This window comes from Streptomyces paradoxus (genome assembly GCF_014202475.1).
Lineage (GTDB): Bacteria > Actinomycetota > Actinomycetes > Streptomycetales > Streptomycetaceae > Streptomyces > Streptomyces paradoxus.
Map to the genome: position 1 here is coordinate 825162 of NZ_JACHGV010000001.1, position 115343 is coordinate 940504.

Here is a 115343-nt window from a genome sequence, read left to right on the forward strand (position 1 = left end):
CCGAAGGCGGCGAGGTAGCGCAGGACGGCCGCCTCGGGCGTGACGGCCGGTTCCGCGGGCCGGCCGAGCCAGTGCTCGGCGGTCGTGAGTCTGACCTGCCCGCTCTGCCCCCACAGTCCGCGCGGCGTCACCTGCACGAGCGGGAGACGGCAGCGGGCCGCGACGGCCAGGGCCTGCGGATCGGCGTCGGGCCACTCCTGGAGCAGGGCCTCGCGCAGCTGCCCCATGGTGCGGGGCTCGGCCTCGACGAGGTCGCGGGCGAGGCCGGCGAGCCGGTCTAGGTCGACTCCGGCGAGCCCCTTGCGGAAGGTGACGAGCTCCCGGTCCCGGGCGGGCTGCACCAGCGGCCGCAGGGTGAGGCAGTCGTCCGCGGTGTGGGTGTGGATGGTGGAGCGCATCGTGACGATCCGAACGACCTCGCGGTCCGCCATGAGCCGGGACAGCGCCTCCGGGGCGAACCCGTCGAGGCGGGCGGCGAGCGCGTAGTACGGCGGCTTGACGTTCTGCGCCTGGAGCCCGAGCAGATGCTCCACGGCCGCCGCGACGGACAGCCGGGCGGGGCGCAGGAGCAACTGGCGGCCCAGCGTCGCGCGGTTGAGGGCACGCGTGCCGAGCAGGGGTGCCGTGCCGGTGACGCTCCGCTTGGTGTTCGTCATGAGGGCACGGTAGCGGGGCTTGCGGACAGGTTCTGGCCGCGACTGCGGGCGCGGCCGGCGGCTCCGGGAGGGTGTTTAGGCCCGGGCCGCCCCCGGGTACTCAGCAGCACATTCCCGGAACCCGCACCACACGCTCCACTCGGGAGAACCGATGCTCCGACGTCCGTCCCGACCAGTCCCCGCCGCACCCCATGAGTGACAGCACCGGACGGGCGGTGGAGGGCAGGGTCCGGGGCGCGGACCCGGCGCGGTCGGCTCTGATCGTGATCGACATGATCAACACCTACGACCACGAGGACGCCGAGCTCCTCGTGCCCTCCGTCGAGGGGATCGTGCCCGTCCTGACCGAGCTGCTCGGCCGGGCCCGTGAGGCGGACGTTCCCGTGATCTACGTGAACGACAACTTCGGGCTGTGGCGCTCGCACCACGGGGAGCTGCTGAACGCGGCCCTGTCCCAGCCGAACGCCCACCTGATCGAACCCATCCGGCCCGACGACCGGTCGCTGTTCGTCATGAAGGCACGCCACTCGGTCTTCTTCGAGACGCCCCTGTCCTACCTCCTCTGGAGCCTGGACGTCGGACACGTGGTGCTGACCGGCCAGGTCACCGAGCAGTGCGTCCTGTACTCCGCGCTGGACGCGCACATCCGCCACCTCGAGGTGACGGTGCCGAAGGACGCCGTCGCCTCCATTCATCCGCACCTGGCTTCGGCGGCCCTGGAGATGATGGAGCGCAACATGGGCGCCCGGATCACCTCGGCGAAGGAGACCGAGTTCGAGCGCCACGATCCCTGAGACGCCTCTTCACTCCGTCACCGTTACCTGACTAAGGTCAGAGAATGACATCGGAGCAGGTGGAACAGGTACGGCGCTTCAACCGGACGGTCGCCGAGCGGGTGGGGGTGCTGCACGACCGCTATCTGGGCGGTGCGCGTCCCTACGGCCAGGCCCGGCTGCTCTGGCAGATCGGCGACGGCGGCACGCACGACGTGCGCGGCGTCCGGGAGCGGCTCGGTCTCGACTCCGGCTACGTGAGCCGCCTGCTGCGGGCGCTCGAACGCGACGGTCTCGTCGCCGTCGAGCCGCACCCCGGCGACCGGCGGGTACGCACCGTGCGGCTGACCGAGGCCGGGCGGCGCGAGCGGGTCTTCCTCGACGACCGCAGCGACGCACTGGCCGCCTCGCTCCTCGACCCGCTCGACGCCCGGCAGCGGGAGCGGCTGACCTCCGCCATGGCCGAGGTCGAGCGACTGCTGACCGCCTCGACGGTCTCCCTGGAGGAGCTCGATCCCGATCACCCGGACGCCGCGCACTGCCTGCGCTCCTACGCCGCCGAGCTGCACGAGCTCTTCGACGGCGGTTTCGACCCCGCCGGCAGCCTGCTGCCCGACCCGGGCGAACTGCGTTCCCCGCGCGGCCTGTTCCTCGTCGCCCGGTTGCACGGCGAGCCGGTGGGCTGCGGCGGCCTCAAGCTGCCGGCCGGGGCCCCGGCGGAGATCAAGCGGTTGTGGGTCTCACCGCGGTCCCGGGGCCTCGGCCTGGCCCGGCGCCTGCTGTCCGAACTCGAGGCCCGCGCCGCCCGGCACGGCAGCGACCGGGTGCGGCTCGACACCAACAAGGCGCTGACGGCGGCCATGCGTCTCTACCGCGACAGCGGGTACACCGAGGTCCCCGCGTTCAACGACGAGCCCTATGCCCACCACTGGTTCGAGAAGCGGCTGTGACACGGCCCGCCCTGCCTCGCCGTCAGCGGTGCTCGGGGTTGTCCGCGCCCGGGCGGCAGCCGGCGTCCCACCGCGAGCGCTGGTTGCCGTGGGCGGGGACCCCTCCGGCGCGCTTCAGCAGGGCCGCGACGTGCATCAGGTTCCAGGTCATGAAGCTGGTGTTGCGGTTGGTGAAGTCGTTCTCCGGTCCGCCCGAATCCGGGTCCAGGTACGACGGCCCGGGCCCGGCCGCGCCGATCCAGCCGGCGTCCGCCTGGGGCGGGACCGTGTAGCCGAGGTGCTGGAGGCTGTAGAGGACGTTCATCGCGCAGTGCTTGATGCCGTCCTCGTTGCCGGTGATGAGACAGCCGCCGACCCGGCCGTAGTAGGCGTACTGCCCCTGGGAGTTGAGCAGCGAAGAACAGGCGTAGAGGCGCTCGATGACCTGCTTGGTGACGGAGCTGTTGTCGCCCAGCCAGATGGGTCCGGCCAGGACCAGGATGTCCGCCGCCATGACCCGCTCGTACAGCGCCGGCCAGACGTCCGTGGCGAAGCCGTGCTCGGTCATGTCCGGGTAGACGCCGGGCGCGATGTCATGGTCGACGGCACGGATCAGCTCCGTGGTCACGCCGGCGTTGTCCATGATCGACCGGCTCTTGTCGATCAGGCCCTGGGTGTGGCTGCGCTGCGGGGACGGTTTGAGGGTGCAGTTGATGTACAGGGCGGTCAGGTCGTCGAAGCGGTGGGCCGCGTCGGGTGCGGAGGGGGCTGTCATGGGGGCAGGGTCTCGCGTCGGGTCCGGTTTGTTGTGTTTCGGCACACTCGTGCCCGTCTTACGGAGTCATGACGTACGGCCGCGCTCCCGTGGGCCGGCGCCCATCGGCGCCCTAGCGTGCCCGTATGCGCGTACTGGTCACCGGCGGTGCCGGGTTCATCGGGTCCCATGTGGTCACCACCCTGCGGGAGCGGGGGCACGAGGCGATCGTGTTCGACGTACGGGAGGATCCCGCGGCGGACGTGCGGGACCCCGCAGCCGTGCGCCGGGCCCTGACCGGTGTGGAGGCCGTGTGCCACCAGGCCGCGATGGTCGGGCTCGGCGACGGGGTCACCGACGCGGCGGACTACGTCGCGCACAACGACCTGGGGACGGCCGTGCTGCTCGCGGCCATGGCGGAGACGGGCGTGGCGACCCTCGTGCTCGCCGGATCCATGGTCGTCTACGGCGAGGGACGGTACGCGTGTGCGCGGCACGGGGTGGTGAGGCCCGGGCCACGGGCCGTGGCCGCGCTCGACGCGGGCCGGTTCGAGCCGCCGTGCCCGGTGTGCGGGGCGGACCTCTCCCCCGGGCTGGTCGGCGAGGACGCCCCGGCCGATCCGCGGAACGTGTACGCGTCGACCAAGCTCGCCCAGGAGCATCTTGCCGCCGCCTGGGCCCGCTGCACCGGCGTGTCGGCGGTGTCGCTGCGCTACCACAACGTGTACGGGCCGGGCATGCCCCGGGACACCCCCTACGCCGGGGTCGCCTCCTTCTTCCGCTCGGCGCTCGCACGGGGCGAGGCCCCGCGGGTGTTCGAGGACGGGCGGCAGCGCAGGGACTTCGTACACGTCCGGGACGTGGCAGCGGCGAACGCCGTGGCGCTGGAGGCGGAGGCCGCCCCGGGCGCGCTCACCGTGTACAACACCGGCAGCGGCACCCCGAACACCGTCGGCGCGATGGCCCGGGCACTGGCCACCGCGCACGGCGGTCCCGAGCCGGTCGTCACGGGTGAGTACCGGCTCGGGGACGTACGGCACATCACCGCGGACTCCACGCGGCTGCGGGCGGAGCTGGGCTGGAAGCCGGCGGTCGGCTTCGAGGAGGGCATGACGGAGTTCGCCCGGGCGGGGATGCGGGAGGCGTAGGCCGGCCCGGTGAGACCGGTGGCGTCCGTGGCCACCGTCATCGCCGGTCGCGGCGACCAGCAAGCACCCCGGCAGTGGCCGTCACGGACTCCCGACCGGCCGTCGCACCCGCGGGAGCGACCCGCCCGCCGACCAGGCCACGGGGACGGACATGACCGGCTCGTTCCCCGAGATTCGGGCGGCGGCCCTCGCGCAGCTGCCGGCGGACACCGGGACCGCTCGGGGACGCGGTCGTGGACGGTCGAAGTACGCGTCAGCCGGCCCCGAGACCGACCGCCAGCGTCAGTTCGAGCACCCGGTGTGGCGATGCGAGATCCGGAAACAGCTCCCGCAGCTGCGACATCCGGTACCGGACGGTCTGGGGGTGGACGAACAACGCCGCCGCCACCTCCTCCCGCCTGCCCTGGTGCAGCAGCCACGCCCGCAACGTCTCCTCCAGCCGCCGTGCGGTCGCGACGGGCAAGGTCCGCAACGGTGCGAGGGCTCGGGCACGCAGGTCTGCGAACGCCTCCACGTCGGCGCTCAGCACCAGCTCGGGCAGGTGGTCCTCGGTGTCGCGGATGTCGGAGGAGAGGGAGCGCGCGCGTGCGGCTCGTGCGTACGAGGCGGACGCACGAGTCCATGGCCGGGCCGGGCCGACCACGGCGGTGCGGTCGGTCAGCTGCCGCAGGAGATGTGATCGGTCGGCGTCGGGGACGAGCAGCACACCGGTGGCGTCCGGCAGATCGTCGAGGACGAGGGTGCCCGGGTCGAGCGCGCGGTAGGCAGGCCGGGCCTGGGCGGCGGGCAAAAGGACCGCGGTGAGTGAGACCGGAGGCTGCCACCCGGCCCGTTGAACAGAGGCCGACAGTACGTCCGGGCTCGCGCCGGCGAGGAGGTCGCGGGCCAGGTGTTCCAGGTGGCGCTCGTGGGCCCTGCCCTGGGCGGCCAGTTCGTCGGCGTGGCCCGCGGCGCTCGCGGCGGAGAGCTCGTCGATGTAGGCGAAGGTCAGCTCGGCGAACTTGGCGACCTCGGCGGCGGGCAGACCTGCGGGTACGGCACCCGCTGCCAGGCATCGCCAGGCCACGCGGGCGCCGACGCGGTAGGCGCTGAGCAGGGCGTCCATCGAACGGCCGTCGCGGACCTCGCCACGGCCCAGCTCGTAGGCTGCGTCACCGCCGTCGCCGCCGGTGGCGTTCCCGCTCGCGAGGTCCAGGTAGTTCCCCAGGGCGGTGCGGACGGCTCGGCGGATGGTGGCGCCCATGTGGCCCGAGAGGGCGTTGGCGTAGGGAGGGACCTCGTCGATGATCGCCTGGACGACCTCGTCGGCGGTGGTCTTCAGCGCGGCCCGCAGTGCGGTGACCGTCGTCTCGTCCAGGGCCAGCTCACTGGCTCTGCGGATTGCATGGCTCATGGTTTTGTTCCCTGCGAACAATTCAGCCGACCAGATTTACGTCCTGCGGTCAGGACTTTACGCCCTGCGGCGCAGCAAGCTGGAGTCATGACGAGTGCAGCCCTTCGCAGCAGGGCTTGGAAACTGCTGGAGACGGTCACGACGCCGCTGCTGCCGTCGGACTACCTCGACCTGGTCAGCCCGCTGCGTGCCGGCGCTGACCTGCGAGGGCGCATCGAGGCCGTGCACCCCGAGACGGGTGACGCCGCGACCATCGTGATCAGGCCGGGTCGTGGCTGGCGCGGCCACACGGCCGGCCAGTACGTGCGGATCGGGGTCGACGTCGACGGGGTGCGCCTGTGGCGTGCCTACTCCATCACCTCGCCGACACACCGCCAGGACGGCCGCGTCACGATCACCGTGAAGGCGATCCCGGACGGCAAGGTCAGCAACCACCTGGTCCGCAGGGCGAAACCGGGCACGCTGGTCCAGCTCGACCAGGCGACCGGCGACTTCGTACTGCCGCAGGCCAAGCCCGCCAAGGTGCTCTACCTCACGGCCGGCAGCGGCATCACGCCCGTGATGGGCATGCTGCGTGACACCGAGTTCGACGACGTCGTCATGGTCCACAGCGCGCCACAGCCGCACGACGTGATCTTCCGCAACGAACTGCACGAGCTGGTAGCGGACAAGAAGCTGCGGCTCACCGAGGTGCACACCGACACGGACGGCTTGCTCGACATCGCCCGTCTCGACGAACTCGTCCCCGACTGGGCCGAGCGCGAGACCTGGGCTTGCGGGCCCGCCGGCCTGCTCGACGCCGCCGAAGAGCACTGGACCGAGCACGGCGTTCAAGAGCGCCTGCACACCGAACGCTTCCGCCCCGGCATCGTCGTCGCCGGCGACGGTGGCGAGGTCACGTTCAGCGCCACCGGCAAGACCGTCGACGCGGACGGCGCCACGCCGTTGCTGGACATCGGCGAGGAGGCCGGCGTGCTCATGCCCTCCGGGTGCCGCATGGGCATCTGCTTCGGCTGCATCACGCCGCTCAAGGCGGGCGCCGTCCGCGACCTGCGCACCGGCGAGATCACCGAGGCCGAGCCCGGCGTCCTCATCCAGACCTGCGTGTCCGCCGCGGCGGGCCCCTGCGACATCGAACGGTAGGAGCACCTTGACCGCCATCGACCCCACCGCCCACCTGACCGCGGAGCAGATCGAGGAGCTCGGCCGCGAGCTGGACGCGATCCGCGACGAGGTGATCGCCGGCCGCGGCGAGAAGGACGCCGCCTACATCCGCAAGGTCATCTCGGCGCAGCGCAAGCTCGAGTTGGTGAGCCGGGGCGTGCTGCTGTTCTCGATCTTCCCGCCCGCGTGGCTGATCGGCACCGCCGGTCTGTCCGTGGCGAAGATCATGGACAACATGGAGATCGGCCACAACGTCCTGCACGGCCAGTGGGACTGGATGCGGGACCCGAAGATCCACTCCACCACCTGGGAGTGGGACCACGTCTCGCCGGCCGACCAGTGGAAGCACTCGCACAACGAGCTGCACCACACGTACACCAACGTGATCGGCAAGGACAACGACCTCGGCTACGGCATCATGCGCGTCGACGAGGACCAGAAGTGGCACCCCTTCCACCTCGGCCAGCCGCTGTGGAACTTCATCAATGCCTGCTTCTTCGAGTACGGCATCGCGGCGTACGACCTGGAACTCGGCAAGAACCTGAACAAGCGCCGCCGCAACAACCCGGAGTTCCGCGCGCGGGCCAAGGCCGTGGGCCGCAAGATCCGCAAGCAGGTGCTCAAGGACTACGTGATCCACCCGCTGCTGTCGGGCCCGTCGTTCCTCCCCACGCTCGCCGCCACGTTCACCGCGAACCTGGTCCGCAACCTCTGGTCCCACTCGGTGATCATGTGCGGGCACTTCCCCGAGGGCGTGCAGGTCTTCGAGCGCCGGTCGATCAAGGGCGAGACGCGCGGTCAGTGGTATCTGCGCCAGATGATGGGCTCGGCGAACATCAGCGGCAGCAGGGCCATGCACTTCATGACCGGCAACCTGTCGCACCAGATCGAGCACCACCTGTTCCCGGACCTGCCGAGCAACCGGTACGCCGAGGTCGCGGTGAAGGTGCGCGCGCTGTTCGAGAAGTACGAGCTGGAGTACGTCACCGGGCCGCTGCCCAAGCAGGTGTTCTCCGCGTGGCGCAAGGTCTTCCGGCTCTCGCTGCCGAACAAGAAGACCAAGGCCACGACGCCGGACCGCGAGCCGGAGCTCGTCGCGGCCTGATTCCCGGTATGGAGCATGGGCCGGGCGTTCGAACGCGGAGCCTGCCCCGGGTCAGGAAGCCGCCGCCGGCAGTGTCACCTCGAAGCGGCAGCCCCCGGGGATGTTGCGTACGCCGGCCCGGCCCTGGTGGGCCTCCACGATGCCGCGCACGATGGCGAGGCCGAGGCCCGCACCCGCCGGGGGCGTCCGGGCGTGGGTGCCGCGCCAGCCGGTGTCGAAGACGCGCGGCAGGTCCTCCTCGGGGATGCCGCCGCAGCCGTCCGTCACCGACAGGACGACACCCTCGGGGGAACGCTCGGCGGCGATCGCGACGGTGCCGTCGGCCGGGGTGCGGCGGATCGCGTTGACCAGCAGGTTGCCCAGTACCCGGCTCATCTCCTTGCCGTCCACCTCCACCGGCACCGGCTCGACACGGCCGCCCACCAGCCGCACCCCGTGCGCGCGGGCGAGCGGGCCGACGCCGGCGAGGGCGTCGCCGACCAGGTCGTACAGGGAGATCCGGGTGGGGGTCAGGGCCAGGGTCCCGGCGTGGATACGGGAGAGCTCGAAGAGGTCGCCGACCATGTCGTTGAGGCGTTCGACCTCGGTCCGTATCTGCCGGAGATAGCGGTCGGGGTCGGCGGCGACGCCGTCCTCCAAGGCCTCCGACATGGCGCGCAGCCCGGCCAGCGGGGTGCGCAGGTCGTGCGAGATCCAGGCGACGAGTTCACGGCGCGAGGCCTCCAGGGCACGTTCCCGTTCCCGGGACTCGGCGAGTCTGGCGCTGGTGGCCGCCAGCTCGCGGCTCACCGCGGCGAGTTCGGCGGTGGCGGGGCCGTCGGGTGCGGCGAAGTCCCCACCGTCGCCGAAGGCGCGTGCGGCCACGGCGAGTTCACGGCTGCGGGCGACGACCCAGCGGCCCAGCAGCAGGGCGGTGGCCAGGGAGACGACGGCCGCCATGGCGACGACGGTCGTGACGACGGTCAGGTCGTGCGCCGACAGGAACATCGCCCAGGCGACGGCGAGCGTGCCCGCGAGCATCGCGACGACGCCGACCGCCGCCACCACCGCGAGCGAGACGGTCAGCGAACGGCGGCGGATCAGGCGCAGGACTCCCGCCCCGACCAGTCCCGTCGCGGCGGCACCGGCGAAGGCGTACAGGGCGATGAGGAGGTTGGCGCGCACGGTCAGTCGTCCCCTTCACCGGGTTCGAAGCGGTAACCCACGCCCCAGACGGTCTGGATCAGGCGGGGCCGGGCCGGGTCGTCCTCGACCTTGCCGCGCAGGCGGCGGACGTGGACCGTGACCGTCGACAGGTCGCCGAAGTCCCACCCCCAGACCTCTCGCATCAGGTCTTCGCGGCCGAAGGCCCGCCCCGGGTGCCGCAGGAAGAAGGAGAGCAGGTCGAACTCGCGGAGGGTGAGGGCGAGTTCGGTGCCGTTCTTGGTGGCGCGGCGGGCCGCCGGCTCGACGGTCAGACCGGCCGCCCCCAGCCGGCCCCCCGTGGCCGCGGGGCGGCTGCGCCGCAGCACCGACTCGACGCGCAGGACGAGTTCACGCGGGCTGAAGGGCTTGGTGACGTAGTCGTCGGCGCCGACCTCCAGGCCCAGGATGCGGTCGTCCTCGTCGCCGCGGGCGGTGAGCATGATGACGGGCACGGGGCCGTGGCCGCGGATCCGTCGGCACACCTCCAGGCCGTCCATGCCGGGCAGCATCAGGTCGAGCACGACCAGGTCCGGACGGCGCGCGGCGGCGCTGGTGAGGGCGCTCGGGCCGTCGTCGGCGCGGTCGACGGCGTAGCCGGCGCGGTCCAAGTATCCGGCGACGACCTCGGCGACGGTCGGATCGTCGTCGACGACCAGGATCCTGGGGGCCCCGCCCGCGGTTCCGGGGGGCTCGTAGGGCTGCTGCATGCCTCCAGCCTGGCACCAGGCCGCCGTCGGCGGGGCCCGGGTACCGCTCCGGCCTCCCGACGTCCGCGTTTCGTAAGAAGCGATGGCCCGGTATGCCCGATTCGCGTTCGTAGGGTGAAACCGTGACGATGACACCTCCGGACGTCGACGTGGTGCTGCCCTGCCTGAACGAGGCCGAGGCCCTTCCCTGGGTGCTCGAACGGATTCCGCCGGGCTGGCGCGCACTCGTCGTCGACAACGGTTCCACGGACGACTCGGCCCGCATCGCCCGCGCGTGGGGCGCGACCGTGGTGCACGAGCCCCGGCGGGGCTTCGGCGCTGCCTGCCACGCCGGCCTGACGGCCGCCACCGCCGACCTGGTGTGCTTCTGCGACTGCGACGCCTCCCTCGACCCGGGACTCCTGGTGCCCTTCGTGCGCGAAGTGCGCGACGGCGAGGCCGACCTGGTGCTCGGGCGGCGGCGTCCGCAGGGGCGGGGCGCGTGGCCGCCGCACGCCCGGGCCGGGAATCTCGCGCTCGCCCGGATGCTGCGCCGCCGCACCGGGCTGCGCCTGCACGACCTCGGTCCGCTGCGCGCCGCCCGCCGGGAGGGGCTGCTCGCCCTCGGCCTCAGCGACCGGCGCAGCGGCTATCCGCTCCAGATGGTCGTCCGCGCGGCCGACGCGGGGTGGCGGATCGCCGAGCACGACGTGCCGTACCTGCCGCGTGCGGGGGCCTCGAAGGTGACGGGCACGTGGCGCGGTACGTGGCAGGCCGTACGGGACATGAGCCGCGTGCTGGCCGAAATGCCCGCGCGCAAGGGGGAAACGGTCGCGCACGAAGGGGGAACCGTCCGTTGACCACGCTCCTCGTCATCGCCAAGGAGCCGCGACCGGGCCGGGTGAAGACGCGGCTCACGCCGCCCTTCACGCCCGGGGAGGCGGCCGGACTGGCCGAAGCGGCCCTCGCGGACACGCTGCACGCCGTGGCCGCCACGCCCGCCACCCGGCGCGTCCTGGTGCTCGACGGTGCCCCCGGCCCCTGGCTGCCGCCCGGTTTCGACGTCGTGGCGCAATGCGCGGGCGGTCTCGACGAACGGCTGGCGGAGGCCTTCGCGGGCTGTGCCGGCCCCGCCCTGCTCATCGGCATGGACACCCCGCAGGTGACCCCGGAGCTGCTCAGCGTGGACTTCGCCGGCTGCGACGCCTGGTTCGGCCCGGCGGAGGACGGCGGCTTCTGGGCCCTCGGCCTGGCGTGTCCGGACCCCGCTCTGCTGCGGGGCGTGCCCATGTCCACACCGGCGACGGGTGCCGTGCAGCGGGAGCGGCTGGCCGACGCGGGACTGCGGGTGCGCGACCTGCCGCCCCTGCGCGACGTCGACACGGCCGCCGACGCCCGCGCCGTCGCCGCACTCGCCCCGCGGGGGCGCTTCGCGGCGCGGCTGGCCCGCTGTGCGGCGGCCGGGGGGCCGGCCACCGGGCCGGGCACGCCCCCGGCCGGTCCCCGATGAGCAGCGTCCCGTCCGCGACCGCCCTGGCATGGGCCGCCGCCGACCCCTACGAGGCCGCCCTGCGCGCCGGGCGCGGCCCCCTGTTCCTGCGGCGCACGGACGGCTGGCTGCTGCCGCTGGAGGTGGAGCGCTGGTGCGCCGGGGCCGATCCGGTCGACCGGGACGTGCTGGACCGGTGCGAGGGGGCCGTGCTGGACGTGGGGTGCGGGCCGGGACGGCTCGTGGCCGAACTGGCCGCCCGGGGGCGGGCCGCCCTCGGGATCGACGTCAGCGAGGCAGCGGTGGAGCATACCGCCCGCCTCGGGGGCCAGGCGCTGCGGCGGTCGGTCTTCGAGCAGCTGCCCGGCGAGGGCCGCTGGGACACCGTGCTGCTCATGGACGGCAACATCGGCATCGGCGGCGACCCGCGTGCCCTGCTGGAGCGGGTCACCGGACTCCTGCGCCCCGGCGGTCTGCTGATCGCCGAGACCGCCCCCGCGGACGTCGACGAACGCGTGCGCGTGCACATCACCGACGCCCGTGCCACCACCGGCGACCCCTTCCCCTGGGCACGGCTCGGCACCCGCGCGCTGCTCAGGTACGCGCGGGGCCGCTGGGAGCGGGCCGGTCAGTGGACGGCCGGCGGACGGCACTTCGCCGCCCTGCGCAGCCGCAGCAGCCGCACCACCAGCAGCAGCGCCGAGCCACCGAAGAGGACGGCGGTGATCAGCAGCCAGCGCGGCAGGAACACCTCCGGCGGCAGGCCGGTGGCGGACCGGTAGCGTTCGTCCACCATGCCGCTGATCAGCGGGAACCAGACGAGGAGCAGCAGCCCGGAGAGGGCGGCAGGTACGCGCACGTACATCGTCCACTCCCGGCGGCGGACCCGGCCGAGTCCCCGTACCACCGCCCGGTCCGCCGCCGCGTACAGCGGCAGCAGCACGAGGTCGTGCAGCAGTGCCGCGCCCACGATCCACAGCGCCACGCCGAACCAGTCACCGGCGAGCAGGCGCACCCCCGCGTAGGCCGCGAGGGCGAACGAGCAGGACAGCAGCAGGAGGTGCAGGGGGCTGCCGACGGCGAAGCGTCCCCGCATCAGAGGTCGCCGCATCACAGGTCTCCGAACGTCATGCGGGCCACCCACTTGGTGTTCAGCACACCGGGTGCCGCGGGCACGATGATCCGCGCCGGGTAGCCGTGGTCGGGGGACAGCCGCTCGCCGTTGACGTACAGGGCGAGCAGGGAACGCGGGTCGGCCACCTGGTTGGCGCGCAGGGCGGCCTCGCGGAAGGCGCCGTGCCGCTGGAGGGACTCGACGAACACGTCCGGCGGGTCGTCCTCGTACCCGACGAGGGCCGCGAGGTCGCGCAGCCGCACCCCGCGCCACCACTGGTCCTCCGTCGACCAGCCCTCCACGCAGGCGATGGGCAACGCCGAGCTGTGCAGGGGGAGTCCGGCGAGCCGGGCGCGGCTGAGGCGGACGGTGCCCGTGCGCCCCGTCACGACGAGCCGCCAGACGTCCCCGGCCGTTTCCGCTGTATCGATCCCGGCGTAGGCGGCGGTCTTGTTGATCTGGAAGCCGTTGGGGCCGCTGCCGGGTTCGGCGCCGCCGTGCGGGGCGAGGAGGGCGGTGCGCCTGAGCGGACCGCCGAAGTTCTGCCCCACGGTCGTGGCGAACAGCAGCAGTGAGCCGCCCCCGACGAACCACAGGGCGCCCCGCCGGGAGACGGTCGGCTCGGCGGGGCGCGGGGACACCAGGTCGTTCCTCTCCTCCCGCAGCTGCCGCAGATTGCGCAGTGCCGTGGGCGCCTTCAGCAGGACGTGGGCCACGAAGGCGGCGAGGAACACCCAGGCGCCGTAGAAGTGCAGGGGATAGAACGAGCCCGGGAAGACGTAGTCGAGCTGGACGTTGAGGACACCCGTCACGAACTCGAACAGCCCGCCGCCGACCAGCAGCAACAGCGAGATCCGCTCCAGGGCGTGCGCGAGCGAGCGGGCCGGGGGCAGGGCGAACAGCCTCGGCACGACGGACCACAGCTTGGCGAGCAGGACGGGGATCAGCGTGATGCCGAGGGTGACGTGGACGCCCTGGTTCAGCCGGTACAGCCAGTGCGGGTCCGTCGGCCAGGCGAAGAGGTAGAAGCCGAGGATCCCCTTGTCCGGGGTCTTGTCGTTGACCGTGGACAGGTCCGGGTTGTAGGCGGCGTACGAGAGAAGTCCCGTCACGAACAGCACCGTGATGCCGGCGAGCAGGACCAGGCCCAGGACCGAGGTGAACCAGGGGCCGCGCAGGGGGCTGCGCCAGAAGCCGGGGGACGTGGGGAGCCGTGGATCGCGTGGATCGCGTGGATCGTCTCGCATGAGCCGACGGTAGGCCGCGGGCACCCCGCGGGAGGGTGCGCGACCCATGACGAAACGCTGACGTCGGGCCCGGTCGGCGGCCCGCGACCGGCCGCGCGGCCTAGCGTGCCGGTGTGATCCGCACCCCGCCCTCCGCTCCGCCGTCCCGCGGCCTGCGCCACGACCTGTACGCCGCCGGGGCCGCCGTGCTGCTCGTGACGGTGTCCATGGCGGTCGGCCGCCACATCGAGGACACCCGCCGGACGCTGTTCGTCGACTGGCCCCCGCTGCTGGCCTCGTGGGCGCCGCATCTGGGCCCCGGCACCCCGGCCGCCGTGCTGGTGGCGATCGCCACCGTCACCCAGGGCCCCGCGCTGGCGGCCCGCCTGTCCTGGCGTGCCCTGCTCCCGGCCGTCTGGGGCACGGCCATGGCGTGGATCTTCTCCCTCGCCCTGGTCGACGGCTGGGACCGGGGCATCGCGCGCCGGCTCACCACCCGCCACGAATACCTCCAGGTCATCGACCGATTCCAGGACATCCCGGCGGCGTTGCGGGGCTTCACCGGGCACATCCTGCTGGACTCCCCCGACAACTGGCCCGCCCACGTCGCCGGGCATCCGCCCGCCGCCACCGTCACGTTCGTGCTGCTCGACCGGATCGGGCTGCGGGGCGGGGGGTGGGCCGGGGTGTGGTGCATCGCCGTCGGGGCGACCGCCTGTGTCGCCGTGCTGGTCACGATCCGTGCCCTGGCCGGCGAGACGCTCGCCCGCCGGGCGGCCCCCTTCCTGGTCCTGGCCCCGGCGGCCGTGTGGATGGGCACCTCGGCCGACGCGTACTTCGCGGCGGTGGCGGCGTGGGCGGCGGCCCTCCTGGCTCTCGCGGTCACCCGGGGGTCCCTGGGGTGGGCGGGCGCGTCCGGGCTGCTGTTCGGCCTGGTCTGCTACCTGTCGTACGGCCTCACGCTCGTCGCGCTGATCGCCGCGGCGGTCCTGGTGCTCGGGCGCCACGGAATCCGGGAGCGCCCGGCCCTGGCGGCACCGTGGCTCGCCGGACTGGCCGTGGTCCCCGCGGTGTTCACGCTCGCGGGTTTCGACTGGTGGGAGGCCTACCGGCTGCTGGTCACACGCTACGGCCAGGGCGCGGGCGGCATCCGCCCCTACGGCTACTGGGTGTGGGCAAACCTGGCCTGCACGGTGCTCGTCACGGGGCTGGCGACGGCGGCGGGACTGCGGCGGACAGGGGCCGTACTGGTCCGGCGTCGCACCGAGCCCCGAGCCGGCGTCCGCCTCGCGGTCCTGGTCTGTGCCGCGCTCCTCGCCCTGCTGGTCGCCGACCTGTCCGGCATGAGCAAGGCGGAGACGGAACGCATCTGGCTCCCCTTCGCCCTGTGGCTGCTCCCGGCCTGCGCGTTCCTCACCCGCCCCCGCGCCTGGCTCACCGCCCAGGCGCTGCTCGCGCTGCTCCTGAACCATCTGCTGCTCACCGGGTGGTGACGGCCGCCCGGAGGAGGTCTCGTCGGAGGCGTCAGACGGCGGGGTCGTCGTCGATCACCGCCAGGCATCGAGGTCGGCGGCGGGGGCGGCGTCCGGCGCCGTGCGCAGGTAGGCGGTGATCTGCTTGCCGGTGCCGAGGGACGCGACGGTGACCTCCGTGCTGACCGTGTGCACCACGTGCATGCCGTGACCGCCGAAGCGCTGCCCGTCGCGCTCCCTGACCACCGGCCGCTCCGGGGAGGTGTCCCACACGGTGATGGCCAGTCCGTCGCCGGAGAGCAGCAGGATCATCCCGCAGGGGCCGGGAGCGTGCCGGATGGCGTTGGTGACCAGTTCGCTGACGACCAGTTCGGCGTCGATCGCCAGCGCGGCCGGCACGGGCGTGCGGCCGGTACACGGGACGTGCGCCAGGAACGCCTGCAGCGCCCGGCGCGCCTCGACGGCGCAAGCCGCGCCGTCGGCCCATACCGTGCCACAGCGCAGGGTGGCCTGCTCGTCCGTGCCCGGCTCATCTGCCGCCTGCTTCATAAGCGGGATGACCATATTGGGCTCTCTCGTTGTGGTTCATGTTGCTCAGTGCTGCTTCGGTCGTTCGTCTACCCCGGCGCCGACCGCGCATACTGCCGACGGCCTGCCGGTGTGGTGTGCTCTGCGCCGCACTCGCCCGGCCGCGTTCCCCGGTCCTTCCCGGTGGCGACGGCCGAGGCCGACAGGAGCGTCGCGGCGCCGAGGCCGCCCCAGAGGGCGGCCGGGCCGTGGGGGGCGAGCGCGGTGATGACGGTCGGGGAGACGGCGAGGCCGAGGCCCGAGGAGAGCTCGAAGCGGGCGAGGGTGCGGCCCAGGGCGTGGGCCGGGGCGAGGTGGGTGACCAGAGCGGTGGCGCTGCCGGCGTAGACGATCTCGCCGAGGGTGCAGACCACGGACACCGCGGCGACGGCCGGGGCGCCCCAGCCGGGTCCCAGGGACGCGGCCGCGAGGAAGCCGAGGTAGGACGCGGTGAGGACCACACCGGCGAGCACCAGGGCGGTCCGCCGGGGGAAGCGGGACATCAGGACGGTGACCGGCACCTGCAGGGCGACCACCAGCACCGTGTTGATCACGAAGACGGCCGCCGACCAGACGGGGGACGCGTGCAGCTGGGTCACCAGGATCAGCGGGAGCGCGATCTCGGGGACGTTGAGGCAGAAGACGTAGACGACGTTGGCGGCCAGCAGGGCGCGCATCCGGGGCGCGGGGCCGTGGTCCGTGACGTCGTCCGGCGCGGCGGCCGGGCGGGCGCGCAGCCGGACCGACCAGGCCAGGGCGGCCGCGGCGAGACAGGCGAGTCCGGTCACGGCGGCCAGCGCCCGCAGCGCGGTGGCGCCACCCGCCAGGCCGGCGGTCGCGATGAGCGCGCCCACGCCCAGCCCTGCGTTTGCGCAGCGCGCGGCCGGCCGCCAGGGCGGCGTCGCGTTCCCGGCCGTGGGAGACGGTGGCCACGACGGCCGCGTGGGCGGCCGGCCAGGCCTGGTTGCCGACGCCGAGGAAGAGCGCCGCCGCCGCGAACGGCCAGACGTGCCCCGCCGGGGTGGCCAGCAGCAGCGCGACGCCCAGGACGCGCACCAGCATCGACGCCGCCACGACCGTGCTGCGGGCACCCCGGTCCAGCCAGCGGCCGACCGCGGGCATGCACGCCAGGCCCGCGACGATGCCGACCGTCATGGCGATACCGGTGACCTGCGCGGACAGCCTCAGCACCAGCACCCCGTACAGCAGCAGGAAGGGCCGCAGCAGGCCGGTACCGAGCGCGTCCACGGCGAGGGCGACGGCATAGCGGGGGCCTCCGCAGGCTCGGACGAGGGCTCGGGGCCGGATCTTGGTGATTGCCATGGCGTCACGGTGCGTGCGGCCGCCGGGCCGGGCACGTCGCTTGACGGACATCGTCAAGCGGCGCGGGCGCCGGGCGGCCGGCCCTTGATGATGGGGGGATGACGCTGAGGATCGACATCGGCGGCCTGCCGTCCGGCGGGTAGCGGTTCGCCGCTTCCCCGCTGGCCGAGCTGACCGCGATGCTGCACGTGCTGGCCGAACCCGGGCATCATCCGCGGCTCTCCGGCTGGGCCGCGGACGTCTGGGCCGGGCTGCGGCCGGAACTGGCCGAGCGGCTCAGGGAGGCCGAGTTCCTCTGGCGCTCCTCGCAGGCCGACTTCCTGCTGCCCGCCCGGCCCCGGCCGACCCTCGCCGGCGAGTTGGACGACGTGGACCGGATCGACGACGACACGTACGTGACCGCCGCGCTCGTCATGACGTGCGGCAGCACCCGGGCCCCTCTCGACGCACCGTCACCGCTCGCCGACACTGCCGCGCGCGAGCGGGCCCTGGACCTGGCACAGGCTCGCGGTGCACGGCAGGAGGCCTTCGCGGAACGGCTGCTCGCCGACCCGGCGGCCGTGCGGGCCCGGGTGCGCGACACCCTGGAACAGTGCGCGGAGGCCTTCTTCGACGCGGCCTGGGCGGGCGTCGCGGAGCGGCTCGCCACCGACCTGCGCGTGAAGAACGACCTCCTGAAGCGCCAGGGTGTCGAGGCGGCACTGGCATCGGTCTCCACGGCGGTCGCCCTGGCACCGGACGGCGACTGCATCATCGTGGACAAGCTGCAGGACAAGGCGACCAATGCCGAGGGCACCGGGGTGACGTTCATCCCCAGCGTCCACGGCCGTCCGCACCTGGTGGCGGTGCACGCGCCCGGCTGGCAGCCGGTGGTGCAGTACCCGGTGGCCGATCCGGATCCGGCGGCGCCGGTGCCGCTGGACACGGTCACCCTGCGGCTGGAGGCAGTCGCGCATCCGGTACGGCTGCGGCTGCTGCGCACCCTGGCCCGCGGTCCGCACACCACCGGCGAGCTGGCCCACGTCTGGGGGCTCACGCCGCCGGAGGTCTCCCGCCACCTCGCCCTGCTGCGCCGCGCGGGCCTGCTCACCACCCGGCGGCACGGCCGCTACGTCCGCAACACCCTCGACGTGCCCGCGCTGACGTCCCTGGGCGGCGACCTGCTGACGGCCCTGCTGCGCTGAACCGCTCACTCCTGCGGCGCGAGGAGGTCCTCGCACCAGGTGAAGCCCGCCGTCCCCGCTTCGTGCGCGACGACGAACCCCGTGGCGCAGGCGGCGATCGAGGAGACGGCGGTGGGCAGGTGGCAGGGCGTGGCCGGTTCCTGCCGGGTCACGAGGTCCCAGATCACGACACGCCCTTCCTCGCCGCCGCCCGCGGCGACGACGCGGCCTCCCGGCAGCCGCGCCGTGGCCAGTGCGGTCACCCGGCCCCGCAGACCGGTGAGCGGTTCGGCCGGACCCGGGCGGCCGAGGTCCCACAGGCGGACCTCGCCGCCGGCCCCGCCGGACAGGACCACCGTCCGCTGGCCGGGCAGCTCCGCGGTGGCCACCGCGTCGATCCGTCCGCCGGAGCGGGTCAGCGCCGCCACCTCACGCCCGGTCGCCACGTCCCACACCAGCAGGGCGCCCCGGCGGTCGCCGCTGATCGCGAGGCCGGGGGTGCGACCGCCGTCGGTCAGGGCCGTCGCCAGCACCCAGCCGCGGTGCCCGGTGAAGGTGCTCAACGGATCTCCCGTCGCCAGGTCCCACACCGTCGCGAGGGCCGTGTCCCCGCCGGCGACCAGGACCTGCCGGCCGTCCGCGGCACGGCCCACCGCCACCGCCCTGACCCGTTCCGTGCAGCTGGGGAACGCGCGGACCAGACTGCCGCGCGTCAGCTCCCACATCCGCAGTGCACCGTCCCGGCCGCCCGCCACGACGACCGGCCCCACGTCCGGCAGTTCGGCCGTCGCCAGCGCCCGCACCAGCAGCCGTCGCCCCGAGTCGTCCAGCGCGCGCCGGTGTTCGCCCGTCGCCAAGTCCCGTACCTCCGCGCCCCGCTCGCCGCCCCCGGCGACACACAGCGCCGGCCCCTCCCCCGGCACGGCGACGGCCACCGCCTCCATCGCCTCCTCGTGGCCGGTCTCCGGGGCGTCGGGGCGGGCGTCCGTGACGTCCCAGACGACGGCGTGCCCGTCGGCGCCGCCGCTCACCGCCACGAGACGGTCGTCGATCAGCGCGACGTCGACGCCGTGCACGCCACCGGGGTGCGCGGCGAAGACGTAGGCGGGCCGGCCGGTGCCGATGTCCCACACGGCGACTCGTCCGTCGGCGCAGCCCGTGACGATCCGCCCGCGCTCGCCGTCGCCGCCCAGCGCCAGGCAGGTGATCACGCCGTGGCCCGCGGAGGCCGGCTCGTGCAGCAGTCGGCCCTCGGCGAGGTCCCACACCAGGACGCGTCCCGCACGGTCGCCGCTCACGGCGACGTGCCGGCCGCCGGCCGTACCCGTGGCGACCCGGGTCACCCGGCCCTCGTGTCCCGTCAGTGTGTGCAGCGCGCGCCCGTCGGCCGCGTTCCACACCTGCACCAGGCCGTCGTAGCAGCCGGTGACCGCCACGACCGTGCCGTCGTCCAGCGTCGCCGTGGCCACCACCCGGACGAAGTCGGCGTGCGGGCCGAGGGAGCGGAGCCACTGGCCCGTCCGCACGTCGAAGACCCGGGCGTCCCGGTCCTCCCCGACGGCGATCGCGACCGGCGTGCCGTCCGGCAGCCGCGCCGCGGCGAGCCCGGAGAGCAGCACCATCGAGCTGTCCAGTCGCGTCAGCGTTCCCTCGTCCGGGTCCCATATGGCCGCCCGGTGGCCGTGCCCGGCGGCCACCGCGCGGATGCTCCCGTCGGGGAGGGAGACCGTGGCGAGCGACCGGATCGGCCCGGCACCGGCCCCCTGACGGCGGGTCAGGTCACCGGTGTTCAGGTCGTGGGCGTACAACCGGCCGTCCTCACCTCCCGTGAGGAGGACCGGGCGTCCGTCGGCGAGCCGGGCCGGCACGACCGCCCGGGCCGGGCCCGACAGACCGTCGAGGGTACGCAGGATGTTGCCGCCGAGCGGGTCCGACAGCCGTGTGCGGTGGGTGTCCCCGGTGCTGACGACCACGTAATCACCGCGGCCGCGCGTCTCCCCGTCCGTGTCGCGGCCCGGCGCCCGGGCGAGCATCACCTGGGAGACCGGCCCGGCATGCCGACCGAGGGTCTGCAGCCGTGCCGGGGTCGCGGTCCGGCTCACGGCCCAGACCGGCCGGGCCGGCAGCGGGGGCGGACCCGGCTGGGAGGCCAGCGCGTCGGAAAGCCCGGTGTCCCGCCACACGGCCGCGTCGAGACTGAGCAGATCCCGCCGTGCGGCGGTGAGGTGACGGAGCGGATGGTGCGCCGTGGTCTGCCGGTAGATGTCGGCGCGCATCCGGGCCAGGTGGCCGCGGGCCCGGTGCAGGTGCCGTACGAGCCGGTCCGGGTCCGCGTGCAGCAGGTACGACACGTCCTCCAGCAGCGCGTCCAGCTGGTCCGGGCCGGCGTCGGCGGCGTGGTCGGCAGCGTGCCGCCGCAGGTAACGGTCCGCCCGGGACCAGTCACGGGTCCCTCCCTCGGCCGGCACGGTCGACAGCAGGGCGTTCAGCACGGCGCGGCCATCCGTGCGCCCCGCCAGGTGCTCGGCCGGCGCCCGGTGGAAGAAGCTGTAGAGCCTGCCGTCGTCCGCGGCCGGACCGGCGCCGGGGTCGTAGGTGGTACGGAGGTAGAACCGGGCCCCGGCGAGGACCTCCGCCGTGTCCCGCTGCCGCGGCGGCAGCGCCCGGTCACGCGCCTCGGGCCGCAGCGCGAGGGCCACCCGGTGCAGGAGGCCGGACGGCATGCCCTGCCCGGCCGCCCGGGCGAGCGCCGTCAGCACCGCGTCGGTCCAGGGCAGTTCGGCCGTGAGGGTGCGCAGGTCCAGGTCGAGCATCCCCGGCAGGTCGCAGGGCAGTTCCCGGGCGATCTCGGCCCCGGAGAGGATGGTGCCCGCCCGGGAGAGCCGGCGCAGGTGCGCGCCGTACACGGCCGCGGTCAGGAAAGCCCCGTGCTCGGCGGAGCCCGACAGGCGACACGCGATCATGTCGGTCACGTCGGTGGAGTAGTCGGTGTCCAGCAGCCGGCCCAGATACGTGCCGAGGTGCTCGGCGAGCGACGCGGGCTGCTCGGCGTCGAGGTCGAGGAGCCGTTCGGGGTGGCCGGCGAGGGCCGCGTGCAGGCCGGGCAGGCTGTCCGGCCACAGCCGGGTGCCGATCAGGACCCGGCAGCCGGGCACCGGATCACCGCCGTCGCCCGTCAGCGGCAGCAGCACCTCCCGCAGCAGCCCGTCGGGGTCGTCGGCCTCGTCGAGCGCGTCGATCACGACGGTGACGTCGCCCACCGCACGCAGCGCGGCGGCCAGTTCCTCGAAGGTCGCGCCCGGCGCACCGGCGCGCGGCTGTGCGGGTCCGCGCTGCTGCCGGGGCAGGCGCAGTACCTGTGCCTGCCGGTGCAGCGAGTCCACGACGTCCTGGGTGGACAGGTGGTGGGCGTGCACGGCCAGCAGCCGCGGGTCGGGCGGCGGCCGGAAGTCGCGCAGGCCGAGGCGCTCGCGCAGGGGGCGCAGCCGGGGATGGACGGTGCACACCGTCACCCCGAGGAGCGCCGACTTCCCCGCCCCGGGCCTGCCGGTGACGGCCAGCAGGCGGTGCCGCCCGGTCCGGGGGGCGCCGAGCCACTCCTCGATGCGCCGGAGCTCGCTCCGGCGCCCGCTGAAGAAGAACGCCTCCGCGTCCGGGGTGCCGGCGGCCCGGGCGGCGAAGTGGTGCAGGTCCAGTCGGGGGTCCAGCCGGTCGGCGTAGCGCCGCAGGGAGGCGACCGCTTCGGCCCGGTACTGCTCCTCGGCGTCGGCGGAGTGGCTGGGGTTGCGCAAGAAGGGCGCCGGTGGCAGGGACGCCTCGTCGTGCTTGGTGCACACCACGTCCTGCTTCGGCGTGTTCGCGGCGGCGTCGAGGCGTCGCAGTTCCGCGTCGATCTCCTCCGCCAGCAGGGTCACGGGTACGTGTTCCAGCTCAGGGGGGATGTCCAGGGTGCGGCGGGCGATGCGGTCGATCACCGTCGCGGCCGCCTTGCTGAAGCGCGCTCCGTAGGTGATCTTCCCGGCCGCGCAGGCCGCGATCACCCAGGCGTTGCGGCTCTCCACGCCGAGCAGGCGCTGGGTGAGCTGTGCGGTGAGGGCCGTGCCGCCGCCGCACACGTCGAGCAGGAACAGGACCGGCCCGCCGTCCTCGTGTTCGACATCCCGGAGCAGCTCGTCGGCGTCCACGCTGGTCCTGCGGATGCCGTTGGGGAGCGTTGTGGTGTTCCTCATCGCCAGGTACAGCACGGGCCCGAAGGTCTGCGCGTGGCCGCTGAAGTGGACCAGGAGGGGGTCCTGGCCGGCCCGCTCACGCGCTGTCTCCCACGCGACGCGGAACTCGGCGGGCGTCGGGTCGAGCACGGGCTCGGTCACGTCGAGCCCGGCCCGCAGGAGCGCGTGGGCGACGTCGCGCACGGCTTCGGCCACGCTGGGCAGGGGTTCGAGCGGAAGCACCCCCGCGGCCTCTTCCTCCTCGGTCGGGACACGCGCGGGGAAGTCTCCCGCGCCCACCACGAGTGCGTGCACTGTCACGGCCGTGCTTCCCCCTCCGTACGGCATGGTCCTCGGGCGGGCGCCCGCTGTACGGGATCAGTCCGTGAAGTGGGGCGCGAGCGCGGCCGCCGTCAGCCCGGCCGCGAGGTAGCCGCCGAGGGTGTGCGGATCGAAGAGGCCGATGTCGGTGGTGGCGTGCACGTCGACCGGGAAGGCACCGCCCAGCTCGCGCGGCACCGCCAGCAGGTCCCCCACGTCGGCGATGTTCACCCAGTGCCGCACCCCGGGGGGCCGCGCCCCGCGGCCGGCGGTGGGTTCGGGGTCCAGCTTGCGCATGATCGCCGGGAGTCCGAGCGGCGAGCCGAGGGTGAGCAACAGGTCGAGTTCCAGGTCCGGATGGGCGTGCAGGGTCTCGTACGCGACCACGCTGCCCAGGGAGTGGGCCACGACGACCCGTGCGCCGTGGTCGCGCACGGCCTGGGCCACGGTCGCCCGAACGGCCTTGCGGCGGCCGGGACGTGAGGTGTACGCATCGGTGTCCTGGAGTGTGGCCACCACCAGGCGGGACAGCAGTTCCGCCAGCCGCTGCCGGGCTGCGGGCCGCGCGTCGCCCGCGCGCTGTTCCACGAGCCCGTGCACGGCCCACCGCAGCGGCGAGAGCATGCCGGCCTGGCCTTCCGCGGGCCGTGCCACTCCTGCCGTCTCCAGCCACTCCCACGCCTCGCCCTCCTGGGCGGACGTCAGGTCCTCCAGGGTGCCCGCATCCGCGGACTGCTGTTCGGGACGGTGGTCGTCGGCGAGTTGGTGCGCGTAGTACGCCATGACCAGTTCGGGCAGCGGCACATGGGACAGTCCCGCCGCGCTCAGCCCCTTGCGCAGCCGGTCCGCCGCGGCGGCGGCCTTGAGTTCCGCGGCCTGCTCCGGCGACGCGCCCCGCACGAGGTTCCCGATACCGTGCACGAGCACCACGGTTCCCATCCCCACCACCCCCATGGCCCGGCCGACGACCTGATGTGGGGGGACTTGTACCCCGTGCGCCGCGCCCCGCAACACCGGGAGGGCCGGGGAGCCGGCGCCTCAGCCGCCCGTCCGCCCGGCCCGGTTGCGCTCCGTCCAGCGCGCGCGATGGTCCTCCGCCTGCTGCCGCGCCTCGCGCACGGCGGACGCGGGCAGCGGTACGGTGCGCAGTTCGGCCAGGGCCTTGCCCATGGCGGCGACGAACCGGCGGCCGGTGCCGGTCAGCGCGCTCCGGTCGGCCAGCATCGCCTCCTTGGTCTCCGACGCCGCCTCACGCCACCGGGCACACCGCACATGAGCCCGGTGCCGTTCCGCCGGGTCGGACAGGAAGGCGGCCTCCCGGGACCAGAAGCGGGCCACGGACAGAAAGGCGTACGTGCCGTGCAGCAGGCCGTACAGCGGCCTCGGGTCGTCCCGCCACGGCGCGTAGTACCGCCTGCCCGGCTCCGCCGTACCCGGTTCGGCGAGCAGGTCGACGAGGTGCATCACGGCCGCCAGCTTGCTGTGCTGCATCTCGTGGACCAGCGTCTCGGCCAGGTCGCGCGCGTGCGGGGGCCGCGACAGCGTCACGCCACCGAACATCTCGGCCGCGCTTCCGCTGCGCCCCGCGGACGATCCCTCGGCGAGGGGCACCGGAGTCAGCGTGCGCAGGCCGGCGTCCAGCTCCGCGGCGTAGTCGGCGTGCCGGGCCCGCAGCAGCCTCATCGCGCTCGCGGCCGTGGCACGCCAGAGGCGCAGTTCGTCCTCGGGCAGCCGGTACGGCCGTTCCGCGGCCGTCGCCACGACCTGGTCGACGTCGTCGAGCAGGCACGACGCCTCCGGCCCGGGCATCGCGCCCCGCAGCGGCCACCAGCCCTGCCGCTCGGCACCCAGCGCTGTCGCGTGCGGCAGGTCCACCCGCAGGCCCGTCCCGGTATCGAGGACGGTGCCCGTGCGGTCGCCGCGCAGCAGCAGGGCCGCACCGGCGGCCGTGTCCGGGAGGCGGACCGCCCCCAGCCCGGGCAGGACGACTCCCGGCGGGGCGGCGGACAGACCGATCGAGACGTCCAGGCCGGTGGCGGTGGCGGCCGCGGCCGCCACCGAGGCGAGCGGCAGGGAGCCGACGGCGGCGGGCGCGCACCCGTCGAGGATCCGCCAGGTCGTCACCAGCCGCGGCCCCACCGAGGGGTGGCCGAGGATGCGCCGGGTCACGTCCGGCGCCGTGTGCCAGGCGTCGGTGAGCACGCCGAACAGCCGGTCCACTGCGCGCCCCGTGTCCCCGCCGTGTTCCCCGGCCCGGTCCAGCGTGGCCCTGAGCAGCAGCAGCCGCCGGCTGTACTCGCTCTCCCGGAGCAGCCGCACGGTCTCGGCGCCCCCACCGCCCCGGGCGAGCGCGGCGAGCAGCCGGCCGTCCAGGCGGTACGCGGGCGGGGTCACCGTCGCGTGGTCCGGACTCAGGTCCGCTCCCGGAGGGGCGCGGAATCCTTCGCACGTCCCGGGAACAGGGTCACGACACCTTTCGTGGCAGGGTCGTGCGCCACTTCCGGCTCACCCGTTTCGGTACCCATGGAGCTCCTGTGTGCGAACGAATTCACGCTCCGAACCAAGAAGGTTTCCTGCGGCGTACGAGACGATCCGAGGACCGGACGAAGCGCCGCACTTGTCGGTAGACTCATTCGAGTCTGACAGCAAGTCATCAGTTTGGCAGCCGAGTTGAGAGGCCGAACCACAACTGTCCGGCAGTCCTCCACTCGTGGCGGATTCTCGACTCAATCGGGACGGCGGGGCTCCGTATGGATGATCAGACCGAAACGCGGGAGGTGCTGGATTCTCCCTTGGTTGATCTTTCGAATTTACCCTTCGACGCAATCCGGTCACTGCCCGAATCCGTGATAGTGAGTGCCTTGCGGCGTGTGCGGCGGGAAGCGTCACGTCCCGAGGCCATGTTCACCACGAATCACGAGAAGGACCCCGGCGGCGGTGAAGCGCAGAAGGAGTGACCGCCCGAGCCCGCCCACCGCCCGTTCCCCGCGTCCGACCACCACCGACGAAGCGAAGCGGAGCCGAGATGTCTGAGGCGGACGGCCGGATCTCCCGCCCCCGTGTGGCCGCGTTCTGCTCCACGGCGGAGGACATCGGCCAGACGACGACCCTGCTCAACACGGCCGTGCTGCTGGCCCGTTCGGGCCGCAGGGTGCTCGTGCTCGACGGCCGCAACGCCGATGTGCGCACCCGGCACTACGTCCGCTCGGTCGCCCCGGCCACCGCGCTGCTGCCGGGCGAGGAGGGCGGACCTTCCGTGGAGGAGTGGTCTCCCACCGGCGCGGCCCGTCCCATCGGCCTGGCGACCCTGAAGGGCCCGGATCCGCTGGCCGCGGTGTCCGGGGCGGGCCCGGACCACCCGGCCTTCCAGGGCTACGACGACGTCCTGATCGACGCGCCGCTGCCGCGTACCGAGGAACAGACCGCGCAGCTGGCACGGCTGCCGGATCTCCTCGTGGTCTGCTTCACCGCCGACTCCTCCTTCATCGAGGACGCCGCCGCGCTGGCCTGGGGCATCCTCCGGCACACCGAACGCCCCCTGGACGTCATCGCGCTGGCCCTGCAGACCGACTGGACGCACGAGGACCAGCTGCGCATCGCCCGCGACCGGGTCGGGCCGAGCTTCGCCCGGCTCTACGGCCGCCCGGTGCGCTACCTGGAGATCCCGTACCACGCGATGTCGGCCCGCAGCGCCCGGCTCGGCACGGAACTGGACAGCGGCAACGGCTTCGACGAACGGGTCCTGCCGGCTCTCGAACGCCTCGTCGCCGCCCTGGACCGCCCGCGCCCGGTCGCGCCGGCGCACGTGACCCTCGTCCACACCTCGCGCCACGCGGTCTGGGCCGACTGGATCGAGGCCCAGCTGCGGGCCCTCGGCGTCGGCGTCGCACGTCGGCCCTACAGCGGCCGGCCCCCCGAGCGCCCGGCCGAGGACGCCGCCGTCCTGCTGCTGCAGCCGACCACGGTGCGCCCGGACGAACAGCGGGCGCTGCGCACCCTGTCCGATCCGGCGATCCGGATGGTGCTGATCGACGGCGAGACGCTGCCGCCCGGCTTCGCCCACCACCAGCAGATCGACCTGCGCCGCCACGACGCGCAGCGCGCCGCCGAACTCCTGCTGCGCGGGCTGTCGCTCCCGGTGCCGCGCCGGCTGCCGGGCTCCCCGCACCGCTTCCCCAGCGTCCCCAACCGCACCAACATCGCCGCCCGCAGCGTCACCTTCGTGGGCCGCGAGGACCTCCTCGACGACATCCGGGAGGCGCTGCGCGGCCTCGCCGGCCAGGGCCGCCCCTGCCTGCTCCGCGGCGCGCCCGGCGTCGGCAAGTCCGAGGCGCTGCTGGAGTTCTGCCACCGCTTCGGCGGTTCCTATGACGTCGTCTGGTGGTTGCGGGCCGATGCCTCCGAGAACGTCCGGGCATCGCTCGCCGCGCTCGGTGACGCGCTCGGCGAACCCACCGCTCAGGAACTCAGCGGCCACATCCGGGCGCTGCGGGCGAGGGCCGACGAGACCGGCGAGCGGTGGCTGCTGGTCTGCGACGAACTCGACGACGTGGCGCTGCTGGGCGAGGTGACGGACCTGCTGCCGGCGCCCTCCGCCGACTGCCACGTCCTGTTCGCCGCGCGGGGCGGGCAGGACCCCGCACCGGCCGGGGCCGTACAGGTCACGCCGTTCTCCCTGGGCGAGAGCGAGGCGCTGCTGCTGACGCTGCTGCCCGGCCTCAAGCCGTCCCACGCGCGGGACATCGTGCACCGGGTCGGTCCGCTGCCGCTCGCCCTGCGCCTGGCCGCGTGCTGGATCAGGGCCGAGGCCACCCGGGTCGGGGAGCGGGACAACCTGAGCGAGGCCCAGGCCCGGCACACCGCCGTCGAGGCGTTCCTCGACGCCTTCACCGACCAGCAGCAGACCTACGGCCCGGGCGCGCTGGCGGGGACACAGATCCTGCTGCGCATGGCCCGCTCCTCGGTCCGCTCCAGCGCGGCGGCCGAGGCCTGGGCCCACGAACCGGCGGGGGTCGCGGCGCTGAACTGGCTGATCGACGCCTGTGCGCTGATCACCGGTGCGGGGGTCGACCTGCGGATGCTGCGCTCCCGGCCGATGAGAACCGCGCTGGCCCAGGCGGGACCGGATCACACCGCGGACGGGAAGCCGGTCCGCCCGGCGGACGTCCTCCTCGTCGACGCCGCGTTGTGGGTGCTGCACCAGCACGGACTGGTCGAGTTCGACTTCGCCCGCCCCGGCCAGCCCGTCCGCCAGCACCGGGTGCTGCGCGACCTCATCGTGGCCCAGCTGGGCGACGAGGCACGCATCAGGACCCAGCTGCGCGCGGCGCTCGGCGCCGACCTGCTCGGCATGGCCGACGGCCCCGCCCCTCCCGACTCCGGGACCATCACCCGGCGCGGCAGACAGATCGAGGCGCTGCGGCTCTGGGAGGACACCCGCCCCTCGGTGCAGCAGTCGCTGCTGGCCCACCTGGCCGACCTCGTCCGCACCCAGGAGGAGGAGGCGCTCAAGGAGTGTCTGCGCGTGGGCCGGCTCGCCCTCCGCAGCTGGACGGAGCACGACTGCCTCGAACACCGGCGGCTGCGCGCCCTGCTGTCCGACGCGCAGCACCTGCGCGGCGAGTACGAGGAATCCGGCGCTCTCGCCCTCGGCGTGCTGCGGGAATACCGGGGCAACCTCGGCCTCGCCCACCCCCGCTCCCTGACGATGGCCGACAGCTACGCGGCGAACCTGGGCTCGGCGGGCCATGTCGCCGACGCCCTCGACGAGGCCCTGCACGTCGCCCGCGGCATGACGAGGCTGCTGGGCTCGCGGCACGGCAGCACCGAGCGGGTCCGCCGCAACCTGGCCTGGTGCTACGCCGCCGCCGGCGACTACACCGAGGGCATGCGGCTGTACCGCCAGGTCTACGAACAGCGCCGGGCCATCGGCGGCGACGACGACCCCGCCGTGCGGGACATGGTCCCCTGGCTGGCGGAGATGCACCGGCTGCTCGGCCAGGACGCGGAGTCGTACCAGTTGCTCAAGCACGGCTGGACACCGCGCAGCACGGCGCGGCCCGCGGTCAACCGGGTACCGATCACGGTCGTGGCGGAGAACGGGCTCGCCGTGAGCGAGCGCAGGCTCGGCGATCCCGACCGGGCCTGGGAACGCGACACGCGGGCCCTGGACATGGCCGTCAGCGTGCTGGGAGAGCAGCACATGATCACCCAGCGGTGCCGGTTCAGTCTCGCCATCGACCACCATCTGCTGGGCGAGCACGAACCGGCGGTCGAGTACACCGAGCGCTGCCTCACCGCGCTGACGGGCCGGTTCGGCCCCGACCATCCGTCGACCCACCTGTGCCGTATGCGCCTCGGCGTTCATCTGCGGGGCGCGGGCCGGGCTGAGGAGGCCCGCGGGGCCGGCCTGGCCGCGAGACGCGGTCTCAAGGAGGTTCTCGGCGGCCGTCACCCCTGGACACTGGCGTCCGCCGTCGCCCTGGCGGGAACCCTGGTGGCGTGCGGAGCCGAGGAGGAGGCGGCGGAACTGGAGGAGAGCGCCCAGCGCGGCTACGACCACCTGGGCCTGAACCGGCACCCGGCCAGGGCGATCGCCGCCGGCAACCTCGCCATGACCCGTGCCGGGCAGCGGGGCGCGTCGGGCAGCGGCGAACTGCCCCGGGTGCGCCGGGACATCGACGTGGAACTGTTCGTGTGAACCGAAGGCGGTTGTCCCGCGTACGTCGTCTGCGCAAAGGAGTTGCACCTAGATGAACCCGGACGCCTCCGCGGCGGTGAGCGAGCCCCGGCTCCTGAGCGTGCCGCAAGTCAGCCAGAGCTACGGGCACCTGAGCAAGGAGTGCCGTGCAGCGGTCGCGGCCTGCCCGGAGATCCGGTCCATGACCCACGTCGTCCGCAACACCGTCGTCTTCGCCGTCCGCGAGGCGGAGGCCGAGCCGTTCCCCGGAGGGCTGTCCTGGGAGGACGAGGCCGACTCCGAGGGCCGGCCGGGGCGCCGGCTGGTCCGCTGGGTCCTGGAGACGGAGGAGGCGATGCGCCGGCTCGACGTCGGCGATCTGATGCGGACCCTCGTCGTCACCCCGGAGGGCGGTATGCAGTGCTCGCGGCTGCACGCCGCCCAGTACCTGGTGGGCATCAGTGCGTCCGAGACCGGCTGTGACGCCATGGACACGAAGATGAACCGGCTGGTCAGAAAGATCAGGGCCGAGCGTCAGATGGCCGACGAACTGCCCGGCGGTCGCGAGGGCGAGGTGCTGGAGCCGTTCGTCCAGGGGGGTTCGCTGTTCATGCACGTCCTCACCCGCGACATGCAGGAGGAGCAGCGGCTGCGAAGCATCTGGCACCGCCATCTCAACCCGGGCGACCTGCACTACGCGGCCTACTACCGGAACTGGTCGCTGGTCTGTTCCGGCGACGCCTTCGAGCACCAGGAGCTGGAGGACTCCTTCGCGGTCGTCTCGGTCGCGGCCCGCCGGGCGATATACCGCGACCTCGTCAGCCGCCTGCGTGAGGAGCTGACGGATCTGGCGGGCATCATCGCCCCCGTCACCCGTGCCCCGATCCGGCGCCTCGTCCTCGATGTCGTGGACGGGGCTTTCTACATGCACTGGCTGGGCGACGCGGAGGGCGACTTCGTCGTCGGAGTCACGTTCCGCCAGCCCCAGGTGGGCGTGGCGGAGGAGCGCCTGCGGCATCTCACAGCAGCGGTGCGTGCCCGCCGCTGAACGCCTCACCGAGCTCGCGCAGCACCCGGTCGGCGAGTTGGGCGAGCCTGTCCTGCGCCCGTTCGCCGAGGTCTGCCGCCGGGGCGGGCGGGCCGCTCAGCGGGTCGGCGCCGCCCCGGTCCAGCCGGGGCAGCGACTCCAGCGAGATCTCGAACCCCCGGCAGATGGCGAACAGTTCCCCCTGGTCGCGTCCGGCGGGCCGGGCGTCACCGCCGGCCCCGTCGGCCTCCCACCAGCCGACGATCGCCTCGCGGAACGCCTCCAGCAGCCTGCGGGCCAGTACGACCGCTCCCATGTTCCGCAGAACGGTGTCGTCGACGAGCAGCCGGCGCGGACGCGGTGGCCGACCGGCGCTGGTCCGGGCGACCGGCACGAGGCTGAGGCGTGGCCCGTCGCCCTCCTCCAGCAGCCGGTCCAGTGCTTCCTGGGTGTCCCGGAAATGCGCCCGCACCGGCTCCGGCAGCCGCGCCCCCAGGGAATCGGCCGCCGGAGCCGGGGAGAGGGAACGCGGGTTGTCGAGACTGTGGTCGATGCTGTCGACGCGTTCCAGGAGGGTCTGCTGCTGTCCCTGGAGGACGTCGAGCCGGCTGGACAGCTTCTCCAGCACGGTGTTGTCCTGGCTCGCCCGCAGCCGCTCGGCGAGGCTCATGACACCGCTGCGCAGCGCGGTGTCGAAGCGGGGGTCGTCGAGCACCAGGGGCATCGTCCCGGTGGCGTCGGCGACCTGCCGGCGCATCAGCCTGCAGGCGTGGCCGTTGACCACGACGAGCATTTCGATGCCGATCGCCCCAGCGACGTGGCGCGCCTGGCCGAGGAAGCCCTCGATGTCGGCGACACCGGAACGGGTCAGCAGCGAACGCACCGGCAGCAGCACGATCCACGCCGTACGGGTGACCTCGATCCAGCGGGGCTCGCCCGAGCCCGCCGGCACCGGCAGATCCCCCAGGTCACGCGGCGGCACGTTGTGCCACCACTGGTCGCCGGCGAGGACGCGTTCCAGCCGGCGCGCCGCCTCGCTCATCGGCCGTTTCTCGTGGGTGGTCCGGATCGCCTCGTGGACGGCCTCGATGTCGATCTTCGGACTGCGGCCGAGCGCGGCGTGGTCCCAGGCCCCTTCGCAGATCCGCAGGATCTGCCGGGGCACCCCGTCGGAGAGAGTCACGATCTGCCCCACGGCGGGGCCGGAGAACGGCGCGCAGCTCCCGCCCGGCGGCACGCGGCCCGAGCCGTGCAGGTGCTGCTTGATCAGCTCCTCGGTCGCGGGGCGCTCCCAGTTGTCCAGCCACAGCGGCAGCACCCGCTCGTGCAGGGAGGCGGGCAGCGAGCTCCAGAGGTCGGGCCGGACGCAGAAGACCAGCAGTCCGCCCTGGTTGACGTACCGGTTGACCAGCATCTCGAAGGCGTTGAGGAACAGCGCCCGGTCCTGCGTCGTCCACTCGTCGATCTTGTCCACCTCGTCCAGCACCAGCGCGTACGGCCGGTCGCTCTGGCCGTAGACGAGGCTGAACACCGCGAAGGCTTCGAAGACACCCTGGATGCCCTGGATCGGCTGGGTGACGCCCCGCTGTTGCAGGGGGGCCGTCGGGGCCTCGCCGGACAGCCAGCGGAAGATGTCCGTCTGGTACGCCTGGTTGGGGAGCAGGGCGAGGGCGGTGGCGAAGGCCCGGTGGTCGGTGACCCCCCGCAGGTGCCGGCGGAGATGGCTGTGGATGAGCTCCTCGTCGAGGTCGAAGGCCCGCGCGATCTTCTGCGGGTCGAGCCTGCGGTCCCTGAGGCCGCGCAGGAACTCGTCACGAGCGCCTCCCAGCCGGCCGGTGTCGTCCTGTTCCAGCAGTTCCGCCGTGACGTCCGCGTAGTAGTCGGTGATGGCCTGCAGGAAGTCGGCCATGGCTTCGAGATCGTCGCGGGGGCTCATGACGCGGTGCTGGAAGACGGACCGCATGTCCACCGAGGGCTGGCCGATCACCCACAGCGCGGGCGTGGGGGTGCTCTGCCGGAGGACGTCCGTGACCTGGGCGGCGAGATGGCTCTTGCCGAGGCCGAACTCGCCGACGAGGGCGAGGACACGGCCCCTGGTCGAGGAGTCCCCGGTGTGCTGGAGGTAGCGCTGCACCTGTTCCATGAGCTGTTCGTTGATCCGCCTGCGCACATGGATGGGCGGACGCGGGGGGCCGGTTCCGACCTGGGTGGTGTCGCCGAATCCCTCCAACTGGACGCTCGTACTGCCGCGGAAGGGGTTCTCCCCCGCGACCGGGGAGGCGTCAGGGCTCATCTCGTCGGTCCTCTTCGTCGTCGGGAAGCTCATTCGGTTCACGACCGGCCGTCCCGGCTGGTTCCTCTGCGGGATCGTCCGTTTCGGACGGGTCTCCTCTGAGGAAGTCGTCCGGCCTCGGTTCCTCCTCGGCGAACCGGAGAACCACGCGACTTCGCCGCAAGTAGGCCTCGTCGGCCTGCAGTGCTTCGTCCGCCGCCTCACGCAGAAAGGTCTGGAGCTTCGCGATGCTGACGAAGACCCAGGGCGCCGGTTCGCAGTCGAGCAGATCGTCGTGGATGCCGACCTTCGGGTTCGGAATATCCGGCAGCTCCATCCACAGCCGTAGATATCTGCCCCAGTCCTCCCGGTCGAGCCTTCCGGTCTTGAGGTGCGTGACACCCCGCAACTGGGCTTCGTCGAAAATCAGGTCGATCTCTTTCTCGAGACCGGTGTATTCCGTCTCGACGAAGAAGACCACCCCGCGGTCGGCCTTCTGGTGGCAGAACCGGAGGAAGGCCCATCGGGAGTCCTGGTCCTCCCACTTGATGTGCGGAATGATCACCGCGAGTCTTCGGCCCAATTGCGCCAGCGCGTCGGTGAGAGCGCGCCAGGAGTCGAAATGGTCGGGTGAGTCGATTTCCGGACCGCAGACTTCCGCGAAACCGGGTGTCATCTTCAGCGCCTTGACGACGGTGCGGAAGATGCGGTCGATCACCGTGCCCAGCTCCGGCGCTTCGGTGTGCCCGCTGGGCGACGACTCCAGATCGCGCCCGGTGTTGCGCACACCGGTGACCGGCACGACGGACACCGCACCGGACGGCTCGCGCCGGCACCACGGGTTCGGGCTCTCGCCCGGTGACTCGGCATCGGGCCGGTCGCTGCTCTTGGGGTCTTCCAGTTCCGTGACGAACTCGTGGACGCACCGGTGGAGGAGACTGCTCTTACCCGTACCGGGCAGGCCGCTCACCACGACCAGGTGCCCGCGTCCGTCCCGGTCCGGGGTGATGTTGCGCGCGACCTGCACGAGCCTGTTGCGGAAGGTGTGCACCGCCACGGGCACGTGGTCGAGCTCCACCCACAGGTTCTCGTGACCTTCGATGCACCACGGAACCAGTGGCTCGTGCGGGAGCCACGGCGGTTCGCCTCCCACGGGAGGCGTTCCGAACATGTTGCAGTGGATGTACGGCATGGTGTGTTCCCCCGAGATCGTGCTCCGGGCGTCCCGTCCCCTTGGATCGCCCGGTGTCGTACGTCGTGTGCGGTGCGGCCGGGATACCGGCGAGGCGTGTGACCGGCCCATGCCTCCCCCTGGCTCATCCGGGTTCCGGTTTCAGTTCCTGGCTCGTCGGTGCGGAAGCGTGCTGCGGCTCCGGTGCGGTGGCGGAGCCCCGCCACCTGTCGACGCGGGCCCATTGGAAGGTGTGGTGCAGGAGGCCGACCGTCACGATCGCGGGCCCGACGACCCCCACTGTGCCGGGGAACCTCGGTTCCAGAGCGAGGGCGAGGAGGATCGCGGTGATGCCGTTCTGCTGACCGAATCCGAGATGTGCGAGATCGGGCCAGGTCAGCCGGGGGCGCACCAGCAGCCGGCTGATGAGCAGCGTGACGAGCAGTTGGGCGGCGAACGCGCTCACGCCGAGTACGAGTCCTTCCCGGAGGAAGACCTCACCGGAGGCGAGGACCACTCCGAGGACGGCCGAGGCGATGAGGAAGGCCAGGGCGACCGCCGGTTCCAGGCCCGCGCGGAAGCGGCCCAGCCGCACGACCAGTCCGGTCAGGGCCACGGCGAGGACCATCATGTCCTGCGCGGCGAACAGGACCAGCGTGACGACCAGCACCAGTGCCGCGAGGTCGGCGGGAGGCCGGACGCCGGGCCGCCGGGCCGGGCCGCGGTGGCCGGACCAGGCGGTGGCCGCCCACCAGAGGGCCGCCACCAGGGCGAACAGGCCCAGGTTGAGGAGCAGATCACCGAACACCGCGGCGGTGTCCGCGACGACCGAGCCGTCACCGGCCGCACCGGCGCCGTGCCGGACGGCGAGGGCGGAGAAGTAGACCGTGAGCAGGACCGTCATGGGGTCGTCGAACGCGGCCCAGACCGAGAGGATGGCCTTGGCCCGCGGCGACACCCGGTCGTTCCTCTGTGTGGCGGCGACCGACAGGGGGTCGATCTGCGCCACCGCGATGCCCAGGACGAGGTATTCCGGCCGGTCGAAGGCCAGCACCATGACGGTGGCGATGAGCGAGGCCTTGATGACGACGCCGACGGTGACGGCGACCAGGACGACCTTGAGGGAGCGTCTGACTTCGGCGAAGTCGACGTCGTGCGTGCTGCCGTAGAGTCCGATCGCGAGAAGCAGTCCCGCCGCGTACTGGTATCCGGGCGCGTGGGCCAGGTCCTGAGGGTGTGTCAGCAGACCGAGGGCCGCTCCGGCGGCCAGGGCGACGCAGGCGGCGACGACGATGCGGGGCAGGCCGGCGCTGGTCCTGCCGCGTAACAGACTCAGTCCCAATGCCCTTGCTCCGTCCGCCCTGATAACGGGTTCCGTCGCGCGGCGTGGGTCCGCGAACCATGAGGTTCGTCATTGCCGCGGCAGCGCGGGTGATTCATCATGCACCACACGCGTACCACAGCAGTCAATGTCCGGCTGACAAGCAACGCCTTCTCACCCCCCGTAGCTGCCCGCTCGACAAGGCGCACCCAATTCAGCGTATCGGGATACTCGCCTGTCGGGCAGGGGATCGACGTCTCTCTTGTCACCCATGCGCAGCATGGGGCCCAGGGATGCCGATCAGGCACGCACAGTACGCGGTCGGGGGATGCCAAGGGGTTGACATCGAGCACCCGTTCACTTTCCGTCTGATCGGCAATCGGAAAGGGCATGGGAATGCACTGGTTCTTTCGAAAGCCGCCTCGGGACTGCGGGCAACCGGCCACCGACCCCGCTCCTCTAGTACCTGACCAGCCCTGATTCAAGAGCGGCAGGCGGAGATCAGGGCCACATTCTCGGCGAGGGAAACGTCACAGCCGTGCCCACTGCTGCTCCTTCGTGTCCGTGACCTAGCATCCGAGCATGACGGTCCTGCCTGACGACGGGCTTGAGCTGGCCGGCGAATTCCCTGACGTGCCCCACGAGCAGTGGCAGCGCCTTGTGGCGGGTGTCCTGCGCAAGTCGGGCAAGGACGTGGAGGGCGCCGAGGCCGAGGAAGCCCTGTCCACCGCCCTGGAGGACGGGTTGCGCACCCGTCCTCTCTACACCGCCCGTGACTCCGCGCCGGAGCCGGGCCTGCCCGGGTTCGCGCCCTTTGTGCGCGGCGGCCGGGCCGAGGGGAACACCCTCGGCGGCTGGGACGTACGGCAGCGGCACACGGTGGCCGACAGCGGCCCGGTGCTGACGGATCTGGAGAACGGCGTCACCTCCCTCTGGCTGGGCGTGGGCGGCTCCGGCATCCCGGTGCCGGAGCTCGGCCGGGTGCTCGACGGCGTCCATCTCGACCTCGCCCCCGTCGTCCTCGACGCCGGATCCGACGTCGAGCCCGCCGCGCGGGAGCTGCTGCGGCTGTACGAGGAGCGCGGTGCCGCCCCGGCCCAGGTGCGCGGCAATCTGGGCGCGGACCCGCTGGGCCAGGAGGCCCGCAGCGGGCGGCGGGGCGACTTCGCGCCTGCGGCCGGACTCGCGCGGCTGTGCGCCGAGGGGTACCCGGCGCTGCGGGCGCTGACCGTGGACGCGCTGCCGTATCACGAGGCCGGGGGCTCGGCCGCCCAGGAGCTGGGCGTCTCGCTGGCCACCGGGGTGGCGTACCTGCGGGAGCTGGCCGGGGCCGGGCTGAGCGTCGAACAGGCCTGTGCGCAGCTGGAGTTCCGGTACGCGGCGACCGCCGACCAGTTCCTGACGATCGCCAAGCTGCGGGCCGCGCGCCGGCTGTGGGCCCGGGTGGCCGAGGTCTGCGGGGCGCCGCGCGCGGGGGCGCAGCTCCAGCACGTGGTGACGTCGCCGGTGATGATGACGCGCCGCGACCCGTGGGTGAACATGCTGCGCTCGACGATCGCCACGCTGGCCGCCGGCGCGGGCGGGGCCGACGCGGTCACCGTGCTGCCCTTCGACCACGCCCTCGGACTGCCGGACGCGTTCGCGCGCCGGATCGCCCGCAACACCTCCACGATCCTCATCGAGGAGTCGCACCTGGCCCGGGTGATCGACCCGGCGGGCGGCTCCTGGTACGTGGAGCGGCTCACCGACGAACTCGCCCACGCGGGCTGGGAGTTCTTCCAGCGCATCGAGCGGCTCGGCGGCCAGGCGGCGGCCCTGCGCTCCGGGGACCTCGCACGGGACCTGGCCGAGACCTGGCAGGCCCGCACCGGCAGGCTGGCCAAGCGGCGCGAACCCATCACCGGCGTCAGCGAGTTCCCGTTCCTGGCGGAGAAGCCGGTCGTGCGCGAGAGCGCCCCCGAGCAGCCGTCCGGCGGGCTGCCGCGGGTGCGCCGGGACGAGGCGTACGAGGCGCTGCGCGCCCGCTCCGACGCCCATCTCGCCGCGACCGGCTCCCGGCCCAGGATCTTCCTGGCCGCGCTCGGCCCGGCCGCCGCCCACACCGCGCGGCTCACCTTCGCCTCGAACCTGTTCCAGGCGGGCGGCATCGAGCCGGTCACGCAGGGCAGCTTCGAGGAGAGCGGTGCGAGCGAGGCCGTGCTGTGCTCCAGCGACGCGCTGTACGCGGAGCAGGCGCAGGCGGTGGCCGGGCAGCTGAAGGCCGCCGGTGCCACGCACGTGTTCCTCGCCGGGCGGCCCGGGGAGCATCCCGGTGTCGACGGTTACGTCTTCGCGGGCTGCGACGCCGTGGCCGTGCTGTCCGCCACCCTCGACCGCATGGGAGTGTCCTGATGGGAATCCCCGACTTCTCCGGGATCGAACTGGGGATGCCGGCCCCCGACGGCGGCGCCGACGAGTGGCGTACGGCGGTCAAGAACGCCTCCGGCGGGGACGACCTGCTCTGGGAGACCCCGGAGGGCATCGCGGTCAAGCCGCTGTACACGGGCCGTGACCTGGAGGGCCTGGACTTCCTGGAGACGTACCCGGGCGCCGCGCCGTATCTGCGCGGCCCGTACCCGACGATGTACGTCAACCAGCCCTGGACGATCCGCCAGTACGCCGGCTTCTCGACGGCCGAGGAGTCCAACGCCTTCTACCGGCGCAACCTCGCGGCCGGGCAGAAGGGCCTGTCGGTCGCCTTCGACCTGCCCACGCACCGGGGTTACGACAGTGACCACCCGCGGGTGACCGGCGACGTCGGCATGGCGGGCGTGGCGATCGACTCGATCTACGACATGCGGCAGCTGTTCGACGGCATCCCGCTGGACAAGATGACCGTGTCGATGACGATGAACGGTGCCGTGCTGCCGGTGCTGGCGCTGTACATCGTGGCGGCGGAGGAGCAGGGCGTACCGCCCGAGAAGCTGGCCGGGACCATCCAGAACGACATCCTCAAGGAGTTCATGGTCCGCAACACCTACATCTATCCGCCGAAGCCGTCGATGCGGATCATCTCCGACATCTTCGCGTACACCTCGCAGCGGATGCCGCGCTACAACTCCATCTCCATCTCCGGGTACCACATCCAGGAGGCCGGAGCGACGGCCGACCTGGAGCTGGCGTACACCCTCGCGGACGGCGTGGAGTACATCCGGGCGGGCCGTGAAGCGGGCCTGGACGTGGACGCGTTCGCGCCGCGCCTGTCGTTCTTCTGGGCGATCGGCATGAACTTCTTCATGGAGGTCGCCAAGCTGCGGGCGGCGCGCCTGCTGTGGGCGAAGCTGGTGAAGCAGTTCGACCCGCAGAACGCCAAGTCCCTCTCCCTGCGCACCCATTCGCAGACCTCGGGCTGGTCGCTGACCGCGCAGGACGTGTTCAACAACGTGACCCGCACCTGCGTCGAGGCGATGGCCGCGACCCAGGGGCACACGCAGTCGCTGCACACCAACGCCCTCGACGAGGCGCTCGCGCTGCCCACCGACTTCTCGGCGCGCATCGCCCGCAACACCCAGTTGCTCCTCCAGCAGGAGTCCGGCACGACCCGCGTGATCGACCCGTGGGGCGGCAGCGCGTACGTGGAGAAGCTGACGTACGACCTGGCCCGGCGGGCCTGGCAGCACATCGAGGAGGTCGAGGCCGCGGGCGGCATGGCCAAGGCCATCGACGCGGGCATCCCGAAGCTGCGCATCGAGGAGGCCGCGGCCCGCACCCAGGCCCGGATCGACTCGGGCCGTCAGCCGGTCATCGGCGTCAACAAGTACCGGGTGGACTCCGACGAGCAGATCGAGGTCCTGAAGGTCGACAACTCCTCCGTGCGGGCGCAGCAGATCGAGAAGCTGCGGCGGCTGCGCGCCGAGCGGGACGAGCGGGCCTGCCAGGACGCGCTGGACGCGCTGACCCGGGCCGCCGGCGGCGAGGGCAATCTGCTGGAGCTGGCCGTGCACGCGGCCCGCGCGAAGGCCACCGTCGGGGAGATCTCCGACGCCCTGGAGAAGGTGTACGGCCGGCACGCGAGCCAGATCCGTACGATCTCCGGCGTGTACCGCAACGAAACCGGAGAGTCCCCGAGCGTGGACCGCACCCGCACCCTGGTGTCCGCCTTCGAGGAGGCCGAGGGCCGCCGCCCGCGCATCCTGGTCGCGAAGATGGGCCAGGACGGTCACGACCGCGGCCAGAAGGTGATCGCCACCGCCTTCGCCGACCTCGGCTTCGACGTGGACGTCGGCCCGCTGTTCCAGACGCCGGCCGAGGTGGCACGGCAGGCCGTCGAGGCGGACGTGCACATCGTCGGCGTCTCGTCGCTCGCGGCCGGTCACCTCACCCTCGTCCCGGCGCTGCGCGAGGCGCTGGCCGAGGAGGGGCGCGAGGACATCATGGTCGTGGTCGGCGGTGTGATCCCGCCGCAGGACGTGCCGACGCTGCTGGAGATGGGCGCGGCGGCCGTCTTCCCGCCCGGGACGGTGATCCCGGACGCGGCGTTCGACCTGGTGCAGCGGCTGTCGGACGGCCTCGGGCACGACCTGTGATCGATGTCGACGCGTATGTGAAGGGCGTGCTCGACGGGAAGCGGGCGATCATCGCCCGTGCCATCACGCTCGTCGAGTCGACGCGGCCCCAGCACCGGGCGCTGGCCCAGGAGCTGCTGACCGCGCTGCTGCCGCACAGCGGCCGGGCCCGGCGGATCGGCGTCAGCGGGGTGCCCGGCGTGGGCAAGTCGACGTTCATCGACGCGTTCGGCACGCTGCTGACCTCGCTCGGGCACCGGGTCGCGGTCCTGGCCGTCGATCCGTCCTCCAGCCGTACGGGCGGCTCCATCCTGGGCGACAAGACCCGGATGGAACGCCTGGCCGTGGACCCGGCGGCGTTCGTGCGCCCCTCCCCCACAGCGGGCACGCTGGGCGGGGTCGCGAAGGCCACCCGCGAGTCGATCGTGGTGATGGAGGCGGCCGGCTACGACGTGATCCTGGTGGAGACGGTCGGCGTCGGCCAGTCCGAGACCGCCGTCGCGAACATGGTCGACACCTTCCTGCTGCTCACCCTCGCCCGCACGGGCGACCAGCTCCAGGGCATCAAGAAGGGCGTGCTGGAGCTGGCCGACGTGATCGCCGTCAACAAGGCGGACGGCCCGCACGAGCGCGACGCCCGGGCCGCTGCGCGCGAACTGGCGGGCGCGCTGCGGCTGATGCACGGCAAGGACGCCTTCTGGACCCCGCCGGTGCTGCACTGCAGCGCCCGCGAGTCGACCGGCCTGGACACGGTGTGGGAGCGCCTGGAACAGCACCGCACCCTGCTGGACTCCACGGGCCGCCTCACCGCCAAGCGCCGCGACCAGCAGGTCGACTGGACCTGGAGCATGGTCCGCGACGAACTCCTCGGCCGTCTGCAGGCCGACCCCGCGGTACGGGCTCTGGCGCCCGTGCTGGAGCAGCGGGTCCGGGAGGGCGGGCTCACCCCGACGCTGGCCGCAGAGCGGATCCTCGGCGCGCTCGGCGGCGGCTCGGAGACTGCGGGTTCCTGAACCGGGGCAACCGGAACGGCGAATTCGCATACCCGGCTTGCATGACTATGCAAAGTGATACATACTCTTTCTATGTCCAAGGTCCTCACCTCCCTGCCCGCCGGCGAACGCGTCGGCATCGCCTTCTCGGGCGGTCTCGACACCTCCGTCGCGGTCGCGTGGATGCGCGACAAGGGCGCCGTCCCGTGCACCTACACCGCCGACATCGGCCAGTACGACGAGCCCGACATCGCCTCGGTGCCCGGCCGTGCCAAGACCTACGGGGCCGAGATCGCGCGTCTGGTCGACTGCCGTGCCGCGCTGGTCGAGGAGGGCCTGGCCGCGCTGACCTGCGGCGCGTTCCACATCCGCTCGGGCGGGCGGGCGTACTTCAACACCACCCCGCTCGGCCGCGCCGTCACCGGCACGCTCCTGGTCCGGGCGATGCTCGAGGACGACGTCCAGATCTGGGGCGACGGCTCGACCTTCAAGGGCAACGACATCGAGCGGTTCTACCGCTACGGCCTGCTTGCCAACCCCCACCTGCGCATCTACAAGCCCTGGCTGGACGCGGCCTTCGTGACGGAGCTCGGCGGCCGCAAGGAGATGTCCGAGTGGCTGCTCGCGCACGGGCTGCCCTACCGGGACAGCACGGAGAAGGCGTACTCCACGGACGCCAACATCTGGGGCGCCACCCACGAGGCCAAGACGCTGGAGCACCTGGACACCGGCGTCGAGACGGTCGAGCCGATCATGGGCGTCCGGTTCTGGGACCCGTCGGTCGAGATCGCCGCCGAGGACGTGACGATCGGCTTCGCCGAGGGCCGCCCGGTGTCGATCAACGGCAAGGAGTTCGCCTCCCCCGTCGACCTGGTCATGGAGGCCAACGCCGTCGGCGGCCGGCACGGCCTCGGCATGTCGGACCAGATCGAGAACCGGATCATCGAGGCCAAGAGCCGCGGCATCTACGAGGCCCCGGGCATGGCCCTGCTGCACGCCGCCTACGAGCGCCTCGTCAACGCGATCCACAACGAGGACACCCTCGCCCAGTACCACGCCGAGGGCCGGCGCCTCGGGCGGCTGATGTACGAGGGCCGCTGGCTGGACCCGCAGGCGCTGATGATCCGCGAGTCGCTCCAGCGCTGGGTCGGCGCCGCCGTCACCGGCGAGGTGACACTGCGGCTGCGGCGCGGCGAGGACTACTCGATCCTCGACACCACGGGCCCGGCGTTCAGCTACCACCCGGACAAGCTGTCGATGGAGCGCACCGAGGACTCCGCGTTCGGCCCGGTCGACCGCATCGGCCAGCTGACGATGCGCAACCTCGACATCGCGGACTCGCGCGCCAAGCTGGAGCAGTACGCCGGCATCGGCCTGATCGGCACCGGCAGCCCCACCATCGGCGCCTCCCAGGCCGCCGCGACCGGGCTGATCGGCACCATGCCGGAGCTGCCCGAGGGCGGCGCCCAGGCCATCGCCTCCCGGGGCGAGGTCTCGGACGAGGACGCCTGGCTGGACCGGGCCGCGATGGAGTCGGGCACGGACTGACCCCACGGCACAGCGGGAGGCCGACCCGACGGGATGTCGGGCCGGCCTCCCGGCGTGTTACCGGCCGAGGGCCGCCGCGCCTTCGGCGGACGCCTCGTCCGGCAGGCATCCCTCGACTCCCAGCTCCTGCCCCAGGGTGAAGGCCTCGACCCGCTCGGAGGCGCTTCCGTGGTCCCCTTCCTTCGTCCAGGGGGTCTTGTCGGCGTCCCGGACGAGGGCCGTGTGCACCTCGTCGACGTCCCCTGACTCGAAGACGACCGTTCCGTCCTGTGCGGCACCCTCCAGTTCCGCACCGGCCAGGCAGTCCGCCTGCAATTCACCGTCGATCGTCTGAAGTTCGGCGTGCAGGCGGTTCTGTATCGCGTGACCCCACTCGTGCGCGACGACCAGGTACACGAACGCGTCTCCGTACGCGTAGCCGAAGCGCATGAGGTCGGTGTCCCAGGCGACGTAGTCCTCGGCCGTGCTGCAGTAGACGGCGTTGTCATCGTCCAGCGGTTCCCCGTCGCAGGTAGGGACGTTGGGGGAAGCACCGTCGTACTCTCCCAGGACGGTGGGCGGGACGTACGTCTCCGTGAAGAAGTCGGACCAGTGGGCTTCCCAGTACGCGTCGACGCCCAGCACAGCCGTTTCGATGTCCCGGGTCATCTCGTCGTTCGGCGCGGCGAAGGCGTGACCACCCGAAACAGCCAGTAAGGCAGCGGTCAGTCCCGCGCACACGCGCATCCGATGCCGATGGGCCATGGCCGACTCCGCAACATGACGATGGCGCAACGCGGCGGCGCCAGTTGGCGCGTGCCGGGCGTTGCCCTGGTGCCTCCCCATCAGTCAACGCCGATACGTCGTCGGCCGCATCCCCACACCTCGTGCCCCGCCGGCCCGTACCGGCGGGGCACCGCGCTCAGCGCGAGGTTCCGGCCATCTCCCGGACCGGTGCGTCCAGGGCGTCGAGGCCGCGCAGGATGTCCTCGACGCGCTGCTTGGCGTCGCCGAAGAGCATCTGGGTGTTCTCGCGGAAGAACAGCGGGTTCTGCACGCCCGCGTAGCCGGCGGCCATGGAGCGCTTGAAGACGATCACGTTGGCCGCCTCCCACACGTGCAGGACCGGCATGCCGGCGATGGGGCTCGACGGGTTGTCGGTGGCGGCCGGGTTGACCGTGTCGTTGGCGCCGATGACCAGGACGACCGAGGTGGCGGCGAAGTCGTCGTTGATCTCGTCCATCTCCAGGACGATGTCGTACGGCACGTTCGCCTCGGCGAGCAGCACGTTCATGTGCCCGGGCAGCCGGCCGGCCACCGGGTGGATACCGAACCGCACCTCGACGCCCCGCTCGCGCAGCTTGCGCGCCAGTTCGGCGACCGGGTACTGCGCCTGGGCGACGGCCATGCCGTAGCCCGGCGTGATGATCACCGAGGTGGCGTTGCCGAGGAGTTCCGCGGTCTCCTCGGCGTTGATCTCCCGGTGCTCGCCCTGCTCGTCCTCGTCGGCGGCCGCCGCCGGGGTGCCGAAACCACCGGCGATCACCGAGATGAAGGAGCGGTTCATCGCCTTGCACATGATGTACGACAGGTAGGCACCGGAGGAGCCGACCAGCGCGCCGGTGACGATGAGCAGGTTGTTGGCGAGCAGGAAGCCCGAGGCCGCGGCGGCCCAGCCGGAGTAGCTGTTGAGCATGGAGACGACCACCGGCATGTCACCGCCGCCGATGGAGGCGACCAGGTGCGCGCCGAGGGCGAGCGCGATCACGGTGACCGCGATGAGCAGGCCCATGCCGGGGCGTACGACGAACGCCGCCGTGAGCCCCACGAAGGCCACGAGTGCGCCGATGTTGAGGACGTGCTTGCCGGGTAGCGTGAGCGGACGGGAGTTGATGCGTGCCGAGAGCTTCAGGTACGCGACGACGGACCCCGTGAAGGTGACGGCGCCGATGAACACGCCGATGAACACCTCGGCGTGATGGATCGCCAGCAGCGAACCGGACAGTTCGGCGTCGACGTCCAGGTAGCCGTTCCAGCCGACGAACGCGGCGGCCAGGCCGACGAGGCTGTGCATGATGGCGATCAGCTCCGGCATGCCGGTCATCTCGACCACCCGGGCCCGCCACAGGCCGATGCCCGCGCCGGCGGCCGTGGCGACGGCGATCAGCACGAGCCCGGTCGCGGTGATGCTGCGGGAGGCGAGCCCGACCGTGGCGGCCAGGGCCACGACCATGCCCGCGATGCCCCAGACGACTCCCGAACGGGACGTCTTGTGCTGGGAGAGGCCGGCGAGGCTGAGGATGAACAGCAGCGCGGCGACGACGTAGGCGGCCTGAGCGGCCGTGTCTGTGGTCATCCCTGATCAGCCCTTCGAGAACATGCCGAGCATGCGGCGGGTGACGGCGAATCCGCCGAAGATGTTGATGCTCGCCAGCAGGATCGCGGCGAACGACAGCACGGTGACGGCGGTGTCGCCCTGCCCTATCTGCAGCAGCGCGCCGACCACGACGATGCCGGAGATGGCGTTGGTCACCGACATCAGCGGGGTGTGCAGCGCGTGGTGCACGTTGCCGATGACGTAGAAGCCGATGACGATCGCCAGGACGAACACCGTGAAGTGGCCGAGGAGTTCACTCGGCGAGAAGGCCGTCACCAGGAACAGCGCGAGCGCTCCGGCGGCGACCAGGGCGTAGGAGGACCAGGCCGGGCGGGCGGTCTTCGCCGGTGTCTCGGCGGGGACCGGGTCCGGCTCCTTCGCCCCGCCCGGGGCGGGTGCGGCGGACACCTGGACCGGGGGCGGCGGCCAGGTCTTCTCGCCCTCGCGGACCACGGTCATCGACCGCTGCACCACGTCGTCGAAGTCGAGGACGAGCCGGCCGTCCTTGCCCGGGGTGAGCAGCTTCATCAGGTTGACGATGTTCGTGCCGTACAGCTGCGAGGCCTGGGCGGGGAGCCGGCCCGGCAGGTCGGTGTAGCCGATGATCGTCACGTCGTTGTCGGTGACGACGGCCTTCCCGGCGACCGTGCCCTCGACGTTGCCGCCCTGGGCGGCCGCCATGTCGACGATCACGCTGCCGGCCTTCATGCGCGCGACGTCCTCGGCGGTGATCAGCCGCGGGGCGGGACGGCCCGGGATGAGCGCGGTGGTGATGATGATGTCGACATCGGCGGCCTGCTCGGCGTAGAGCTGCGCGGCGAGCCGGTTGTAGTCCTCGGAGGTGGCCTTGGCGTAGCCGTCGGTGCTGACCTCCTGCTCGGCGGTCACCGTCAGGAACTCCCCGCCCAGCGAGCGCACCTGCTCGGCGACCTCGGGACGCGGGTCGGTGGCGCGGACCACGGCACCGAGGCTGCGGGCCGCGCCGATCGCCGCGAGCCCGGCCACGCCGGCCCCGGCCACCAGCACCTTGGCGGGCGGCACCTTGCCGGCGGCGGTGACCTGGCCGGTGAAGAAGCGGCCGAAGGCATGGGCGGCCTCGACCACGGCGCGGTAGCCGGCGATGTTCGCCATCGAGCTGAGCACGTCCAGAGACTGGGCGCGCGAGATGCGCGGCACCGCGTCCATGGCGAGCACGGTGATCGGCCGCCGCGCCAGCTCCTCGACCAGCTCCGGGTTGAGGGCGGGGCTGATGAGCGCGATCAGCGTCGCGCCCTCACGCAGCCGGCCGGCCTCCTCGCTGGAGGGGCCGTTCACCTTGAGCACGATCTCCGCCTGCCACGGGTCGCCGAGTTCGGCGCCCGCCTCCTGGTAGGCCGCGTCGGAGAAGCGGGACGAGGCTCCCGCTCCCGGTTCGACCACCACGTCGTACCCGAGCGCGACAAGTCTCCCCACGGTGGCCGGCGTCGCCGCCACCCTGGTCTCGCCCGCAGTGGATTCGGCCGGAATGCCGATCCTCTGGGGTTGCGGTTCCGCTGGGACCATCGTCTGCCTCTCCCGTCGTTGGACTGCCTGTCCTCCTTGGTGCCCGCATCCTGCACCTTCGACGCGGCATCCGTGGCGGGCCGTGGTCACATGGCCGACGAGGCCGTCCTCACACCGCCGAGGGGTTGCCGGGAGAGCGTTTCGGGGGTATCAGTGTGACTCCCGGGACGGAAAGAGTCCTGTGATGCGGCACGACACGGCCGGGCGCAGACTGATGTCGTGAGCAGCACGCGCCCGGGGCGCGGCGAGGCCGCGTCTCCCTCCCGATCCGCACCGCAGCAGAGTGTCGCGCTGGCGGCGATGATGTTCGCCGTCGCCATGACGTTCATCGACCAGACCATCGTGTCGATCGCGGCCCCGGACATCGTCCGCGAACTGGGGCTGTCGTCCTCCGGGATGCAGTGGGTGGTCAACGCCTATCTGCTGGCCCTCGCGGCGTTCTTCGCCCTCGGCGGGCGCCTCGCCGACCTCTACGGGCCGCGCCGGGTCGTGATCATCGGCACGCTGGTGTTCGTCGTCTCCTCGGTGCTGTGCGGCTGTGTGCCCGAGGGCGGCGCCGCGCAGGCCTGGCTGATCGTCTTCCGCGCGACGCAGGGGCTGGGGGCGGCCCTGCTGTTCCCCGCGGCCCTGGCCGTGGTGGTCGCGGTGTTCCCGGTCGAGCGGCGCGGGCGTGCCCTCGCGCTGTTCTTCGGGGTCACCGGCGCGCTGACCGCCATCGGCCCGCTGCTGGGCGGCTGGCTCACCAACTGGACCTGGCGGGCCGTGTTCTGGGTCAACGTGCCCGTGGCGATCGTGGCGCTGGCCCTCACGGCCCTGGCGCACATCTCCGACCGGCGGCGCTCCGGCACCCTGGACGTCCCGGGCGCCGCCCTGATCGCGGCCGGCATGGGGCTGAGCGTGCTCGGGTTCCAGCAGGCCTGGTCCTGGGGCTGGGACAGCTGGGCGACCTGGGTGTGCATCGCGGGCGGCCTCGCGATCCTCGCCGGATTCGTCCGCTTCGAGCGGAAGGTGGAGAATCCGCTGATCGACCTGCGGGTCTTCCGGGACCGGGCGTTCACCATGGACGCGGCGGTGCTGTTCTTCTCGATGCTCGCCTTCGTCCCGTTGTTCTTCTTCACCTCCGTCTACGCCCAGGTGTCCCTGAGCGCCTCGCCGAACCAGGCGGCCCTGTTCCTGCTGTACTTCTTCGTCGGTTTCGCCATCGCCTCGCAGTGGGGCGGCCGGATCCTCGACAAGAAGGGCGCCCGCCCGGCCCTGAAACTGGGCACGGCCGTGGGCTGCATGGGTTTCGCCCTGTGGGCCGGCAAGCTCACCGACCTGTCCATGCACGACCAGTGGCCCTACGCGGCCCTGGCCGGGGCCGGCATCGGCTTCGTCCTGGCGCCGGCCTCCACGGACGCCGTCAACCGGGCCATCGGCGCCTCGTACGGCGAGGTCACCGGCATCACCCAGACCGTGCGCAACTACGCGGCGAGCGTGGGCCTGGCCGTCTACGGCACGATCCTCACCCACGTCACGACCGACAAGGTGGTGGGCACCCTGACGTCCGGGGGCATATCCGCCGGGGACGCGAACACCGTGGCCCGCGACGTCACCGAGTCGATCACCGGCAGCGGCGACTCCCGGCCGCCCACCGGCACCGGTCCCGCCGCCGAGGCGGCCCGGGAGTCGATGTCCGCGATCCGGATGGACTTCGCCGAGGCCAACCAGTGGGTGTTCTACGGCATGGCCATCGCCCTGGGCATCGGCTACCTGTGCGCGCTGCGCCACCCGGGCGGCAAGGTGGACGCGAACGCGAAGGTGGAGGAACCGGCCGGGCAGGCCCGCTGACGCCGCGCCTCAGGCGAGCAACTCGTCCGTGCGCTGCTGGATCTGCTCGGGCGTCAGGTCCTCGATCGTCTGGGAGATCATCCAGAGATGGCCGAACGGGTCGGCGAGACGGCCGCCGCGCTGCCCGTAGTGCTGGTCGGCGACGGGGTACACCACGCTCGCCCCGCCCCGCAGCATGGCCTCGGCCACGGCGTCGGCGTCGGACACGTCGAGGGCCATGATCACCGGGCTGCCGCCGAGGGACGCCGGCGCCGGGTCGGCCTCGTCGGCGTCCTTGACCGCGACGACCGCGCCGCCGAGCCGCAGCAGGGCGTGCACGATCCTCCCGTCGGGGCCGGTGTACCGCTCGATCTCCTCGGCGCCGAGCGCGGCCCGGTAGAAGTCGATCGCGCGGGGGCCGTCGGGAACGACGAGCCGGGCGTAGAGCCGGGTGACGGTCTGCTGTGCGGGTGTGTTCGTCATGCCTCCACGATCGCCGGGTCCGGGGATCGTGGATTGTAGAAATCGGCCGGTCCGGGACTGTTCACCTGTCCAGCGGGACGTGGTTGCGTTCGAGCGGCGAGCGCGGTGCGTACGCGGTCGGGGTGATCCCGGCCAGCGCGCGGAACTCGTGGATCAGGTGCGCCTGGTCGTGGTAGCCGCAGTCGGCGGCGAGCGCCGCCCAGTCCGGCGCCCCTGGCCCGGCGTTGACGCGGCGCAGGAGCCGCTGGAAGCGCCGCAGGCGGGCGTACCGTTTGGGCGCGAGTCCCAGCTGGTCGGTGCAGCGCCGGGCCAGCCGCCGGGCGGTCCAGCCCAGCCGGTCGGCGACCTCGGCGACGGGCGTGCCGCGGTCGAGCAGCGCGGCGGCGAGACGGACCGCCGGGTCGGGCTCCAGGGGGCGTCGCGCCCGGGCCAGCAGAGCCGCCTCCAGCTCCCGCAGCCCGGCCTGCGGGCCCCCCGCGGCCACGGCCTCCAGCAGCCGCTCGCGCAGCAGCGCGCCGTCCGTGCCCCACAGCTCGTCGAGCCCGACCAGGTCGTCGCGGACCGCGGAGACCGGGGCGGTCAGGAAGGGGTGGGCGCCCGCGGGCCGGAACGCCACCCACAGGACGGCCCGCTGCTGTGCCGGGTCGATCAGGGCCGGCTCCGTGTACGGCCCCTGCACGGCAGCGCCCCCGGTACGCCGGTCCGGGCCCCGCAGCGGGGAGGAGGACAGGGCGTCCCCGTCGAGGTTGACCAGCAGTTGTGCCCCGCCCGTCGGCAGGGCCAGCTCGGCGGTGTGCACGAACCGCGCCTCGGCATAGCCCATCGCGCCGATCAGCGGCACCAGGGCTCCCACCGACGGGCGGACGGTGAGCGAGACCGGCGTCCGCTCCGCCGCGGGAGCCGGACGGGCCGGACGGGTCATGGGTCCAGCGTACGGCCGGGCGACGCCCGTGCGGGAGCTGCACCGCCAGCCACACCGCATGGTCCGGCTCCAGCTGCCCGCCCTCGCGGGTGTCCAGCCGGCGGCGCGGGCACGCCGGGTGCCCAGGGCGAGATCGAACGGACCCTCGGGTTCTAGCGCATCGTCGACGTACACGCCGGGGCGTCCGTCGACGTGCCGGCTGACGTAGACGACCGGCATGGCGAGGTCGTCCAGCCGGGCCGTCTCCTCGTCGGTGAGGCCGAAGGAGAACACCAGCAGCGCGTCCGCGTTGCGCCGGGCCGGGAGAGGCTCGAAGAACACGGTGCGCTCGGCCATGCCGGGGCCGCAGGATCGACTCGAACTCCTCCCGTACCTCGGAGTGCCGCACCCGGGCGCGGACCGGGAGCGGCACCTCGTGCAGCCGACCCACGTCATCCCCCGGACCACGACCGCCCCGCCTCCCGGCCCGAGCCCCAACTGCCGTCGGACTGACGGAAATCAGGGCGGCCCGCCGCGGGCCCTGCCTAGACTCGGCCCCGAGACGAGGGGGCTGCCGTATGACCACCGGGGCGAACACCGTCGGAGACGTCTTCAGCGCGGGAGCGGAGGAGTTCCACCTCTGGTCCGGGGCGCTGTGGGACCCGGTCGGGGCGGCGACGGCCGCCGTGGCCGCCCCGACCGCCGGCGAGTCGGTGCTGGACGCCTGCTGCGGGGCAGGGGCGTCGGCGCTGCCGGCCGCGCGGGCGGTGGGTCCGGCGGGGCGGGTGGACGCCGTGGACCTCGCGGCCGGGCTGCTGTCGATCGGCGAGCGCCGGGCGCGGGAGGAAGGCCTGGACCACCTCCGCTTCCACCGCCACGACGTCACCTCGTGGCCCGTGACCGGCGACGGCTACGACCTCGTACAGTGCGCGCTCGGTGTGTTCTTCTTCCCGGACATGGACCGGGACACCGCGGCACTGACCCGAAAGGTGCGCCCCGGTGGCCGGTTCGTCGTGACGGTCTGGGAGAAGGGCGCGCTCGACGGCTGGCAGTCGGCCCTCCGGGAGGCCGTCCTGATGGAACGCGACCTCCCCCACCGGCCGCAGCGGGACCAACTCGCCCGGATCGACACCGCGGACACCCTGGCGGCCTGGCTCCAGGACCTCGGCGGCAGCGTGCCCCGGGTCGTCCGGCGGCAGTTCGACACTCCGCTGTCCCCGGCCACGGCCTGGACCCTCGCCACCGGCAGCGGCACGCGCGGGATGCTCACCGGGCTCTCACCGGCCGCCGTGGAGCGGGTGCGCGCCGAGTTCACCGCCCGGATCGCCGCGGCCGGGGTCACCGACCTCGACGTGCGCATCCTCACGGGAACGGCCAGCTTCACCGGCTGACCCCGCCGCCCCAGGGACCGAGCGTTCGCCGTGCTCGGGCGTCACGCCTGCGCGAACCGTTGACGACGGTGAGAGCCGCCCTTATCTTCTGACCACTTCTTGGCCGAATTCACGAACCACGTTCGAAATGACGGACAAGGGCGGCTCGTTCCCATCCCGATCACCCGCTGGAGAACCCCCTTGAGACGCATAGCCGTACGGCTGCTCCTGGCCGCCCTGATGGCCTTCGCGACCTGCCTGGCGTCAGCGCCCGCCCGGGCCGCCGTGCCCGACTCCCCCGCCGTCACCTACACGAACCCGATCGCGGAGAAGCGGGCCGACCCCCACATCTTCAAACACACCGACGGCTACTACTACTTCACCGCGACCGTCCCCGAGTACGACCGCATCGTGCTGCGCCGGGCGACCACCATCCAGGGCCTGAAGACCGCACCCGAGACGACCATCTGGACGAAGCACGCCAGCGGTGTGATGGGCGCCCACATCTGGGCGCCGGAGATCCACTTCATCGACGGCAAGTGGTACGTGTACTTCGCGGCGGGCGCCACCAACGACGTGTGGGCGATCCGGATGTACGTCCTGGAGGGCACCGGCGCCAACCCGCTCACCGCCACCTGGACCGAGAAGGGTCAGATCAGGACCCAGTGGGAGAGCTTCTCCCTGGACGCCACCACCTTCGTCGTGAACGGCGTGCGCTACCTGGCCTGGGCGCAGCGCGACCCGTCGGTGAACAACAACACCGATCTCTACCTCGCGAAGATGGCCAACCCCTGGACGATCACCGGCACTCCGGTGATGCTGTCGCGGCCCACCTACTCCTGGGAGACCGTCGGCTACAAGGTCAACGAGGGCCCGGCCGTGATCCAGCGGGGCGGCAAGGTGTTCATGACGTACTCCGCGAGCGCCACCGACGCCAACTACTGCCTGGGCATGCTCACCGCCTCGGCCGGCGCGAATCTGCTCAGCCAGGCGTCCTGGGACAAGAGCCCCACCCCGGTGTTCGCCAGCAGCGCCGCGACCGGCCAGTACGGCCCGGGCCACAACTCCTTCACGGTCTCCGAGGACGGAAAGAGCGACATCCTCGTCTACCACGACCGCGGCTACAAGGACATCAGCGGCGACCCCCTCAACGACCCCAACCGCCGCACCCGCGTGCAGAAGGTCTACTGGAACGCCGACGGCACCCCGAACTTCGGCATTCCGGTGGCCGACGGCGTCACCCCGCAGCGCTTCTCCTCGTACAACTTCCCGGACCGGTTCGTCCGGCACTACGACTACCGGGCCCGGATCGAGGCGAACGTCACCAAGCTCGCCGACTCGCAGTTCCGCGTCGTGCCGGGCCTCGCCGGCAGCGGCACGGTCTCGCTGGAGTCGGCGAACTTCCCCGGCCACTACCTGCGGCACGAAAACTTCGAGGTGTGGCTGCGCAAGAACGACGGCAGCGCGCAGTTCGCGTCCGACGCGAGCTTCCGGCAGCGCGCCGGACTCGCGGACCCCGCGGGCGTGTCGTACGAGTCGCACAACTACCCGGGGCGATATGTCCGCCACTGGGAGTACCTGCTGAACGTGCAGGCGGTGAGCACGGCGACCGACCGGGCGGACGCCACCTTCTACGGCCAGTGACGACAGACCGTATGCGAGTAATGCCCTGATTGTCTTGCTGATGGGCGGGCACTCAGGGCCTGTGCAGACACAACAGGGCAAACGACCGCGCAGGGTGCTGCTCACCGGCTGGTTCAGCTTCCGGGACCGGGAGGCGACCGCCGGGGACGTGCTGGCCCTGCGCCGGGTGGAGGACGTGATGCGGGGGACGGGCATCCCCTACGACGTCGCCTGGAGTCCCCGTTTCCGCCCGGAGGCACTGCATCTGGACCGGCTGTGGCCCGAGGACTACACCCACCTCGTGTTCGTGTGCGGCCCGCTGCACGGACCGCAGGTGGAGGAGCTGCACCGGCGGTTCGCGCACTGCGTGCGGATCGCCGTGGGCACCTCGGTGATCGACCCCGGCAGCCCGGCCGTGACCGGCTTTCACCGGGTGCTGCCCCGGGACGGGCCCGACAGCGAGCCGGTGGAGGACCTCGCGGCCCGCGCCCCGGACGTGCCGGCGCGGCCCGTCGTCGGGGTGATCCTCGCGCACGGGCAGCACGAGTACGGGCAGCTGCGGCGGCACGGGCAGGTCGCCGAGGAGGTGACGCGCTGGCTGGCCTCCAAGGACTGCGGACGGCTGGAGCTGGAGACCCGGCTGGACACGCACGACTGGCATCTGAGCGCCACGCCCGCACAGCTGCAGTCCGTGCTGGCCCGGCTGGACCTCGTCGTCACCGACCGGCTGCACGGGCTGGTCATCGCGCTGCGGGTGGGCACACCGGTGCTGGCCGTCGACCCGGTCGCGGGCGGGGCCAAGCTGACCGCGCAGGCCCGGGCCTGTGGCTGGCCCGCGCTGGTGCCCGCCGAGCGGCTGGACGTGCGGCAGTTGGACCGCTGGTGGGACTGGTGCCTGACCGGCGGCCGGGTGACCGCGCGGCAGATCCGCGACGGGTTCCGCGAGGGCTCCGTGCCGGACAGCGCGGACCGGCTCGTCGAGGCGCTGGCGCGGCCGGTCCCCGGTTAGCCGGAGGCCACCACGGGGCACCCGCTTGTACGTCCCCCGCTGTACTTCCCCCGCCGCACGTCCCCCCGGGAGGAGAGACGGTCCGGCCGCCCGGAAGGAGAGAGCGTGTCCATCGGCCGACTTCCCGAGAACGAGCAGCGCATCCTCGACGAGATGGAACGCGCTCTGCGCCGCGACCGTCGCCTCGACCGCAAGCTGCGCACCCACCGAGTGAGCCGCCGCCCCGATCCCGCCCGCGTCCTGGCCCGACTGGCCTCCTACCGCCCCCGCGTCTGGACCGTCGTGCTCCTGCTCGCGGTGTCGGCCGGGCTGATGGTCGCCGGGATCGTCACGTCCGAGCCGGGTGTGATCTGGGCGTTCGCCGCGCTGTGGCCCCTGACGATGTTCGCCGCGTTCCGGCTGATGTGCCGGTGCTGCGACGGCTGAGCGCGGCCCTGTCCGGCCAGGGGGTGTCCGCAAAGTCGCGTCGTTCGCGCGGGACAGGCGGGACTTTGCGGACACCCCCTAAGGCCGCGGGGCGCCGGACAGTTCATCGACGGCCCCGAGGACGTCCTCGACGGTGATGCGCAGGAGCGCCGGGTCGGTCCTGCGGCCGTGCGGGTCGCCCTCCGGGCCGTGCCACAGGGCGCGGTGACGCGGGTCGGGCGGCGGGCCCCACCGGCTCGGCGCGACCGGGCCGAACAGCGTGACGGAGCGCGTGCCGTGGGCGACCGCGAGATGCGCGATACCGGTGTCGCCGCTGATCACCGCGTAGGCGTCGGCCACGAGAGCGGACAGCCGTGCGAAGGGCAGGCCGCCGGCGAACACGTCCGTGTCCGGCAGACCGGCCTGTTTGGCGAGCCGGGCCACCAGGTCGCCCTCGGCCGGGCCGCCGGTGACCACGGTCCGAAGACCCCGGTCGCGCAGTCCGGCCGCGACGGCCGCGTACCGCTCGACGGGCCAGCAGCGCGCGGGTGACCCGGCACCGGGGTGCAGGACGACGGCGCCGGGCGCCGGGGACGCGGTCCGCGGGCGGGGCAGCAGCAGATCGCCCGGGTCGGCGTCGATGCCGTACGCCCGCAGCAGCCGGCACCAGCGGTCCCGTTCGTGCTCCTCCGGGTACCAGGGGGGACCGTCGAGCCCGGGCAGGTCCGGGTGGGCGAAGGCGAGCAGCTTCAGCGGGCGCAGGGCCAGCAGCAGCCGGTGGCTGGGCGGGCCGTTGCCGTGCAGGTCGACGGCGATGTCCGGGGGCGGGCCGGTCCAGTCGAGGGTGCGCGGAACGGCCCGGCCGGGGGCGGAGGCGGGCAGCAGCCGGTCCACGGCCCCCGTCGCCTCCGCGACCGGCGCGAGTTCGGCCGGCGCGGCCAGCACGAGTTCGTACTCGGGGTGGGCCCGCCGCAGGGCGCGCAGCGCGGGGACACCGGCGAGGAGGTCACCGAGCCCGAGGGCGCGCAGGACGAGGAGGCGGGGTCGTACGGGCTGCGCCGTCCGGTCCGGAGTCATGCCAGCAGCCTGCCGTGCGCACACGGCATCCGCCGCCGCAGGCCCGCTCATCGGGTGCCGTACGGCCCGGCTGCGGCCGGGCCGGGCCGACGACGGCCCCGTGCGATACCGACCACCGCGGTTACCTGACGAGCACGGCCCTGAGGCCGGCCGCGTACGCGCAGCGGCTGGTCGGCAGGAGCCGCGCAACACCGCCCCACACGGGCACCCACCCGATCCGCCCCCAGGCGCAGCCGTCACGGATGGCCGTCCGGGCCCGGGCCGGAGGTGAACGCCTGCTGGATGGGGCGTTCGTCGGCGAGGACGCGGCCCCTGGGCGGCTCGTCGAGCACCGCGCGGACGGCGGTGTGCAGATCGGGGGCGATGTGGTCCGCCCGCGCGGGCTCCTCGGGGCGGGTGCGTCCGTTGGGGACGAGGATGCCGTGGGCGCCCGCGCGGCGCGCCGCCTCCGCGTCGGCCGCGGTGGAACCGATCACGACGAGTTCGGCGGGCCCGGTGCAGATCCGCCCGCCGGCCCACAGCAGCATGCCGGGCTGCGGCCTGCGGCAGTGGCAGCCCTCGTCGGGACCGTGCGGGCAGACGGCGAACACGTCGAAGGGGCCGAGGAGTTCGTCGACGCGGTGGTTGACGCGGCGGACGTCGGCGGCGGTGAGCAGCCCCTGGGCGACGCCCGGCTGGTCGGTGACGACGCCGGTGCGGATGCCGTGCTCGCGCAGCAGGGCGAGTGCCTCGCGGGCGCCCTCGACCGGGCGGACGCGGTCGGGGCCGGTGGGGTCCGGGACGTCCTCGACGAGCGTGCCGTCGCGGTCGAACAGCACGGCCTTCACCGGGCTCACGGGGTGGCCTCCTCCTGCCAGGCGGGGGTATGACGGTGGCGCCAGGCACCCGCCAGCCGGTGCCAGGTCGCGGTGGGCGGGATGAGCACGCTGGTCGCCAGCATCGTCGTCACCTCGTGGCGGGTGCGCGGGCCGGGGACGATACGGGCGCGGGCGAACTCCGCCGTGCCGGCCGCCCAGCCGAGCGCACAGGCCGACGCGGCCCGGCCGTGCCCGGTTGCGGCGAGGGCGCAGGCCGCGACCCCGGCGGTCGTGATGGCCGCGTGGGTGCGGATCCGGCCGCGCGGCGCGACGGCCTTGTCCCACCAGTCGGGACCGTGCAGATGCCGCATCAGGGCGTCGTCGGCGTTGCCGCGCTGCTGGCGTACGGACACCCAGCGGGAGGCGGAGCGCACGGGGTGGCGGGTGGTGCGGTGGCCCTGCCGGATGCGCCAGCCCGAGTCGAGGACGCGCAGCGCGAGGTCGGCGTCCTCGCGGAAGGCGCGCCGGAAGCGTTCGTCGAAGCCGCCGACCTGCCGGAGGACCTCCGTGCGGTAGGCCATGTCGGCGGTGACCCAGTGCGCCCTGACGAGCCCCGCGGTGCCGCGTTCCCAGTCGGTGGGGCGGCGTTCGCCGGGCAGCGGCACGGCGAGGACGCCCTGGACGCCCGCGGTGTCGTGCGACGCCTCGGCGAGGTCCTCGGCCAGCTGGTCGCACCAGCGGGCCCCCACCTGGACGTCGTCGTCGAGGAACACGGTCCACGGCGTGTGCACGGCGCGCAGCCCGGTGTTGCGGGCGGCGGCGGGCCCACGACCGCCGCCGCCCAGCACGGTGGTCCGCTCCCGCAGGTCGCCGAGGACGCTCAACGGGTGCTGCAGCGGCCCCGGTTCGGGGTCGGTCCGGTCGTCCACGAGGACGATCTCCTCGGGGCGCGGTCCGGTCGCCGCGGCGAGCGCGGCGAGACAGTCGGCGAGGGTGTCCGGTACGAGGGTGGGGATCACGACGGCGTACGGGGTCATGCGTGCGGCCCTCCCTCCTGCGGCGTGCGCGGACTACCGTGCTGGCGAGTGCCGCGGAACGGCTCCGTCAAACACCAGGTCAGGCCGGTCAGGGAACGCCTCGGAGACTATAAACCGCGCGTATACACGCGATGTATAGTCCCGGCATGCCTTCTCTGACCAAGAAGATGACGAAAACGGGGACCGCGTTCCGAACGGCCGGAACGCTCGCGGTGACCGCCGCCCTCACCCTCGCCCTGAGCGGCTGCACGGGCACCGACACCACGGCTCCCAGCACCGTCAGGGCCCGCCCGGCCACGGACATGGAGCCGGCCCGCTTCGGCGCCGTCGACTGCCGCGAGGTCAAGTGCATCGCACTCACCTTCGACGCCGGGCCCAGCGAGCACTCCGCGCGGCTGCTGGACATCCTGAAGGAGAAACAGGTCCCGGCGACCTTCTTCCTCCTCGGGAAGCGGCACATCGAGAAGTACCCGGAGCTGGTGCGGCGCATGGCCGACGAGGGGCACGAGGTGGCCAGCCACACCTGGGACCACAAGATCCTGACCGAGCTGAGACCCGAGGAGATACGCGAGGAACTGGAGCGCCCCAACAAGGAGATAGAACGCCTCACCGGCCGGCGCCCGACCCTGATGCGCCCGCCGCAGGGCCGCACCGACGACACCGTGCACGCCATCTGCCGCGAACTGGGCCTCGCCGAGGTGCTGTGGAGCGTGACGGCCAAGGACTACCAGACGACCGACTCCGACCTGATCACCCGCCGCGTTCTCGCCCAGTCCTCCCGGGACGGGATCATCCTCCTCCACGACCTCTACGACGGCACGGTGCCTGCGGTCCCGGGGATCATCGACGCGCTCAAGGAACGCGGCTACGTCTTCGTGACGGTGCCTCAGCTCCTGGCACCGGGGAAGGCGGAGCCGGGCGAGGTGTACCGGTGACGCCCCGCCGGTTCCCTACGATCGAGGGGTGGCGAACTTCCTGCTCGAACGCACCGTTCCGCTCCCCCTCGACGAGGCGTGGCGGCGGATCACCCGGTGGCAGCGGCACGGTGACGCGGTGCCGCTGACGGTGGTCAGGGTCGTGCCGCCCGGGCCGACACGCGAGGGCACGCTCGTCGTGGCCCGCTCGGGCGCCGGGCCACTGGTCTTCGACGACCCGATGGAGGTCACGGTGTGGCGGCCGCCGCGCGACGGGGCCACCGGGTTGTGCCGGCTGGAGAAGCGGGGACGGGTCGTCCTCGGATGGGCGGAGCTGGAGGTGCGGCCGGGGCCGGGAGGGCGTTCCCGCGTGGTGTGGCGGGAGGAGATCCGCATCCGGTTCCTGCCGTCACTCTTCGACGGGGTGGTGCGGCGCTCCTCGCGCCACGTGTTCGGGCGGGCCCTGAACCGTCTGCTCAGGCAGCCCTGACCCATAGGCCCCGGCACGGCGTTCCCGGCCGGGGCTCAGGCCACCGATCCGATCCGGCCCATGGCCGCCGACTCCGGCTCGTGGTGGATCGGCGTGTGCGCCCCGGTCAGCGAGACCCCGCTGCCGCCACGCCGCGCGGCGACGATCTCCGCCGCGATCGACAGGGCCGTCTCCTCGGGCGTACGGGCTCCGAGGTCCAGTCCGATCGGCGAGCGCAGGCGGCTCAACTCCAGGTCGGTGACGCCGACTTCCCGCAGGCGGGCGTTGCGGTCCAGATGGGTGCGCCGGGAGCCCATGGCACCGACGTACGCGACCGGAAGGCGCAGCGCCAGCTTCAGCAGGGGGACGTCGAACTTGGCGTCGTGGGTCAGCACGCACAGGACCGTACGGGCGTCGACGTCGGTGCGCTCCAGGTAGCGGTGGGGCCACTCGACGACGATCTCGTCGGCCTCCGGGAAGCGCGTCCGGGTGGCGAAGACGGGGCGCGCGTCGCACACCGTGACGTGGTGGCCGAGGAACTTGCCGACGCGGACCAGGGCGGCGGCGAAGTCGATCGCGCCGAACACGATCATGCGGGGTGGGGGGACCGAGGACTCGACCAGGACGGTGAGGGGTGCTCCGCAGCGCGAGCCCCGCTCGCCGATCTCCAGGGTGCCGGTGCGGCCGGCGTCCAGGAAGGCGCCGGCCTCGGCGGCCACCGTGCGGTCCAGTTCCGGATGGGCGCCGAAGCCGCCGTCGTACGAACCGTCGGGGCGCACCAGGAGGGCCCGGCCCATCAGTTCGGGCGGGCCCGACGCGATCCGCGCCACCGCCGCCGCCTCCCCTTCGGCGGCGGCGGCGAGCGCGGACGCGACCACCGGGCGGACCGGATCGGCGGCCCGTACCGGGGTGACCAGGATGTCGATGACGCCGCCGCAGGTCAGGCCCACGGCGAAGGCGTCGTCGTCGCTGTATCCGAAGCGCTCCAGGACGGTTTCGCCGTCCCGCAGCGCCTGTTCGCACAGTTCGTAGACCGCGCCCTCCACGCAGCCTCCGGAGACCGAGCCGATCGCCGTGCCGTCGGCGTCCACCGCGAGCGCGGCACCGGGCTGCCGGGGCGCGCTGCCGCCGACGGCCACCACGGTGGCCACGGCGAAGTCACGGCCCTGCCCGGCCCACCGGTTCAGCTCCTCGGCGATGTCCAGCATCTGTCTCGGTCTCCTTGTGGTTGCGGGAGGGCCGGCGTCAGTGGACGCCCAGCCAGCTCTCGATCGGGTTGAGGGCGAAGTAGACGAGGAACACCGCCGTGAGGATCCACATGAAGGCGCCGATCTCACGCCACTTGCCCTGGGCGGTCTTGATGGCGGCGTAGGAGATGACGCCCGCGGCGACACCGGTGGTGATGGTGTACGTGAACGGCATCAGCACGACCGTGAGGAACACCGGGACGGCGGTGGCCCGGTCGGCCCAGTCCACGTGCCGGGCGTTCATCAGCATCATGGCGCCGATGACGACGAGGGCGGCGGACGCGACCTCCTGCGGCACGATCGCGGTGAGCGGGGTGAAGAACAGGCAGGCCGCGAAGAACAGGCCGGTGACCACGGAGGCCAGGCCGGTGCGGGCGCCCTCGCCGACGCCCGTGGCCGACTCGATGAACACCGTCTGGCCGGAGCCGCCGGACACGCCTCCGATCGCGCCGCCGGCCCCGTCGATGAACAGCGCCTTGGACAGGCCCGGCATGCGGCCCTTGTCGTCGGCGAGCCTGGCCTCGGTGCCGACGCCGATGATGGTGGCCATCGCGTCGAAGAACCCGGCGAGCACCAGGGTGAAGACGATCATGCCGACCGTCATCGCGCCGACCTCGCCCCAGCCGCCGAACCGCACGTCCCCGAAGAGCGAGAAGTCGGGCATGGAGACGGCGCTGCCGTGCAGTTCGGGTGCGCCGCCCGCCCACTGCTTGGGGTCGACGACGCCGGCGGCGTTCAGGACCGCCGCGACGACCGTGCCGCTGACGATGCCGATGAGGATGGCGCCCGGGACGTTCCGGGCCTGGAGCATGAAGATCAGCAGCAGGGTGCCGGCGAAGAGCAGGACGGGCCAGCCGGCCAGTTCGCCCGCCGGGCCGAGCGCGAGCGGGGTGGCCTCGCCCTGGTGCACGAAGCCGGACTTGTAGAACCCGATGAGGGCGATGAACAGGCCGATGCCCATGGTGATGCCGTGCTTGAGCGCGAGCGGGATCGCGTTCATGATCATCTCGCGCAGGCCGGTGACGACCAGCAGCATGATGACCACGCCGTACATCACGCACATGCCCATCGCCTGCGGCCAGGTCATCTCGGGTGCGACCTGGGAGGCGAGGACCCCGGAGACGGACAGTCCCGCGGCGAGGGCCAGGGGCACCTTGCCGACGAAGCCCATCAGCAGGGTGGTGAAGGCCGCCGCGAACGCGGTCGCGGTGATCAGGGCCGGCTGGGCGAGCGTGTCCCCCGCGGCGTCCTTGCCGGACAGGATCAGGGGGTTGAGCAGCAGGATGTAGGCCATCGCCATGAAGGTCGTGATGCCGCCGCGCACTTCACGGGCGACCGTCGACCCTCTGTGGGATATGTGGAAGTACCGGTCGAGCCAGGACCGTCCGGCCGGGACGCGGGTGCCTTCGCCCGCGTCCTCGGCTGTGGCCCTCGGCTCCAGTGATTGCTGGGTCATGGGTGCCGTCTCCCAAGTTTCAAAGGGGGTTGGGATGTTCACGACCCGGGGGACGGCCCGAGACGAACAAGAAACCTGGGGGACGAAGCCCCCCAGGGGGATCGTGACTGCTCAGCCCTCGGAGAGCTGCGTACCCGTCAGGTGCTCGGGCCTCACCGGAGTCCGGTTCAGTTCGAGCCCGGTCGCGTTCCGGATCGCCGCGAGGACGGCCGGGGTCGACGACAGGGTGGGTGCCTCACCGATGCCGCGCAGCCCGTACGGGGCGTGGTCGTCGGCGAGTTCGAGGACGTCGACCGGGATGGTCGGCGTGTCGAGGATGGTCGGGATCAGGTAGTCGGTGAAGGAGGGGTTCTTGACCTTCGCCGTCTTCGGGTCGACGACGATCTCCTCCATGACCGCCACGCCCAGGCCCTGCGTGGTGCCGCCCTGGATCTGGCCGAGCACCGACAGCGGGTTGAGCGCCTTGCCGACGTCCTGGGCGCAGGCCAGTTCGATGACCTTCACCAGGCCGAGCTCGGTGTCGACCTCGACGACGGCCCGGTGTGCGGCGAAGGAGTACTGCACGTGCCCGTTGCCCTGGCCGGTGCGCAGGTCGAAGGGCTCGGTCGGCCGGTGCCGCCACTCCGCCTCGACCTCGACGGTCTCGTCCTCCAGGACGTCGACCAGGTCGGAGAGGACCTCGCCGCCGTCGGTGACGACCTTGCCGCCCTCCAGGAGCAGTTCGGCCGTCGCCCAGGCCGGGTGGTAGGAGCCGAACTTGCGGCGCCCGATCTCCAGGACCTTCTCGCGGACCAGCTCGCAGGAGTTCTTCACCGCGCCGCCGGTGACGTACGTCTGCCGCGAGGCCGACGTCGAACCGGCGCTGCCCACCTGGGTGTCGGCCGGGTGGATGGTCACCTGCGTGACGCCCAGCTCGGTGCGGGCGATCTGCGCGTGGACGGTGACGCCGCCCTGGCCGACCTCCGCCATGGCGGTGTGCACGGTGGCGACGGGCTCGCCGGCGACGACCTCCATGCGCACCTTGGCGGTGGAGTAGTCGTCGAAGCCCTCGGAGAAGCCGACGTTCTTGATGCCGACCGCGTAGCCGACCCCGCGGACGACGCCTTCGCCGTGCGTGGTGTTGGACAGGCCGCCCGGCAGCTGCCGTACGTCGGCGCCCTCGCTGGACTCCCACTGGCGCTCCGGCGGCATCGGCATCGCCTTGACACGCCGCAGCAGTTCGGCGACGGGGGCCGGGGAGTCGACCGGCTGCCCGGTCGGCAGGAGCGTGCCCTGCTCCATGGCGTTGAGGCGGCGGAACTCCACCGGGTCCATGCCGAGCTTCGCGGCGAGCTTGTCCATCTGCGCCTCGTAGGCGAAGCACGCCTGGACCGCGCCGAAGCCGCGCATGGCGCCGCAGGGCGGGTTGTTGGTGTAGAGGGCGATGGCCTCGATGTCCACGTCCTCGACCACGTACGGGCCGACGGACAGGGAGGAGGCGTTGCCGACGACGGCCGGGGAGGCGGAGGCGTAGGCGCCGCCGTCCAGGACGATCCGGCACTTCATGTGGGTGAGCTTGCCGTCCTTGGTGGCCCCGTGCTCGTAGTACAGCTTGGCGGGGTGGCGGTGGACGTGCCCGAAGAAGGACTCGAACCGGTTGTAGACGATCTTGACGGGCTTGCCGGTGCGCAGCGCCAGCAGGCAGGCGTGGATCTGCATCGACAGGTCCTCGCGGCCGCCGAACGCGCCGCCGACGCCCGACAGCGTCATGCGCACCTTGTCCTCGGGCAGGCCGAGCACGGGCGCCATCTGGCGCAGGTCGCTGTGCAGCCACTGGGTGGCGATGTAGAGGTGGACGCCGCCGTCCTCCTCCGGCACGGCGAGCCCGGACTCGGGACCGAGGAAGGCCTGGTCCTGCATGCCGAAGGTGTACTCGCCCGTGACGATCACGTCGGCCCGCTCGCGCGCCGCCGCCACGTCACCGCGGATGATCGGCTGGCGGTGCACGATGTTGGGGTGCGGGACGTGGCCGGCGTGGTGGTCGTCGCGGTTCTCGTGGATCAGGATCGCGTCCGGGGCGGTGGCGGAGGCCTCGTCGGTGATGACGGGCAGCTCGCGGTAGTCCACCTTGATCTTCGCGGCGGCGCGGCGCGCGGTCTCCGGGTGGTCGGCGGCGACGAGGGCGACCGGCTCACCGTGGTGGCGGACCTTGCCGTGGGCGAGGACCGGGGTGTCCTGGATCTCCAGGCCGTAGTTCTTCACGGCCGTGGGCAGGTCGTCGTACGTCAGGACGGCGTAGACGCCCGGCATCGCCAGCGCCTCGCCGGTGTCGATGGAGACGATCTCGGCGTGGGCGACGGTCGAGCGGAGGATCTGCCCCCACAGCATGTCCTCGTGCCACATGTCGGACGAGTACGCGAACTCGCCGGTGACCTTGAGGGTGCCGTCGGGGCGGAGCGTGGACTCGCCGATCCCGCCCTTGGTCTGGGAGCCCTGGGTGATCTTCGTGGGGGTTCCACTGGGGGAAGCCATGATCAGACCGCCTCTGACTGCCGGGCGGCCGCGAGGCGGACCGCGTCCATGATCTTCTCGTAGCCGGTGCAGCGGCACAGGTTGCCCGACAGCGCCTCGCGGATGTCCGCGTCGGTCGGGGTCGGGTTGCGCTCCAGCATCTCGTCGGCCGCGACCAGCAGGCCGGGGGTGCAGAAGCCGCACTGGACGGCGCCGGCGTCGATGAACGCCTGCTGGATCGCGGACAGTTCGGTGCCCTCGCCGGTCTGCGAGTCGGTGCCCCCGGCCTGCCACTGCTGGGCGTTCTGCAGCGTGGTGCCGCAGGCCCCGGACGCGCAGCCGCCGCCCTCGGCGCGCTGCTTGGCGAAGTCGGCGAGCCCCTCGACGGTGACGACCTCGCGGCCCTCCACCTGCCCTGCGGCGACCAGGCACGAGCACACCGGCACACCGTCCAGCCGGACCGTGCACGAGCCGCACTCGCCCTGCTCGCAGGCGTTCTTCGAACCCGGCAGCCCGAGCCGCTCCCGCAGCACGTACAGCAGGGACTCGCCCTCCCACACGTCGTCGGCTTCCTGCTGACGGCCGTTGACCGTGAAGTTGACGCGCATCACGCAGCTCCCTCGATGGTGCGGCGGGCGCCGCGGTAGGACTCCCAGGTCCAGGTCAGCGTGCGGCGGGCCATGACGCCGACCGCGTGGCGGCGGTAGCTCGCGGTGCCCCGGACGTCGTCGATCGGGTTGCAGGCGGCGGAGCACAGGTCCGCGAACTGCTTGGCGACCGACGGGGTGATGATCTGGCCGTTGTCCCAGAAGCCGCCCTCTTCCAGCGCGGCGTTCAGGAACTCCTCGGCGGCCTTGGCCCGGACGGGTGTCGGAGCGGCCGAACCGATGCCGGTCCGCACGGTCCGCGTCCCGGGGTGCAGCGCGAGCCCGAAGGCGCACACGGCGATGACCATCGCGTTCCTGGTGCCCACCTTGGAGAACTGCTGCGGCCCGTCGGCCTTCTTGACGTGCACGGCGCGGATCAGCTCGTCGGCCGCCAGCGCGTTGCGCTTCACGCCCGTGTAGAACGCGTCGATCGGGATGCGGCGCGAGCCGCGCACCGACTCGACCTCCACCTCGGCGCCCGCCGCGAGCAGCGCGGGGTGGGCGTCACCGGCCGGGGAGGCGGTGCCGAGGTTGCCGCCGACGCCGCCGCGGTTGCGGATCTGCGGGGAGGCGACCGTGTGCGAGGCGAGGGCGAGGCCCGGCAGCTCGGCGCGCAGGTTCTCCATGATCTTCGTGTACGGCACGGAGGCACCCAGCCGCACGTTCTCCTCGCCGACCTCCCACTCGCCGAGGTCGCCGATGCGGTTCAGGTCCAGGAGGTACTCGGGCCGGCGGTGGTCGAAGTTGATCTCGACCATCACGTCGGTGCCACCCGCAATCGGCACAGCTGTGGGGTGCTCGGCTTTCGCGGCGAGCGCCTCCTCCCAGCTGGTGGGGCGAAGGAAGTCCATGACCGGCTCTCTTCTTCGTCTTCTCGTGGGGCGTTCGGTTTGAGCCAATCCGTGTGCGGCGGTCCCGGCTCGTTCATGTGCTGTTCACGCGTAGTGGCCTCAGTACACAGCGGCGTGCTCCGACTGAGTCAGTCACGGAAACCATGAAGGAGTTGGCTGGCCAGGACAGGCATCTTGTAGATTCGTATGAACAGAGGCCCTCAGAAACCTCCTCGTTCCCCTGTGGAAACGCGCCACACAACCGCGTGACCTGGAACACAGCCGGGGCAGGGTTTGATTTCGAGACAAAGAACGGCGGCGACGAGAATGCGGCTGCGCGCACTGCTGGACACCGACGCGCTGGGCCTCAAGCTGCTCGGCGGCGAGGACGAGCTGGACCGCACCGTGCGGGGTGTGATGACCACCGACCTCCGCGACCCCAGCCGCTACCTCGCGGGCGGCGAACTGGTGCTCACGGGCCTGGCCTGGCGCCGGGACGCGGACGACTCGGAGCCGTTCGTCCGGATCCTGGTGCAGGCGGGCGTCACGGCCCTCGCCGCGGGCGAGGCCGAGCTCGGGGACGTCCCCGAGGACCTGGTCGTGGCCTGCGCACGGCACCGCCTCCCGCTCTTCGCGGTGCACGAGTCGGTGGCGTTCGCGACGATCACCGAGCACGTCGTACGGCAGGTGTCCGGCGAGCGCGCCGGCGACCTCGCCGCGGTCGTCGACCGCCACCGCCGGATGATGACCTCGGGCCCGGCCGGCGGCGGTCCCGACGTGGTCCTGGACCTGCTGGGCACGGACCTGGACCTGCGGGCCTGGGTGCTCTCCCCCACCGGCCGCCTGATCGCCGGCTCGAAGGCGGCGGGCCCCGGCCTGCCGGCCGAGACGTGGGCCCGGCTCGCCGGAGAGCACCTGGCTGCCGTCCGCACCGGCCGCCGCGGCCCCCACCGCGTCGTCCTGGGCGCCACGACGTACTCCCTGTTCCCGGTCCGCTCCACGGGCCGCTCCCCGCAGCCCGCCCGGGACGTCCGCGAGACCGTCCTGTCGGACTGGCTGCTGGCCGTCGAGGCGGACGCCGGGGACTGGCCCGAGGAACGCCTGGACCTGCTCTACGGCGTCACCCAGCTGATCGCCGTCGAACGGGACCGCCGCGACGCGGCCCGCACGGTCCGCCGCCGCCTGGCCCAGGAGGTCCTGGAACTGGTCCAGACGGGCGCGGCCCCCGCCGAGATCGCCGCCCGGCTGCGCGTGGCAGCGCCGGTCCTGCTGCCCGGCCTGGGCGCCGCGCCGCACTGGCAGGTGGTCGTGGCCCGGGTCGACTGGGACGGCGGGGAGATCGAGGGCGGCCCGGTGGCGCAGGCCCTGCTGGAGGAGGTCCTCGTCGACCCCGCCGTCGCCGGGCCGGAGCACTCCGACCGCATCGCCGTGGCCCACACGGGCGGCGAGGCCATCGCCCTGGTGCCCCTCCCGGCCGTCTCGACGGAGCACGACGGCACGGAGACGGGCGTCCTCGCGGACGCGCTCCTGGCATCGGTACGCGACCCCCTCACGGCGGGCCTCGACGACGACGGCCGGCTCACCCTCGGCGTCAGCGCGGCCGTCCACTCGGCGGAGGGCCTGCGCGGCGCGCTGGAGGAGGCCCGCCACGCCCGGCGCGTCGCGGCGGCCCGCCCGGGCCGGGTCTGCGCGGCCGGCCACCAGGAACTGGCCTCCCACGTCCTGCTGCTGCCCTTCGTCCCCGACGACGTCCGCCGGGCCTTCACCGCCCGCCTCCTGGACCCGCTGCGCGACTACGACCGCCGCCACCGCGCCGAGCTGATCCCCACCCTGGAGGCCTTCCTCGACTGCGACGGCTCCTGGACCCGCTGCGCGGCCCGTCTGCACCTGCACGTCAACACGCTGCGCTACCGGGTCGGCCGGATCGAGCAGTTGACGAGCCGTGATCTGTCGCGGCTCGAGGACAAGCTGGATTTCTTCCTGGCCCTGCGCATGAGCTGAGACAGGGGGTGTCCTGGGCCCAAACCCGGGACGCCCCCGAGTCCCACGACTTTGTGAAATCCTTCACCCACCCTCTTGGCCCGGCCCGCCGATTCGTGCTGAGATGCCGCCACCACTCAACAGCTCGATGGCGTGCTCGGGGAGGGCAACGTGGCGCATACCGCCATGTCTGGTAACGGAACGACCGCCGGTGACGATCCCCTCCAGACCGCGGTATGGCGGCTGCGCTCCCGCGGATGCTGGGCCGACGCGGCGGCCCTGCTGCCGCCGACCACACCGGCGGCGGCGCTGCAACGCGCGTCGCTGCTGGTGGAACGGTGTCTGTACACCGAACAGGGCTGGGAGGAGGCCGAGGACGCGCTGCGCACGGCCGAGGCGATGGCCCACAGCGACGACGAACGCGGCGCGGCCGCTTGTGAACGCGGTTACTTGGCCTACGCGGCGACGCTGCTCGCGGTGCGGGACCGGGCCGACGAGGCGCGGGCCGCGCTCGGGCGGGCGGCTGCGCTGGTCCCTCCGGGGGCTCCGGCGCGGGCTCTGCTCGACTTCCGGCGCGGTCTCCTGGCGGAGAACCTGACGAGTGCCCCCCAGGCCGCGCGCGCCGCGTACCGCCGGGCCCACGCGGGCGCGACGGCGCACTCCGATCCGCTGCTGCTGTCGTTCACGTGGCGTCATCTGGCCGGGCTCGCCCTGCGGGAAGGGGAGTTGGCGGAGGCGCGGCACGGTTTCGCGGAGTCGTTGCGGATCCGGGAGGAGCTGGGCTATCTCGTCGGCACGGCTCCGGCCCTGGTGTCCCTCGCCGACACCGAGACGGAGCCGGAGGCGTCCCGGCTGCGTGAGGAGGCCCGGCGGTTGTTCCGGCTGCTCGGGGGCGTACCGACGTGGCTGTCCCGCCAGTTGGCTCCGCCGGTGCCGCCGGCTGCGACGGCTTGAGGGGGGTGCGGGGTTCTCGGCGTTGTCCCCGGCCCCAGCGGCACGCCTGCCCGCAGGCTGAGCGAACCCGCACCCGCCGGACGACGCAAGGGGCCGTGTCGGGGGGTGTCCGCCCGCAGCGGTTGGCGCGTCGACGCCAGTCAGTCGGTATGACACCCCATCGCGCCGTTCCGAGGACGGACACCCCCCGGCGCGGCCCCGACCCACCACCCGGCGATCAGGCGCCGGCCGCCCCCGCACCCGCACCCGCACCCGCACCCGCGAAGTGCTCGCCCACCAGGGCCCGTACCACGTCCAGGTCCCGTGCGATCAGCGCGTCCAGCAACGCCGTGTGCTCGTGTGCGTCCGCGATCAGGTCGGCCCGCCCCCGGATCCCCGGTCCGCCGCCGACCAGCGGCCACTGCGCCCTGCGGTGCAGGTCCTCGGCGATCCGGACCAGCTGCTCGTTGCCCAAGAGGGACAGCACGGCCCGGTGGAACCCCCGGTCGGACTCCGCGTAGGTCGCACGGCAGCCGGTGGACGCCGCGCGGACCGTCGCCTCGGCGAGGGGCCGCATCTCGGCCCAGCGCTCGGCGGGAACGGTACGGGCCAGCCGCAGCATCACCGGGACCTCGATCAGCGCCCGGACCTCGGCCAGTTCCGCCAGTTCCCGCACACCCCGTTCGACCACCCGGAACCCGCGGTTCGGCACGACCTCGACGGCCCCTTCGAGGGCCAGTTGCTGCATGGCCTCCCGGACCGGCGTCGCCGAGACCCCGAACCGCTCGCCCAGCACCGGCGCCGAGTACACCTCGCCCGGTCGCAGGTCCCCCGCCACCAGGGCCGCCCGCAGCGCGGCCAGGATCTGCCCGCGCACCGAGGCCCGCTGGACCACCGGCCGGGCCCGCGGCACGACCGGCACGGCCGGCGCGGGCGGCTCGCTGTGCGTGTGCTCCCCGCGCACCGCCCCGGCCTGCTGCGGCACCCGCGCGGGCCCGGCCGGTCCGGCTGCAGCCGCTGCCGCTGCCGCCCACGGAGTCCCCGTGTCCGCGGAGCCCTGCGCTCCCTGCCTCACGGGTCCTCCTCCGGACGTATCGGTACTTGGGGTCATTGCGGCGGGTTGTTACTCGTCCGTCAAGCACCATAAGCGCCCCGGCCCCCAGTTCAAATCCCGATCAAGTTTCCGGAGATCGCTAGTAAGGTTAGGCTTACCTTCAAGAGCCCCGTTTCACTCCGACGGATCGGTGATCACATGCCTGCGCCCCTTTCGGCCGTCTCCGGCGCCTACGCACGCCTGGCCGAGGTCCTCCCGGGGCTGGCCGTCACCGAGCTGGACGCCGGGCAGGAGACCCCGCACGGCGGCGGCTGGACCTCCGCCGCCGACCTCGCGGCCGCAGGACCCGCCCTCGACCGCTTCCTGGCGTGGGACGTGGACCAGATCCAGCGGGACTACGGCCGGCAGGCCCGCCCCGACGTCGTCGCCACCTTCGGCCTGCACCGCTACGCCTGGCCCGCCTGCCTGCTGATCACCGTGCCGTGGTTCCTGCACCGCCGGGTCCCCCGCTACCCCGTGACCCACGTCTCGTACGACCGCACCGCCCCGGGCCACGCCCTCGGGCACCTGGCCGTCCGTCCCGCCGGCTTCGCCTGCCTGCCCGGCGACGAGGCGGCCGGGCTGCCCGGCGCCCGGGTCGTCCCCGACGAGGAGGCGCTGCGCGCGGAGGTGCGGTCGGCGGTCGCCGAGCACCTGGAGCCGGTCCTGGCCGGTTTCGGCCCCCGGATGCGGCGCCGCGGACGCGCCCTGTGGGGGATGGCGACGGACGAGATCGTCGAAGGGGTCTGGTACATCGCCCAGTTGCTCGGCGAGATCGAGGAGCGGCGCGCGATGCGCGAGCTGGAGCTGCTCCTGCCGGGCGCGACCAAGCCGTACGTCGGCACAGCGGCGTTCCGGGAGCTGACCGGCCCCGGCGGCGAGCCGCTGCTCACCCGGGACCGCGCGAGCTGCTGCATGTTCTACACGCTGCGCCCGGAGGACACCTGCGCCACCTGCCCGCGCACCTGCGACACGGACCGGGTCACCAAGCTGCTGGCCACGGCCAGTTGACGTCCGCGCGGGGCCGATCGCTCCCGCCGTCCCTTAAGATCATCGCGGACCGGACACCCGCAGGCCCACCGGCGATTCAAACCCTCCTCACGTGTCACGGGAACTATCCGGAGAACCACTCGTACGGGTAGTCTTATTCGAACTCAACTCCCGCCCCTCAAGCGGCAGTTCGAGCAGAACGCCGCCCTGAATATTCCCTTGCACTTCCTTGGCGGCCTCTTGCCCCGAAACCCCCTGAGGGCCGATGGGATTGGGCCACTATGGCGGGCGTTACGCCCTATCCCAATGCAAGGGACCACCCAGATGAGACTGACCGACATATCGCTGAACTGGCTGCTTCCGGGCGCCGTGCTTCTCCTGGGCATGCTGGCGGCGGTAGCGGTGCTCGCGCGCGGCAAGCGCTCCTCGGTCAAGGACACGAGCGCGGACGACTCCTGGGAGCGCAGCGAGGAACGCCGCAGACGCAAGGAAGCCGTCTACGGCACCCTCTCCTACCTCCTGTTGTTCTGCTGTGCGGCCGTCGCCGCCCTGCTCTCCTTCCACGGCCTGGTCGGCTTCGGCGAACAGAACCTCGGACTGTCCGGCGGCTGGCAGTACCTCGTCCCGTTCGGCCTGGACGGCGCGGCGATGTTCTGCTCCGTCCTCGCGGTGCGCGAGGCCAGCCACGGTGACGCCGCGCTCGGCTCCCGCATACTGGTCTGGACGTTCGCCTTCGCTGCGGCCTGGTTCAACTGGGTGCACGCGCCCCGGGGCGTCGGCCACGCGGGTGCTCCCCACTTCTTCGCAGGCATGTCCCTGTCGGCGGCGGTGCTCTTCGACCGCGCGCTGAAGCAGACCCGCCGGGCCGCCCTGCGGGAGCAGGGCCTGGTGCCCCGCCCGCTGCCGCAGATCCGCATGGTGCGCTGGCTGCGGGCCCCCCGGGAGACCTACCGCGCCTGGTCGCTGATGCTCCTGGAGGGTGTGCGCAGCCTGGACGAGGCCGTCGACGAGGTGCGCGACGACATGCGCAAGAAGGAAGAGGCCCGGCAGCGGCGGCGCGACCAGCAGCGTGTGGAGCGGGCCCAGCTGAAGGCGATCAGCCGCGGCCACCGCGGACACTTCGGCCGGGGTGCCGGGCGGCAGCTGGAGGTGCAGGTGGAGCGCGGCTCCTCACAGGTCACCGCGGAGCCTGCCATATCCGCGCCGGAGCCCCTGCCCGTGCGCTCGCGTCCCTCCCTGCAGCCGGTGCGCAAAGGAGCTGACCCGGTGACCGTCGACCTCACCGCCGAGGACGACACCATGGCACTGCCGCGTCTGGACTCCCTGGAGCGCAAGCTCAAGGACCTGGAGCAGCAGTTCGGCTGACCGGACCGCGGCGGGGGAGGCGAAGGGGCGGGGCCTGCGGGCCGCGCCCCTTCGGCGTTCACGCCGCCCCGGCCTCCAGCTCGAACCAGACGGCCTTGCCCACCCCGTGCGGCCGGATCCCCCAGGCGTCCGCGAGGGACTGCACCAGGAACAGGCCCCTGCCGTTCGTACCGTCGTCGGCGACCGGTACGCGCAGCCGGGGCCTGCGGGCCACGAAGTCCCGTACCTCCACCCGCAGTCCGCGGGGACCGACGGTGGCCGTGAGGACCGCGTCGTGGTCGGTGTGGACGATCGCGTTGGTGACGAGTTCACTGGTGAGCAGTTCCGCCACGTCCGACTGCCCCTGCTTCCCCCACTGCCCCAGCAGTTCCCGCAGGGCCCTGCGGGCTTCCGGGACGGCCCGCAGGTCCGCCCGCCCCAGTCTGCGCCGCAGTTGCGGCGCCGGTTCCCGCTCCGTGACGTCGTCGGTCCTGTCCTCCACCGTCTTCGCCGAGAAGCCCCCGATCGCTATGGGACCGCCTCGTCGTGCCTGCCTCTCCATGACCCCCGCCCGCGCGCCGATGTCGGTTCCCCTCCTGCTCGAACACGTTCACGGGGATCCATGCCCCATCGCGAACGCGGCAGTCATGTCGAATCGTCAACGACCGGGTGTTCGGCCACGGGAGCGGGGCGGGCGGCCCGGGCGGCGGGCCGCTGAGCGGCACGGCGGTGGCGGGGAGGGGGACAAGAGGGTAGCCGGTCCGGGTCCCCGGGCGGATCCTGACCGCCGGAGATCGGCCGATGGGCCGATGGCCGGCTGCCGATCCCTGCGTACGCGGTGAACGGCTGGGGCGACGGGCCCCCGTGCGCGGCGCTTCGGTGAAGTTGGCCGAAGTACGACGGTCTTGACATCCGCCGAGACCGGTACGGGGCCGTCCTCCCCCACCCCCGTGGCGGGAGGACGGCCCCGGTCTTCCGTCGGGCGCGGTCAGTACAGCTTGTTGACGGCGGTGGTCGTCGTCTTCTTGAAGGCGGCCACGGGGGCGTCGTCGAAGTCGCCCATCTGGCCCCACTGCACGACGGTGACGGTCCTGCCGTCCCGCCCGACGGACAGCAGCGAGATGTCCGTGGCACCCCAGGACGTCTCGGTGTGCAGGCCGCGGACGCGGGCGCCCTCCTCGACCGGCAGAGTGCCGTAGTCCCGGCCCTCGGCCTCGACGTCGGGGTCGTTCTTCTCGATGCGGTCGGCGCAGGTGCGGATCAGGTCGTCGTAGTGCTTCGCCAGGGCCTTGGCCAGGGCGGGTGTGTCCGCCACGACGGTCAGCTGCACGGCGCCGGTGTCCAGGTCGGTCCGGAACTCCCGGTGCCGGTAGTCGTAGGAGGGCACGCCCTCCGTGCTCACGCAGAAGCCGAGTCCCTCCGGGAACCCTTCGGTGACCGGGCCGGCGGTCCAGGCCGAGGTCGGGTGCGGCGGCAGCTGGGACGCCGACAGGAACTTGGGAGCGGCGGCCTTCGGCGCGGCGCCGGCGGCCGGTGCCGTGAGGACGGTGCCCGCCGCGAGGGCGGCGACGGTGAGTGCGGTGAGCGCGCTGGCTCGGATGTGCTTGGGCATGGGTGTTCCCCCGTGGATGAGTGCGTGGATGAAATGCCGAAGGCATGGATGCCGGATGCCGCCGCGAGGCCGGCTGGTCGGCCCGGACCTGCTCGGTGCGACACCAAAAGCATCAGCGGTCACACCGGGCGGGCGCAACAGCCGGCATTCGATCGGGCACGGTGGAACCATCCCAGCCCGTCTGACGTGCAGGTACATGGGGTGCCTGGGATGCCGTTCCGGGCCGGGTCGGACCTACGAGGACGGGGGAACGGTGTCGGCACACAGCGACGTCGACGACGTCGGGGAGTTCGCGGCGCTGCTGAGGACGCTGAAGGAGCGCACGGACCGCAGTTACGGTTCATTGGCCCGGCGTCTGGCCATGAACACCTCGACCCTGCACCGCTACTGCGCTGGCGAGGCCGTCCCCGTCGACTTCGCGCCCGTGGAGCGCTTCGCCGCCCTGTGCGGGGCGTCCCCGGAGGAACGTCTGGAGCTGCACCGCCGCTGGCTCCTGGCGGTGGCGGCGCGGCAGCGGCCCCGGACGGCGGGCACGGCCGGTACGTCCGGTACGGCGCAGGGGGGTGAGGTCGCCACCGGGGCGGACGAACCGGAGCAAGCACCGGACACCGTCGACGGCCTGACGAACGGTCCGGTGTCCGACCTGGTGGACGACCCGGTATCGGACGCGGTGGACGACTCGGTGTCCAACGCGGTGGACGGCCCCGCGGACGCCCCTGAGGAAGACCCCCCGCTCCCCCGCCGGCCCTGGTACCGCCGCAGACGCGTCGCGGTCGGGCTGGCCGCCGCCTGCGCGGTGCTCGCGGCACTCGGCAGCCTCGCCGCGCTGCCGGACGGGCGGCGTACGCCACCCCGCGACCGGGCCGACGCGGCCGGTCCGGCCCCCTCCGCCATGACGGAGACCAAGGCACCGGACCGGCGCGACGCCTCCCCCACTCCGAGCGGCGGCTCCCCGAGTCCCCGGCGGTCCTCTCCCTCCGCCACCCCGAAGCAGCTGAAGCCCTCCCCGTCACCCTCCCCCCGCACCACCCCGCCCACCGGCGGCTCCACGCCCACCCCGCCCCTCACCTGGTCGGCCGACTCCCAGGCCTGGAAGCTCGGCTGCGGTCACGACTACGTCGTCGCCAAGCCGCCCGGGCAGGTGCCACCGCCGCCCGTCCCGCAGGACGCGGGGGTCTGGGCCGCCTCACAGAACGCGGTGCACGGCGGCGAGACGCTCGTACAACTGACCGTGCAGGGGCGAACGGACACGGCTGTCGTACTGGAGGCACTGCGCGTACGGGTGGTGGGGCGAACGGCCCCGGCGCAGGGCAAGGCCTACGCCATGAACCGGGGCTGCGGCGGTTCCATCACCCCGCGTTCCTTCGACGTGAACCTGGACAAGGACCGCCCCATCGCCCGCGCGGTCGCCGGGAGCGACACGGGCACGCCGATCCCGGCGGTGAGCATGCCCTACCGCGTCTCCGCGCGGGACCCCGAGGTGCTGCTGATCAACGCCAGGACCCAAGGGTGCGACTGCCGCTGGTACCTGGAGCTGGACTGGTCCTCGCAGGGCCGTACGGGCACGGTCCGGATCGACGACGACGGCCGCCCGTTCCGGACCAGCGGCATCAAGGGGCTGTCCCGCTACGTGTACGACATCTCCGCACGCGCCTGGACGCCCTACAGCTAGAGCCGGGGCACGTTGCGCAGGTTGGAGCGGGCCATCTGCAGCATCCGGCCCACCCCGCCGTCCAGCACCATCTTCGAGGCCGACAGGGCGAAGCCGGTCACCATCTCGGCCTTGATCTTCGGCGGGATGGACAGCGCGTTGGGGTCGGTGACGACGTCGACGAGGGCCGGTCCCTTGTGCTTGAAGGCGTCCTTGAGGGCCCCGGCGAGGTCCTTGGGCTTCTCGACGCGCACCCCGTACGCACCGCAGGCGCGGGCGACGGCCGCGAAGTCGGGGTTCTTGTTGGCCGTGCCGTACGACGGGAGGCCGGCGACCAGCATCTCCAACTCGACCATGCCGAGGGAGGAGTTGTTGAACAGGACCACCTTCACGGGCAGGTCGTACTGCACCAGCGTCAGGAAGTCGCCCATCAGCATGGAGAAGCCGCCGTCCCCGGACATGGAGACGACCTGCCGCTTGCGGTCGGTGAACTGGGCGCCGATCGCCATGGGCAGCGCGTTCGCCATCGAGCCGTGGGAGAAGGAACCGATGACGCGGCGGCGGCCGTTGGGTGAGATGTAGCGGGCGGCCCAGACATTGCACATGCCGGTGTCGACGGTGAACACGGCGTCGTCGGAGGCCACTTCGTCGAGCACGGACGCCACGTACTCGGGGTGGATCGGCGTGTGCTTCTCGACCTTGCGCGTGTACGCCTTCACCACCCCCTCCAGCGCGTCGGCGTGCTTCTTCAGCATCCGGTCGAGGAAGCGGCGGTTCTTCTTCTCCTGCACCCGCGGGATCAGGCACCGCAGCGTCTCCCGTACGTCGCCCCACACCGCGAGGTCCAGCTTGGAGCGGCGGCCGAGGTGTTCGGGCCGGATATCGACCTGGACGATCTTGACGTCATCGGGGAGGAAGGCGTTGTAGGGGAAGTCGGTGCCGAGCAGGATCAGCAGGTCGCACTCGTGAGTGGCCTCGTAGGCGGCGCCGTAGCCGAGGAGCCCGCTCATGCCGACGTCGAAGGGGTTGTCGTACTGGATCCACTCCTTGCCGCGCAGAGCGTGCCCGACCGGGGACTTGATCTTCCCGGCGAACTCCATGACCTCGGCGTGCGCGCCGGCCGTGCCGCTGCCGCAGAAGAGGGTGACCTTGCCGGCGTCGTCGATCATCTCGACGAGCCGGTCGATCTCGGCGTCACCGGGTCGGACCGAGGGCCGGGAGGTGACGAGGGCGGTCTCGGCGGCCTTCTCCGGGGCGGGCAGGTCGGCGATGTCGCCGGGCAGCGTGACGACGCTGACGCCGCTGCGGCCGACGGCGTTCTGGATGGCGGTCTGCAGCAGCCGCGGCATCTGCTGCGGGCTGGAGATCATCTCGCTGTAGTGGCTGCACTCGGCGAACAGCCGGTCGGGGTGGGTCTCCTGGAAGTAGCCGAGGCCGATCTCGCTGGACGGGATGTGCGAGGCGAGGGCGAGGACCGGGGCCATGGAACGGTGGGCGTCGTAGAGGCCGTTGATGAGGTGGAGGTTGCCGGGTCCGCAGGAGCCGGCGCAGGCCGCGAGAGCGCCGGTGATCTGCGCCTCGGCGCCGGCGGCGAAGGCGGCGGTCTCCTCGTGCCGGACGTGGATCCAGTCGATGGCGGAGTTCCGGCGGACGGCGTCGACGACGGGGTTGAGGCTGTCGCCGACGACGCCGTAGAGACGTTTGACTCCGGCGCGGGTCAGGATGTCGACGAACTGTTCCGCGACGTTCTGTTTGGCCATGGTTCTCGTCTGCCCCTTCGGTCTCCTGGGATCCCTCCGGGTTCCATCAAGTCACACGGGCAGCGCTCACGCCTCCCACACCGCGGCGGCCGTACGGTCGTCTGCATAACCCTTGACCCGTACTTGGGAGTCGGCGAGGAACGCGGCGAGGCCGGGCGGCTCGGGGCGGGACCACCGCTCGGCGAGGTACTCGCCCAGTTCCGGCTCGCCGCGCAGGGGGTCGGCGAGGCCGCCGCTGCACATCAGGAGCGTGTCACCCGGGCGGGCGACGGAGGTCCGGAAGCGGAACGGCTCGCGGGGCGGCTCCGGGGCCGGTTCGTACGGGCTGGGCGGGGTGGGGATGCCCAGGTCCATGGTGAGCCGGTCGCCCTCGGGCGTCTCGGAGGGCGGCGAGCCGAAGCCCAGGACGGGTTCGCCCTTGACTTCGGCGACCTGCGGCTCGATGTCCTGCCACTCGCCCTCCCGCAGCCGGAACAGCCCGCCCGACCCGACTCCGAAGAACACCCGCGTACGGCATTCGGGGTCGGCCGACAGCAGCAGGCAGCGCAGGCTGGCCGCATACTCCCCGGGGTCGACGCCCTGCTCGGAGGCGCTGGCCCGGAGCTTGCCGAGGCTGCGGTCGGTGAGGCGGTGCAGCCCGGACTTCAGGTCGCCGCGGCGGCCGTCCCTTATGTCCTCGACCAGCCGTGCGTGGCTGCGGCCGACGGCCCGCCCGATCCAGTGACAGGCCTCGGCGGCGGCCCGGTGCGCGCCCGGCGTGGCCCGGGCCCCGGTCGCCATCGCGACCAGCAGCAGCGCGTGCTCCCCCGTGCCGAACCGGGCGGTGAGCAGCGCGTCCCTGCGGGGCTCGCCCCGGTACCGCGCGGAGTCCCCCCGCACGGAGACGGCCCGCAACGTGCAGGCCCCGTACCGGGCCCCGTCCAGCACGGTGTCCGCCACGAGGTCGTCGAGATCGTCCGGATCGGCGGCCGGAAGAGCGGTGGGTTCGGCGTCGTACGTGGGCGGCCGGGTGCCGACGTGATCACGGGCGCCGGGTGCGAGCGCGGGGCGCTCGATCCGGGAGCCGGGCCCGTCGGGCGGCGGGTCGGTGACGGGCGTGCCCGACGGCTCGGGCGCCTGATCAGCCCGGCTCGACGGCTCGGTGCCAGGGGCGGGAGGCCGGGGCGGCTGGTCACCCGGGGACGGGGGCGGCCCGGCGGGTCGCGGCGGCACGGGTGGCCGGTCGGCCGGGGCCGGATACGGGGTCCTCCCGGGCCCGCCCGGCTCGGAGGCCGGGGCCGGAGGTGTGGGATTCCCCGGTGAGTCCGCGGCCACGGCCGGCCAGGCCGGAGGGGCCGTGGGGGGCGGGGGAACCGGAGCCGGCCGGGAGCCGGGCACGGCCGGGGCGGGGGGCTGCCCGGGGCTCGCCGGGGGCGTACGAGGGCCGGCCGAGGGCGGAGACACGTCACCGGACCGCTCACCCGAGGGCTTGCTGGGATCGGCCACACAAGGGCGTGCGGCGTCCGAGGGCGCGGGAGGGACGGCTGGGCCTGTCACCGGGGCCGAAGACCTGCCGGGGCCGGCGGCCGACGGACTCGCGACACCCGGGCGCCCGTCCGACGGCGCGGGAGGGACGGCTGGGGGCGTGGGCCCGCCACCTGTCACCGCGCCCGGAGGCCTACCGGGGTCGGCAGCCGACCGGCTCACGACGCCCGGGGGTGCGTCCGAAGGCCCACGCGGGCCGGGTGAGGGCGACGGCTCGCCACTTTGCCCCGCGCCCGCATGCCTGCCGGAGTCGGCGGCCGAGGGGCTCGCGTCCGGCGGCGTACGGGGTCCCGTCGGCGGGGCCGCGTCGCCCGGGTGCCCGGTCATGGGCGTGCGGCCGGGTGGCTGCCCGGTGTGCTCCGGCGGCTTCGCCGCGGTCGGGAAGCTCACGGGGCCGGTGGGCCGGGCCGGCGGCGGCTCCCAGGGGGCTCGCTGCGCGGGCAGGCCGTTCGGGCGGGGTGTCTCCCGTACGTCGTCGGCTCCGGTCCGGGGCGCCGGGACCGTCGGCTCGGCGCCCGAGGGCCGCCCCGCCGGCCGGTCCGGGGAAGCGGTCCGCTTGTCCGCCCCGTCCGCCACCGCTCCCGACGCCGACGCGAACCGGTCGTCCAGGGAGTCGCGTGCCGGTGTGGGGCCCGTGTCGTCGGTGGAGTCGTCGTACAACTCCCTCCACCAGTCGTCCTCGGGACCGGTGGGCCTTCCCCCCTGCTGACTCATGCCCTGATTGTCCACCGCACGAGCCGGATGAAAACGGGGCTTGTGGAAAAAACCGGCCCGTCCCGGGGCGGTGAACGGCACGTCGGGTGAGCCGTAGAACGGTCATGCGAAAACGCGGGCCGGGCGGGCGGCGGGCGGCTGACCTGCGGGTCTGGGCCTCGGACACGCTTCTGACCTGCGCGTTCTCGCGTGTTCCGGCAGGCTGGTCAGATGGGAGTGTGGGACCTCCTGCTGGTCGGGCTGGTCATCCTGCTCGGGCTGTGCGGAGTGCTGCTGCCCGCCATGCCGGGATCGTTGCTGGTGTGGGCCGCGGTCATGTGGTGGGCGCTGAAGGATCCGCAGCCCGTCGCCTGGTGGGTACTGGTCGGGGCCACGGTGCTGCTGCTCGTCTCCCAGGGCGCCCGCTGGGCGCTGCCGCCCCGGCGGCTGCGGATGAACGCCACCACCCTCCGCATGCTGGCCTGCGCCGGAGCCGGCTCCCTGCTCGGATTCGTCCTGGTGCCCGTGCTGGGCGCGATCCCGGGATTCCTGGCCGGTGTCTACCTCTTCGAGCGGGTCCGTCTGGGCCGTCACGCGGACGCGGTCGCCGCCCTGCGCACGGTCATGCGCGCGGGCGGCTCCGGCATCCTGGCCGAACTGTTCACCTGCCAGCTGATCGCGGCGGCCTGGGTGGGCGCGGTCCTCTGGGGCTGAGCCCCCGGGCCGCGTCCTACGCCGGCAGCACACCCTCGTGCGTCAGCAGCCGCACCTTGCGGTCCAGGCCCCCCGCATAGCCGGTCAGCGCGCCGTCCGCCCCGATCACCCGGTGGCACGGACGGACCACCAGCAGCGGATTCGCGCCGATCGCACCGCCGACGGCCCGCACGGCCGCCCGGGGCACCCCGATGCGCGCGGCGATCTCGCCGTAGGTCGTGGTCGAGCCGTAGGGGATGCCGTCCAGCGCGGCCCAGACCTTCTCGCGGAAGGCGGTGCCCTCGGTCCGCCAGGCCAGGCGGAACTCCTTCAGGTCCCCGGCGAAGTAGGCGGCGAGCTGCTCCTCGGCCTCCCGGAAGGGCCCGGGGTCGCGCCGCCAGTCGTCCCGCACCTCTCGTCCGCCCTTCTGGCCGGGCACGGACAGGGAGGTCAGCTCCCCGGTCGGGGCGGCCGTGAGGAGCAGCGGCCCGAGCGGGCCGGTCACACTCGTCCAGTAGGTCGGGCCGGTCATCACAACTCCCACTCCCCTGCCGCGCGCAGGTGGTTCACGGCGTACGAGCGCCAGGGGCGCCAGTGGTCGGGGACGTCATGGCCGGGCGGCGCGACGTCCGGGTCGCCGAGGGCGCGGGTGCGGATCTCGGCCACCGTACGGGCGTCCAGGCCGGGCACGGCACGCAGGGCGTCCTGTGCGTCGTCCCGGTCGGCGCCCGGGTCGAGCCGCACGGCCTGGTCGGCGAGGGCGGCGGTGAGCGCGCCGAGAGTGCCGCCGGGTTCGGCCCCGGCGAGCACGGCCGGCTCGGGGAACAGATGGGTGAGGCTGCCGCAGGGGGCGTCGAGGGCCTTGCCGTAGCGGCGTACGAGCCGTTCCGCCTCGGTGCGCCCGGTCAGGGCGCGCACCGCGAGTTCCTGCGGGTCGGCGGTGCCCGGTGAGCGCAGCCCGGGCCGGGCGCGGACCAGGGGTGCGAGCCGCGGGTCGGCGGCGAGGCGCTCGTCGACGGCGTAGGGGTCGGCGTCGAGGTCGAACAGCCGCCGCAGCCGCTGGACGGCGGTGGTGAGGTCGCGCGGGTCGGTGAGGTGCAGCCGGGCGTCGAGCCAGCCGCCCGGGTGGGCGCCGGACCCGGTCCGGGCGGTGCCCGGGCGCTCGTCGACGGCGACGATGCCGGTGCCGTACGGGAGGCGGAGGGTGCGCCGGTAGGTGCGGGTGCCGGGCGCGCCGCTCATGTCCTCGATGCCGGGCACGGCCTCGCGTTCCAGCAGGTCGAAGACGAATCCGGCCTGGTAGGGGCCGCGGTGGGCGAGCCGGAGCGGGATCCCTGCGTCGGGGGTGGCGGTACGACGGCCCCGGCCGCCCTTGGGCGCGGCGGCGCGCAGCTCGCTCGGGGTCGACGCGTACACCGCCCGGATGGTGTCGTTGAACTGCCGCACGCTGGCGAAGCCGGACGCGAACGCGATCTCGGTGATCGGCAGCTCGGTGGTCTGCACCAGGACGCGTGCGGTGTGGGCCCGCTGGGCCCGGGCGAGGGCGACCGGCCCGGCGCCGAGTTCGGCGGTGAGCTGCCGCTGCACCTGCCGTGCGCTGTAGCCGAGGCGTCCGGCGAGGCCGGCGACGCCTTCCCGGTCGACCACGCCGTCGGCGATCAGCCGCACGGCCCGGCCCACCACGTCCGCGCGGACGTTCCACTCGGCGGAGCCGGGCACGGCATCCGGGCGGCAGCGCCGGCAGGCCCGGAAGCCCGAGCCCTGCGCGGCGGCGGCCGTGGCGAAGAACCGTACGTTGGCCCGCTTCGGGGTGACCGCGGGGCAGCTCGGCCGGCAGTAGATGCCGGTCGTTTCGACGGCGAAGAAGAACACGCCGTCGAAACGGGCGTCGCGGCCGCGTACGGCCTCGTACCTGGTGTCCTCGTCCGTTCCCTGGTCCATCACCCGTCCAGTGTCCGCCGTCGGCCGGGCGGCCGCTGGCGGAAATCGGACACCGCGATCGGACCGGCGGCCGGGCGGCCGGACGGACGGGTCAGGAGCGCCGGTGCGGTCCCCGCTTCGCCTCCATCGCGGCCTTGCCGATCGCCCCCTTCCGCTTCCAGTCCTTGCGGATCTCGGCCCGGAGGCGGGCGTCGGTCTTGGCGACGATGCGCTGGTTCTCCCTCTGGAGCTTGCGGTAGCTCTGCAGCCGCCGCTCCGGGAGCTCACCGGTCTCGATGGCGGCCAGTACCGCGCATCCCGGCTCGGCCTCGTGGGCGCAGTCGTGGAAGCGGCAGCGCTCGGCCAGCTCCGCGATCTCGGAGAACACCTGAGAAACGCCGGTCTCGGCGTCCCACAGGCCGACGCCGCGCAGGCCGGGGGTGTCGATCAGGACACCGCCGCCCGGAAGTGCGAGCAGATTGCGGGTGGTCGTGGTGTGGCGGCCCTTGCCGTCGACGTCCCGGGTGGCCTGGACGTCCATGACGTCCTCGCCGAGCAGCGCGTTGGCGAGGGTCGACTTGCCCGCGCCGGACTGCCCGAGCAGCACGGACGTCCCCCCGCCGACGATCGCGGCGACCACGTCGAGCCCGCCCCCATCCTCGACGCAGCTGACGGGCACGACCGGCACACCGGGGGCGGTCGTCTCCACGTCCTGGACGAGGTACGAGAGGGTCACGGCGTCCGGCACGAGGTCGGCTTTGGTGAGGGCGACGACGGGCTGGGCCCCGGACTCCCAGGCGAGCGCGAGGAAGCGCTCGATGCGGCCGAGGTCCAGCTCGACCCCGAGGGACACGGCGATGACGGCGTGGTCGACGTTGGCCGCGAGGATCTGCCCCTCGGACCGCTGGGAGGACGTGGAGCGGACGAAGGCGGTGCGCCGCGGCAAGTAGGTGCGGACGTAGCGCGGGTTCCCGCCGGGTTCGACGGCGACCCAGTCGCCGGTGCAGACCACGCGCAGGGGGTCGTGCGGGGTGACGAACGCGGTGTCGGCGCGCAGCAGCCCGCCGGTGGTGACGACATCGCACTGCCCGCGGTCGACCCGGACGACCCGGCCGGGCAGCAGCCCTTCGGCCGCGTACGGGGCGAACTCGGCCTCCCAGCCCGCGTCCCAGCCGTACGGCTCGAGCGGATGCGAGGTGGACGAGGACGAACCCGGGAGAGAAGAGAAAGACAAGGGGTGACCCTTCACAAGGGGTGGCCCCGGCACCGCGCTCTAAGGCGCTGAGGGTAGGAGGTCAGCCGGAGGCCACGGAGGTGGACTTGATGAACTTCCGGATGCGGGCAGCGCCCATCTCAGAGACAGCCATCGATCACACCTCCTGCTCGTCACACAGCCGACGGCGGCAGCAACAGGCCGCCGCGCGATTCGCCCCCACCCTAGAGGCGTACGCCCGTCGGGCGCCACGGAATTAAGCCCGCCTCGCGAGGCCGCCGGGGACGCCTTCTCCGCCCGTCGCGCACGTCGTGGCCGGACGTGGTGCACTGGAATCACGGGAGGTGCAGCATGTCAGGTCGCGCAGGCAAGACCCGCAACATCATTCTCGTGTGGCTGATCTGGCCGCTGATCACACTGGGCATCTACCACCTGGTCTGGTACTACAAAGTGAACCGCGAGGCCCGGGAATTCGATTCCCGGATCGAGGTCAACCCGGCACTGGCCGTGCTGGCCGTCACCGTCGGCTGGCTGGTGATCGTTCCGCCCTTCGTGTCGGTCTACAACACCGGTCTGCGCATTGCCCGGATGCAGCAGTCGGCCGGGATGCAGCGGAGCTGCAATCCCTGGATCGGCCTCATCCTCTTCATCGTGGTCGTGTTGTTCCCGCTCTACTACCAGCACGAGCTGAACCAGATCTGGGACCGGTACCGGGGCGTGGAAGAGGGCGAGCGAGTGCCGCTCGCAGCCTGACGGCGGGTGGTTCGTCAGCTCTTCGCGCAGGCGTGGCCGTTCAGCTCGAAGTCGTACGGCGGTGAGTTCTTGCCCCGCCAGGAGGAGATGAAGCCGAAGGCCAGGTCGCCGCCCGCGGGGACCGACTTGTTGTAGTCGGCGGCGGTGGCGGTGACGCGGGAGCCGTCCTGGGAGACGGAGGCGTCCCAGATCTGGCCGACCCGCTGGCCGTCCCGGAAGGACCAGGCGACGCGCCAGGAGTCGAGCGACTCGGCGCTGGTGACGGTGACGGTGGCCTGGAAACCGTCGGGCCACTGGTTGACCAGGTCGTACTCGACCCGGCAGACGGGGTCCGCGCCCTGGCCGGGTTCGGGCCGGGCGGTCGGTGAGGAGGTGCCCTGCGGTTCGGTGTGGCGGTCCCTGCCCTCCGAAGCGCCGGGCTTGGCGGGCGGCTTCGAGTTCCGGGTGGTCCGGTCGGCCGGCTTCGAGGTCGCGGGCGGCAGGGACGGGGCGGACGGCAGGGGCGGCGCGGGGTCGGCCACCGGCTGGCGGTCGGCGCCCCCGGGTGCGCCGAGGTCGTCGCCGGCGCCGCCGAAGGGCATCAGCGAGACGCCGAGGGCCAGCACGGAGACCAGGACAGCGGCGACGAGGAGGCTGTTGCGGGCGACACGCGCCTTCTGCTCCCCGTCCCCCGGTCCTGCGGCGGCTGTGTCCGCGGAGCCGGAGCGGCCGGGGCCGAGCCGCACCTCGGCGGCGCGGCGGCGGCGCTCCAGGTAGGCGAGGCCGCCCCAGCCGATCACGCCGCCGGCCAGTGCCCCGGGCAGGGCTCCGCCGTGCGGGCGCAGGCAGGCGGCGGCCTCGGCGCACTGCACGCAGGTGGCCAGGTGCCGGGAGAGGTCGTCGGGGGTCTCGGCGGCGGAGGAGCGGGTGACGGCGTCCAGCAGCCGGGCGTAGCTGCGGCACCGGGCGTCCATCGGGGTGTCGAGGTGGTTGCGGTGGCAGCGGTCCCGGAACAGGGTGCGCACCTGCTGGAGTTCCTCCGCCGCGCCGGCCGGGTCGAGGCCCAGGCGGCCGGCGACCAGGGGCAGCGGGAGTGCCTCCACCTCGGTGAACCACAGCAGTTCGGCGTCCGCCTGCTGGAGGTCGCGCAGGCCGCGCAGCGCGAGCGGGCGCTGCAGGGGCGGGCCGGTGTAGCGGGCGGCCTTGTCCGAGTTGAGCCACAGGCGCAGGTCGGGGTCGAGTTTGTGGCCCTGCCCCTCCTCCTCCCAGGCCGCGGCGGTGGTGCGTACGGAGGTCAGCAGCAGGGGTATGCGGGGCAGCCGGGCCGGGCGGCGGCCGGTGCCGCGGACCGGGCCGGTGTCGGCGGCGCGGGCCTCGCGTATGCCGTGTGCGAACGCCTCGCGGCCCAGCTGTGCGGCGGCCGTGGAACCGGACGTGCACAGATCCGCGTACGCGAGGACCGCGTCCCAGCACTCGGAGAACAGCGCGGCCTCGGAGGCGTCCTGAGGGGTCGGCAGGTCGGGCATGAGTCTCCTGCGTGGACAGGCGAGGTCAACTCACCACATCGGCATTGGAGTTGGGGGGAACCTCGCGGCAGTGCAAGAGCTTTTCACGCCCCCACACAACTGACAAGCGCCCTGTTCAGATATCAGGACAGGGCGGCCGCACCCCCATGGCTCCGGCCTCGGAGTGTCATACGGGTGCGGCCGCCCTGTGACTCGACGTCCTGTCGTCCCGGGCGACGACGTCATCGAACTGTTATGAGACGGCGGTCGGTTCGTCGGCCGGCAGGCTGTCCATGAAGGAGCTGACGGAGAAGACCGCGTTGCCGGCGCCGGGCGGGCCGTAGCCGGGGGGCGAGGAGAGGCCGAAGTCCTCCATGGTCTGCCGGTACGCCTGGAGCAGGCGGATGTGGTACTCCAGCGGCGCGCCCTGCGGGTTGGCCTTGCCGAGCGGCGTCGTGGGCTCCGGGCACCAGGTGGTGAAGCGGGGCGTGATGCCGTGCGACATGAAGAAGCGCAGGCCCTCGGTGGTGGACGCGATGGCCTCGTCGACGGTCGTGAAACCGGAGGGCGCCGCCATCTCCACGCCGGCCACGAAGTTGGGGATGACGTTGCGGGCGCCGAAGATCTCGGCCGAGTCGAGGATGCGCTTGTGCCATTCGTCGCGGCCGACGTACCGCTCCTTGCCCGGGCAGTACAGCTCGAACAGGCGGCGGTCCCACACCTCGTAGTTGGGGTGGTAGATCTGCACGCCGTAGTCCTTGAAGCGCTGCACGTCGTCCTTGGGCAGCGCCTGCGCGACGACCTTGCCGATCCAGCGGCCCGGGAAGTGCTCCTCGATGGCCTTGGCGTACATGCCGTAGAAGTCGGCCTCGTCGCGGCCCTGGAGCTTGGAGGTGATGGCGCCGCCGGTGAGCGTGTACGCGGTCGACGCCTTCGCGGTGTCGTACCGGTTGATGATCTCCAGCGCCTCCAGGACCTCGTCGACGTCCTTCACGCCCGTGTACGGCCGCCCGGCCGCCTTGTGCTGGCGCCAGTTGTGGTTGATGTCGCAGTACTGGCACTCCTCCTTGGCGCCGAAGTACTGGCAGACCCGGAAGACGGTCAGGTAGATCAGGTAGCCCCACTGGATGGTCGGGGCGACCTCCATGACCGACTTCCCGTTGGCCAGGGTGTGCCGGTAGTACTCGGGCATCGGCGGCACGCCGACGTCGGAGATCCGCTTGCCGTCGAGGTAGAGGCCGAGCACGCCGTCCTCGTTCGCCGCGACGCGGTAGGGCGAGGACGGGTTCACCCGCACCGAGACGACCGTGCGGCGCAGGTCGTATGGGCCGCCGGTGAGGATGATCTCCTCCGGCGGGCGGCGCAGCGCGGCCTCGCCCAGTTCGGGCAGGGTGCCGTGGTCGAAGGAGAAGATGAAGTACGACTTCGGCTTGACCTCGCCGCCCTCGTTGTCGCTGAGCGCGGACGGGTCGAAGGCGACGCCGCCGCGGAGCAGGTCCTCCTTGAAGACGGCCTCCCGCGGCACGTGCGGGAACCGCTCCATCAGATCCTCGACCAGCGCGGTACGGCTGCCCATCCCGACTCTCCTCCCGGTTCGGACGTACGACTCCTCACGGTATGCCCATCGGTGTACGCGGCCGGTACCGGGTCCCCCCGAGCCGACGGAATGCCCCGTTCGGGATGGTTTTCGGCAGAGGCCGCGGGTCAGGCTTCGCGTTCCAGCGCCGCCCAGTCGACCGCGTACGCCGGCTCCCCCCCGGCCAGCAGCCGTTCCGCCTCCTCGGCGACCGTCAGGCCGAGCCGGGCCAGCTCGTTGCCCTGGGAGCCGGCGAGGTGCGGGGTGACGAAGGCGCCGGGCAGGTCGTAGAGGGGCGAGTCGGCGGGGAGCGGCTCCGGGTCGGTGACGTCGAGGATCGCGGTCAGGCGTCCGGCGCGCAGCTCCGCCACGAGGGCGTCGTGGTCGACCAGGGCGCCGCGCGCGGTGTTGATCAGCACCGCCCCGTCGGGCATCAGGGCCAGCTCACGGCGGCCGATCATGCGGTGGGTCTCGGGCGTCTCGGGGGCGTGCACGGTGACGATGCCGGACGTGCGCAGCAGCTCGTCCAGGGGCAGCAGGGGAATGCCGAGCGCCGCGGCCTGCCGTTCGTCGACGTACGGGTCGCTGAGGACGGGCCGCAGGTCGAAGGGGCGGAGCAGTTCGAGGACGCGGCGGCCGATGCGGGAGGCGCCGATGACGCCGACCCGGCGGCCGTAGTTGCCGATGCCGGGGATGACGCCCCAGCCGGCGCAGGCGCGGGTGGTGCGCATCCGGTCGCGGGCGGAGAGGACGTCCTTCCCGGCGAGCAGGATCATGGCGAGGGTGTACTCGGCGACCGGCAGCGCGTTGGCGACGGCCGCCGAGGAGACGGCGATGCCGCGCTCCCGGAGGGCGGGTGTGGCGAAGGACTTCACGGAGCCGGCCGAATGCAGCACCGCCCGCAGCCGGGGCGCGGCGTCGAGGACCGCCTCGTCGAGCCGGGGGCACCCCCAGCCGGTCACCAGGATCTCGGCCCGGGCCAGCGTGCCGAGGACCCGCCGGTCCGTGAAGTCCTCGGCCACGAGGCCCGGCTCGATGTCCACGGACCCGCGCAGCCGCGCCAGCACGTCGGGGGGGAAGACCTGCGGCACGTTCTCGGCGGCCATGGCGAACAGTGCCTGGGGGCGCTGGCTCAAGGAGGTGACCTTCCGGCTCGGCGGACACGGGAGAAAGCGGACGGGGTGGAAAGCGGACGCGGTGGAAAGCGGATGGGGTAGAAACCGCTCTCTACGATGGCCCACGGTAGGCCGAGCCGGACGGCGACGGCAATGGACACGGGGCCGGGGTAGGTTCCGGCCGGGGGCTGCCCGGTCCCCGCCGCCTCGGGGAAGGACGACGTGGATGAACGGGACCGTGACCAACTGGGCGGGCAACATCACCTACGCGGCCAAGGAACTGCACCGGCCCGGCTCGCTCGCCGCGCTGCGCACGATCGTCGGGGACAGCGACCGGGTGCGGGTGCTGGGCAGCGGGCACTCGTTCAACGAGATCGCCGAACCGGGCCCCGCGGGCGTCCTGTTGTCGCTGGCCGGCCTGCCCCCGGAGGTGGACGTCGACACGGCGGCCCGGACGGTCCGGGTCGGCGGCGGTGTGCGCTACGCGGAACTGGCCCGCCGGGTGCACGGGCAGGGGCTCGCGCTGCACAACATGGCGTCCCTGCCGCACATCTCGGTGGCCGGGTCGGTCGCGACCGGCACCCATGGCTCGGGGGTGCTCAACGGGCCGCTCTCGGTGTCCGTGCGCGAGGTGGAGCTGGTCACGGCCGACGGTTCGGCGGTGACCATAGGCCGGGACGAGGAGCGGTTCGGCGGGGCCGTCACGTCACTCGGCGCGCTCGGGGTCGTCACCGCGCTCACCCTGGACCTGGAGCCGGCCTACGAGGTCGAGCAGTACGTGTTCACTGAATTGCCGCTGGAGGGCCTGGACTCCGGTGTGTTCGAGACGGTGATGGCGACGGGCTACAGCGTCAGCCTGTTCACCGACTGGCGGGAGCCGGGCTTCCGCCAGGTGTGGCTCAAGCGGCGCACCGACCAGCCGCTGCCCGCGTTCCCCTGGGCCGCTCCCGCCACGGAGAAGATGCACCCGGTGCCGGGCATGCCCGCGGTCAACTGCACCGAGCAGTTCGGTGTGCCGGGGCCGTGGCACCAGCGGCTGCCGCACTTCCGGGCGGAGTTCGTCCCGAGCAGCGGGGCGGAGCTGCAGTCGGAGTACCTGCTGCCGCGCGGGCACGCCGTGGAGATGCTGCACGCGCTGGACGCGATCCGGGAGACCGTCGCCCCGGTCCTGCAGACCTGCGAGGTGCGCACGGTCGCCGGTGACGACCAGTGGCTGAGCCCCGCCTACGGGCGCGACACCGTCGCGGCGCACTTCACCTGGGTCGAGGACACGGATGCGGTTCTGCCGGCGGTGCGGCTGGTCGAGACGGCACTGGCCCCCTTCGGCGCCCGGCCGCACTGGGGAAAGGTATCCACCCTGCCCGCCTCGGCCCTGTCCGGGCTGTACCCGAGGCTCGGCGACTTCCGGGCGCTGACGCGGGAGCTGGATCCTCGGGGGAAGTTCACCAACGCCTTTGTGCGGGGTGTACTGGCGGAGGCGGCCGGGTGACCGTCCGGGGGCGGCGACGCCCCGTCGGCCGGGCAGGCGCGTGACCCTCCGGGCAGGCGGTAGCTCGCAAGGCGGTGACTGGCGGGCGATCCTCCCGCCAGGCCGTCGGGAGGCGGTGACGTGCGGGCCGCCCCCGGTGAGGCCGTGGGGAGGGCGTCCGGGCCGGCACGCAGGGTGCCGGGCGAAGGGTGTCGGTCAGGTCGCCGCGTGGGGGCGGCCGCCGGTGGCGGAGGTCGTGACGCGGGCGGCCTCGTCCTGGACGAGCAGGGACATCAGGGACGCCACGGTCAGGCCCGCCTCGGCCGGGTGGCGCAGCACCTTGCCGGGGTCGATCCGGTACGTGTTGCTGCGCCCCTCCCGGGTGTGGGAGAGGTATCCGTCCTGCTCAAGGTCGGCGATGATCTTCTGCACGGCTCGCTCGGTGAGCCGGCAGTGGGCCGCGATGTCGCGGATACGAGCGTTGTGATCGTCGGCAATGGCGGCCAGCACGCGGGCATGGTTGGTGAGGAACGTCCATCCGCTGTGTGGCTCGGGCACTCCATCCATGCGCCCACTCTAGCGACCGAACATTCATGCACCCAAAAACACGTACTTGGTTTCATGTATCGATTGACGTGTATGGGGTAGAGGGGCAACGCTGGAAGCGGAGGCAAGGCGAAAGAGCAAGGGAGAACAGGGCCATGCCGGAGCCTGCGTACTCTGCGGTGCCCCACCCGCGGGAGGGCGCCGTACCCACGGCGGGCGACAGTGCGCCGGCGGCGGTCCCGCCCTGCATGGCGACCATGGACGTCGTTCCGGACGGCGACCGCATGACCGTGTCGATGTGGGGTGAACTCGACCTGGGCAGCAGGAGGTTGCTGCCCGAGCTGTACGACATGCTCACACTGTCGGGCGGCGGCGTCGACCTGCGTCTGGACGCCGTCGGGTTCTGCGACTGCTCCGGCCTCAGCACCCTGCTCGATCTGCACACCCGCGCGGTCGACGAGGGCAAGACGGTCACCATCTCGTCCTGCGGGCTCGCGGTCGAGCGTCTTCTCGACCTGACCGGCACCCGGGAGCTGTTCACGGCCCCCGCCCGGCCGGAGCGCCCCGCGCCCCCGGCCCGGCCCGACACCGGCCCAACGGAGGAGAGCAGCCAGGACCTCCGCGCCGAAGTCGCCCAGCTGCGCCGCGCCATGCAGACCCGCCCCACCATCGACCTGGCCCGCGGCATCCTGATGGCCTCCTTCAACCTGACCCCCGAGGCGGCCTGGAGCGTGCTGGTCAGGACGTCCCAGAACACCAACACCAAGCTGCACCACCTGGCCCAGGACCTGGTGGGCACCGTCCGCGGCAGCACACTGCCCCAGCAGGTGCAACAGCAGCTTTCCGCCGCGGTCGCCGGTGCGAGCCGCCCGGACGAGGCCGCGGCCTGCCCGGCAGGCGCCGTCGAGGACCGGGACTGAGACACCGGGCACCGGCGCCACCGGTCTGAGGCATCATGGGCAGGCCATGCCCGGCCACCCCGCTCCTCCCCGGGCGCGCACTTTATAAAGCCCCTTTCCAAACCCCTTGTCGAAAGTCCCGGCAGCCCATAGCCTTGCGCCGCGCCGGTGCCGACGTCGACCCGGCCCGGCCGGTCTGGGAAGGAATGGGGCACCCCGGTGAAGCGCACATCACGTGACATCCGCACCGCGAACCGCTACGAGGTGCTGCGCCAGATCATCGCGGAGTCACCCACCTCCCGGCAGGAACTGGCAGCGGCGACGGGCCTCAGCCTCGCCACGGTCGCCACCCTCGTCGGCGAACTGCTCGACCTCCGCATGATCACCGAGGTCGGCTTCGAGGACTCGGCGGGCGGGCGTCCCCGGGGCCTGGTCGCGGTCAACTCCTCGGGGGGCGCGCTGATCGGCGTCGACATCGCCGAGACGTACGTCCATGTCGAGCTGTTCGACCTCGGGCTGAACGTGCTGGCCCGCGCCGAGGAGGACGTCCGGCCCAGCGAGAGCCTGCCCGAGCAGGTGGTGGGCCACGTGGCCACCGCCGTCGGCTCGGTGGTGACACAGGCCGGCATCGAGGGCGCCCGGGTGCTCGGCGTCGGCGTGAGCGTGCCGGGACAGGTGGACCGCGCGACCGGCATCTCGGAGTACGCGCCCAACTGGGACTGGCACGACGTACCGCTCCTCGACCTGCTCACCGAGCACATCGCCTACCCGCTCTACCTGGACAACCCGCTGCGCGCCAGCGCGGTCGCCGAGCTGTGGTTCGGGGCGGCGCGCGGACGCGGGAACGCCGTGGTGGTCAACCTCGGGACCGGCGTGGGAGCCGGGCTCGTCCTGGGCGGCGGGCTGCACCGGGGCGTCAGCAACAGCGCCGGCGAGTGGGGCCACACCACGATGGTGCTGGACGGGCGCCTGTGCCGCTGCGGCAACCACGGCTGCGTGGAGACGTACGTGGGGGCGCGCGGCATCATGCTGAACCTGCGGGAGATCGGCCCCGACAGCGAGCTGCTGCACGCGGACGACCAGACGGCGACCATCGACGCCCTGGCCCGCGGAGTCGCGTCAAACGACCCGGTGGCACGCCGGGCCGTCCACGAGACCGCCCGCTATCTGGGCGCCGGTGTCGCGGACCTGGTGAACCTGTTCAACCCCGAGATCGTCGTGCTGAGCAGCTGGGTCGCCCGCACCCTGGGCGAACCGCTGCTGCACGAAGTGCGCGAGGCCGTGACCCGGCACGCGCTGCCGCGGCCGCTGGCCGCCACCGAGATCGTCCTCTCCCCGATCCCCACCGATTCGGTGTGCCTGGGCGCGGCGACGTTCGCGCTGGAGGGCGCGCTCCAGACCGTCGGGCAGAAGAACGGCAAACGCACCGCACCCGTGAGGAGCCGCACCACCGCCCCACCGTCGTAGCGATCTCGCGACGGCGGAACCAACTCCTCCGCACCCCCCGCCTGTTCGAAATCGCGAACCGGACACAACGCTTCGTACAGACTTCGTCCAACCCCTTGCCGAAGCCTTAGCCGAAGCTCTAGCGTCCCGCACCGCACCTCTCTTTGAGCCATCTGGCGCGAGCCCCCGGGCCGTGAGCCATCAGGCAGTGAGCCGCAGAGCCGCAGCCGCACTCGAGACAAGGACGTCAGCATGTCGGCATCGAGCAACATGAACTGGGACCGCCGGAACGTACTGCGGGCCGCGATGGGCCTGGCCGCCGCGGGCGGGCTGGCCGCGTGCGGCAGCAACACCGGGCGCAGTGGCGGCGGGTCGGGTGACACCCTCGTCCAGTACTTCCACGCCTACGGTGAGGCCGGCGTCGAGCAGGCCGTCAAGCGGTACGCGAAGGCGTACAAGGACGCCAACGTCACCACGCAGTGGATCACCGGTTCCAACTTCGAGCAGAAGCTGTTCGCCGCGCTGCTCACCAAGAACGCGCCGGACGTCTTCGAGTTCCACCCGCAGATCCAGCTCATCAAGAGCGGTCAGGTGGCCGACCTGACCGACATCATCGAGCCGGTCAAGGACGACTTCAACCAGGCCGACATCAAGTCGCACACGGTCGACGGCAAGATATACGGCGTCCGGATGATCGACGACCCGCAGTTCTTCTTCTACCGTCCCTCGATGTTCGAGAAGGCGGGGGTCGAGGTGCCGAAGACCCTCGAGGAGCTGATCGAGGCCGCCGCGAAGCTCAAGACCAGCAAGGTCAAGGGCGCCTACCTCGGCAACGACCTCACGCCCGTGCAGCACAACCTGATCTGGTCCGCCGGTGCCGACACCCTCACCGCGGACAACAAGCCCGCCTTCAACACCGACGCCGTCGCCGACGGCCTCAAGCAGCTGCGCGGCCTGTTCACCAGCGGCGACCTCCTGCTCGGCGCCCCCGCCGACTGGTGGGACCCGTCGGCCTTCACGCAGGGCCTGACGGCGATGCAGTGGTGCGGCATGTGGGCCATGCCGGTCATGCAGAAGGCGCTCGGCGACGACATCGGCATCTTCCCCTTCCCGAAGGTCGGTTCCGCCGGCAAGGAGTCCGTCTACAACGGCGGCTGGTCGATGTTCGTCAACGCCAAGGGCAAGAACGTCGAGGCGGCCAAGGAGTACGTCAAGTGGCTGTGGATCGACCAGAAGAAGCACCAGGAGGACTTCGCCACCTCCTACGGCTTCCACATCCCGCCGCGCACCTCCCTCGCGCAGTCCGCCACCAAGCTCAAGTCCGGTCTGCCGGCCGAGGGCGTGAAGCTCTTCAACGAGTTCGGCCACTTCGACAACATCGGCTGGACCCAGGCGATGATCGCCGCGATCAACGATGTCATGGCGAACTCCGTCCGCAAGAACGGCGACCCCAAGGCCCAGCTCGCCGCCGCTGAGAAGAAGGTCAACACCGAGCTCAAGAAGCTCTTCGGATAGACCGCCGGACGGATCTCGACATGTCGACCACCACCACACGCGGGGTCGCCAAGAACCCCGCCCCGGCCAAGGTCTCCAAGGACCGGCCGCGGCGGGGCCTCAGGGCGAACAGCACCTTCAACTTCTGGCTCTTCACCGGGCCCTTCCTCATCGGCCTGGTGATCTTCGTCTTCGTGCCCATCGGCTGGAGCGTCTGGCTCAGCTTCTTCGAGGCACGCTTCACCGTCACACCCAGCCAGTTCGTCGGCTTCGAAAACTACGCGGCGATCCTGCAGGACGAGGATTTCCGGAACTCCCTCGTCACGTTCACCGTGTTCGCCGCATTCATCGTGCCCGCCACCTGGGCCCTCTCGCTGGGCCTGGCGCTGCTGGTCAACCGGTTGCGGTTCATGCGGGCGTTCGCCCGGTCGGTGTTCTTCCTTCCGACCGCCGTCAGCTATGTCGCCGCCTCGCTGATCTGGAAGATGTCCATCTTCAACGGCGTCCGTTTCGGCCTCGCCAACACCGTTCTCAGCTGGTTCGGCGTCGAGAACATCGCCTGGCTGTCCAGCCCCGATCCGCCCTGGTACTGGCTGGTCATCGTGACCGTCCGCCTGTGGCTCCAGTCGGGCTTCTACATGATCCTCTTCATCGCGGCGCTGCAGAACATCCCGCGGGAGCTGTACGAGGCAGCCTCCCTCGACGGCGCCAAGCCGGGCTGGCAGACCTTCCGGCACATCACACTGCCCCAGCTGCGGGCGACCTCGACCGCGGTGATCCTGCTCCTGCTCGTCGCCGCCTACCAGGCCTTCGACGAGTTCTTCAACCTGCTGCCCAAGGCCACGTGGGGCCAGCCGCCGCTGGTGGAGCTCTACAAGATGGCCCTCGGCGAGAACCAGAACTACGGCGCGGGCAGCGCGGGCGCGGTCGTCCTGACCCTGCTCATCTGCGCCGTGACCCTGCTCCAGGGCAAGATCATGGGCTTCGGAAGGGGTGAGGAGTCCAAGTGACCATCACAGCACCCGACATCGACAAGGCCGCGAAGCCGGTCAAGGTCAAGCGCGGCGGAGTCATCGGGAACACCGGTCTGTACATCGCGACCGGCGTCGCCACCGTCCTGTTCCTGATCCCCTTCTACCTGATCGTCCGCAACGCCTTGATGACGGACCCGGAGATCACGGGCGAGGAGTGGAAGTGGTTCCCCACCTCCATCCAGTGGGGCAACATCACCGAACCCTTCGACGACGTCACCGTCGACTTCGCCCGGTCCCTGTGGAACTCCGTCGTCGTCGCCGTCCTGCACACCGCCGGCATCCTGCTGATCTGCTCGATGGCCGGGTACGGCCTCGCCCGCATCCCGTACAGGCACGCCAACAAGGTGTTCTACGCCGTCCTGGCCACCCTGATGGTTCCCACGGCCGTCACCTTCGTGCCGAGCTTCGTTCTGGTCTCGTCCCTCGGCTGGGTGGACAGTTACCGGGGTCTCATCATCCCGGGCCTCTTCAGTGGTTTCACGTGCTTCCTGTTCCGGCAGTACTTCCTGGGGTTCCCGAAGGAGCTCGAGGAGGCGGCGCGGGTGGACGGGCTCGGCTACTGGGGCGCGTACTGGCGGGTCGTCGTGCCGAACTCGCTGAACTTCTTCGCGGCCATCGCCACGATCACCTTCATCAACGGCTGGAACGCCTTCCTGTGGCCGCTGGTCATCGGACAGGATCCGAGTGCCTGGACAGTCCAAGTGGCGCTGTCGTCGTATATGACGAACCAGACCGTCAACTACCACCTGATCTTCATGGCCACCGCCATCTCGATCCTGCCCCTGATCTTCGTCTTCCTCTTCCTCCAGCGCTGGCTGGTGCAGGGGATCGCACAGACCGGCATCAAGGGCTGAGCTAGGAGACCGATGTCTTTCCGCACGACCCCATCCGTCGACTACGTCGAGGACGTCTCCCCGGGCAGCGGTGCCCTGCCGCCCCGTGCCTGGTACGCGTCCTCGGACGCGCGGTCCCTGTCGCTGAACGGCAGCTGGCGCTTCCGGCTGTCCGCCACGGCCGGCGCCGAGGACGACTCGTTCGCCGAGGAGGGCTACGACGCCGGGAACTGGGCCGAGGTCACGGTCCCCGGGCACTGGGTCCTCCAGGGCGACGGGGCGTTCGGCTCCCCGATCTACACCAACCACCTCTACCCCTTCCCGGTGGACCCGCCGCACGTCCCGACGGAGAACCCGACCGGTGACCACCTGCGCGTCTTCGACCTGCCGTCCGACTGGCCGTCGGACGGCGGGGCGGTGCTGCGCTTCGACGGTGTCGAGTCCTGCGCCCGCGTCTGGCTGAACGGCACCGAGCTCGGCGAGTTCAAGGGCTCCCGGCTGGCGCACGAGTTCGCGGTCGGCGAGCTGCTGAAGCCGGGCGGCAACGTGCTCGCGGTGCGCGTGCACCAGTGGTCGTCGGGGTCGTACCTGGAGGACCAGGACCAGTGGTGGCTGCCGGGCATCTTCCGTGACGTGACGCTGCTGCACCGCCCGGCGGCCGGCGTCGCCGACTTCTTCGTGCACGCCTCCTACGACCACACCACCGGCGAGGGCACCCTGCGCGTCGACTCCGACGCCGGCGGGCGGGTGCTCGTCCCGGCCCTGGACATCGATGTCGCGACCGGCGAGCCGGTGACGGTCACGGTCGAGCCGTGGACCGCCGAGACGCCGAAGCTCTACGACGGTGTGCTGGCCACGGACGGGGAGCGGGTGCCGCTGCGGATCGGTTTCCGTACGGTCGTCCTGGAGGACGGGCTCGTCAAGGTCAACGGCGCGGCCGTCCTCTTCAAGGGCGTCAACCGGCACGAGTGGCACCCCGAGCGTGGCCGCGCCCTCGACCTGGAGACCATGCGCGAGGACGTGCTGCTGATGAAGCGGCACAACCTCAACGCCGTGCGCACCTCGCACTACCCGCCGCACCCGGCCTTCCTGGACCTGTGCGACGAGTACGGCCTGTGGGTCATCGACGAGTGCGACCTGGAGACCCACGGCTTCACCGAGCAGGACTGGCGGGACAACCCGGTCGACGACGACCGCTGGACCCCCGCCCTGCTGGACCGCGCGGCCCGCATGGTCGAGCGGGACAAGAACCACCCGTCGATCGTGTTCTGGTCGCTGGGCAACGAGGCCGGCACCGGCCGCGGCCTGACCGCCATGGCCGAGTGGATCCACGACCGCGACCCCGAGCGGCTGGTGCACTACGAGGGCGACTGGAACTGCCGCGACACGGACGTGTACTCGCGGATGTACGCCTTCCACGACGAGGTCGAGAAGATCGGGCAGCAGCTCGACGGCGGCACCCACAAGCGCCGCGAACTGCCGTTCATCCAGTGCGAGTACGCGCACGCCATGGGCAACGGCCCCGGCGGGCTCGCCGACTACCAGGAGCTGTTCGAGAAGTACGACCGGCTGCAGGGCGGGTTCGTCTGGGAGTGGATCGACCACGGCGTCAAGCACGCCGAGCTGGGTTACGCCTACGGCGGTGACTTCGGCGAGGAGCTGCACGACGGCAACTTCGTGTGCGACGGGCTGGTCTTCCCGGACCGGACGCCGTCGCCGGGCCTGATCGAGTACAAGAAGGTCATCGAGCCGGTCCACATCGAGGGCGACGGCGCGAACGGTGCCGTGCGGGTCACCAACAAGCAGGACTTCGCGGACCTGTCGGCGCTGGCCTTCGAGTGGTCGTGCCAGGTGGACGGCGAGACGGTCGAGTCGGGTTCGCTCGCGGTGCCGGCGCTCGCGCCGGGCGAGAGCGCCGAGGTCAAGCTGCCGGAGCCGCCCGTGGACGGCCGGGGCGGCGAACGGCAGTGGACGGTACGGGCGCTGCTCGCGGACGACACGTCCTGGGCCCCGAAGGGCCACGTCGTGGCCTGGGGCCAGTTCGCGGCGGGGGCACGGCCGCTGCCGTCCTTCCCCGCGACCGACCGGCCCGTGGCCGAGGACGGCCGGATCACGCTGGGCCCGGCCGGGTTCGACGCCCGCACCGGCGCGCTGCTCTCGATCGGCGGGGTGGAGGTCGGCGCGACGCCGCGGCTGGACGTGTGGCGGGCGCCGACCGACAACGACGACGGGGCCGAGTGGCAGACGGACACCCGCTACGGGATGCTGTGGCGCACGCTCGGCCTGCACCGGATGCGGCACCGCCTGGTCTCGGTCGAGGCGGGCGACGACGCGCTGACGGTGCGGACCCGGGTGGCACCCGCCGCCCGCGAGGTGGGCCTGGACACGGTGTACCGCTGGACGTCCGACGGCGAGCGGCTGCGGCTCACCGTGTCCGTGACCCCGGAGGGCGACTGGACGGTGCCGCTGCCCCGGCTCGGCGTCCGTTTCGGGCTGCCGGAGGCGGACCGGGTGGAGTGGTTCGGCGGCGGTCCCGGCGAGGCGTACCCGGACACCAGGACGGCGTCCATGGTCGGCCGCTGGCAGTCGACGGTGGACCGGCTGCAGACGCCGTACGTCCGCCCGCAGGAGAACGGCGCCCGCGCCGACGTCCGGTGGGTGGAGCTCGGCGGTCTGAGGATCGAGGGCGATCCGGAGTTCTGGTTCACGGCGCGGCGCTGGACGACCGAGCAGCTCGACGCCGCCCGGCACCGGACGGACCTCGCGGCCGGCGACACGGTGTGGGTCAACCTCGACCACGGGCTGCACGGCATCGGCTCGCAGTCCTGCGGCCCGGGTCCGCTGCCGCAGTACTTCCTGAAGGCGGAGCCGGCGGAGTTCTCGTTCGTGTTCTCGACCACCAGGTAAGAAACTGATTAATCGATTGACCGATTGATCGACATTCCGAGAGTGTCGGGGTGTCATCAGCGGCCGGTCGGCCCTCGTGCCGACCGGCCGCTGCTGTGTTCACCGCAAGGGAGTTGGTGGGTCAGTTGAGTGTCGCCATCGAGGTCCGCGGGCTGTCCCGTACCTTCCACACCACCGTCCGCCGGCCCGGCTTCACGGGTGCCGTCCGGTCCCTGGTCAACCCCGAGCGGGTGGCCAAGCACGCCGTCTCCGACATCACCTTCGACGTGGCCGCGGGCGAACTCCTCGCCCTGCTCGGGCCGAACGGCGCCGGCAAGTCCACCACCATCAAGATCCTCACCGGCATCCTCACGCCCACGTCCGGCGAGGCCCGGGTCGCGGGCGTGGTGCCGTACCGGGAGCGGGAGCGCAACGCCCGCAACGTCGGCGCCGTGTTCGGGCAGCGCACCCAGCTGTGGTGGGACCTGCCGGTGCGCGAGTCGTTCGCGATCCTGCGGGACATCTACGAGGTGCCGAAGGCCGAACACGCCGCCCGGCTGAAGGAGTTCGACGACATCCTGGAGCTGTCGTCCTTCTGGGACACCCGGGTCCGTCACCTCTCCCTCGGCCAGCGGGTGCGCAGCGACCTGGCCGCCGCCCTGCTGCACGACCCGCCGGTCGTGTTCCTCGACGAGCCGACCATCGGCATGGACGTGGTGGTGAAGGAGCAGGTGCGGGAGTTCCTGCGGCACCAGGTGGAGCAGCGCGGCCGTACGGTGCTGCTGACCACGCACGACATGACGGAGGTCGAGCGGCTCGCCGAGCGGGTCGTGCTGGTCAACCACGGCCGGCTGATGCTGGACGGCTCGCTCGACGAGATCCGCCGGAAGTTCGGCTCGACGTGGCAGGTGCGGGCCACCCTGGCCGATCCGCACGCCGAGGTCGTCCCTCCGCCGGGCACCGCGCTGCTGCGGCACGCGGGCGCGCAGGTCGTGTTCGGTCCCGCCGGGCCCGCCGCGCTCACCGTCCAGCAGGCGCTGAAAGCGGTGATCGAGCGGTTCGAGGTGACGGACATCGCCCTGGACGAAGCGGACCTCGAGGACGTGATGCGGGCCGCGTACGCGCATGCCGGGGAGATCTGACGTGGCCGTGCTCCATGCCTGGCGCGCCGCCCGGGTCACCCCCCTCGGCGAGCTGAACGCACCGCCCCGGATGACCGCCGTCGCCCTCCGGCTGGCCGTTCAGGTGGTGCTGGTCTGGTCGCTGTGGAGGGGCCTGTACGCGCAGACCGGCACGACCGCGGGGCTGAGCCGCGACCAGGCGGTCACCTACGCCGTGCTGGCCGTACTGGCGTCCCGGCTGCGGGAGCTGGACCAGTACGCGGGCCGCGACACGGTCCTGCAGCACATGCACTTCGGCACCATCGTCTACTGGTACCTGCGGCCGCTGCCGCCGCAGCGCTACTACGCCCTGCGGGCCGCCGGCGAGCAACTGTACGGGCTGGCATGGGCGTTGACCGGGTACGTGATCTGCCTGGCCGCGGGCGTCGTAGAACCGCCCGCGTCGGCCGCAGCGGCCGGGGTGTTCGTGGTCAGCATGCTGCTCGGCCAGTGGGTCCTGTACTACGTCATGCTGGTGCTGGACCAGTTGTGCTTCTGGACGGTCCGCAACACCGCCGCGATGCTCATCCTGATGTTCGCCCAGAACCTGCTGTCCGGGGTGTACGCGCCGCTGTGGTTCTTCCCGGACTGGTTCGTGACGATGAGCGCGTTCCTCCCCTTCCAGGCCACGCTGAGCGTGCCGCTGTCGCTGTACGTGGGGCGCATTCCCCTGTCCGACGCCGGGTTCCAGCTGTCCGTGCAGGCAGCCTGGGTCGTGGTGCTGGCGTTGTTCACCCGGTTGCTGTGGCGGCGGGCCGCCCGGCGCGTGATCTCGCAGGGAGGCTGAGATGTCATGGAAGGCTCTGCGGATCGTGTGGCGCGTGACGGCGCTCAACTTCCGGGCGCAGATGGAGTACCGCACCGAGTTCCTGCTGATGATCGCGATCGGGGCGATCTGGCAGGTGTCGGTGATCGTGTTCGCGACGGTGCTGCTGTCGCGGTTCGCCGGGATGGGCGGCTGGGACAGCTCCGACGTGCTGCTGATCCCGGCGACGCGGATGCTGGCGCACGGGCTGTTCGTGCTGTTCCTGGGGCGCATGCACTGGGCCGGCCGGCAGATCCAGGAAGGCCGCATCGACATCTACCTGATGCGCCCGATGCCGGTCCACCGCCAGGTGCAGCTGGCGTTCTTCCCGACCAACGCCATCGGTGACCTGACGGTGGCCGCGGGCCTGATGGTGGGGGCGCTCTCGCGCAGCGACCTGGACTGGACGACGGGCCGCGTCACCTACCTCGTCGCGGCCGTGCTCGGCGGCATGCTGCTGGAGGCCGCCCTGTTCACGGTCGTGGCCAGCGCGTCCCTGCGCTTCCCGGCCGCCGACATGTGGGGCCGCTGGCTGGAGGAACTCCTCGGCACCTTCGGCAGCTACCCGCTGAACGTCCTGCCCAGGGCGGTGGGCGGTTTCCTCACCTACGGACTGCCGCTCGCGTTCGTCGCCTACTTCCCGGCGGCGGTCCTCACGGGCCACGGACACTCGACCGGCGTCCCGTACTGGGTGGCGGCGGCCTCCCCCCTGCTCGGGCTGCTGGCGTACCTGGCGGCGCGGATGCTGTGGCGGTGGAGTCTGCGGCACTACAGCGGGATCAACGGCTGACGGTCCGGCCCGAGCCGCGGATCGGGGTGAACAGGCCCGTGGCGGCCAGGGCGACACAGGCCGCTCCGGCCACCAGGGCGACCGGGGTCGTGCCCTGCTCCTCCGCGGCCCAGGTGAGGACGGCCGCGCCGACGGGGGCCGCCGCGTACTGGAGGGTCCAGAACGCGGAGGTGACGCGGCCCAGGAGGTGTTCGGGGGTCACCTCCTGGCGCAGCGACATCGAGCAGGTGCCCGCCATGCCGGCGCAGGCGAGGAAGGCGGCGCTCAGGGCCGCGACGACGGGGACGTCGTGGGCCCAGCCGAGACCGGCGAACGCCAGGCCGCACACCGCGACCGAGCCGGTCCACGTCGGGCCGAAGCCGAGACGGCGGCGGACCCGGGCCACCAGCAGGGCGCCGGTGATGGCGCCGAGCGCGCCGACCGCCATGACCGTGCCGACCGTGCGGTCGTCATGGCCGAGGTCGTGCTTGAGGTGGTAGATGACCAGGTCGTTCAGACCGAGGGTGAGGAAGCTGAAGCCGAAGAGGAGAGCGGTGAGGGAACGCAGGACGGGATGGCCGTGGAGGAAGGCGATGCCCGTGCGCAGGTCCTGCCAGAGGCCGGGGCGCCCGTCCTGCCGTTCGTCGGGGGCACGCTCGCGGAAGCGGACGAAGAGCAGGCAGGTGGCGGAGAGCCCGAAACTGGCCGCATCCACGCCCACGGCCGCCGCCGGGCCGGACCAGGCGGCGACCAGGCCGGCGCACAGCGGGCCGAGGACACCCGCGGCGGCGGCCGTGGCGTTCAACCGCCCGTTCGCTTCCGTGAGTTGCCCGGTGCCGACCAGCGCGCGCACGACCGTGACGTAGCCGACCGCGAACAGCATGCCGACGGCCTCGCACAGCGGCAGCACCACGTACAGCAGCCAGATCTGCGGGCCGAACAGCCACACCAGCGGGATCAGCCCGTAGAGCCCCATGCGCACCAGGTCGCATGCGATGAGCAGCCGGCGCCGGTCCACCCGGTCCACTACCGCCCCGGCGAACACCGCCGCCACGACCGCCGCCGCCCCTCCCACGGCCGTCAGCAAGCCCATGCGCGCGACCGATCCCGTGGCCTCCAGCACCAGCAGGGGCAGGGCGATCAGAGCGAAGGAGTCGCCGAGCACGGAGAGGGTCTGGGCGACCCAGAAGATCCCGAAGTCGCGCTGCCGCCACAGCGGGCGCGTGTCGCGCGGGCCGCCACTGCAGGGGGTGCCGGCTGAGCTGCCGGGTTCGTCCTCGCGCCGCGCCGCCCCGTACGTCATGCCGCCTCCCCCGCGCCCCCGTCTTCCCCGTCTTCCCCGTCTTCCCCGTAACCCTACGGATGTCGGGCGACCGAGGGAGTTCGCGCCGGCCTCCCGCTGCGGCACCGGGCCTGTCCAACGAGCTGAGTCCACAGGCCTGAACGCGTAACCTCGGCACCGTGAAGTGATCTCTCCGGTGGCGCTTCCCGGCGCCGCAGAAGCGAACCGTTTCCGTCTCCGCGGCCGCCGCCTGCGCGTGCGCCGCGGACGTTTCCGCATGGAGAGATCATCATGGTGCGCGACAGCTACGCCCCCGTCCCCGGCCGGACCCCCGAGGAGACGCTGCACGCCTTCACCGCTCGGGCGACCGCCGATCGCGGCGTCGTCGGGCTCGTCCTCAGCGGCTCCCGGGTGCACGCCGGCATGCCGACGGTCCACTCCGACTACGACCTGCACGTCGTCGTGCGCGACGCGAGCGTGCCGGTCCTCGCCGCACTGGACCGTTTCCGCTCGGCCCACCTCGACCTCGTCGTCATCACCCTCGCGGAGTTCCGCACACGCGGCATGCCCGGCCGCCCGGACAGCTTCGCGCGGTACTCCTACGTCCACGCCGAGGTGCTGTTCGACCGGCTCGACGGGACCATCGCCGAGATCCTCGACGAGAAACGGACACTCGGCGCCGACGAGGCCCGGGACAGCGCCGCCGGCTGGCTCGACGCCTACGTCAACCAGACGTACCGCTCCCTGAAGAGCTACCGCGACGACCGCCCCCACCTGGGTCATCTGGATGCCGCCGAGGCCGTTCCGTACGCCCTGGAGGTGCTCTTCGCCCTGCACCGCCGGGTCCGGCCCTACAACAAGTACCTGCGGTGGGAGCTGGAGCGGCAGCAGCTGGGCGATCCCCGGTGGGACGCGGACCGGCTCCTGCCGGCCCTGCGGCGCGTCCTGGCCGACGGGGACCCGGCCACCCAGCGGGCCCTCTTCGCCGGTGTCGAGGAGGCGGCGCGCCGCGCCGGTCACGACGAGGTCCTGGACGCGTGGGGCACGGACCTGCGGCTCCTGCGCCCCAGGTGAGGGCAAACGGCTCCGCCCATCGGTGCCCCGTACTACGCTCGATCCCTCTGAACTGCGCTGATGGACACCGGGGGAACGGGCGATGGCACGCGTCGTGGTGGTGCACCGACGAACCGGCCGCCGAGCGGCTGATGTGACCGACTCGGGCACACCGACCACCCACCGCCGGCAACCGGCCGTGTCCGCCCACGACATGGCCCTCTTCGAGAGGTAACCCCGAACTTCCCATGCCCAGAGCCGGTCTCACCCCCGAGCGTCTCGTCGCGGCCGCAGCCGATCTCGCCGACGAGGCCGGTTTCGAGCACGTCACCCTCTCCGCGCTGGCCCGCCGCTTCGGGGTGAAGGACGCGAGTCTGTACAGCCACGTCCGGAGCCTGAAGGACCTGCGGACCCGCATGGCTCTCCTGGCCGGTGGCCAGATGATCGACCGGATCGCGGAGGCGGTCGAGGGGCGGGAGGCCGGCAGGGACACGCTGGCAGCCTTCGCCGCCGCCTACCGGACCTACGCCCTGGAGCACCCCGGCCGGTACGCCGCGACCCAGATCCGCATCGACCAGGAGCTCGTCACCGGCTCCCCGGCGCTGCGCCGCACCGCCGACGTCACCTACGGCATGCTCCGCGCCTACGGCCTGGAGGAGCCGGACCTCACCGACGCCGTGCGCCTGCTGCGCAGCACCTTCCACGGCTACTGCGCCCTGGAGTCCACCGGCGCCTTCGGCGCGCCGCGTGACGTGCAGGCCTCCTGGGACAGGGCGATCGACGCCCTGCACGTACTGCTCCTGAACTGGCCCCACGAGAAGAGGACGGACGATGGCCGACCACACCCGATCCGATGACAGGGCCGGTGTCATAGCCGATCTCTACGCCCTCGGCACCGGCCCCTGGACCATGACCCCCGTCACCCGGGGCGCCCTCGGCCAGATCTGGAAACTCTCCGGAAACGGTTGCTCCCGGGCCGTCAAGGAACTCCTCTTCGGGTGCGACGAGGCCCAGGTCGCCCGCGAGGCCGCGTTGCGGGACTCCGCGGCGGACCAGGGCATCACCTCACCCCGCCTCCACCCGGCCCGAGACGGCGCACACGTCTCCCGCGTCGACTCCCCGGACGGCGGGTCCTGGGTGAAGCTGTACGACTGGGTCGACGGCGCCGAGGCCGACCCCTCCGACCCCGGCGTCCTGGACTGGTTCGGCCGGACCATGGCACTGCTCCACCGGGCCGGTGAGGGAGCGGTCGAGGCCCCGGGCGACTGGTACGAGCGGTGTCCGGACGACGCCGAGTGGGAGGACGTGCGCAAGAAGGTGCACGACGCCGGCCTGCCGTGGTCGGACGAACTGGACCGGTTCATCGCCACGTCCGTGCCCCGGCTCGGTCACTGGGTGACGCCGTCGGCGCCCGGCGGCCTGGTGACCTCGCACCTCGACCTCCGGCCGCAGAACGTCCTGGTCGGCCGGGACGGTCCGGTCCTGCTCGACTGGGACAACGCCGGACCGGTCTCGGCGGAACGGGAGTTCGCGCGCGCCCTCCACGTCTGGTCCGGCGGCAACGACGTGGACATCGCGGCCGCGCGGCGCCTGGCCCGGGCCTACCGCGAGGCCGGGGGCCCGGCCGCCCTCACCGGCCCGGAGTCCTTCTCGATGCTCTTCGCCACGGCCCTGAACTACATCCACGTACAGGCCGGGACAGCGGTCGATCCCGCGGTGACCGACGACCAGCGCGAGTTCGCGGGCAGGCAGGCCGTGGCCTGCCTGCGCGATGTGCCCGACCTCGCCGCCGTCTCCCGGCTGGTAGCCGCGCTCGGCACATAGGACCGGACGTCCCCGCGCGGTACGCCTCAGTGGTGCGCCGCGGGCTCGAACCCCTCGGGTGCCTGGTCGAGGAAGGCGGTGACGGAGGTGATCCGGCCGTCCTCGTCGAGGTGGAGCACATCGGTCCCGGTGGCGAAGGGCGCGCCGTCGCCGTCCTCGGTCAGGATCTGCCACCGGAGCCTGGCACGGTCGTGGTGGACCCGGGGCCGCTCGCGCAGGCGGAGCGCCGCGCCGCCCAGGTGCGCGACGAACTGGTTGCGGAAGTCCATCAAGGCCTGCGTCCCGCTGAGGATGCCGATCTCCGCGCGGTACTCGACGCCGTCGGCGAAGGCCGCTGCCGCGAGTTCGAGCTGCTCCTGTTCGGTGGGGGCGTTCCAGAACCGCACGTACTGGCCGAGCCGGTGCCCGGCGGGGGTCTCGGACCGCGTTGTCGTTTCGGTCATGGCTGGTCTCCCTTTCGTCCGGCGCCCTTTCGGCGCCCCGGGCGGTGTTTCCGGCTTCCGACTCTGGGGCCGTCGGTGCGGGCTGTCGATGACCTGCGAGGTCATTGCCGCGGTGTGCGCGGCCGGGCAGCCTGGAGCCCATGACGACCACCACCGAGCCGGTCGGGGCGCTGGTGCGGCGCTGGCGCGAGCGCCGCCGCCGGTCCCAGCTCGACGTGTCGCTCGCCGCCGAGCTGTCCACCCGGCACCTGAGCTGCATCGAGACGGGGCGCGCGAACCCGAGCCGGGACATGATCCGGCGGCTGTGCGACGAGCTGGACGTGCCGCTGCGGGAACGCAACGCGCTGTACCTGGCCGCGGGGTTCGCCCCGGCGCACCCCGAGCGCGCCCTCGCCGATCTGGGCGCGGCGCGCGCCGCGGTGGAGGCCGTCCTGGCCGGGCACGAGCCGAATCCGGCCCTCGCCGTCAACGTGCGCTGGGAGTTGCTGGCCGCGAACCGTGCCATGGGGCTGTTCCTCGGCGCCGGAGCGGGAGAGCCGGCGGACCCGCCGTTCAACGTGCTGAAGGCGACCTTGCACCCCGACGGGCTGGCCGGACGCATCCGGAACCTCCCGCAGTGGCGTGCGCACGTGCTGCGCCGGGTCCGCCGTCAGCTGGACCGGACGTCGGCCGCCGGCCTGGCGGAACTGCTGGCGGAGCTGGAGAGCTGTCCGGCTCCCCGGGCGGACGCGGGCGAGGTCGCCCCGCCGGGGCCGGCGGACGACCTCGTGGTCCCGCTGCTGCTGTCGACCGAGTACGGCGAACTCGCGCTGCTCTACACCACGACGGTGTTCGGCTCGCCCCGGGACGTGACGCTCGACGAGATCGCCATCGAGACGTTCTTCCCGGCGGATCCGGGCACGGCGGCCACGCTGCGCGCGCTCGCCGCCCCCTAGGTCCACTCCCTCATCGGCCCGTGGCCGGCCACGCGGCCCGGCGCGGCGAGCCCCGCCACGTCGTCGTACGACGGTGTCGTACCGGTCGGTGTCCGGCCGGCCCGAACGTCCGCCGCCGTTTCGATGGCCGCGCCCAGCGCCCGCCGGTACAGCAGCGAGCCGAGGCTGACGCGGCGTACGCCGACGTCGGCGAGGCGGGCGACGGTCGGGCCGCCGGGCGAGTGGAGGACGTTGAGGGGCACCTCCAGGTGGCGCACCAGGGCCTCGATGGCGCGCAGGCCGGTGAGGCCGGGCACGAACACCCCGTCCGCGCCCGCCAGCTGGTAGGCGTCGAGGCGCGCGAGGGTGCCGTCGCCGTCGCCCAGCCAGTGGGTGTCCGTGCGGGCGTTGACGAACAGGCCGGGCGCGGCCCGCTTGACCGCCGCGATCTTCGCCGCGTGCCGGGCGGACGGGCCGAGGCCGTCTTCGAGGTTGATGCCGGCCGCTCCGACCGCGTACAGCTCCCGCGCGAACTCCGCCACCTCGTCCGGGTCGTCGCTGAATCCGCCCTCCGCGTCGACGGACAGCAGGAACGGCCCGGACCCGAGGGCGACGGCCAGTCGCAGGGTCTCCCGCCGGGTGGCCGCGGCCCCGTCGGGCAGACCGGCGGCCGCCGCTACGCCCAGGCTCGTCGTCCCGATCGCCGGGAAGCCCTGACCCGCGAGGGCCCGGGCGGATGCGTGATCCCAGGCGTTCGGCAGGAGCAGGGGCTCCCCGGCACGGTGGAGGCCGGCGAAGGCGGTCGCGGCCCGGCTCGACGGCGTCTGCTGCGGTTCTGCGGTCATGCCGCCATGGTGGGCCCGGCTTGCTTCGGTGCGGGCCGAACTACGGCGGGCCGCAAGGCCGGGCCGGCCGCGACGACCTCAGCCGACCTGCACACCGGACCCGTCCAACCGAACCCGCACCTCGCGACCCGTACTCCAGCGGACCGCCAGCGCCCCGTCCCCGGAAGCGGTTACGGCGACCGTTTCCGGCAACGGGACGGGATCCGCCTCGGCGGTGAGCCGGGCCAGGGCGACGAACAGGGTGGAGTCCCCCTCGGTGACGCCGGTGAGGTCGTCGTCGAGGCCGACGGCGGGCAGCAGTTCCGCCCGGAGGCCGTCCGGCGCGCTCCAGCCGGTCACGCGCACCGCCGTCCCCGGCGCCGCCCCCGCGACCAGATGCGCGCGCACCTCAACCGTCCCGTGCGCCAGCACCACACTCGTCACCCGGGCTCCCCCGCCCGCCGTGTGCCGGGACGCCGCCCAGCCCTCGCCCGTGCCGAGCGGTTCGATGCCGGTGCGGCTCGGGTCGCCGGCCACGAGAACGCTGTTGTCGTACGTCCCGGCCGGTGTGGTCACGGTGGAGTACGCCAACCGCGTGTAGTACGGGTCGTAGCGGACGTCCTCGCTGCCGTGGTTGTGGAGGCGGACCACGCCGTCGGAACGGGTGGACTGGAGCAGCCAGTTGGGCGGGCCGACCGGGGTGACGAAGTCCGCCCGTTCGGCGGGGGCGGGCCGCTCCGGTGCCGTCCAGACCTCGTGGTCCGGGGGCAGGAGCAGGCCGAGGAAGCCCTTGCTCGCCCAGTACGGGGAGGCCGGGCCCGAGTAGCCCTGCAGGACGGACGCGTCGGGGCCGTGCCAGCCGAGGGAGAGCAGCCCCCGGTCGTCCACGGCGCCCCGGTCGAGGAAGTACTTCAGCGCGCCCGAGGCCAGCCGCCTGGTCTCGCCGGGGGGCAGGGGCGTACGGCCGGTCAGCGCGCCCAGCCACAGCGGGGCCGTGGTGGCGAAGCGGTACGTCAGGGAGCGGCCCTGGTGCATGGGGGCGCCGTCGCCGCCGAACAGCCGGGCGTAGTCGCCCAGGTGCCGGGAGAGCCGGTCGCCGTACAGAGCCAGCAGTCGCTCGTCCTGCTCCAGCCAGGCGTGCAGCACCGGGTAGAGGTGCATCGCCCAGCCGTTGTAGTAGTCGTACTTGCGGCCGTCGCCGTCGGTGTACCAGCCGTCGCCGACGTACCACTGCTCGATGCGTTCCAGGCCGCGGTCGATCGCCGCGCGGGAGGCGTCCGGCTCGTAACCGATTTCGGCGAGGAAGCCGCCCACGGTGACCGGGAACAGCTCCCAGTTGCAGGGCCAGGGCTCGGCCGCGAGGGCATCGCCCAGCCACGCGGCCGTCCGCTGGCGTACGCCCTCGTCCAAGCGGTCCCAGAGCAGGTCCCGCGTGAGGCGCAGGGCGAGGGCGATGGACGCTGCCTCCACCAGGGGCTGGCTGCGGTCCTCGATGCGGGGCCAGACGCCCGAGACGCCGGCGGCGAGGCCGGCCGCGTAGCGCTCCAGGGCCTTCTCGTCGCGGCGGAAGGCGGCGAGCAGCAGGGTGCGGGCGTAGCCCTCCAGGCCGTCGGAGAGACGGCCCGACCAGCTGGCCCGGTCACCGGGCAGGTGGTAGAGCGCGCGGTCCTCGGTCGCGTACGGCTCGACTGCGGCGAGCAGGGAGTCGGCCGCCGCCTCCCAGTGGGCGCGGGTGTAGCCGGTGAACGGCGAGGTCGTGCGGTCGGCGGGAGGCAGCTGCATCGGATGTCTTTCGTGCTCGGGCCGGTGGATACCGATCGGACCTGGAGCGCCCCGGTTCCGGTCGGGGCGCCCCAGGGGTTCATCCCACCCGCACCATGCCCTTCGGCACCAGATGCCGGGTGACGAGTTCGTCGCGGACCAGGGCCGCGTAGACCGTCGCACCGCGCACGGAGGTGTGCGTGTTGTCCCGGGCCTCGTTGGTGAGGTACAGCGCCTTGGAGCCTTCCACGCCGAGGGACTCCACCAGCGCCTTGGTCTCGGCGGTGAGGTCGATCAGCGGAACGCCGTGCGCCGCGGCGACCGAGCGGATGACGGCCGGGTGGTCGACACCGAGGCCGTTGACCAGGAGCGCGGTTCCGTTGTTCAGGGTGCCGTCGGGGCTGAACCAGCGCCGCACGATGGGAGTGACAAGGACCGGCTGTCCGCCCCGCTCCCGGACGCCCGCGACCAGGGTCTCCAGGTTGGCCCGGTAGGTGGCCTCGTCCGTGGTCTTGTCGTTGTGCGCGAGCTGGACGAGGACCAGATCGCCGGGGCGGATCAGGGGCCGTACGGTGGCCCACAGCCGCGGGTTCCCCAGATACGAGACCGTACTCTCCCCGGAATCGGCGTAGTTGGCGACGGACACTCCCTTGCGGAGGTACTGGGGCAGCTGCTGGCCCCACCCGGAGTACGGGTCGCCGGGCTGGTCGCAGACGGTGGAGTCGCCGACCAGGAAGATCTGGCGGGCGATGGGGGTCCCCCCTGCTCGAGCGGAGCCGAGAGCTCGGGGGAGGGCCCGGGTGACGCTGATATCGGCGAGGGCCGGGGCGGAGCCGCCGATCCGCAGGTCGAGGCCGGGGGTTCCCTCGGGGCCGGTGGGCTCGCCCTCGGGGGTGCGGACGTTCACCGTGAAGCTGCGGGTGACGAGCTCACCGGCCGGTACGGCCGTCTCGGGCAGCAGGGAGCGGCGGGTCTCACCGCTGACGCTGGTGCCGGACGCGGCCTTCCCGCCGAGGGTGACCCGTACGTCGTAGGTACCCGGCGGGACGTCGAAGTGGCAGGTGCCGGCCGTGCAGTGGGCGAGGCCCCGGCCGCCGTTCCCCCCGCCCGCGTGGGCGGGTACGGACGACAGCGCGGTCCCCAGGGTCACCGCCGCCACGACGGCGATGCTGAAACGTCTCACTCCGGGCTCCTCCCAGCGCACGACAAGACCTGGAGGGGGACCGTACCGCTCCGGACAAGCGCTTTCTAGACCCCGAGCAGCATTCACCATTTCTTCGGCCGCACACTAGTGAAAGCCCTTTCGCGAAATCGATTCAACTGTCACTCTCGCTCCCACCGCGTTCCCCCCACCTTTCGCAGGAGGCATCCCCCATGCCCGGAGCCATGAACAGACCGGTCGGCCGTCGCGCCGTCGTCCTCGCCGCCACCGCCGGTGTCGTCGGCACGGCCCTCGCCCGGCCGGCGCACGCCGCCGGTTTCGGCTACACCGACGACGGCTCGGACTATGTCGTCGACACCGGTGCCCAGCTGGTCTTCAAGGTCTCCAAGTCCACCGGCGACCTGACCTCCCTGGTCTACCGGGGCACGGAGTACCAGGGCTACGGCGGCCAGAACTCGCACATCGAGTCCGGCCTCGGCGCCTCCACCGTGAGCATCAGGCAGTCCGGTTCCACGATCCTGATCTCCGTCAGGCACGGCACGCTGAAGCACTACTACGCGGCGCGCAGCGGTGAGAACAACGTCTACCTGTGGACGAACAAGGCCGACGCGTCGGTCTCCGCGACCCGGTACATCGTGCGTGTGAAGAAGGGCGCGTTCCTCAACGACGAGCCCGACTCCTACACCTACGCGCCGACCACCATCGAGGCCTCGGACGTGTTCCGGAAATCCGACGGGCAGACCCACTCCAAGCACTACTCCCGGCGGCGCGTCATGGACTACGACCACATCGGGTGGTCGGCCGGCGGCGTCGGCCTGTGGATGGTGCGCAGCAACCACGAGAAGGCCTCCGGCGGCCCCTTCTACCGCTCCCTGCTGCGCCACCAGAGCGCGGACGGCGGCGGCCTCTACGAGATCCTCTACTACGGCCAGAACCAGACCGAGGCGCAGCGCTTCGGCCTCCAGGGGCCGTACGTCATCGCCTTCACCGACGGCGGGGCACCCTCGTCGGCACTGTTCCCGGGCACGCTGACCACGCCGTGGGCCGACTCGCTCGGCATCGCGGGCTACGTGCCGGCGAGCGGCCGGGGCAGGGTGGCGGGCGTCGGGATCTCCGGGCGGAACACGGCGTACCCGTACACGGTCGGGCTGGCCAACGCGGCGGCACAGTACTGGGGTCCGGCACGGGCCTCGGACGGCTTCTTCTCCGTGTCCGGGGTGCTGCCGGGGACGTACACGCTGACCGTCTTCAAGGGCGAACTGGCGGTGTACAGCACGTCGGTGAGCGTGTCGGCGGGCGGCACGACGACCCTGAACACGATCGCGATACCGTCCTCCAACGACCCGTCGAACGCGGGCGCGATCTGGCGGATCGGCGACTGGAACGGCACGCCGGCCGGGTTCAAGAACGCGGACCTGATGACGTACGCGCATCCGTCCGACGCGCGGGCCGCGTCCTGGACCGGGAACGTGGTCGTCGGCAGCGGCGAGACGGCGGCCTTCCCCTGCTACCTCTGGAAGGACGTCAACAGCGGGATCCTGGTGTACTTCAAGCTGACGGCGGCCCAGGCGGCCGCCGCGCACACCCTGCGCATCGGTGTGACGACGGCGTACGCGAACGGCAGGCCCCAGGTCACCGTCAACGACACCTGGACCTCGGCGATCCCCGCCCCGCCCACCCAGCCGGACACCCGGTCGCTGACCAACGGTTCCTACCGGGGCAACAACCACACGTTCACGTACAGCGTCCCCGCGTCCGCCTGGAGGGCGGACACGAGTCAGTACAACGTGCTCAGGATCGACGTGGTGAGCGGGTCGGGGGCGAGCGGGTTCCTCAGTGCGGGGACGGCGATCGACGCGATCGACCTGCTCGCCTGAGCGCCCCTGGGGCCGTCCGGATCGTCATGTCCCGCGCGTCCACTGCTGGTTGGTGCCTCCGTTGCACGTGTACGTGATGAGCGCGGCGCCGTTGGCGGTGGACCCGCCGTTCACGTCGAGGCACTCGCCGCTCGCGCGGGACTTGACGTTCACGTACGAGCCGGTGGTGGTCAGCGACCACTGCTGGCTCGTGGCGGAGGAGGCGCAGTTCTCCTGCGTGACGGTGCTCGCGTTCTCCTGCACGCAGAGGCTGCTGTTGCGGACCATCAGCTGGTAGTAACCGCTTCCGACGGACTTGAACCAGTACTTCTGGTTGGCGCCGCCGTTGCAGTCGTACTGCTTGAGCTGGGCGCCCGCCCAGAGCGACTGGCTCGTCACGTCCGCGCACTTGGAGGAGTGGCGGGCGATCAGCGTGTTGTACGTGGCGCCGGTGCCGGTGACGGTCCCGGCCGCCGTGTCGATGGTGACCTCCGGCGACCAGGACATGGCCATCGTGGTCGAGCCCGAGAAGGTCAGCGGCAGCCACACGTACCGGGAGTCGTTGACGGTGCCGCCGAAGGAGTTGCCCCAGCGGTCACCCATGTACAGGTACGAGGTGCCCGAGCTGCCCTGCACGGGCAGGACGAACGCCGTCTGCGAGCCGTACGTCGTCGAGTCGCCGATGTTCTTCATCGCGGACCAGGGCCCGGCGATGTTCGTGGCCGTGGCGTACTGCTGCTGGTTGGGGTTCCAGCCCGTGGCGCCGGAGGTCAGCATGAAGTACACGCCGCCCCGCTTGAACAGGGCGGGGGCCTCGCGGTGGCCGCCGGGCCAGGGGTTGGCGACCAGGCTCGCGATGCCGGTGTAGTCGGCGGTGAGGCGGTAGATCTGGAGGTCGTAGTTCTCACGGGCGGCGGAGATCATGTAGCCGGCGCCGTCGGTGTCGGTGAAGACGGTGATGTCGCGGGACATGTGCTGGCCGAGCGGCCGGAAGCTGCCCTTCCAGGTGTAGTCGCCGTCGACGGTGTCGGAGACGGCGACGGCCGCGCGGGCCTCGCTGTAGTCGGTGCCGTTCTCCTTGTGCATCCACATGACGAACTTGCCGGTGGAGGCGTTGTACATGACCTTCGGCCGCTCGATGTTGGCGGTGGCGAGCTCCGGGGCGCCGGCCTCGGTGAGGACGTGGTTGCGGAACTCCCAGTTCTTCAGGTCGGTCGAGCGGTAGGCGTCGACGTACCGGAAGGTGTTGTCGGCGTTGCGGTGCTCGCCGAACCAGTAGTAGTAGGTGCCGACCTTGATGACCCCGCCGCCGTGCGCGTGGACGGGGCTGCCCGAGGTGTCGGTGAACTGGGTGCCGTTGACGATGGTCTGGGGCGCGGCCTGGGCTGGTCCGGCGGTGGCGAGGGCCGTGAACAGGCCCAGGCACAGGGCGAGGAGGGTGGCGTACGTACGTCTCATGTCATTCGCTCACCTTCACGCCGTCGGCGACGGGAACGCCGAAGTCGGGGGTGCCGTCGCGCTTCCAGCCGAGCTTCTGGACGCGGGTGTGGCGGTTGGGGTCGTTCAGGGGGTCCCCGTTGATCTCCTTGTACTGGCGGGCGTGGTAGACGAGGACGTCGGTGCGGCCGTCCTCGGCGACGGTGAAGCAGTTGTGGCCCGGGCCGTACTGCTTGGTCGTGTCGTTGCTGGTGAAGACCGGGGTCGGCGACTTGGTCCAGCTCAGGGGGTCCAGGAGGTGGCTGTCGGCGTCGGCGGTCAGCAGGCCCACGCAGTAGTTGAAGTCGGTGGCGCTGGCCGAGTACGTCATGAAGAGGCGGCCGTTGCGCTTGAGGACGTACGGGCCCTCGTTGACCTTGAAGCCGATGCACTCCCAGTCGTACTCCGGGGTGGAGAGCCGCACCTGCGGGCCCTTCAGGGTCCACGGGTTCGCCATCTCGGAGAGGAAGATGCCGGTGTTGTTGTCCATGCCGGGCTCGTGCTGGGCCCAGGCGAGGTAGCGCTTGCCCCGGTGGGTGAAGGTGGTGGCGTCCAGGGAGAAGGTTTCCCAGGCCGTCTTGATCTGGCCCCGCTCCACCCAGGTGCCCTTGAAGGGGTTGGGGTGGGCGTTCTCCAGCACCCATATCCGGATCGCCCAGACGTCCTCGGCGGGCGCGGAGGCGAAGTAGATGTACCACTTGCCGCCGATGCGGTGCAGTTCGGGCGCCCAGATGTGGGCGCCCATGGGGCCGGCGGGGTGAGCGCGCCAGATGACGGACTCGTCCGCCGTGCCGAGTCCGCCCAGGGTGCGGGAGCGGCGCAGGATGATGCGGTCGTACTCGGGGGCGGTGGCGGTGAAGTAGTAGAAACCGTCCTTGTGCCGGTGGATGTGCGGGTCGGCGCGGTTGCGGACGAGGGGGTTCACGAAGGGGGCCGGCCTCGGGCGCCCGGCGGGTGTTACGGCAGCGGTTTCTCCCTGGGGGGCCGCCTCGGCGACGCCGGAGAGGGCGGGGACTGCGGCCAGGGCACCGGCGGCTGCGGCGCCCGTCAGCAGCCGTCTGCGGCTGGGGGGTTCGGGCAGAGCGTGGTCGCGGTCGCGGCTCATGCGGTGGGGCCTGCCTCTCACTGGGGGGACACGCGGCGTTGTCGTCCGGTGCAGTGTCTGAGATTTCGAACACCATCTGTAATTACGAACGCTGGAAAGGTAAGGGGGTGACACGAGGAGGTCAACGGGTCTGACGGGACGAACCCGTCCGGCCCGATCCGGAAACAGCGGCCGCCGAAGTTTCCGTTATCGGCGGGGACATGGCCCGTCTCCGGTCATGTGCCCAGCCTCACCCACACCACAGCAGCGGCCGCGGGCGTCCTCGCGACGGTCGCCTCTCTGCTCACCGCTCCCCCGGCGGCGGCCGCCGGCCCCCGGGACGTCACGGCCGACGTGCTGGCCGGCCGGAGCGTGACACTCGACGGCGACACGGTCGTCACCGTGCCGCCCGGGACGACGACGTACGACGGCGTGTTCCACGGCGAGGGCACGCTCACGGTGCGCGGCAGCGGAACGCTGGTCCTCACCAGGGACAGCGACTTCACCCTCCCGAAGTCCCGGCAGCGGCAGCAGGTGAGGACGCCTGGCGGCCATCACCCGTACGTCACCGTCACCCGTCCCGACCCGCCCGCGGTCACGGTGGAGCGGGGCGCGACGCTCCAGTACGGCGACGGCGGAACGACGGGCCTGATCGGCCACTTCCCGTACGACACCCCGGCGTTCCGCCTCAACCAGGACAACATCCGGGTCGACGGCACGCTGCGGCTGTCGCTGAGGAGCGCCTACAACCTGGGCACGATCAGCGGCTCGGGCCTGATCACGCAGCCCAGGTTCCTGTGGGGCACGTGGGACCTGCCGGGCACCCACTCCTTCTCCGGGGTGATCGACAACGGCACGCAGGCCAACGCCGGGCGGCCCGAGTACGCGACCTCGCTCCCGCGCGTCCGCAAGATCCTCAACCAGGGCACCTGGACGGTCGACACCCCACTGGGCCGGACCGTCACGATGGGCATGGACTTCTACCAGCGCGAGTACGGCAGCGACATCAACGTCCAGTCGCGGCCGGGCGGAAAGGTCGTCCTGACCGGCCAGTACAGCTGGTCGGACCGGGGCGGCGACACGGACCCCTCGCTCAGCGACCCGGCCCTCAACTGGACGCCGGCCCACAGGAACGTCAACAAGCGCGGCACCAACATCAAGGGCGCGAACGTCCGGTGGGGCGACGGCACGACCGACCGGATCTTCATGCCGGGCACGGCGGAGACGGTCTACATCAACCTGCTCGCGGCCCGCTCGCGCTCCCGGCTCACCTTCGACTACAACGGCCCGGTGACGCT

Annotated in this window: 92 protein-coding genes and 2 pseudogenes (2 of these 94 cut by a window edge); 48 read left to right on the plus strand and 46 right to left on the minus strand. The window is 72.5% G+C overall.

Annotated features, from left to right (window positions below; translation table 11 throughout):
• Positions 1-656: the 5' portion of a winged helix DNA-binding domain-containing protein gene (locus HNR57_RS03725; RefSeq protein WP_184555753.1), read on the minus strand. It extends 460 nt beyond the left edge of the window; only the first 656 of its 1116 coding nucleotides appear in the window; its start codon is at positions 654-656; its stop codon lies off the left edge, out of view.
• Between the two features lie 191 nt (positions 657-847).
• Here HNR57_RS03725 and HNR57_RS03730 point away from each other — a divergent pair, with 191 nt between their 5' ends.
• Both HNR57_RS03730 and HNR57_RS03735 read left to right on the plus strand, forming a co-directional pair.
• Positions 848-1450 carry a cysteine hydrolase family protein gene (locus HNR57_RS03730; RefSeq protein ID WP_184555755.1) on the plus strand — a complete coding sequence of 201 codons (603 nt, stop codon included), beginning with the start codon at positions 848-850 and terminating at the stop codon, positions 1448-1450.
• Between the two features lie 44 nt (positions 1451-1494).
• Positions 1495-2379, plus strand: a complete 885-nt coding sequence (locus HNR57_RS03735) for a bifunctional helix-turn-helix transcriptional regulator/GNAT family N-acetyltransferase (RefSeq protein ID WP_184555758.1) — start codon at positions 1495-1497, stop codon at positions 2377-2379.
• Between the two features lie 22 nt (positions 2380-2401).
• Here HNR57_RS03735 and HNR57_RS03740 read toward each other — a convergent pair whose 3' ends face one another.
• Positions 2402-3133 carry a flavodoxin family protein gene (locus tag HNR57_RS03740; RefSeq protein ID WP_184555761.1) on the minus strand — a complete coding sequence of 244 codons (732 nt, stop codon included), beginning with the start codon at positions 3131-3133 and terminating at the stop codon, positions 2402-2404.
• A gap of 125 nt (positions 3134-3258) precedes the next feature.
• On the opposite strand from HNR57_RS03740, the gene HNR57_RS03745 reads away from it, so the two are divergent.
• Entirely contained in the window at positions 3259-4260 is a 1002-nt protein-coding gene (locus HNR57_RS03745; RefSeq protein ID WP_184555764.1) for an NAD-dependent epimerase/dehydratase family protein, read from the plus strand.
• A 253-nt stretch (positions 4261-4513) separates the two neighbouring features.
• Here the strand turns inward: HNR57_RS03745 and HNR57_RS03750 are convergent, their stop codons facing one another.
• Positions 4514-5653, minus strand: coding sequence for a PucR-like N-terminal domain-containing protein (locus tag HNR57_RS03750; protein WP_184555766.1), 1140 nt, complete (start codon positions 5651-5653; stop codon positions 4514-4516).
• Positions 5654-5740: 87 nt separating this feature from the next.
• On the opposite strand from HNR57_RS03750, the gene HNR57_RS03755 reads away from it, so the two are divergent.
• Both HNR57_RS03755 and HNR57_RS03760 read left to right on the plus strand, forming a co-directional pair.
• On the plus strand, positions 5741-6796 hold the full coding sequence (locus HNR57_RS03755; RefSeq protein ID WP_184555769.1) for a ferredoxin reductase: 1056 nt from the start codon (positions 5741-5743) through the stop codon (positions 6794-6796).
• 7 nt (positions 6797-6803) lie between these two features.
• Positions 6804-7922, plus strand: a complete 1119-nt coding sequence (locus HNR57_RS03760) for a fatty acid desaturase family protein (RefSeq protein ID WP_184555771.1) — start codon at positions 6804-6806, stop codon at positions 7920-7922.
• Between the two features lie 51 nt (positions 7923-7973).
• Here the strand turns inward: HNR57_RS03760 and HNR57_RS03765 are convergent, their stop codons facing one another.
• Positions 7974-9086, minus strand: coding sequence for a sensor histidine kinase (locus HNR57_RS03765; RefSeq protein WP_184555773.1), 1113 nt, complete (start codon positions 9084-9086; stop codon positions 7974-7976).
• 2 nt (positions 9087-9088) lie between these two features.
• Positions 9089-9814 (minus strand): response regulator transcription factor, encoded by a 726-nt coding sequence (locus HNR57_RS03770; protein WP_184555775.1) that lies wholly within the window; start codon positions 9812-9814, stop codon positions 9089-9091.
• Between the two features lie 128 nt (positions 9815-9942).
• On the opposite strand from HNR57_RS03770, the gene HNR57_RS03775 reads away from it, so the two are divergent.
• From HNR57_RS03775 to HNR57_RS03785, 3 genes are read left to right on the plus strand one after another with little or no spacing between them, the layout of a single operon-like run.
• Positions 9943-10653: a glycosyltransferase family 2 protein gene (locus HNR57_RS03775; RefSeq protein ID WP_184556593.1), complete on the plus strand. Its 711-nt coding sequence runs from the start codon at positions 9943-9945 to the stop codon at positions 10651-10653.
• Complete coding sequence (locus tag HNR57_RS03780; RefSeq protein ID WP_184555777.1) at positions 10650-11303, plus strand: TIGR04282 family arsenosugar biosynthesis glycosyltransferase; 654 nt, start codon at positions 10650-10652, stop codon at positions 11301-11303. The genes HNR57_RS03775 and HNR57_RS03780 overlap by 4 nt, the downstream gene beginning before the upstream one ends.
• Positions 11300-12064 carry a class I SAM-dependent methyltransferase gene (locus HNR57_RS03785; protein ID WP_184555779.1) on the plus strand — a complete coding sequence of 255 codons (765 nt, stop codon included), beginning with the start codon at positions 11300-11302 and terminating at the stop codon, positions 12062-12064. Before HNR57_RS03780 ends, HNR57_RS03785 begins: the two co-directional genes overlap by 4 nt.
• A 328-nt stretch (positions 12065-12392) precedes the next feature.
• On the opposite strand, the gene HNR57_RS03790 is transcribed toward HNR57_RS03785, so the two are convergent.
• A complete protein-coding gene (locus tag HNR57_RS03790; RefSeq protein ID WP_184555781.1) occupies positions 12393-13643 on the minus strand; it encodes a molybdopterin-dependent oxidoreductase in 1251 nt (416 codons plus the stop codon).
• A 113-nt stretch (positions 13644-13756) separates the two neighbouring features.
• Between HNR57_RS03790 and HNR57_RS03795 the strand changes: the two genes are divergently transcribed.
• Complete coding sequence (locus HNR57_RS03795; RefSeq protein WP_376772152.1) at positions 13757-15115, plus strand: hypothetical protein; 1359 nt, start codon at positions 13757-13759, stop codon at positions 15113-15115.
• Between the two features lie 54 nt (positions 15116-15169).
• Here the strand turns inward: HNR57_RS03795 and HNR57_RS03800 are convergent, their stop codons facing one another.
• Positions 15170-15658, minus strand: coding sequence for an ATP-binding protein (locus HNR57_RS03800; RefSeq protein ID WP_184555783.1), 489 nt, complete (start codon positions 15656-15658; stop codon positions 15170-15172).
• Between the two features lie 53 nt (positions 15659-15711).
• A pseudogene (locus tag HNR57_RS03805) lies at positions 15712-16984 on the minus strand (MFS transporter).
• A 98-nt stretch (positions 16985-17082) separates the two neighbouring features.
• On the opposite strand from HNR57_RS03805, the pseudogene HNR57_RS03810 reads away from it, so the two are divergent.
• Positions 17083-18168, plus strand: a pseudogene (locus tag HNR57_RS03810) (DUF5937 family protein).
• A 5-nt stretch (positions 18169-18173) separates the two neighbouring features.
• Here the strand turns inward: HNR57_RS03810 and HNR57_RS03815 are convergent.
• The 3 genes from HNR57_RS03815 to HNR57_RS03825 all read right to left on the minus strand — a co-directional run bounded on the left by HNR57_RS03815 (position 18174) and on the right by HNR57_RS03825 (position 25070).
• On the minus strand, positions 18174-22676 hold the full coding sequence (locus HNR57_RS03815; protein ID WP_184555785.1) for an AAA family ATPase: 4503 nt from the start codon (positions 22674-22676) through the stop codon (positions 18174-18176).
• Positions 22677-22733: 57 nt separating this feature from the next.
• On the minus strand, positions 22734-23615 hold the full coding sequence (locus HNR57_RS03820; RefSeq protein WP_246554163.1) for a hypothetical protein: 882 nt from the start codon (positions 23613-23615) through the stop codon (positions 22734-22736).
• A 99-nt stretch (positions 23616-23714) separates the two neighbouring features.
• Complete coding sequence (locus HNR57_RS03825) at positions 23715-25070, minus strand: HEXXH motif domain-containing protein (protein WP_184555789.1); 1356 nt, start codon at positions 25068-25070, stop codon at positions 23715-23717.
• Between the two features lie 356 nt (positions 25071-25426).
• Here HNR57_RS03825 and HNR57_RS03830 point away from each other — a divergent pair, with 356 nt between their 5' ends.
• The 3 genes from HNR57_RS03830 (at position 25427) to HNR57_RS03840 (ending at position 30403) form a co-directional block, all read left to right on the plus strand.
• Entirely contained in the window at positions 25427-25633 is a 207-nt protein-coding gene (locus tag HNR57_RS03830) for an FxSxx-COOH-like cyclophane-containing RiPP peptide (protein ID WP_107057712.1), read from the plus strand.
• Positions 25634-25701: 68 nt separating this feature from the next.
• Positions 25702-29376: an FxSxx-COOH system tetratricopeptide repeat protein gene (fxsT, locus tag HNR57_RS03835; protein ID WP_184555791.1), complete on the plus strand. Its 3675-nt coding sequence runs from the start codon at positions 25702-25704 to the stop codon at positions 29374-29376.
• 52 nt (positions 29377-29428) lie between these two features.
• The gene (locus HNR57_RS03840; protein ID WP_184555793.1) at positions 29429-30403 is read left to right on the plus strand and encodes a hypothetical protein; all 975 of its coding nucleotides are present in this window, start codon (positions 29429-29431) and stop codon (positions 30401-30403) included.
• Here HNR57_RS03840 and HNR57_RS03845 read toward each other — a convergent pair.
• The 3 genes from HNR57_RS03845 to HNR57_RS03855 form a co-directional block, all read right to left on the minus strand.
• The gene (locus HNR57_RS03845; protein ID WP_246554166.1) at positions 30375-32675 is read right to left on the minus strand and encodes a hypothetical protein; all 2301 of its coding nucleotides are present in this window, start codon (positions 32673-32675) and stop codon (positions 30375-30377) included. The two genes, HNR57_RS03840 and HNR57_RS03845, sit on opposite strands and share 29 nt — an antisense overlap.
• Positions 32665-33846 (minus strand): P-loop NTPase family protein, encoded by a 1182-nt coding sequence (locus HNR57_RS03850; RefSeq protein ID WP_184555795.1) that lies wholly within the window; start codon positions 33844-33846, stop codon positions 32665-32667. Before HNR57_RS03850 ends, HNR57_RS03845 begins: the two co-directional genes overlap by 11 nt.
• Before the next feature lie 124 nt (positions 33847-33970).
• Positions 33971-35167: a cation:proton antiporter gene (locus tag HNR57_RS03855; RefSeq protein WP_184555797.1), complete on the minus strand. Its 1197-nt coding sequence runs from the start codon at positions 35165-35167 to the stop codon at positions 33971-33973.
• A gap of 561 nt (positions 35168-35728) precedes the next feature.
• Here HNR57_RS03855 and HNR57_RS03860 point away from each other — a divergent pair.
• The 4 genes from HNR57_RS03860 (at position 35729) to argG (ending at position 42230) form a co-directional block, all read left to right on the plus strand.
• Entirely contained in the window at positions 35729-37537 is a 1809-nt protein-coding gene (locus HNR57_RS03860) for a methylmalonyl-CoA mutase family protein (protein WP_184555799.1), read from the plus strand.
• A complete protein-coding gene (scpA, locus tag HNR57_RS03865; protein WP_184555802.1) occupies positions 37537-39711 on the plus strand; it encodes a methylmalonyl-CoA mutase in 2175 nt (724 codons plus the stop codon). Before HNR57_RS03860 ends, scpA begins: the two co-directional genes overlap by 1 nt.
• Complete coding sequence (gene meaB, locus HNR57_RS03870; RefSeq protein ID WP_184555805.1) at positions 39708-40703, plus strand: methylmalonyl Co-A mutase-associated GTPase MeaB; 996 nt, start codon at positions 39708-39710, stop codon at positions 40701-40703. The genes scpA and meaB overlap by 4 nt, the downstream gene beginning before the upstream one ends.
• A 72-nt stretch (positions 40704-40775) precedes the next feature.
• Positions 40776-42230: an argininosuccinate synthase gene (gene argG / locus HNR57_RS03875; protein ID WP_184555808.1), complete on the plus strand. Its 1455-nt coding sequence runs from the start codon at positions 40776-40778 to the stop codon at positions 42228-42230.
• 57 nt (positions 42231-42287) lie between these two features.
• Here the strand turns inward: argG and HNR57_RS03880 are convergent, their stop codons facing one another.
• The 3 genes from HNR57_RS03880 to HNR57_RS03890 all read right to left on the minus strand — a co-directional run bounded on the left by HNR57_RS03880 (position 42288) and on the right by HNR57_RS03890 (position 46128).
• The gene (locus HNR57_RS03880) at positions 42288-42974 is read right to left on the minus strand and encodes a neutral zinc metallopeptidase (protein ID WP_184555811.1); all 687 of its coding nucleotides are present in this window, start codon (positions 42972-42974) and stop codon (positions 42288-42290) included.
• A 157-nt stretch (positions 42975-43131) separates the two neighbouring features.
• Positions 43132-44565 (minus strand): Re/Si-specific NAD(P)(+) transhydrogenase subunit beta, encoded by a 1434-nt coding sequence (gene pntB, locus HNR57_RS03885; RefSeq protein WP_184555814.1) that lies wholly within the window; start codon positions 44563-44565, stop codon positions 43132-43134.
• A 6-nt stretch (positions 44566-44571) separates the two neighbouring features.
• Positions 44572-46128 carry a Re/Si-specific NAD(P)(+) transhydrogenase subunit alpha gene (locus HNR57_RS03890; RefSeq protein WP_184555817.1) on the minus strand — a complete coding sequence of 519 codons (1557 nt, stop codon included), beginning with the start codon at positions 46126-46128 and terminating at the stop codon, positions 44572-44574.
• A 300-nt stretch (positions 46129-46428) separates the two neighbouring features.
• Here HNR57_RS03890 and HNR57_RS03895 point away from each other — a divergent pair, with 300 nt between their 5' ends.
• A complete protein-coding gene (locus HNR57_RS03895) occupies positions 46429-47958 on the plus strand; it encodes an MFS transporter (protein ID WP_184556602.1) in 1530 nt (509 codons plus the stop codon).
• Positions 47959-47967: 9 nt separating this feature from the next.
• Here the strand turns inward: HNR57_RS03895 and HNR57_RS03900 are convergent, their stop codons facing one another.
• Complete coding sequence (locus tag HNR57_RS03900) at positions 47968-48420, minus strand: VOC family protein (protein ID WP_184555820.1); 453 nt, start codon at positions 48418-48420, stop codon at positions 47968-47970.
• A 61-nt stretch (positions 48421-48481) separates the two neighbouring features.
• A complete protein-coding gene (locus HNR57_RS03905; protein ID WP_184555823.1) occupies positions 48482-49678 on the minus strand; it encodes a helix-turn-helix domain-containing protein in 1197 nt (398 codons plus the stop codon).
• A 221-nt stretch (positions 49679-49899) separates the two neighbouring features.
• On the opposite strand from HNR57_RS03905, the gene HNR57_RS03910 reads away from it, so the two are divergent.
• The 4 genes from HNR57_RS03910 (at position 49900) to HNR57_RS03925 (ending at position 53749) form a co-directional block, all read left to right on the plus strand.
• Positions 49900-50712, plus strand: coding sequence for a class I SAM-dependent methyltransferase (locus tag HNR57_RS03910; protein ID WP_184555826.1), 813 nt, complete (start codon positions 49900-49902; stop codon positions 50710-50712).
• A gap of 180 nt (positions 50713-50892) precedes the next feature.
• Positions 50893-52335 carry a family 43 glycosylhydrolase gene (locus HNR57_RS03915; protein ID WP_376772155.1) on the plus strand — a complete coding sequence of 481 codons (1443 nt, stop codon included), beginning with the start codon at positions 50893-50895 and terminating at the stop codon, positions 52333-52335.
• Between the two features lie 61 nt (positions 52336-52396).
• The gene (locus tag HNR57_RS03920) at positions 52397-53323 is read left to right on the plus strand and encodes a polysaccharide pyruvyl transferase family protein (protein ID WP_313672940.1); all 927 of its coding nucleotides are present in this window, start codon (positions 52397-52399) and stop codon (positions 53321-53323) included.
• Between the two features lie 105 nt (positions 53324-53428).
• Positions 53429-53749, plus strand: coding sequence for a DUF3040 domain-containing protein (locus HNR57_RS03925; RefSeq protein ID WP_184555832.1), 321 nt, complete (start codon positions 53429-53431; stop codon positions 53747-53749).
• Positions 53750-53827: 78 nt separating this feature from the next.
• Here HNR57_RS03925 and HNR57_RS03930 read toward each other — a convergent pair whose 3' ends face one another.
• From HNR57_RS03930 to HNR57_RS03940, 3 genes are all read right to left on the minus strand, one after another.
• Positions 53828-54805 carry a glycosyltransferase family 9 protein gene (locus HNR57_RS03930; RefSeq protein ID WP_184555835.1) on the minus strand — a complete coding sequence of 326 codons (978 nt, stop codon included), beginning with the start codon at positions 54803-54805 and terminating at the stop codon, positions 53828-53830.
• Between the two features lie 236 nt (positions 54806-55041).
• On the minus strand, positions 55042-55641 hold the full coding sequence (locus HNR57_RS03935; protein ID WP_184555839.1) for an HAD family hydrolase: 600 nt from the start codon (positions 55639-55641) through the stop codon (positions 55042-55044).
• Entirely contained in the window at positions 55638-56639 is a 1002-nt protein-coding gene (locus HNR57_RS03940) for a glycosyltransferase family 2 protein (protein WP_184555842.1), read from the minus strand. Before HNR57_RS03940 ends, HNR57_RS03935 begins: the two co-directional genes overlap by 4 nt.
• Positions 56640-56785: 146 nt before the next feature.
• On the opposite strand from HNR57_RS03940, the gene HNR57_RS03945 reads away from it, so the two are divergent.
• Both HNR57_RS03945 and HNR57_RS03950 read left to right on the plus strand, forming a co-directional pair.
• Positions 56786-57574 carry a polysaccharide deacetylase family protein gene (locus HNR57_RS03945; RefSeq protein WP_376772156.1) on the plus strand — a complete coding sequence of 263 codons (789 nt, stop codon included), beginning with the start codon at positions 56786-56788 and terminating at the stop codon, positions 57572-57574.
• Positions 57575-57602: 28 nt separating this feature from the next.
• Complete coding sequence (locus tag HNR57_RS03950; RefSeq protein WP_184555845.1) at positions 57603-58043, plus strand: SRPBCC family protein; 441 nt, start codon at positions 57603-57605, stop codon at positions 58041-58043.
• 35 nt (positions 58044-58078) lie between these two features.
• Here the strand turns inward: HNR57_RS03950 and HNR57_RS03955 are convergent, their stop codons facing one another.
• The 5 genes from HNR57_RS03955 to HNR57_RS03975 all read right to left on the minus strand — a co-directional run bounded on the left by HNR57_RS03955 (position 58079) and on the right by HNR57_RS03975 (position 64713).
• The gene (locus HNR57_RS03955) at positions 58079-59230 is read right to left on the minus strand and encodes an XdhC family protein (protein ID WP_184555847.1); all 1152 of its coding nucleotides are present in this window, start codon (positions 59228-59230) and stop codon (positions 58079-58081) included.
• 37 nt (positions 59231-59267) lie between these two features.
• Positions 59268-60725: an NCS2 family permease gene (locus HNR57_RS03960; protein WP_184555850.1), complete on the minus strand. Its 1458-nt coding sequence runs from the start codon at positions 60723-60725 to the stop codon at positions 59268-59270.
• A 111-nt stretch (positions 60726-60836) separates the two neighbouring features.
• Positions 60837-63236: a xanthine dehydrogenase family protein molybdopterin-binding subunit gene (locus HNR57_RS03965; protein ID WP_184555853.1), complete on the minus strand. Its 2400-nt coding sequence runs from the start codon at positions 63234-63236 to the stop codon at positions 60837-60839.
• Between the two features lie 2 nt (positions 63237-63238).
• Entirely contained in the window at positions 63239-63823 is a 585-nt protein-coding gene (locus HNR57_RS03970; RefSeq protein ID WP_184555857.1) for a (2Fe-2S)-binding protein, read from the minus strand.
• Positions 63823-64713: an FAD binding domain-containing protein gene (locus HNR57_RS03975; RefSeq protein ID WP_184555860.1), complete on the minus strand. Its 891-nt coding sequence runs from the start codon at positions 64711-64713 to the stop codon at positions 63823-63825. Before HNR57_RS03975 ends, HNR57_RS03970 begins: the two co-directional genes overlap by 1 nt.
• 306 nt (positions 64714-65019) lie before the next feature.
• Between HNR57_RS03975 and HNR57_RS03980 the strand changes: the two genes are divergently transcribed.
• Complete coding sequence (locus HNR57_RS03980; protein WP_184555863.1) at positions 65020-66693, plus strand: PucR family transcriptional regulator; 1674 nt, start codon at positions 65020-65022, stop codon at positions 66691-66693.
• 165 nt (positions 66694-66858) lie between these two features.
• Positions 66859-67626, plus strand: coding sequence for a hypothetical protein (locus tag HNR57_RS03985; RefSeq protein ID WP_221341970.1), 768 nt, complete (start codon positions 66859-66861; stop codon positions 67624-67626).
• A 217-nt stretch (positions 67627-67843) separates the two neighbouring features.
• Here HNR57_RS03985 and HNR57_RS03990 read toward each other — a convergent pair whose 3' ends face one another.
• Entirely contained in the window at positions 67844-68680 is an 837-nt protein-coding gene (locus tag HNR57_RS03990; protein ID WP_184555866.1) for a GntR family transcriptional regulator, read from the minus strand.
• A gap of 177 nt (positions 68681-68857) precedes the next feature.
• Here HNR57_RS03990 and HNR57_RS03995 point away from each other — a divergent pair, with 177 nt between their 5' ends.
• A complete protein-coding gene (locus HNR57_RS03995) occupies positions 68858-69709 on the plus strand; it encodes a (2Fe-2S)-binding protein (RefSeq protein WP_184555869.1) in 852 nt (283 codons plus the stop codon).
• A 303-nt stretch (positions 69710-70012) separates the two neighbouring features.
• Positions 70013-71053 (plus strand): DUF2637 domain-containing protein, encoded by a 1041-nt coding sequence (locus HNR57_RS04000; RefSeq protein WP_184555872.1) that lies wholly within the window; start codon positions 70013-70015, stop codon positions 71051-71053.
• A 58-nt stretch (positions 71054-71111) separates the two neighbouring features.
• On the opposite strand, the gene HNR57_RS04005 is transcribed toward HNR57_RS04000, so the two are convergent.
• Together HNR57_RS04005 and HNR57_RS04010 are read right to left on the minus strand one after the other, a co-directional pair.
• Positions 71112-71594, minus strand: coding sequence for an ATP-binding protein (locus tag HNR57_RS04005; RefSeq protein WP_221341972.1), 483 nt, complete (start codon positions 71592-71594; stop codon positions 71112-71114).
• A gap of 426 nt (positions 71595-72020) precedes the next feature.
• On the minus strand, positions 72021-72644 hold the full coding sequence (locus tag HNR57_RS04010) for a hypothetical protein (RefSeq protein WP_184555875.1): 624 nt from the start codon (positions 72642-72644) through the stop codon (positions 72021-72023).
• A 253-nt stretch (positions 72645-72897) separates the two neighbouring features.
• Between HNR57_RS04010 and HNR57_RS04015 the strand changes: the two genes are divergently transcribed.
• On the plus strand, positions 72898-74316 hold the full coding sequence (locus HNR57_RS04015) for a helix-turn-helix domain-containing protein (RefSeq protein ID WP_184555878.1): 1419 nt from the start codon (positions 72898-72900) through the stop codon (positions 74314-74316).
• On the opposite strand, the gene HNR57_RS04020 is transcribed toward HNR57_RS04015, so the two are convergent.
• Positions 74313-76055 (minus strand): pyruvate dehydrogenase, encoded by a 1743-nt coding sequence (locus HNR57_RS04020; protein ID WP_184555880.1) that lies wholly within the window; start codon positions 76053-76055, stop codon positions 74313-74315. The two genes, HNR57_RS04015 and HNR57_RS04020, sit on opposite strands and share 4 nt — an antisense overlap.
• 66 nt (positions 76056-76121) lie before the next feature.
• Entirely contained in the window at positions 76122-77906 is a 1785-nt protein-coding gene (locus HNR57_RS04025; protein WP_376772167.1) for a protein phosphatase 2C domain-containing protein, read from the minus strand.
• Between HNR57_RS04025 and HNR57_RS40820 the strand changes: the two genes are divergently transcribed.
• Positions 77905-78288, plus strand: a complete 384-nt coding sequence (locus HNR57_RS40820; RefSeq protein ID WP_376772170.1) for a hypothetical protein — start codon at positions 77905-77907, stop codon at positions 78286-78288. The genes HNR57_RS04025 and HNR57_RS40820 overlap by 2 nt on opposite strands.
• Positions 78289-78503: 215 nt before the next feature.
• Positions 78504-78986 (plus strand): DUF456 domain-containing protein, encoded by a 483-nt coding sequence (locus HNR57_RS04030; protein WP_184555886.1) that lies wholly within the window; start codon positions 78504-78506, stop codon positions 78984-78986.
• 16 nt (positions 78987-79002) lie between these two features.
• Here the strand turns inward: HNR57_RS04030 and HNR57_RS04035 are convergent, their stop codons facing one another.
• The 3 genes from HNR57_RS04035 to rsgA all read right to left on the minus strand — a co-directional run bounded on the left by HNR57_RS04035 (position 79003) and on the right by rsgA (position 82119).
• Positions 79003-79497 (minus strand): methylated-DNA--[protein]-cysteine S-methyltransferase, encoded by a 495-nt coding sequence (locus HNR57_RS04035; protein ID WP_184555889.1) that lies wholly within the window; start codon positions 79495-79497, stop codon positions 79003-79005.
• Positions 79497-80906, minus strand: a complete 1410-nt coding sequence (locus tag HNR57_RS04040) for a DNA-3-methyladenine glycosylase 2 family protein (protein ID WP_184556613.1) — start codon at positions 80904-80906, stop codon at positions 79497-79499. The genes HNR57_RS04035 and HNR57_RS04040 overlap by 1 nt, the downstream gene beginning before the upstream one ends.
• A gap of 91 nt (positions 80907-80997) precedes the next feature.
• The gene (rsgA, locus tag HNR57_RS04045) at positions 80998-82119 is read right to left on the minus strand and encodes a ribosome small subunit-dependent GTPase A (RefSeq protein WP_184555892.1); all 1122 of its coding nucleotides are present in this window, start codon (positions 82117-82119) and stop codon (positions 80998-81000) included.
• Between the two features lie 330 nt (positions 82120-82449).
• Between rsgA and HNR57_RS04050 the strand changes: the two genes are divergently transcribed.
• Positions 82450-82851: a DUF4234 domain-containing protein gene (locus HNR57_RS04050; RefSeq protein WP_184555894.1), complete on the plus strand. Its 402-nt coding sequence runs from the start codon at positions 82450-82452 to the stop codon at positions 82849-82851.
• Positions 82852-82865: 14 nt separating this feature from the next.
• On the opposite strand, the gene HNR57_RS04055 is transcribed toward HNR57_RS04050, so the two are convergent.
• The 3 genes from HNR57_RS04055 to HNR57_RS04065 form a co-directional block, all read right to left on the minus strand.
• Positions 82866-84356: a cellulose-binding domain-containing protein gene (locus HNR57_RS04055; protein ID WP_184555897.1), complete on the minus strand. Its 1491-nt coding sequence runs from the start codon at positions 84354-84356 to the stop codon at positions 82866-82868.
• A 232-nt stretch (positions 84357-84588) separates the two neighbouring features.
• Positions 84589-85911, minus strand: coding sequence for a radical SAM protein (locus HNR57_RS04060; protein WP_184555900.1), 1323 nt, complete (start codon positions 85909-85911; stop codon positions 84589-84591).
• A gap of 128 nt (positions 85912-86039) precedes the next feature.
• Positions 86040-87047, minus strand: coding sequence for a hydroxyacid dehydrogenase (locus tag HNR57_RS04065; RefSeq protein ID WP_184555903.1), 1008 nt, complete (start codon positions 87045-87047; stop codon positions 86040-86042).
• A gap of 205 nt (positions 87048-87252) precedes the next feature.
• On the opposite strand from HNR57_RS04065, the gene HNR57_RS04070 reads away from it, so the two are divergent.
• Entirely contained in the window at positions 87253-88515 is a 1263-nt protein-coding gene (locus HNR57_RS04070; protein ID WP_184555906.1) for a D-arabinono-1,4-lactone oxidase, read from the plus strand.
• Between the two features lie 195 nt (positions 88516-88710).
• Here HNR57_RS04070 and HNR57_RS04075 read toward each other — a convergent pair whose 3' ends face one another.
• Entirely contained in the window at positions 88711-89061 is a 351-nt protein-coding gene (locus tag HNR57_RS04075; RefSeq protein ID WP_184555909.1) for a helix-turn-helix transcriptional regulator, read from the minus strand.
• Between the two features lie 236 nt (positions 89062-89297).
• On the opposite strand from HNR57_RS04075, the gene HNR57_RS04080 reads away from it, so the two are divergent.
• The 9 genes from HNR57_RS04080 (at position 89298) to HNR57_RS04120 (ending at position 100387) form a co-directional block, all read left to right on the plus strand.
• Complete coding sequence (locus HNR57_RS04080) at positions 89298-89960, plus strand: ANTAR domain-containing protein (RefSeq protein WP_246554169.1); 663 nt, start codon at positions 89298-89300, stop codon at positions 89958-89960.
• A gap of 198 nt (positions 89961-90158) precedes the next feature.
• Complete coding sequence (locus HNR57_RS04085) at positions 90159-91406, plus strand: ROK family transcriptional regulator (RefSeq protein WP_184555914.1); 1248 nt, start codon at positions 90159-90161, stop codon at positions 91404-91406.
• A gap of 231 nt (positions 91407-91637) precedes the next feature.
• The gene (locus tag HNR57_RS04090; RefSeq protein ID WP_184555917.1) at positions 91638-92900 is read left to right on the plus strand and encodes an ABC transporter substrate-binding protein; all 1263 of its coding nucleotides are present in this window, start codon (positions 91638-91640) and stop codon (positions 92898-92900) included.
• A 20-nt stretch (positions 92901-92920) separates the two neighbouring features.
• Positions 92921-93889 (plus strand): carbohydrate ABC transporter permease, encoded by a 969-nt coding sequence (locus tag HNR57_RS04095; protein ID WP_184555920.1) that lies wholly within the window; start codon positions 92921-92923, stop codon positions 93887-93889.
• Positions 93886-94767 carry a carbohydrate ABC transporter permease gene (locus HNR57_RS04100; RefSeq protein ID WP_184555923.1) on the plus strand — a complete coding sequence of 294 codons (882 nt, stop codon included), beginning with the start codon at positions 93886-93888 and terminating at the stop codon, positions 94765-94767. Before HNR57_RS04095 ends, HNR57_RS04100 begins: the two co-directional genes overlap by 4 nt.
• A gap of 12 nt (positions 94768-94779) precedes the next feature.
• Positions 94780-97653 (plus strand): glycoside hydrolase family 2 TIM barrel-domain containing protein, encoded by a 2874-nt coding sequence (locus HNR57_RS04105; protein ID WP_184555926.1) that lies wholly within the window; start codon positions 94780-94782, stop codon positions 97651-97653.
• 125 nt (positions 97654-97778) lie between these two features.
• A complete protein-coding gene (locus HNR57_RS04110; RefSeq protein WP_184556616.1) occupies positions 97779-98774 on the plus strand; it encodes an ABC transporter ATP-binding protein in 996 nt (331 codons plus the stop codon).
• Between the two features lies 1 nt (position 98775).
• On the plus strand, positions 98776-99579 hold the full coding sequence (locus HNR57_RS04115; protein WP_184555929.1) for an ABC-2 family transporter protein: 804 nt from the start codon (positions 98776-98778) through the stop codon (positions 99577-99579).
• Between the two features lies 1 nt (position 99580).
• Complete coding sequence (locus HNR57_RS04120) at positions 99581-100387, plus strand: ABC transporter permease (RefSeq protein ID WP_184555931.1); 807 nt, start codon at positions 99581-99583, stop codon at positions 100385-100387.
• On the opposite strand, the gene HNR57_RS04125 is transcribed toward HNR57_RS04120, so the two are convergent.
• The gene (locus tag HNR57_RS04125; protein WP_184555934.1) at positions 100377-101669 is read right to left on the minus strand and encodes an MFS transporter; all 1293 of its coding nucleotides are present in this window, start codon (positions 101667-101669) and stop codon (positions 100377-100379) included. The genes HNR57_RS04120 and HNR57_RS04125 overlap by 11 nt on opposite strands.
• Positions 101670-101939: 270 nt before the next feature.
• On the opposite strand from HNR57_RS04125, the gene HNR57_RS04130 reads away from it, so the two are divergent.
• The 3 genes from HNR57_RS04130 (at position 101940) to HNR57_RS04140 (ending at position 104525) form a co-directional block, all read left to right on the plus strand.
• Positions 101940-102722, plus strand: a complete 783-nt coding sequence (locus HNR57_RS04130; RefSeq protein ID WP_246554173.1) for a nucleotidyltransferase domain-containing protein — start codon at positions 101940-101942, stop codon at positions 102720-102722.
• A 227-nt stretch (positions 102723-102949) separates the two neighbouring features.
• On the plus strand, positions 102950-103558 hold the full coding sequence (locus HNR57_RS04135) for a TetR/AcrR family transcriptional regulator (protein WP_184555937.1): 609 nt from the start codon (positions 102950-102952) through the stop codon (positions 103556-103558).
• Positions 103533-104525: a phosphotransferase enzyme family protein gene (locus tag HNR57_RS04140; protein ID WP_184555940.1), complete on the plus strand. Its 993-nt coding sequence runs from the start codon at positions 103533-103535 to the stop codon at positions 104523-104525. Before HNR57_RS04135 ends, HNR57_RS04140 begins: the two co-directional genes overlap by 26 nt.
• A 26-nt stretch (positions 104526-104551) precedes the next feature.
• Here HNR57_RS04140 and HNR57_RS04145 read toward each other — a convergent pair whose 3' ends face one another.
• A complete protein-coding gene (locus tag HNR57_RS04145; RefSeq protein WP_184555943.1) occupies positions 104552-104968 on the minus strand; it encodes a nuclear transport factor 2 family protein in 417 nt (138 codons plus the stop codon).
• A 140-nt stretch (positions 104969-105108) separates the two neighbouring features.
• Between HNR57_RS04145 and HNR57_RS04150 the strand changes: the two genes are divergently transcribed.
• Complete coding sequence (locus HNR57_RS04150) at positions 105109-105903, plus strand: helix-turn-helix domain-containing protein (protein ID WP_184555946.1); 795 nt, start codon at positions 105109-105111, stop codon at positions 105901-105903.
• Here the strand turns inward: HNR57_RS04150 and HNR57_RS04155 are convergent.
• From HNR57_RS04155 to HNR57_RS04165, 3 genes are all read right to left on the minus strand, one after another.
• A complete protein-coding gene (locus HNR57_RS04155) occupies positions 105900-106727 on the minus strand; it encodes an isocitrate lyase/PEP mutase family protein (protein WP_184555949.1) in 828 nt (275 codons plus the stop codon). The genes HNR57_RS04150 and HNR57_RS04155 overlap by 4 nt on opposite strands.
• 78 nt (positions 106728-106805) lie before the next feature.
• The gene (locus HNR57_RS04160) at positions 106806-108488 is read right to left on the minus strand and encodes a DUF2264 domain-containing protein (protein WP_184555952.1); all 1683 of its coding nucleotides are present in this window, start codon (positions 108486-108488) and stop codon (positions 106806-106808) included.
• Between the two features lie 79 nt (positions 108489-108567).
• Positions 108568-109650: a rhamnogalacturonan acetylesterase gene (locus tag HNR57_RS04165; RefSeq protein WP_184555957.1), complete on the minus strand. Its 1083-nt coding sequence runs from the start codon at positions 109648-109650 to the stop codon at positions 108568-108570.
• Positions 109651-109853: 203 nt separating this feature from the next.
• On the opposite strand from HNR57_RS04165, the gene HNR57_RS04170 reads away from it, so the two are divergent.
• Positions 109854-111506 (plus strand): rhamnogalacturonan lyase B N-terminal domain-containing protein, encoded by a 1653-nt coding sequence (locus HNR57_RS04170; RefSeq protein ID WP_376772159.1) that lies wholly within the window; start codon positions 109854-109856, stop codon positions 111504-111506.
• A 24-nt stretch (positions 111507-111530) separates the two neighbouring features.
• Here the strand turns inward: HNR57_RS04170 and HNR57_RS04175 are convergent, their stop codons facing one another.
• Positions 111531-112943: an RICIN domain-containing protein gene (locus tag HNR57_RS04175; RefSeq protein ID WP_184555964.1), complete on the minus strand. Its 1413-nt coding sequence runs from the start codon at positions 112941-112943 to the stop codon at positions 111531-111533.
• Between the two features lies 1 nt (position 112944).
• Positions 112945-114066, minus strand: a complete 1122-nt coding sequence (locus tag HNR57_RS04180; RefSeq protein ID WP_184555967.1) for a glycoside hydrolase family 43 protein — start codon at positions 114064-114066, stop codon at positions 112945-112947.
• Between the two features lie 219 nt (positions 114067-114285).
• Here HNR57_RS04180 and HNR57_RS04185 point away from each other — a divergent pair, with 219 nt between their 5' ends.
• A protein-coding gene (locus HNR57_RS04185; protein ID WP_184555970.1) for an autotransporter-associated beta strand repeat-containing protein crosses the window boundary here: on the plus strand, positions 114286-115343 show its 5' portion. The gene runs 1036 nt beyond the window's last position; only the first 1058 of its 2094 coding nucleotides appear in the window; it begins with the start codon at positions 114286-114288; its stop codon lies off the right edge, out of view.

Coding starts and splice junctions, on each gene's coding strand:
- HNR57_RS04180 (WP_184555967.1), bottom strand. CDS start 114,066: ATGAGCCGCGACCGCGACCACGCTCTGCCCGAACCCCCCAGCCGCAGA.
- HNR57_RS04170 (WP_376772159.1), top strand. CDS start 109,854: ATGAACAGACCGGTCGGCCGTCGCGCCGTCGTCCTCGCCGCCACCGCC.
- HNR57_RS03735 (WP_184555758.1), top strand. CDS start 1,495: ATGACATCGGAGCAGGTGGAACAGGTACGGCGCTTCAACCGGACGGTC.
- scpA (WP_184555802.1), top strand. CDS start 37,537: ATGGGAATCCCCGACTTCTCCGGGATCGAACTGGGGATGCCGGCCCCC.
- HNR57_RS03905 (WP_184555823.1), bottom strand. CDS start 49,678: ATGGCCGAGCGCACCGTGTTCTTCGAGCCTCTCCCGGCCCGGCGCAAC.
- HNR57_RS04060 (WP_184555900.1), bottom strand. CDS start 85,911: ATGGGCAGCCGTACCGCGCTGGTCGAGGATCTGATGGAGCGGTTCCCG.
- HNR57_RS04025 (WP_376772167.1), bottom strand. CDS start 77,906: ATGACCGGGCACCCGGGCGACGCGGCCCCGCCGACGGGACCCCGTACG.
- HNR57_RS03985 (WP_221341970.1), top strand. CDS start 66,859: ATGTCTGGTAACGGAACGACCGCCGGTGACGATCCCCTCCAGACCGCG.
- HNR57_RS04145 (WP_184555943.1), bottom strand. CDS start 104,968: ATGACCGAAACGACAACGCGGTCCGAGACCCCCGCCGGGCACCGGCTC.
- HNR57_RS03830 (WP_107057712.1), top strand. CDS start 25,427: ATGGATGATCAGACCGAAACGCGGGAGGTGCTGGATTCTCCCTTGGTT.
- HNR57_RS03960 (WP_184555850.1), bottom strand. CDS start 60,725: ATGACCCAGCAATCACTGGAGCCGAGGGCCACAGCCGAGGACGCGGGC.
- HNR57_RS03845 (WP_246554166.1), bottom strand. CDS start 32,675: ATGAGCCCTGACGCCTCCCCGGTCGCGGGGGAGAACCCCTTCCGCGGC.
- HNR57_RS03850 (WP_184555795.1), bottom strand. CDS start 33,846: ATGCCGTACATCCACTGCAACATGTTCGGAACGCCTCCCGTGGGAGGC.
- HNR57_RS04140 (WP_184555940.1), top strand. CDS start 103,533: ATGGCCGACCACACCCGATCCGATGACAGGGCCGGTGTCATAGCCGAT.
- HNR57_RS04175 (WP_184555964.1), bottom strand. CDS start 112,943: ATGAGACGTACGTACGCCACCCTCCTCGCCCTGTGCCTGGGCCTGTTC.
- HNR57_RS04155 (WP_184555949.1), bottom strand. CDS start 106,727: ATGACCGCAGAACCGCAGCAGACGCCGTCGAGCCGGGCCGCGACCGCC.
- HNR57_RS04075 (WP_184555909.1), bottom strand. CDS start 89,061: ATGGATGGAGTGCCCGAGCCACACAGCGGATGGACGTTCCTCACCAAC.
- HNR57_RS04070 (WP_184555906.1), top strand. CDS start 87,253: ATGAACGGGACCGTGACCAACTGGGCGGGCAACATCACCTACGCGGCC.
- HNR57_RS03755 (WP_184555769.1), top strand. CDS start 5,741: ATGACGAGTGCAGCCCTTCGCAGCAGGGCTTGGAAACTGCTGGAGACG.
- fxsT (WP_184555791.1), top strand. CDS start 25,702: ATGTCTGAGGCGGACGGCCGGATCTCCCGCCCCCGTGTGGCCGCGTTC.
- HNR57_RS03800 (WP_184555783.1), bottom strand. CDS start 15,658: ATGGTCATCCCGCTTATGAAGCAGGCGGCAGATGAGCCGGGCACGGAC.
- HNR57_RS03955 (WP_184555847.1), bottom strand. CDS start 59,230: ATGCTGGACATCGCCGAGGAGCTGAACCGGTGGGCCGGGCAGGGCCGT.
- HNR57_RS04095 (WP_184555920.1), top strand. CDS start 92,921: ATGTCGACCACCACCACACGCGGGGTCGCCAAGAACCCCGCCCCGGCC.
- argG (WP_184555808.1), top strand. CDS start 40,776: ATGTCCAAGGTCCTCACCTCCCTGCCCGCCGGCGAACGCGTCGGCATC.
- HNR57_RS04130 (WP_246554173.1), top strand. CDS start 101,940: ATGGTGCGCGACAGCTACGCCCCCGTCCCCGGCCGGACCCCCGAGGAG.
- HNR57_RS04080 (WP_246554169.1), top strand. CDS start 89,298: ATGGACGTCGTTCCGGACGGCGACCGCATGACCGTGTCGATGTGGGGT.
- HNR57_RS03740 (WP_184555761.1), bottom strand. CDS start 3,133: ATGACAGCCCCCTCCGCACCCGACGCGGCCCACCGCTTCGACGACCTG.
- HNR57_RS04050 (WP_184555894.1), top strand. CDS start 82,450: ATGTCAGGTCGCGCAGGCAAGACCCGCAACATCATTCTCGTGTGGCTG.
- HNR57_RS03860 (WP_184555799.1), top strand. CDS start 35,729: ATGACGGTCCTGCCTGACGACGGGCTTGAGCTGGCCGGCGAATTCCCT.
- HNR57_RS03895 (WP_184556602.1), top strand. CDS start 46,429: ATGATGTTCGCCGTCGCCATGACGTTCATCGACCAGACCATCGTGTCG.
- HNR57_RS03890 (WP_184555817.1), bottom strand. CDS start 46,128: ATGGTCCCAGCGGAACCGCAACCCCAGAGGATCGGCATTCCGGCCGAA.
- HNR57_RS03930 (WP_184555835.1), bottom strand. CDS start 54,805: ATGACTCCGGACCGGACGGCGCAGCCCGTACGACCCCGCCTCCTCGTC.
- HNR57_RS04135 (WP_184555937.1), top strand. CDS start 102,950: ATGCCCAGAGCCGGTCTCACCCCCGAGCGTCTCGTCGCGGCCGCAGCC.
- HNR57_RS03980 (WP_184555863.1), top strand. CDS start 65,020: ATGCGGCTGCGCGCACTGCTGGACACCGACGCGCTGGGCCTCAAGCTG.
- HNR57_RS03970 (WP_184555857.1), bottom strand. CDS start 63,823: ATGCGCGTCAACTTCACGGTCAACGGCCGTCAGCAGGAAGCCGACGAC.
- HNR57_RS03945 (WP_376772156.1), top strand. CDS start 56,786: ATGCCTTCTCTGACCAAGAAGATGACGAAAACGGGGACCGCGTTCCGA.
- HNR57_RS03775 (WP_184556593.1), top strand. CDS start 9,943: ATGACACCTCCGGACGTCGACGTGGTGCTGCCCTGCCTGAACGAGGCC.
- pntB (WP_184555814.1), bottom strand. CDS start 44,565: ATGACCACAGACACGGCCGCTCAGGCCGCCTACGTCGTCGCCGCGCTG.
- HNR57_RS04010 (WP_184555875.1), bottom strand. CDS start 72,644: ATGCCCAAGCACATCCGAGCCAGCGCGCTCACCGCACTCACCGTCGCC.
- HNR57_RS03745 (WP_184555764.1), top strand. CDS start 3,259: ATGCGCGTACTGGTCACCGGCGGTGCCGGGTTCATCGGGTCCCATGTG.
- HNR57_RS03820 (WP_246554163.1), bottom strand. CDS start 23,615: ATGGGAACCGTGGTGCTCGTGCACGGTATCGGGAACCTCGTGCGGGGC.
- HNR57_RS03785 (WP_184555779.1), top strand. CDS start 11,300: ATGAGCAGCGTCCCGTCCGCGACCGCCCTGGCATGGGCCGCCGCCGAC.
- HNR57_RS03770 (WP_184555775.1), bottom strand. CDS start 9,814: ATGCAGCAGCCCTACGAGCCCCCCGGAACCGCGGGCGGGGCCCCCAGG.
- HNR57_RS40820 (WP_376772170.1), top strand. CDS start 77,905: ATGGGCGTGCGGCCGGGTGGCTGCCCGGTGTGCTCCGGCGGCTTCGCC.
- HNR57_RS04000 (WP_184555872.1), top strand. CDS start 70,013: ATGAGACTGACCGACATATCGCTGAACTGGCTGCTTCCGGGCGCCGTG.
- HNR57_RS03790 (WP_184555781.1), bottom strand. CDS start 13,643: ATGCGAGACGATCCACGCGATCCACGCGATCCACGGCTCCCCACGTCC.
- HNR57_RS04030 (WP_184555886.1), top strand. CDS start 78,504: ATGGGAGTGTGGGACCTCCTGCTGGTCGGGCTGGTCATCCTGCTCGGG.
- HNR57_RS03965 (WP_184555853.1), bottom strand. CDS start 63,236: ATGGCTTCCCCCAGTGGAACCCCCACGAAGATCACCCAGGGCTCCCAG.
- HNR57_RS03900 (WP_184555820.1), bottom strand. CDS start 48,420: ATGACGAACACACCCGCACAGCAGACCGTCACCCGGCTCTACGCCCGG.
- HNR57_RS03975 (WP_184555860.1), bottom strand. CDS start 64,713: ATGGACTTCCTTCGCCCCACCAGCTGGGAGGAGGCGCTCGCCGCGAAA.
- HNR57_RS04090 (WP_184555917.1), top strand. CDS start 91,638: ATGTCGGCATCGAGCAACATGAACTGGGACCGCCGGAACGTACTGCGG.
- HNR57_RS03995 (WP_184555869.1), top strand. CDS start 68,858: ATGCCTGCGCCCCTTTCGGCCGTCTCCGGCGCCTACGCACGCCTGGCC.
- HNR57_RS04105 (WP_184555926.1), top strand. CDS start 94,780: ATGTCTTTCCGCACGACCCCATCCGTCGACTACGTCGAGGACGTCTCC.
- HNR57_RS04035 (WP_184555889.1), bottom strand. CDS start 79,497: ATGACCGGCCCGACCTACTGGACGAGTGTGACCGGCCCGCTCGGGCCG.
- HNR57_RS03730 (WP_184555755.1), top strand. CDS start 848: ATGAGTGACAGCACCGGACGGGCGGTGGAGGGCAGGGTCCGGGGCGCG.
- HNR57_RS03940 (WP_184555842.1), bottom strand. CDS start 56,639: ATGACCCCGTACGCCGTCGTGATCCCCACCCTCGTACCGGACACCCTC.
- HNR57_RS04150 (WP_184555946.1), top strand. CDS start 105,109: ATGACGACCACCACCGAGCCGGTCGGGGCGCTGGTGCGGCGCTGGCGC.
- HNR57_RS04055 (WP_184555897.1), bottom strand. CDS start 84,356: ATGCCCGACCTGCCGACCCCTCAGGACGCCTCCGAGGCCGCGCTGTTC.
- HNR57_RS04125 (WP_184555934.1), bottom strand. CDS start 101,669: ATGACGTACGGGGCGGCGCGGCGCGAGGACGAACCCGGCAGCTCAGCC.
- HNR57_RS03880 (WP_184555811.1), bottom strand. CDS start 42,974: ATGGCCCATCGGCATCGGATGCGCGTGTGCGCGGGACTGACCGCTGCC.
- HNR57_RS03840 (WP_184555793.1), top strand. CDS start 29,429: ATGAACCCGGACGCCTCCGCGGCGGTGAGCGAGCCCCGGCTCCTGAGC.
- HNR57_RS03910 (WP_184555826.1), top strand. CDS start 49,900: ATGACCACCGGGGCGAACACCGTCGGAGACGTCTTCAGCGCGGGAGCG.
- HNR57_RS04040 (WP_184556613.1), bottom strand. CDS start 80,906: ATGGACCAGGGAACGGACGAGGACACCAGGTACGAGGCCGTACGCGGC.
- HNR57_RS04160 (WP_184555952.1), bottom strand. CDS start 108,488: ATGCAGCTGCCTCCCGCCGACCGCACGACCTCGCCGTTCACCGGCTAC.
- HNR57_RS04020 (WP_184555880.1), bottom strand. CDS start 76,055: ATGGCCAAACAGAACGTCGCGGAACAGTTCGTCGACATCCTGACCCGC.
- HNR57_RS04005 (WP_221341972.1), bottom strand. CDS start 71,594: ATGGAGAGGCAGGCACGACGAGGCGGTCCCATAGCGATCGGGGGCTTC.
- HNR57_RS03750 (WP_184555766.1), bottom strand. CDS start 5,653: ATGAGCCATGCAATCCGCAGAGCCAGTGAGCTGGCCCTGGACGAGACG.
- HNR57_RS04120 (WP_184555931.1), top strand. CDS start 99,581: ATGTCATGGAAGGCTCTGCGGATCGTGTGGCGCGTGACGGCGCTCAAC.